This is a genomic window from Flavobacterium sp. GW821-FHT11G01, from assembly GCF_058808175.1.
Genome location: NZ_JBXARK010000002.1, coordinates 346,029 through 461,371 on the forward strand (window position 1 = coordinate 346,029; position 115,343 = coordinate 461,371).

Consider the following 115,343-nt stretch of genomic DNA (forward strand, 5'->3'; position numbering starts at 1 on the left):
CGACAGGGTATCGTCTCTTTCGTTTTCTCCTAAATTGTCCCTTATGGTTTCCTGGACAGCACCAAATTTATTTGTCGAAGAAGTGATAATAAAATTGCCATTTAGTAATGCTCCTGCAACGGTATTTCTTGTAATGTCGATGCTTAAATTAAGTTTTTTTAGATAGGTTAAAAAACCTTTCCATTTTATGATGGCATATGCAAAACAAATAGGGTAGATACCTAAAGAACAAATCAATGCAAATAAAAAGAGGGTCCATTCGGTATAATGTTTTTTCGAAATCAATAGGGTTGGAAGTAATAAAGCAGCTAATGGGATCATTGTCAATATTGTAATTAAAAGCCACAGCAAAGCCGAAGCTGTAAAAATAAATTTCACAATTTTCATTTATAGTTTTTAAGTTTAAGTGATTTTAGGTAAAGAAATCTTTTGGGGTAATTAAACCCCAAAAGATGACCAAATAGTTATTTAATTTTTTATGGTTGTGGATCGTGTGGATCTTCTGGTTTATTGTTATGAGCAACAATTCCGGAAATAATATAATTATCTACATTTTCAACATCTAGTATCGCTACTTCCAAAGGTTCTTCTTTAAATAGAATCGATTCAATAGCCTTTGTTTTTCCTGTTTTGTCAATTAATAACATGCTTGGTAAAACATTTTTCACACATAGCCATTGTACGTTTTCGCCATCTTCAGTAACCAATAGTGGATGTTGTCCGGTAACTTTGATCGTTGTGTCGGCCGTTTTAATTTCGTAGTAATTTGGCTGGACACTTGTGATTTTGTTTACAACAGTTACGTCAGTTTTAATAGCTTCATCTAATTTTCCATTCCATAAGAAATAATCTCCAGCTGATTCATCAATTTCATTAGGGAAAGAAAAGCCTTGGAGTTTATCTCCCACTACAATATTCTTCAATTTTTTTGATTGTCCTGATGCCATTGTTACCAAAGATTCTACATCGAAACATGATCCGCCTCCGCCTTCTGATTCTATAATTGCACTCGCTTCATTGCTATAAATAGAGTATTTATCCTTAGCATCTTTAGCTTTTACTGCAAAATAATAAAGTGTATTAGTAGTACCGGTGACAGTGCATGAAAATACATTAGGGGCAGTGTTAAGTAATAATGAATAACTTCCACCAAATGTTTTTCTGTACACATAGTAACCGACAACGCCTACATCATCTGTTGAACCCGACCATTCTATCGTTATCTGATTTGGTCCGATTGGGTAAGCGGTTACGTTTCCTGGTGCAGTTGGCGCCATTGAATCCGTTATTAGTGTTGTTACATCGACTACATTACTCTGCCCTGATAAGTTTACTGCTGCATCTTGTGCTTTCACATAGAAATTATAAGGTGTATTAGGAGATAATCCAGTAACAGTATAAGAGAGAACGTTACCCGTTACAATTGGCGAAATACCGTTTCCATATATAATATAATTTGTAACACCATATTCATCATTTGATGCTGCCCAACTTAAAGTAACACTTGTATCACGAATATTTGAAACTTGTAAATTTGTTGGGTTTGTTGGTGCGGTAACATCTTTGGGACGTCCTGTATATTCGATGAATTGAACTACTCTGTAAGGATTTAGTATTAAAAAAGATTTTCCTCCTCCTGCACTTTCGGTATTTCCATCTTGAAAATTTCCCGCAGCTTCACCACCAGAACCATCATTAGAACCACTTTGTACATATGCTCTAAATCCGTGTGTATGTGATGGAATTTCACTAATATCTAATTTTTTGCCTACTCGTCCTGAACTATATCCTAATGTATCAAAAGGAAATACTGCAGAGCCAAAGTTATCTCTATAATAACTGATGCCATTACCTCCGTCTCCGTCTAGTTCATCACCTCTTTCTTCAGGAGTTGGATTATAAAGTCCGACTGGCATTTTTCCTCTTAAAGGCACATATTCTTCCCAGCCTTCAGGAAATGGAGCTGGTTTTCCCCAGATAGCAACCATTCCAAGAGGTACAGCTGTTGCAGGTTTTTCTTCTAAATCAGTAATTCGCTTAAGTAATGATTTGAGTAGGTTGTTGCTTTTACTAACTTGATTTACATTGTCTATCATTAATAAAGAATTGTCAGAACTCTTAGCAACTGTAAAATCTTCTAAACTCGTATTTACATTCTTTAAGTATATTTTTCCTCCAATATTTGTATTTTCCCAATCTGGACCTTCATTTAGGGTAAGATTTGTTGTCGACGAAGTGCTGTTATCAACTAAAGCTCTTCCCAGATAATCATTTCCATGCAATTTTCCTCTTCCGTCACTATGACCTAATTTAAAATCTCGGGCTCTTACATTTGCTTCTAAAGTTTGGTTTGTGTCTAATTTTGATAATTGATGCGTTCCCAAATCTAAATCTCCCTGCATCGCTTTTGAGCCGTTAAGCGGAAGATAAGATTGGTTAATTAGATTGATGTCTGCTTCAATTACATTGATGTTTGTTTCAATTGCATTAATATTTCCTTCAATAACGTTAATATTAGCTTCAATTGCATTAATATTAGATTGAATTGTTTGCAGAATTGTATCGATTGTTTTGATATCTGTAACAACCTCAAGATCATTTACATTATAATAACGAACTGTTTGCACGTCACCATTTTCAGAAACAACAACAGTATCAGGATATTTTGCAGGGCTGTATTCTGCCTCATAATCATAATAAGCAGTTTCAGATGCTCCGGTTCCGTAGATTAAATTTTTATCTGTTCTGGTGGTTTTTAGATAATTGGTTTGAGATCCGCTATTAATTGGATATAAAATTCCAACTTGATTTTCTGGGTTTACCGGATCTTCCTGACGAATAACTGCCCAGCCTCTTTGCCCGTTTTTTGCATGAGCCAGAATGTAATCGGTATCGGTATCGATGCTTAAATGCCTTTTTAAAGCTTCATATAATTCAGACCTGTAGGCTGTTTGAAGTCTTTCTAAAGTTTCTTGCTCAAGAGGAAATCCTCCTGCATGATTAAAATTTACTTGTTTCATTTTTATTGATTTAAATGTCTGTTGTTTTTGATACTTATTTTTCTAAAATTTCTGGTGAATAAGAATAGCTTTCATAACTTTTACCAGCTAGTTTATAGAAGTTAAGGAGGTTGTGGAATTCAACGTTCGCTACTCTTATTGCCGCTGTTTTTGATTCGATTCCATCTTTATTTGGCTGGATCGTTATAGTTCCGTTTGTTATTAAATTTTCAGGTATAAATACTCTAAAATTAGCATAGGCCAGGCTAGTGTAATCTTTCCGATGTGCCAGATAAACAGGCTTATTATCTTTGTTTTTATATTCTTCATTCTTAAATATCTTCAACAATGGAATCATTAATGTTCCGTCCGGTTCGTAATATTCTTTATGGAGATATACATACTGCAAAGTAGGTTTGACCGATTCGTCGATATAAATTAACTCGTCTGATCGTTTTTGCTCCGTACTTGCATTAGGATTGTAATTTTTGGTTGGATTAAAGGTTTCGTTCAATACTTTTTCCAGATAAATTACCTGGCCAGTATGTTGCATTTTATAAAGCGTTTCTTCATAAATAGAACGAATAGGGGCGAGTAAAACATTAAGCCATTGCGCATGTGTTTTTTTTCTAAGAATAGGAGGAATGAGCCATAATAATAGCTTTTCCCATTTTAAAATTGTGTATTTATTCATTGTTTAAGTATTAGACTATTGTTTATCTCGGTAAAATGTGTACGGAATGTAGTTTACTTCAACCTCAAGAGTATCCAAATCAAAATAACCTGCTTTTGGAATGAAATATTCTATTTTGGTCACATCGGTTGGTGAAGTATTTGGCTCGTCATTTGGATTTGTTGCGACTGCAGTTTGAACCTTTGTTAAAATCGGAATTTTAACTCCTTGTGCTTTCTGAATGGCATCAACTAAATATGTTTTGACAAAAGCACCATTAAATTCGATATTTTTTAAATGATCTTTAAGAGCATCAATTACTGGATAAACCTGATTATTTGAGATTAATGAACCATTTAACGGATCTAATTCGTAATTGTCCATTGGAACTATAACATCCTGATCTGAGTTGCTGTTTGAAATTTTTGTTTGATAGTATTCAATGTCTTTTGGATTGATATAAATACTCAAAGGATCGATATAAACATTCAGACTAAGTTTCAGAATATCTCCCTGATCAGAGCTTATATAGACCTGATTTCCTGCATCTTTAATTTTGGCGATATACTCCTTAAAAGCATAAAGCTCATTTGGTACATCAATTCTCGAAATTTTATCCTCTTTTACTGTGGCAACTTTGATAAAAACAACTCCAACTTTATTATGGAAATAGTCAGAAAAAATTTCTTCAATTTTTGCGCCTGGTTTGAGAATTGTTTCTAAATCAATTTCGCTTACAGCACAATGTTTTATTATTTTAGATTCTTCAATTTCTGATTCTGTAAGACCTGTCGTGTCAAATTGATACGAACCATCTTGCCAGATTAGTGACATTCCGTTACTCGAGTCTGGCTCTAATGTAACACCGTAATGAAAATTTAAAGCCTGATCTCTATACCAGTTTAAAGTGTGAGGTCTTGAAACCAGGGCTTTTTTTTCTACTATTTTTTCGTGTACCCAAATTGCGGTAGCCACAATGTTGATCCAAAGCCTCCAAATACTTGTCTTTGAGGAGCTTGTTAAGCCGTTTAGAGAAGGCTGTTTTCCCTTCTCAATCAGAATTTCATTCTGTATTTCAGCAATTGTACGTGCCATATTTTATTTTTTAGATATAGTTTAGCCTGTAAGACATGTGTAATGTGCTTATAGATAATTGTTTATGTTTTTTGTGAATACTACGGAGATGTAGTTTTCTTTTAGAGATTTCTAAAAGTTGAGATTATTTTTTTGGTAATTGATTAGTAAATGATAAAGTCATCTTCAATAATCATATAATCAATTCCGGAAAAGTTATCCAGTAAAAATTCTTCCTCTTCAGTAAGTGAAGTTGCGGGTTTTAGATTTCTGGAATTGTAATATTCTACAATATCCTTTTTAAAGGCTTCTCTGCCTATTTTTAAATCTTCATAAACAGAAATGTTTTCTGTAATGTTAAATTGATCATTGTCTTCCAAAAGGTCGAACACTTTTTCTATACTTCCGTATTCTTGCAAGGAAATGTCGAAAATGTTTTGATTTTCATGTGGTTTAATAGTTCCCATCGATTTTAATGTTTTGTAGATCGTTAACATCTAATGTTTTCACATAAAAGTTGTCATACGATAATTGTTTGTCTATTTCGTTTTCTAGTCTTAGCCTGGAGGTTGCGTCCGGGCTGTTAATGTATTTTTTAATTCCTACTCCAAGAATAGGAAACTCTTTGTAGCTTCCTTTTTGGCTTAATAAAAGATGTTCAATGTTTTGCTGATCGGCATCTTTAATGGCGAAATCACCCTTTAAATCACCTTCGAAATCACCTTGTATTATTAACAAATCTTCTTCTATGATAAAGTCTTTCATCTGTGCTTTTTGTTGTTTTATGGGTTAATATCTTCTTTTGAATCTGCGCGCCATATCCAAAGAATGATGTTTTATTTGATACTGTAAAAATAAGCTATGCTTTCTCCTTAACCAAGATTTTAAGGGGTAGTAATCAGTAGTTTCAGTAAGTTTGATTTGGGTTTAATTTACTGATAATCAGTGTTTTTTTATTGATTTTGGTTGTTTGAAATAGGAATTTTAAATAATCGGAATAACCAGCTCGATAATAACCCTGAAAATTGTTTTTACAATGTTATTTTTAAGTGTATTCAATCTAATTTTTGATATTCCTGTAGTTTGTAATGCTTGTAAAGCGACCAAATCAAGCTGACTTTTTAAGAGCCATTCTAATTCTTCTTCAGTTAAGGCAGAAGTAGAGAAGAGCACAATCCAACGTTCTAATTTTTCCCTGGATGTTTCTAAAAATGCATTTAGGTCTTTTTCTAATTCAGGTTTGATGTCTTTATAACTGTTGGTTATAATAGTTTTTAATCTGCTTTTTAATTCTTTTAATACTATATCGTTGTCCATAGTTTTATTTGTTACCGTTGATTAAATCTAAAAGTGCATCTTTTGATTCTTTGTCTTTCATACTTTCATATTGAATAAGTAAATCCAAAGCATCCATAACCTGTTTTTTGGATTCGGCTACAAAAACCGGAGATAAAGTTCCTTTCGTTTCCCAACGTTTAAAAAATCCTGACAATAAGTTTTTTTCTTTATCGGTTAGAATTTTCCACATCGCAAAAGTGATTTCGTTATTGGGCTTGTTTTTTTCATATTCGACCAATTTTTCAATATTAAGCAACAGAGATTCAGCCTCTTTTTTATTAGAAGCATAAGGCGTTACTGCTTTATCCATCAATTTGGCCGTTTCTATTTTTAATTCTGTTGTTTTTTGATAAGAATATTGATCAAACAAAGCTGTTCTGGTCGAAGTACAAGAGACAACTGCAAAAGAAATCGCAATTAAAAAGGGCGTAAGTTTTAATTTGAACTGTTTCATTTGTTTATTTATATAAGATTACATAATTTTTTTTGTCACGTTTTAACTTACTTAGTACTTTCCAGTCACTATATCCTTTTTTATCAAAATGTGGAAGGTCTTTAAAGGTTTTCCAGTCTCCGCCCCAGTTCCAGTTGTATTTGGCGAAAACTTTGACACATTCCTGCCAATCAGAAATTTGATCGTTATCCCAATCTTTTGCAGTATCCCAGGAAGCTGTTTTACCGTCTACAATTAGACAAATGTCTACAGCAAAACCGTAATTGTGAATGGATTGACCGCCTTTAGCATTTGTTACTTTTTTTCCGGGTTTGGTTCGGCCAAAAGCATAAAGATCTTCTTGTTCCTGAAAAGATCGAAGTCCTTGTGTAATGCGAACTTTCGCCCTTCCGTTTAAAGCGAGATCGCATTCTTCAATAATTTTGGCAACTTCTTCCCTGACCGAAGGATGAAGCAAATCAATGTGTTTTTTTGTTGTTTGATCCATATTTATATTTATTAATGATTTCAATTTTGAGAATAAAAAGCCTTTCCCGATTGTTAGGAAACAATCACGGTTTTAATTTATCGGTAAGATTATTTGTATTTTGAAATTTATTTAAGGATAAAATAATTGCTTAAATAAATGCTGAAATTTTCCTTTTTTAGGACGACAATTTGATGGTATAAGTGCTTTTAATTACAGTGTAAAAATACGCAGAAATAGCGTGTTTGTAAAATGATATGCCTTTGTAAATCAGTAGTTTCAGTAGGATGTTTTGTACTTTTTGCTGTTTTAATTTGTAGTTTGGGATTAGGGAAAATTATAAAAAAATACCCGTTTTTCTAAAGTTGAAAAACGGGCGTTCTATGTGTAAATTTTAAATAAACTTTTTATTCTTTATCAGCTCTTGGAAAATCATTAATATCTAAACCATCCATAGTGCTTTTGCCATTGATGATAATTTCACGACCACCATAATAATTTAAAAAACCTAAATCATTTGGTTCACCATAATCAGATTCAACCTCATAAAATGGTGTAATTTCCATTCCTACGATATTATTGTCTTCAAAAAAATGTTTAGATTTTTCAGAGATAAGAAAAGAAGGAGCCATATACACCCAATCTAATTCTAAGGTGAAATATTGTGATTGAAATCTTGAAAATAGTTCTTTTTCTCGTAAGTTAAATAATTCGTCGCTATCTTTTATTTCTCCTGTTTTAAAAAAAGTAAGCTCTTCAGTCTCTACATTCAATCCGTAAACATTTGATTTGTTAAAATCAACATATGGAATCATGAAAATATCTATTTGTAATATATAATAAGGTAAATCTTTTCCGGTATCAATATTTAATGTAATTGGATAGAATCTGTGTTTAGGTAAGTTTAATTTTTCTAGTAGTTCCTTTAATTTAGGAGATATTGTGTAAAAGCGCAAGGTTCTTGCCTGATTTGGTTTAAGAATTAGTGGGCCGTTATAAAAATCAATGGCTTCGTATAAAAAATCAGCAGTCATTTTTTTTTCATAAACATCTCTTTCTAATCGAAAGTGTAGTTTATTTATTGTAGCAGTAAAATCTTCATTGTCATTATAGTTATCTCCAGAAAAAGGCAAATTATCTGATGGATCAACAGATTGAGTTCTATACATATATGGATTAACCGGAGTGTCTAGTTTATATAAGTTCATTTTTTATAATTTTAAATGATTAATTTTTTTACTTTCTTCAATAACTTCAGTTATAATTTTTTCACGTGTTTTGCTTATATGATTTGATAATTTTTTATCAAATAAATTTTGATCGAAAAGGCCATATTCATCTAAACTTTCATCCTTGATGGCTAGTATCCTTTTTTTACTCAAATTATTGTATTTTTTATGACTGCTATGTCCACCCAATTCAGGAAAATCTGCGTCTAATTTATGTACAGGAATACCATTGTCGAGTCCATTAAAATCAAAATTTTCTTTGTTTCGGGAAACGAAGTTACGCAATTCTAGCATATCATCATCGAGCAATAAATCTTTTGGGATTATATGATGAGCTTCAAACTTTAAGGGAACCAATTTGCCATTGTGTTTCATAAAATAATTATTTTTAAAGAGATTTTCAAAATGCTCGTCTGATAAATTGGCTACATCTATTTTTATTCCTTTAGCATCCCGTAAATCTATTTTTAAAAAACGTTCCTTATAGGTCTGAATTACTTTTTTATTGAGTGCTTTTTGTAAAACTCCTTTATTCTTTATGACTCTGCCGCTAATGTTGTTATTTGCTAAATATTCCTGCACTACGTTTTGTGAAACCTCATCTCCTTTGTTTAAAAGTTTGGTTAGTTTTTCTCGTGCGGTGTTGTTGTCGACTTTAGCAATTCCTTCTTCTAATTTTTTTACAGTTTTAGATTTAAATTTTCGCTTTACAGAATCTGTTTTTTCTCCATCTTTTTTTTCTTTACTTGAAAAATTACTATCTACTGTTTTAGTGGGACTAGCTGTAAGTGTAATAGCATATATATTACCTCCCTTATGTGTGCTATCCCATTTAGGTTTTAATTTAGGATACAGTTTACCGGATAGCTTTAAGAAAGTCATTAATTGACTAATACTGTCTCCTCTTGCATCCATAATCTCTGCAGTGGTTCTAGCTTGAATCAGCAAAGCCGATCGCATCCAGTTTTTGCTATCATCCAGATCATGTATATAATCTCCTTTTTCAAAAAGTTTTTTTGGTAGTTTGGCTAGTAACTTCTCTTTTATTTCATGAGTAAATTTTTCTATTTTCATTAAAATTTTACCCAATTTCCCCAGTTTTGAGGCCAATTTTGCAAATGCTTCACCACCACCTGTAAATATTCCTACTATAACTTCCAGTAAAATTGTTCCCAGCAAAAGCCCTATTACTCTGCCTTTTTCATAAGAAGATGAAGAAAACCAATTGTCTATTACTTTTTTTACACTATCTCCTATACTGCCTAGAAATGAGTATAAAATATTCTTTAGCTCTGACCAACTTGAATTAGCTAATTTGATTATGGCTTGATACATTTCTTTCAATTTGTCAAGAAATTTGCCTGATAATAAATCTCTAATCGTATCTATTATACTTTCAATATATTCTATAATTCCTATCAAAGTATCATATATACCTCTTAGAATGCCTTCTATCACTCCTACAATTAATCCACCAACTCCAGCTAATATTTCAGCAATAACATCACCGGCTTTTATAGCGGTATTCATAAATTCGGAACGAGAACTTAAATTGCCTATTTGACGTTGTAATTGTATATATTGTTCGTTGGGAATACGTACAATATGATTGCTGGATAATTGCAATTGGCTGTAAGTTAGTCTCGCTTTATGAAAGTCAGGATCATGAGCCGCTTTAATTGCTAATTCAAACGATTTACCTGTTTTAAGAGTTTCTTCCTTCAAAACAATACCGTGATTGTGATTGCTTTTGGTATTAATTAAATAGAAAGCTTCTGCCAAAGTTCTTCGGTCATTTCCCGTTTCGACCTTATAATTTTTATAAAAAACATTGGCGATATTAGTTTCAAAATTATAATTTGGTTTTACATATAGAAAAGTACGAGTGTATTTGTCTAAATAATTGTTATGCGGAATTAAAATAATGTTATGTGTTTCAATATAACCGTACTTATGATCAGCAGTTTTGATTTTATACCATCCTTTGTTAGTCAAATCCTCATGCATTACTACGACTTCACTTACTACTTTGTAAACTTTTCCAAAAATGCCTTTTTTGCTTAAGTATGATGTATCATTTGGAAAAGGTGTTGCATGCAAGCGAATACCATTTTCGGCTATTACAAATCCTCTTTTGTTAATTTGTTTTACAACTGTTTTAGGCTGTATTATTTTTTTGAAAGAAGTTTTTTGATTTGTTCTGGTATTGATGCCTTTTTGATTTTTTCTTACTATTTCTTCTGAAATCGGTTTTTGCTCGTTTGTACTGTCATATCCTAAAGCAATGAATTTCTCCATTTCTCCAATATTTTTATCATCTTCAATCTGCTGACGCCAAATGCTAAGCATAGTTTGCCTAAACCGGGCCATTTCAGAAGCACTGGTATCTTTTAGTTCTATATCATGGTTTTTAATAATCATTAGGATAGTGTTTTAAGGAGAACAGAAAAAGGTATTTGTGCTTTTACAATACCTCTACTTTAACTGGTTTAGGTTGAATGTGATCTGAGAATGCTGTGGTAATATTGAGACGCAAATCGTCTTCTTGTTCTATTTTGCCATCGCCGCCCAAATAACAATTTTTGAATAATACTTCAAGAGCCTTGAATTCATCCATTTTGGAAGCCTGTAATACTGCAGAACGAATACTGATATCCGGTTTTTTGAAATAAGCAAACAGGGTAGTTTCATCATCATCTGCAATGGTGAGTTTAACTACTTTTTTATGTTTGTATTTCCATTGGTTTAATTGTGCTTGTGTAATGTTTCCGTCAAGAACATCGGCAGTTTTTGAGATTGATTTTTCCATTTTAAACGCTGTTATTTGTTTTTATGATTGGGTAATTGATGTCTGATTTAGTGGTGTCTCTTTGTGAATTGAAATAGAATGGGAATGCATAATGAGAGACACAAGTATAAATGTCATTTCGGTTATAGTAACTGATTGACGTTTTTCTATTGTTTATAGAAATTGGATTGTTTAGGTAAGCGGATTTTTTAAAAAAGAAGAGGCTGCCTGAGTTATTTTTTTGAAGTTAATAAGCTCAAAGCAGCCTCTTGAAGTAATTCCCAGTTTAAAACGGACTAATAAAGAGCGTGTAGAATAGATTGCATGCAAAAATCATGTTTCGTTGAACTCCTTTTTTGCGTAACGCATTTGATATTGGTTTTCTCTTTTTAGTCGGTTTTAAAGACAGGGAAGGGGGGAATTATGGTTTTAGAAATATATCCGAAGGATTAGTTCCACTCAACGTGAGAACAGATCAAGTCAAAAGAAACTGCGATTTTAGTATCTCCCTGGCTAATTCCTCTGCTGTTTGAGTTGAACTCACAGTTTCTTACCGTGTGTGTAATTACTTCGTTGCTATCGTCTAAATAACTAACAATGATGCTAAACGGATTAATATCCTGTAATCTTTGTCCTTTTGGTAAAGCAGCTAAAATAGCTTCTACTTCATAGTTGTATAAAGTAATTGAAGCTTTTGCTTCGTATTTTCCTCTACCTCTGTGTACTGGCATGTCTCCGGCACCGTAATGGTTTTCTTTAGATACTGAGTCGCTATAGTTTACAGCCGTAATACCTGTAACGATGTTACCTGCAATACTTACTTCAATTGATGACCAGCTGTGTTGTTGTCCGTTAATTAATGGTAATTTATTCATATGTAGCTTTATTTGTTTTTTAATAATCCCGATAACGCTCAAGGGCTATAACCTTTATTCGTTTTGTGTTTAAAACAATTGAATTGAGGCGATATCATTTGTGAATTTTTATTGTTTTGTGAATTATAAATTATGCTTTGTCAATTCCGAAAGGATTTTTGAATCCTAAATCGACTTTAATTTTACGAGCAGTTCCAATTGGTGTAATTTCAGCTTTCACTTTTAATTCTGAAGTTGCCAAAATGTTTTGTTTTGGATCTACGTAAACATCGAAATCAGATACTTCCTGATTGGCTACCATTGCTTCTAAAGCACTTCTGCATAAACCTTCAAAACTTTTTGAAACAGATTGTGGTAATTTACCATCAATATCAACTAAAACCGGAGAAGCTAATTTTGGCAATAAAGCAGTACGCAATAAACGAGTTGCTTTGTTAATAGTACGGTTGTTTTCAACATATGCAAAATCAGATGTTCCTGTAGTACAAGTAGAGCTGTCGTTAAAATAAACGCCTGGTAAACCAGTGTGTGTTCTTGCAAAAATGTATCTTTTTTCGTTTAGGTCGCTTAATGTTCCAAGAGTTTTAAATTCTTCTCCGCCTACAAAACCTGCTTTTGCAAAACCTTCGCCAGTCAAATTGAATTTTTCGATCCAGGCAATATTTTCAGATACTTTTGCTTTTGAAATTGCGCCTAATGCTAATCCAACTGCTGCAGTGTTTGGATATTGAACAGCTTTTTCTACATCCATAGCGACAACTACTGATACGTTTTCTGCATTTAATCCGGCTAAAGAAGTAGCATCTTCAACATTAAAGCCTTTTCCTTCCAGAATAACTTCAAAAGGCATATAATCTGTATAAGCAAGAGCAGCTTGTGTTTGTGCTACTGCTACTGCCGCTTTTGTTTGTACAAATGTTGTTGCCCCGGAATAGATAATCGCCATTTGACGAATGTTTCCATTTGCTTTTTCCTGCATATCCATTGCTTTAGCTGCAACACCTTCATAAGAAGTAGCTGTTGTTCCCATGATGTACAGGTCGCCAGAAGGATTCATTCTGAAGAATTGCTGAATTTGGTAATAAGCTGATTGTCCCTCTACATCATAATCTGCTGTAATACCTAAAGCTTCTGCATCTTCTAATGAAGCTAAACGTTCTACTTTTTCTAAATCAAATTCTTGGGTTGATTCACCATCAAAAAGTAAACCTGAAACCATGTCCTGCTCTGGATTTCTTCTTCCTAATCCGCCAGATAGTTTGTTAATCACTACATCGTTTAATGTACTCATAATATAAAATGTTTAATTGTTTAAAAATTTGTTTTTGTTTTTTTGCTTAAAAAAGGGCAAAAGAAGGCCTGTAACAAGTTGTTAAGATTGTTATTTTTAGTGATTTATTATTTAAAATGGTATTCGTAATCGGGAATCCAAAAAAGTAGAATTTCTATTTTGGATGAGTTGTAAAAACTGATTTTTTAAAATTGGATTTTCCTCCTGGCCAAGAGATAAATTTGCTTTTGATATCGAGTACAAATTTAAGATTCAAGGTTGCTTTTTCCAATTTTTTTGATTGTCAAAACCAGTAGTTTCAGTCTTTTAAGCCCTGGCTTCTGTAGCGAGACCTTCATTTATAATAGTGTAAATAGTACGCTCTGTTAGGAACAAAGTATCTGAAAGTTCAGATACTACAACTTTCATTTGCTTAGCTTGATTTCTATTTAGATAATTAATAACGTAATCTCTTCTTTTGTCTAATAGTGTTCTGCTTCTTCTCATTTGTGGTATTTATAGTAGGGGTTAATTTAATTTGTTTTTGGTTTTTTAATAGTTTTAATATTGTGTCATTTAAATTACAGGTGATGGCAGTTTAAATGAAACTGTTATTATTAAGTAGTCAGATCTATATCTCCTTCAATTTGATTTGGGTTTATTCCGATGATTCCCGAAGTTAAATCGTATCCAAGCTCTTCCAGATCTTCATTACTTAGTCCGTTGTTAAAAAGAATATATTTCTTCTTTAAAATATTTTCAATTAATGTCGTTTTATAAGTGATCTCCCAGATGAAATAATCGTTTTTATTCCAATAAGTGTCCTCATTAGTGCATTGTTTTTCTCTTACTTTAAAAGTAGAATGGGTATCTATTAGAGCGTTACTATTGTTGTTCGATAATACAGCTTTGTCAATACGTTGCGCAATTTCAAAAGCATTTGCATAACTTGTTGAAGAAATTGTATCAACAGGTAATACGATATACAGGCAAAACGAAACATCGGCCTTATAATTTTTTTCTGAGGATGTCTCCCAGTTTATATTGTCATATTTAAACATTACTATTGGAGTTTCAATAGAAGTTTTAAAAACAGTATCACTATAAAGTTGAACTGTTGGCGCATTAGAAGTGAATTCTGTTTCGATGGCGCTTTTTTTCTCGGTATAAAAATCTTTTAGAATCATATGATGGGTTATTTTTTTACAAATATACAACATATGTTTTAATATATACAACATATTACACTTAAATTTGCAATAGTTTCAGTAATATGATTTATTTATTTTGATGTTATTCAAACAATTCGATAAGAAAGAAATTACAAAAATGCTGTAAATCAGTTGTTTTTTGAAAATAATTACGGAAAGACGTAATTATTTAGTATATTTATTTAATTTTGCAACATATAGTGGAATATTTTACGTTATATAACATATTACATAAAAAAAATAAACGCAATTACAACATGGAGATACATACTAAGATAAAACGTATTATAGATGAGATGAAGTTGAATAATAACTCATTTGCGAAATTAATAGGAGTAACCAGTACCACAATAGACAGTATTACTATTGGAAGATTACAAGCTGACGGAGATAGAAAAAGAACTAAACCTGGTTTTGATTTATTGCAAAGTATAATTACACATTGTAATGTAAATCCCGACTATTTTTTTGGAGACAGCGACGAAATTTTTACCAATAAAACAAATGCTGAAGTTGGTCTGAATCTGCCAAAGATTATCACGGTAAATGAAGATGGTGAAGAAAATATTAATTTTGTTGGAGTAAAAGCCCGAGCAGGTTACTTAGACGGTTATGCAGATCCGGAATATATGGAAACGCTTCCTTCTTTCAGTATGCCAATGTTAAAAAACGGAACGTACAGATGTTTTGAAATAAAAGGAAACTCTATGTCAACGACGATACATGACGGCGATTATCTTTTTGGAAAATATGTCGACAATTTTGATGATATTCTCGATGGTAGAATTTATGTTATCATCAGTAAAAATGATGGAGTAGTAGTAAAAAGGGTTTTGAACCGAATTAGAGAAAGCGGAAAACTAATTCTTAAATCAGACAACAGAGACGGAAATTACCCTATGTATTCTATTTATGCAGAGGATATTCTGGAGGTTTGGTACGCGAGTATGTATGCATCGAAACAAATGCCGGATCCCATCAATATTTATGAAAAATTACATGCCCTTGAAAGTAAATTCTTTGAAATGGAAGAGACTTTAAAGAAAAAAATGAATTAAGATTTATAAAAAGACAAGACTTCGATATTAATAAGATTGGAGTTTTTCAAATAAAAAAATCCCTCTTATTATAAAAGTAAGAGGGATTTTAAATTTAGTTTGAGTTTGTTAGGAGATTCCTCCGGTTCCAGTTCCGGTTTGTGCTGATGCAGAACCCGTTGTGGTTACTGTCGTAGTTACAAGGCCTGATTTGACAAATGTGTCAATAGCTTTTGCCAGGTCTTTTGCTGTTTGTTCTCTTGCATTTTTTGTTTGAGTTGCATTGTCAGTGCTGCTATTTGTTTCGACTTTTATTTTTGAACTATCGTCTAATACTTTCAAGATTGCTGCTTCTAATGCTGCTATTTGTAATCCCATTTTTAAGTTTTTAGTAAGTTATTTAAATTAGATTTTATTGTAAGTAGCGCTCCCACATTAGGACTAACTCCTTGTACAACAACAATTTTAGAGACTTCAGTTATGAAACTTTCTAATTCAGTTAGTAAATTTTTTTCGCCGGCATTAATTTTAAATTTATTATCCATTTCAAAAGTTAGTCCTCCTTTTTTGAATGAAGTTTTAGCATCTGAAATTATAGCTTCAAAACCATCTGTGATAGTTACTTTTGCTTCTTTATCTTTTAAGGTAAAAATAGTATTCCCTTCATTAATACTGATTTTTTGTTCATTGATGTTAAAACTGTTTTTAGAAATTTCTTTACCATTTTCATCATAAAAAGAGGTACTAATGTTTGGATCTGATGAATTTCCATTGAACTCTAATTGAGCAATGTTTTTATATTCAGGTGATGAGGTTGATGATGAATTAGTATCTTTTTTTTCTTTGAATAAAACTTGAAATTTATCTACATCAGTATCGATTTCCAGGTAATGATTTTGATCATTTTTGAAGCGGATAAAAGAACGTTCGATTTCTGAAAACTGCGAAATAAATGCTCTTGTTTCGACTCCGTCTATGATGGAGGCCAAAACCCAACTGTCTTTTTTAGGAATCGAAATAATTCCTTGCTCCAAATCCAGAATCGAGGCTTTCAATCTGACATTCTTAATAATCGCACCATCAGCCCGCATGACATTTACGGTATAAGCATCTTCCGGATTATGAAGTGATATTGCCTCTGTATTTATTTCGATAACTTTTGCCGCAAAAGTTTCAATAATTTGATTTCTACTGGCGACATCTTTTATTAAATCTGTTATATTTCCCATTTTTCTGTTTTTAGATTGCTTCTACTCTTCGTCCGATATAAATCCTTTGTCTGTAGCCGTTTTCGCCAAAACTTCGCTCAACTTTTTCCACCTGAAAAGTTCCGTTTTTTTCTTTATCCTTGGCATTTTCAAGAATTACCTGATCTGTAGGCCGAACAAATGGCTCGCCAAAAGTGAGAAATGAACCCTCAAATCCACTTGGTTTAGATTCCATTGCCCTTAAAGCTGCATATTGATATAATTCTGAAGATACTTGTGTCGTTTGTTTCTTGAAAGCTGCAGGATCTCTAGGTAATTCATCAGTATCATTATGCAATACATGGGTTTTCGTTAATTGTCCATTCGGATCACCTAACTCAACATAAATTGGAGTATTTGAATTCTTAAAATATTTTTCTACCCTGGTACGTGTATTTTTTGTCGATTCATTAACCACGATTAATTTATCTTCTATAATATTATAACGAAATCTGAAACGTACTTTTCCTGTAAAACGATCAGAAATTGATTGAGTAGCTTTGTTTAATTGAGAACTTAAAAGGCTAAGTCCCTGATTAATTAATTTTTTAACAAGTGCTCCTGCTAACGGACTTTTAATGAAATTTCGGTCTATAAAACCAGCTAATTCACTGGTAGTATGTTGTTGCGGATTATTTGTAATAGTTAGAACAGGACCTGTTTCTTCAGTTTTAAAATAAGTATAGATTCCTTTGTCTTTTAGCATCTCAAAAACTTGTGACAAACTTTGATTTCTGCTAATTATTACATTTCCCAGATTTTCATCAAGAGCATTTATTTTAAAAGGCAATTTCAACTCTTTGCTTCTTTTTTCAAAAAAAGTTTTAGGATTAAAATTTTCAATATTTGTGGTTGGGTTTGTTGCGACAATATTCAGAGAATCATTTGCATTTTGAACATCAGCATCTTTTACAGCCTTTACTTTTTTAAAGGCATACATCGCATCTTCGCAAGTTATAGTTGCTGTTATATCTGATTGAACTCCTGTTATATAGCCTCTAAAAGCAGGTTTATAATCGCCATCATATCCTAAGAATATTTCGATATAATCTTCAAGTTTAAAAAAATCATGAATTGTTTTTTCGTCACCACTTGCGTTTGTAAATAAGTTTTGGTCGAATCCTTTGGTATCCGTATATACTTTTTTGGGCATTACAATCGTGGCCGTATCCGTCAGGGATTTGTACGAACTATTTATGTCTACGTTTTTGACATAAGTAAATTCATAAAACTTAGGAGTGGGGATAAGTCTTACCGTTTCGTAAACTCTAATTTTAGCATTTAGTTTAAGCATTGTCTCTAATTATTAGTTCAACAGTTTCGTCAGATGTGGCACTGGCCGTAAATTTTTGAATATTTTTTGTTCCGGAAATAGAAGGAATCGAGTAAGAATCGATAACAAGTTCATAAATACCAAATCGATTCAAAATGGCATGTGTTACTCTTAGAGAATAAGGAGCATTTAAGAATTGTTTCAATAAAAAAAGCTTTTCTTTTGGATATTCATCTCCAGTTTCATTAGCAATTAAGCCTTCAATGGAAATACTAAAATCACCATTTGTAATGTGTTCTTTGATTGTCGAGTCTCGTCCTTCGATTCCTTCTTTTTTTATAATTTTTGAGCGATTTAGATTGACTGTAACAGCATCTATTCGTAAACTTGGCAGATTAAGATCACTTTTTACGAGCGGTTCAAAAACTAAAGGAGCGAAAACTCTCAGGTTAAATTCGCCTCCGGTTTTATCGATAATAAAATCTTTTGATTCTGATTCGTTATAATTAATACCACTATATTCGGTGTCTTTGGTATCTAAAATTTCGTTTACATTAAAATTGAATTTCATAATGATTTATATTTTTATTTTTAATTTGAAAATGTTTGTGCAAAGGCCGCCATAAGTGTATTTTCCATTCTTTTCTCATTGTGTTTTTGTAACCAGAGCGCTTCTTCAAGTAATTTATAAAACTCATCCATTGATAATTGATAAGGATCCACCTGAAAAGCATGTCTGATAAGCGCTGCCGATTTTTTGAATTCATCTTTTTGCGGAGTTGCATCAATGGTGAATTCACTGTCTTTTTTGATCAGGGCCACAATAGAATTTCCTGCAGAAAGCATAAATTCGTCATCGTAATTTTCCTGATCAAGCACACATTCCTTAAATAAAAACAAGATCGCTTCATGCGCATTGTCTTTATATAGATTTTGATAGTTTAAGAATGTAGTAAAGGATGGCTTTTTACAATAAGTAGTTGTTACCTGATCAGCTGAGGTCAGTTTTAATACCGTACCGTATTTTTCTTTTAGTTTTTGGAATGTTATTTCGTCTGGCATTTTTATGGTTTTAGGGATTTTATATTTTTTTATGAAGAAGAATTAAGTTGAATGATTTTCGAATATTAAATACCGCTGTCTCTGCTTTCTTTTTTAATGACTTCCGCAAGGTTCTCACTTTTTTCAGATACACTTAAAGGAGTGATAGTAAAGCTTTCGATAAAAATGCTTCCTTCTGATGCCTGCATTAAAGGATTTTTGAAATTACTCATGTCTGGTATTTTAGGCGTTTCTCCTAAATCTTTTGGTGTATAATCCATGATTAGTTTATTGTTTTAATTGTTAATATGATTATTTGAGTGATTGGTATAGTTGAGGTGTCTACTTTCTAAAATAGGTAGAAAATAGAAGCTGTTTTTGTGCCTCTCAGGCAAACTAATAGTTGAAATTAGAGTATGTAAAAATAGGGCAGAAGAGTGGGAAAAACGAAAAATTTGAGCTTCGTTTTCAGTAGTTTCAGTAGAAAATTGTTGTTTTTAAGGTGTTGGTTTTTAGTGTATTGTGTATTTTTTGTGACGATTTATTAGCGCTATTAATAATAAGAGAATTTGTAAGAATAAAAAGCCGCCATTATAAGATTTTTTTAGTCTTTTAATGGTGGCTTTGTATACTAAATCGCACCCAAAGACAAATTTAGAATTTGTTCTATTTTTGATATTAAGAGCTCTTTATATCGAGTTAAAATGTAATCATTAAAACTCCAGTTGATGTTCTATATAAATGATTATTTGGTAGCTCAATTTTAGCTGAAGTATTATTTTCAAATACTGGAACATTCTCAATTATTTTATTATTCCTAATCCATTTTTGCGAAATTTCTTCATCTACCTGAATCACTGTTCCTATCTCAGTTGTAGTAAGTAATTTGTTATATGGTTTTTCATATTTTTGGAGATAGGTATCTACAGCTATCCAGATAGTATCCTTTGTACTAACCAATTGAGTTAATATATTGCCAGATGCACTAATTAAATTTGTATAAGTATTAGTAGCTACATTCGCTTTTCTGAACATATTTCCTGCAAATGAATAAATGTTTCCATTAGAGTAGGTAGGGGGTATGTTATAACTTGTATTTAGAGCTTCTACAGTGGCAGTTCCTGCAGGATCTATTTTACAAGCCGTTAATCCAAAAGTACTTACGTAACGTACATAAGAATCAAGAGGTCCCTGATACACATTACCTGCAGTTGTTCCTATCCTTCCTGATACTCCAGACATTGTTGTTTTATATATAGGATTACTTCCATACTGAGTTGTGTAAATGTTGTCTGAAGAATCTATTGATAAGTAAGGTTTATATGAAGTACCTAAAGCTTTTATTGTAGTTTTAACTCCTGCAGGAGTAACTTTGTAAAGTGTTGCCGATGGTTGAGGAGAAGGATTAGCGAGCAAAACTAAATTACCTAAAGAATCAAATACAATGTTTTTGCAATTCGGAATTCCGGTAGCCAGAGTAGTTACACTACCACTAAGGGTAATTTTAGACACGGAACCATCTCCGGAATTAGCTGTATATAAAATATCATTAGATATAACCATTATCGATGGAGTTGCACCTGCAGTAGCCAATAAAGAAGAGTCGCCTTTATAGTTTATTTTATATATATCATTCCCAATTAGCGCATAAATATTTCCTTTAGAATCTTCAATAAGATTTTTAATAGTTCCTAAATTCCACTCAGCAGTTTTACTGTATAAGTTGTTTGATGAATTTTTAAGTGAATTCAAATTTAGACTACTGTTAACTTGTAATGGTGTATCCAGAGTCAATCTATCAGATTTATAGAAATCATCCATGACAATTTCTCCGGTATTTGTAGTTCTATTACCCCTGTTTTGTCTCTCAAGTATACTAATAGTTCCTGAGCCATAAAGTATATTAAACACTCCCTTTGGATTTAATGAAAAGACTCCTCCAGCTGCAGAAAAATTAAATATTACACTAGTGATACTTGAGGTTAAATCAAATTTACTTAAATCAGTACCATTGAATCGCGTAAAGTATAAGCTACCTTCAAATAGTTCTACCGAATTCATATCTTCCCCATTTCCGGCAATTGTACCTATTTGCGTTACCTGACCAGTATTTGATATTTTCCTAACAGCATAATCTGTATTATTTTGACTACTTGGATATATTTGGTTGATTATGTAAATTATTTCTTTATCAAGGAAAAAGTAAGGTAATCCATAAGATACATTTGAACCAAAAGCTGTATATAGAATTGTACCGTCAGGACTTATCTTGTAAAAAGAGGCATCACTATATCCAACATCGGTATATAAATTATCTGCGCTGTCAAATAAGAAATTGTTATTCATATATCGATTAAAAGCTTTTGGGAATGTAAAAAACAAACTGGCTTCTAATGACGTGTTAAGTTTGTATATCGAACTTCCAAAAGTTTGGCTTAAATATATATTATTAGCAGAATCTATTCCTAGCTTAGTAACCTGAGGAAGAATTGTTTTGTCGTATGCAGGAGCTGTTAATACTCCGCTAGCATCGATTTTATATAGATTAAAATCTAATGCTGTAAAGTAAATATTTCCTAAACTATCTGCACACCAGGTATTAATATAAGATTGAGCGGGAAAACCTATAATGGTCATTGTTTTATCAGGTGTAATCTTAACAATTTGCATAGTTGTATTATCTTGAAAATAAGCATTTCCTTTTTTATCAATGCCACATTTAGCACTAAGGGAAGTAAAGTATTTACTTAGATTTATCCTGGTTTCTACAAACTTATCAGAAGAGACCATGTTGGAGAATCTAAGCCCTGATTTTCCTGATGCTCCCTGAATTACTAATTCGTTGTTATTTGATATAGCATTACTATTAATAACGTTATTTTCGGCAGGATTAAATTTAGGTAAATAATTTGCAGTACCACTAATTGAGTTTCCTGTTGATATAGCTATATTCCCACTTGAATCAGGCGAGACCCCATTAACTGATAACGGTAAATATCGATTTGTATTTATATTTGGAAAAGTTAATTTAGAAGAAGAACCTCTATTAAATACAATTCCATCATACTCTAATCCAGTATAATGATTAGTTGATCCATCTATTAAACTATATCTAGTTGGAGATGTTTCAGTGCTTTTCGCTAAACCTCCATCAACTACTATAAGTTTATTAGTATCTGCAGAACCTGTTAAAGACAAAGTTTTCCCGTACGCATAATTCCCATTTTCAAGTACACTGTCTATATTTTGACTTGGGGAGGATGCAGGAATATCGTCTAAAGTAGCTATCTCATTTCCATTGTATTCAGCATAACCGTTTAAAGATATATTTCCTCCTGATCCCTCAATTGTAACACCTCCGGCTCCGCCATTTATAAGAACCTTTCTGCCTTCCCCCTTAATATTGAATGATTCATTTAACTCATCTGTAACTATAGTACCATTACCCATTGTACTAATTGAAAGTCCTTGTCCAGTTAAATTTAATCTCGCATCAGTGTATACTGATAAACCAGTCGATCTCGGGTCAGTTCCGTTTGGTACTAGGTAGATTATACTTGATGAACCTGACGCATCGTGTGTAGAATTGAGTAAAATGTTTTGATTATGAACTATTCCTTCTGATCCATTATCTAAAGTCTGTTGTAAATCCTGATTACCACCTTCAAACTCGCTTCTAGGAACAAACTTCACTTCATTATCCGAACCATAAACCAAAACATTGTCGGTTGATTCTCCTTCGTGTACAGTATTTAGCTGTAAAGGTTTGTTAATTTGATAGGTACCTTCCGATGATTGTGCTTGGTTAGGTTGTATTTCTATATTTTCTTTCATCTGTTTATTTTTTAAATTAAATTATAAATGGTTCTTGTGAAGTTATTTGGTGGAGACTTTCTTATGTCTGCAAAAGCTAAATTTGTGTTGATGCATTTATCAAATAAAACATTCAGGATTATCAGATACTTATGTTCTCTGACAATCTTGAATGTTTTTGTTTAAAAGAATAGGAAAGTCTCATGAATTTTTACAACTATCTCCGTTCTTGATTTGACTAGAATATGATTTTTAGTTTGCCACACCAGTTTTATTGCCATCTTTACCGGCAATTAAACCCAAAGCAATACAAACACTTGTAATTTGCCCGCCAACTTCGGCTGTGATATATCCTAAAGCAACACAAACAGCAACACTTCCAACAATAATTCCCGCCACTGTGGTTTTCCAATTTTTGATTATATTTTTCATTTTTATAAGTTTAATGTTCTAATTTGGATTTATTATTTTAGACTATAAATTCTTTCGAATCGCTCAAACCACCAATAGTATCTCTTAATTTAAGAATACTGCCTGGCGTTAATTCAAGCCATGAAATCCATAATTCCGGGTAGGAGCCAGTAGACCATGCGCTTGAAAATTCAAACTCTCCTGGTCTTTTATACATAAGTACAATACCATTATAGGCGCCGCAACTATAAGATCTTTGCAGTACTTCCTCATTAAGCTGAATAGTAAGTACGTGGTTATTAACAAATGATATAATTTTCCCTACTAAATTGTTTGATTCAGTAAAACTGCTCATCAAACTAGTATCTCCACCGTAATATGTTGCCTGACCAAGGAAATTACCTTCACAATATCCTGTTACGCTATCACCAATTTCTAATTCATTAGCTGTATTTGGACTAACTTTAAAAACGATAAATTGTCCGGATGGAATAATTTTATCTCCAGTTAATAATTGATCAATTCCTTCAATATCTTCTACTGGTACTTTTTCGCATTTATGCCTGAAAGAATCCCAAGTGTCTGAAAATTGAGATTGTGTGGGTTTTAAACCTGTTTTAAACCAGCTTTTTATGGTGCTTAATTTTTTTATTGCCATTTTTTTGTTTTTTAATTATGTAACTACTTTTTAATAAACTCGATCTTTTTTGGTGTCATCTCTATAATGAATATGTTTTTTTTTTCATAGAGCAGGGCTAAATTTCCTGGCAGGAATATCTTCTTTAAATGCTTGATTTAGAAAAAAATGAAAATTACTCTTGTCTGGTATTTTCGGCATTTTGCTGATGCCAATTGATAATACATAATCCATAATGGTTATTGTTTTTTAAGTGATTAATAAATAGATATTGAGATTGTTTTTTGGAAAATAGGAGGAGAGAATTCGCAAATTATTATTGCAACAAAACAATACCTCTATTTGATATTTGAGGGTGTAAAAGTAAGACTGAAGAATGGAAAATGAGCATAAAAAAGACTAGTGTTTTCAGTAGTTTCAGCAGAAAGGAAACTTACTGAAACTACTGAATACAAGTGGTTTAAAATTTCAAAATCACAAGTATCGATGTTACTTTTACATCCAGAAAAAATAGCCTAGCGATGAGTAAAAATGCAATTCACAATTTCAATCTTTCAATAAAAAATAGTGCTGATATAAAAAGCTCAGAACACTTAACAGAAGCTATCCTAAAAGAGTTAGCCAAAGTTTCAAAAGAAATAAGTCAGCAAAAAGATATAGCACAAGTATGGCAGGAGCAAAAATCTTTAAATACTACTGCTATTGTAAACAATTCTAGTACCTCAATCGGAGAAGGCGCTACTAATACCACTGCTAATGCAACGGTAAGCAATACTTCTTCGGTTTCTGAGGGAACAATAGCAAACCTCACTGTCTCAACTGGAGCAGGCACTAACGGCGCACCAGGGTTGTTTGGTACTACTTCTTCAGTTTCTGAGACAAGAACATCAACTTCGAGTGCTTCAATCGGAGAAGGCGTTGCTGATACCACTGAAAGAACAACAATTAGTTCTTCTACATCAGCCAACACTACTTCTCCGATATCGGGAGCAGAAAACGATGCTTCAAACTTAAATAGCGACATAACGGAGACTTATGCAAGTGTAGCAGCACAACAAACCTTAATAGTTCCTCAAATGCTTCAGGCTGGAATTGATCAACCAAGTATTGAAATTATTAAAGAAGAAATTAAAAAGAAATTAGATCAGGCTATCTTCACAAATGATACCGTTGGAAGAGATTATTGGACTAAAATTTTTGAATCTTTTAATAAAAATGCTTCTGCAAAAGATTTTGATGGTAAACCAGAACATACGCTGTTTACAGAAATGTATACTGCATTAAAACAAGCAAATCAGGTTGTAACGACTCAGAATTTTAATTGGGATTTGGTTCGCAGAAAAATGATCGAGTCAATTGATAATAATATACTTAAAGGAAAAATTTCTAAAGAAAGTAAAAGTCGTTGGGAAATAATCAAAAAACAATTAAAGGACGATTCAATCAATGTGGCTAATCTTTTTGAGAAATATAACGAACTGTTTTTATTACTAAAACAAGTTGAAGGATTAGACTCGTTACCAAATACCATTACAATAACTACCAAAACCAAAATATATCCTAACCTAAGTGCAGATAACTTATATGCAAATATTGGGAAAGAGGCTGTTTATGTTTTCTTAAAAGAAATAAATAACAAGGAGATTCCGGGAAGTGCTGTAAATAAAGGAGCTGTTAAAATTAAAAATACTGATGCAACTAAATTTATCACAGGCGAAAGCTTGCAATTTATTCTTGATGAGACTCTTATAAAAGAGCGTAAAGAGTATAAAAGAGAAAACATCAATTGGATTATTTACAATAGTAAAAAGAAGAATGATAAAGGAATTGTTTTTATAAATGAAGGAACTTCGTTTAATTATAATTTTGATACACCAGGAAAATATAAAGTCGAAGCTTACGGTAGAAATCCGGGATCAAATAGTAATAATAAGGGAAATGTAAAATTAGCGGCTTTTGTAGAAGTAGAAATAATCGCTCAGGAAATTACAATCGTACCTCCGACAACTGTTAAAACCAATTTCATAAGACCTTCAGTTGAAGAACAGTTATTTAAAGTAGTATTAAAAAATCCTGAAGTAAAAACATTAAATCCGTTAAAGCTTTATTATCAGATCGCTTATACAAACGCAGATAAGGTAACCACAATTTCGGACGAACAAGAATTGGATTCAACAGGTATTGTTAAGCTTGCTATGCCAAATTTAGGAGAATACAGTATTAAAGTTGTTAGTAAAGATCAATATACTCTGAATCAAAAATACAGTATTAAGACAATCAAAAACTTTATTAATAGCATAGAGATAACAGAGAACAAGGCCGAAAAGGATATTTATTTATGGAGTAAAACAAATCAAAATGCCATATTTAAAGCTCAAAACTTTATGATTGAGCCAGCTACACCACAGGAAAAACAAAATGTGAAATGGCTGGTTTATGATAAAAATGGTAAAATATACGTACCAGATCGTTTGCCATTGCAATTAGAAAATAATGATGCAGGAAAGCAATATCTGATTAAAGGAGAATCTTTTACCTTTTCAATTCCTAAAAAAGAAGGTGAATTTACAATTGAAGCATATAGTAATGTTAAAGAAGGATTTAAATCACAATCAAGTAAAAAAATATTTGTAAAACACCCACAAGTAACCGAAGCTTATTGGACTTATAATGACGGCAACAAAAAGAAAACATCTGGTTTTGCCGGAGAGATCAATCATATCAAAGCAAGTATTCCGGGATATGTCAATCAAGCGGTAAGAATTAAATTCTTCTTAAATGAGAGTAAAGTTGTCAATTATCACAACGACACCAAAACCAATGCTAATGGTGAAATAGATAAAATCTTAAAATTTGATGCCAATTTGCAGAAACAGTTTGGAATTAAAAATGGAAAAACTGCCAAAATAAGATTTGAACTGGAAGGAATACAAAACGGAAACGAACCCTATTTATTTAAGGTAAACGCCAATGCTTATAAAGAGACTGTATTAAATGTTACGACGAGTGCAAAAATAACCGATGCTTATTTTATATATGAAGGCAATCGTGTAAATCCTTTTACTCAGGTGCCTTATGGAGCAAAAGTAACTGGAATAGTTAAAACCTTTAATATGGTTGGTAAAGAAGTAAAATTGAAAATTTACAAAGATGTTCATCATGCCAAACACAGTGCTAAAGCTATTGTAGACACTGAAGGAGTTGCGACTATTAATTTTACTTTGGATAAAAAATGGAAGGAAATATCCCCATTATTAGGATTGACAGATGTGTTTTTTATTGGAATTGAAGGTGTTGAGTCTAAAATCTCTTTGAAAAATGGGCTGAATGCTGTTTTAGGGAATAATGTTAATCCAAGTAAAAAGAATATAGAAAAATTTGATGAAAATAATCCGCAATTAATTTGGGGAGCTAAAGTGAGTAAAGAGTTTAGAGTAAGAGTGGTTCAAATATGTAAAAATATAGAAAAACAAAAAGAGACTCCATTCTCTCCAAATGTGTTAATGAACATTATGGCGTTTGAAACAATCAATTCTTTTTCTCCAACAGCAGGTACTTTTAAAGATGACCCAGATGATAATAGAAAAGGCGGATACGTTGGATTAATTCAATTTGGCAAGGATGCCTCTGACCACTTAAAAGTAAAGCGATCAGAATTACTAAATATGAGTGCATTAAAACAACTTGATTATGTTGAAAAATGGTTTTTATTAAAAACTAAAGATCAATTAAAGACCGCGACAGATATTTATTTATCAGTGAATTATCCGACGGCGTCAGGAAAAGGACATATAGATAGTGAAGTTGTTTATGGTGATCCAAAAGCAGCTTATCGAGCTAATAAACCTTTTTTAAGAGAAGCTGATGAAATTGATAAAAACGGTAAAAAAGTAGGTAAAAAAGATGGGAAAACTTATGTGTGGGAAGTCAGAGAGGCATTAGAAGAAACTAAAAAAGAAGGAGAATACGCGAGGAATATCTGGAGGAATCCACTTGATAGAATGGAGTTAAGAGGATGGTATAGTACTTGGAGAATTGATGCTAGTAAATACGGAATTATTCCATCAAGAAATGCAGGATTCCATGATGGATTGGATCTATATGCTCCAATTGGAACCGATGTACATGCTTGTGTGGATGGAATTAGAGTAAATGTTGGACCAAATCCATCAACTACTTATGGAAATACGATTACATTAAAAGGATACTATAATGGAAAGTTATATTATTTCTTTTATGCCCATTTGAGTAAAATTTCTTTGAAAATAGGAGAAAAAGTAAAAGCAGGTAAAGTTATCGGGTTGACAGGGAATACAGGAGATGGCGCAAGTAAGTTATTGCCTAAACAACATCATTTGCATTTTGAAGTAAGAACATCTTCTGCACCTAAACATGCAAGTACAAGTCCAGTAGAAGCAATAAGTGAATTGAAAAATAATATTAATATGAATCCTAGCCCAGAAAGTCAGATATAAAGATAAAAAAAACTTTTTTTTAATTATTTTAGCAAAAAATATATTTATGAGAATTCTTATACTAATTTTTACATTCGCTTTAGTTTCATGTAATCAAAAACAAGAGTCATTAAATAATGATTCAGGTAATAACAAGCCTTTAAAGGAAGAAGATATTCATTCTGAAAAGAAAAATAAAGGGAAAATTTTCGTATTGAATCAGGTTTATGATGAGGATGATTACGATTTTACCAATTTACTAATTAATTATGGTGTAGGTAAATTTATCATTGATAGCGATTTTAATGAATTTATAATAGATTCAACTTTAGATAGTGAAATAAAATATCAAACATTAAAAGATTATGCATTAGATCAATACAATGATGACACTAGTATTATTAGAATATCTAATTATGTTTTCTCACTTCAAAAAAATAAAGGTATTTTATATATTGGACTTTTCAGAAGACAGGAAAAGAACAATTGGAAATGTATAGATATAAAAGGTCTTGAAAAATATTCTGATACAGGAGAATATAATTATATTTTAGGAAATAATAAAGTATTCAGTTATAGTTGCGAAACGCGTAATGGACATTCTTGTTATGCTATAGTAATTGATAAAGTAAATTCAAAAGGCAAATATGATAAAATTTTAAAAGCTATAAAATTCGATTTAGTCAATAAAAAAATTATAGAAATCGATTTAAAAAAAGAGAAAGTGGAATGTTTTCCTGAACTTGGAGATGAATAAAATATAAAAAGCATAAAAAAATCCTGTAAACGTTGTTTACAGGATTTTTTTGTGGAGTTGAGGGGAGTACAATTGAACAGTTAATTCCCATATTAATGTTTATAGACAGACTCGGTAAAACGCTTTGAAACCCTTTGTTTTAAGAGATTTTCCGATTTTACTTATTTTTTTCTAAATAATAATATTCTTTTCTCTTGAATATATTCTTTAAAATTAATGTTTTCAATTATAAAAAAAGTTGTAAAAAAATGACGCAAGGTGTTCGATAGTTGAACACCTATTTTTTAGGAATAATTGGTATTATAGTTTGCAGGATAAACAATAGAAAGGCAAGATCTTCTAATAAATTAAAAGACAGCCCTGCGAGATTCATTTTTAATTTTGTTTTTTTGTTGTTGTTGACCACAACTATAACTGATTGCTTTTTTACTTTATGTAAGTCACTAATTGCTTTCTTACTAAGTCAACAGGATAATTTTGACGAATTCAACAGCAGATATTAGCCAGAAGCCTATTTACAATAACTGTGTGTTCTAAATAAGTTACGCTTAATTTCTTACTTTTAGAAACTAAATTTAAAAAGTTGCAGATGAGGAGCATTTCAAACTTTCAATTTTTTCCTATAATAAATGACAGGATATTCGAAGAATTTGTTTGTGATATATTTAATAATGTGGATAAGACAAATTCTTACGAATTATATGGACGTAAGGGACAAAAGCAACATGGGATTGATATTTATTCCTTTGAAAAAGAGACAGTAATCCAATGCAAACACAAATTGATTACAAGACTTGATCAAAAAATAAGGGAGGAACTTTTATCTGATTTTAGTAATGAATTGGAGCGCTTTAAGGTTTTTAATGAATCGATGGGAGGGCATTTTAAAAAATTTATAATTGCATCAACTTACAAAAATGATGCTCAACTCACAACGGAATGTATGAAGCTGTCGATCCAACAAAATATTTCTTTAGAGTATTGGAGTTGGGAAAGATTAACCAAGTATATTCAAGGTGATATTTTTGATAAATATTATGATTTTTTCAGAAATTCAATTGAGGTATATTATCGAAATACTACATCATCAAATCCATTTATTCCCATTGCTAAAGAACAGCCCTTTGTAAAGCAGGTTTATGATTTTTTATCAATAAGATTCAAGGATATTAATATTCTGCATTCAAGGATGTTTTTAAATGAAAATGTTTTTGAACGTAAATTAAATGACTATTCCCGCCGAAGTGTTTTTAGTTACAAGAGTTACAATGAAGATTTCTACAGACTTTTTGCCGATCTTGAATTTGTAAATAGTACACTGGTTGATACTTTTTCTGAAGACAGATCACTATTCCATATGATGGATTTTATTACCAGAATCCTGAGTGAAAATGGCATTAGAACTATTAGAGGAAACAAATATGGGCAGGTAAAGGAGATAATTAATATAGTAAAGAAGCAGGATGATTATTTCGATCATTTTGAAAAATTCAAGTTTATTGATGCTTTCAGAGCACTGCCCTTGGATTGGGAAGGCTGCTCACTTAATGAAATGTTGAGACAGGGATATTTCTATTATAAAATCGGCGATCTGCTCACAGCTAAAAACGTATTTAAAAGCGCGTCTCTTAAGGCTCATGTTGAGGATCGTAAAATCTCTTATCTTATAGCCCAGCATAACTTACTGCATTTAGGAACATTTATTGAATGGGGATATTATAAGCTTTCCGGCAAAGCTGAAATAATCAAAGAACTGAAAAGTATTTCTCTTGATGATATTGAAGTAGATGCGACAGATCTTAAAATAAAGGAGACTATTGTACGAAGCTCATTTTTCACCTCGGCAAAAGAAAGCATTCAGTCATATACCGATAAAGTAGACGAGTTTTATTATGGATATCTTAGAGGTGTTAGGAGTTCCGTCAATTTCGAGGATGAACTAGATTATGAATATTCCATACTGCACGGTTTTATTTCTAAAAACTTCATCGTTTATGATGACTATTCAGATTATAAGCAGATAATAAATAATTTATTTAAAAGTGTAGTGGCTTCTTATTCGATTAGAAACGGATGTAATAAAATTGAAAGTTTAAACGATTTCTATCTGTATCATTTTGTAGAATATGGCGATAAGAAAGAATTTGAAAAGTATTTAAAACGATACAACTTGTACGAAATTGAATATGAGAAATATGAGAATCAAGATTACCAATTTCTCAAACTATTTTCAAATTTCGCGGAAAACTCAACAGATGAGTTCAGCGTCATACTAGAAGGAATCGAGGAATATTTTGCTTCTAATTTTAAAGAGAGGTATAATAAAATTTTTAGAAATTTTGTTTTTTTTGCCGGTATATTAAAATTAGAAACTGCCGATGTGTCAATTGTAATTGAAAATATATTTAAGGTACTGGATAATAAAACTTTAATGGAGCGATTTAATTCCTCGAGTATATATGATTTTTTTATACGGAAGAATACTCATATCAGCAACAGTGAGCTTTTGCGATTTGTTTTTTATACTGTGGAGAATGAAGGGTTTTACGATTCAAATAAACTGATTGCTTTGTTCGATGAACTACATTACAATAAAATTGGCTTATCCTTAACTGATGCAGAGTTTAAATCTCTAGTGAATTATCTGGATCCGGAGAAGTATCATAATTCTAACGGATATCACTTGATTATCACTTTTTATGCATTGCTGGCTCCTGTACACAAAGAAGATTTGAGAGATCTTCTGATTGAAAAATTAGATAAAAATTTCGATTCTGAATTGTGTTCTATGATGTTAGTTTATGAGTTAATCGACTGTGATTACAAGGACTATTTTAATTCTTTAGTTAGTTCTGCTGATATTAATAAAGAAATACTGAACCATGAAGGATTTGGGGCCGATAAAGATACTGATGGAAAAAGATATTCTGTGCTGGATGGTATATTTAACGTTATTTTTAAATATGATCTGACTCTTTCTGACCAGCGCTTTGTCAAATTTGCCGGCATATCGAATTATTATGACTGGTTGCTAGATATTAACTCGTTCGACTATAAAAAATTTAATCCTTATTGGATTGACGGATATGGTTCGATGTACTATTACAAGCATATGAAAAAGCATCAGCAGGTACTAAAACGGGAGGTTCAGAAGCATATTGTTAAAGACCACGATGAGAGACTAAAAAGGATATTTTATAACATCTTTTGTCATGAAGAGCTGTGATAAATATTTATAAATGTCGAATTATTCCAATTAATATGGATCTTTTACTTTTTATTGTAGAGCATTGTAATTTACTCACATGAGTATGAGTATTATTGCTGTTATAATTTTGTTTCCGATGTGCTGATATTATAGATCAAAATTAAATTGGTTCTACTTTTTTAGCTTTATTAATTGATTCATCCTCCAAATTAAAAATATGATAGAAAGCTTAATAGCAGCAGATACATATCCCAATTTATCATAATGCTCCGGTAGATATGATTTCATATCCTGATGCACTTTAAAACCTGCAAAAAAACAGCCGCAATTCCGCTTGAAATTTGTTGTTTTTTGGAAGTAAATACAGCAGGAAACATAAAGTCCGTTTATTGTAAGGTGCGAATTTTCAAGTAAAAAGGATTTGTCATTAAGCATTGCTAATAATGGTTTTTATGTTACAAAAAAGAAGAAGATTTTTACTAATTTTCCTGAATGTTAATTTGGAAAATTGTATTTTCAACTTTTATTTATGCAAACTTGCTAAGTGTACATATAAGATTATAAGCTTAAAGAGAGAAGCTTACTTTAGTTGTATAAATAGTATTGATCTTAATGAGTTAATATATTGTAACTTTAACTATAGGTTTTTATGGATGAAATAAATGATTTAGAAGATGTTTTGCTTTTATTTAAGCAGGCGGCGGAAGAGGCAAGGAAAGACCCGGAAAGATACACCGCTTGGCTAAGGGATGAAATTGAAACTGCAATTGTTTTGATAAACAAATTAGATAAAAAATACATCCTTGGGGCTTTGGGAGCAAGATTAATTAAAGCTTCTCCAAATCTGCACAATCAATTTATAGCAGTGTACAATGGACCTGATAAAGAAGATATAGCAGATGAGAAAATGCTGGAGGATGAACATGCAGAGGTTCTACTGGAGTATCTTATGAGTATATGCTTATCTGGTGCAAATATCAATTCGGGAATAATTCCAACTCAAAAACAAATCAATGAGATCTATGAACAACTAATTAAGTTAAAACAAAATTTTAATTTTTTGGAAGTTTCTAAAAACATCCCTGTTGATGGAAATGGAAGTGATGAATGGATCAGAAACAGTGTTGTTCAGGATACAATGAACATGCGTGGAAATGGTTATCATCAGCATATAATGGAAGTTTACCAAGAACTTTTTGCGCCTCAGGATGATTTTTTAGAACAATTTTATGGTTTTAATTCCAATGATATTTTACATACTATAATAAAACTGGATGATCTTGTCTTATCAAAAGTTGGAACACTGTTTGGATCGATGAAAAGCCATGACAGGTTTTTGAGATGGAGTGATCAAAAAGGAGGTGAGCAGGGAATTATGGAGCTTATAATGGAAAAAAGAAAAAGTCCATTTGAAATATTTGCAGATGAGTATCCTGATGTGACCCCAGTTAAAGGAGGAATGGGGTTAGTACATTATCCTCTGGAACATATTGAAGGTTATGCAAAAATATTCTGGGTAATTCCGGAGAATGAAAAAGAAGGCAAAATTTTTAATGAATTATCATGTTCTTACGGAAGTAATGCAAGTTTTTTGCTTCCGCCTCAATACAAGGGCTTTATAATGAATGATACAATTATCAAAAATAAACCTTTGATTAAAGAAAATGATAAGTTTTACCACTTTTCAATTCAGTTGGCATTTAGAAATATTTTTAGAATTACGGAAAATTTAATTAAAAATGCCAGTGAAGTATACTACGAAAATAACTATAAAGGAAATTCCAGCTATCATTCGAGGGATAATTATTTAGAAAGAAAAACAAAGTTATTGTTTGAAAGGATGCTTCCTAGTACTATTTTTTACAGTTCATTGGAGTATGAAGTGTTAGAAAATGGGGTGACTAAAAAGACGGAATTGGATTTGATAGGTATTTCAGAGCACGCAATTTATATAATTGAAGTTAAGGCTGGAGAACTCAACGATAAACATAAAAGAGGAGCCTTGAAAGGATTAAAGGGCAGGATAGAAGACACAATTGACTATGGATCTTATCAATGTAACCGTGCTAAGAAATATATCCTGGAAAAGGAAAAAGTTTCATTTGAATATATTGAGGATGGATCCAGGAAGGTTCTTGAAATAGAAAATGCTGCACAAAAGGAAATTTTTAAGATAACTGTTACTTTAGAGCATTTTGCGGCAGTGTCAATTAATTTAAGGTATCTAATTGAAGCAGGAATATTGAACGAAGATTACAAATGGTCCTGGATAGTCTCTTTATACGACCTGATGATTTTTTCCGAACTGATTGAGAATGAAAATGATTTTAATGACTATTTGAGGAACAGATTAAAGATTTACGAAATGAAAAATGTTGAGTTCATGGACGAGATTGACATACTAGGGTACTATCTGGATGGAAATTTTCCAATTCAAGAAACAGAAGAGAGGCATGTAATTTATTCCACATTTTCTCAGGAAATTGATTCGTATTATATTAAAACGGGGGTTGGGATGCCTGATATTCCCAAACCGAGGAAGAAGTAATTGATAAAGCAGGAATATTTTTATATTTGTAAAGGTTCAAATTTAAATATACGCTTTTAATGTTAATGAGTCTTTTAGTAATGACTTTCTTTTTCTGGTAAATCAAACAATAAAGCGGAAGACGGGTTTTAGTTTGTTATTTGAACAGCTGATTCCTATCTTAATGTTTATAAATAGGCTTGTGAAAAAGACCGAAAATACTAGTGTTTAGAGTGTTTTTACGAAGTTTTTTAATTAAATAAAAATCATTAATCTTTAACTTTTTTTGTTGTTTTTCCTAAAAGTGATTCTTTTTTTATCTGCAAATAATTAAAAAAAAGATAGCTAAGTGTTCGACAGTTGAACACGTTAAAATACCTTTGTTTAATCCATTTCGTTGATTGAAATCAGTGACGCGTAGTTTTGTAATTATTTGTATATTAGCGTATTAACTTTGTGATCACTTAGCTAATATAAAAATGAAAGATAATAAAGTAACCATTGGTATTTTGATTGTCGTTGTTGTCGCCATCATCGCTTTTGTAATCATTAAGATTTTTCCAGATCCCAATGAAACTGAGACAGAGACAGTTTATTGCGGTGCCAATAATTCCATGCCAACCAAAGTATTCAAAAATCCCACCAAAGCATTTCCTGCATTTGCTCAAAGTTTCAATAACAAAATTGATCTCGTAACTGAAATAATGGATAGTCTTTCAACTAAACCCAAAGCAACATTATCGATACAATTGAACAATCAAATAGTAGAATTGCGAGAAAAGTTAAATCAGGAAAATATCAGAATGGAAACAATAATGAAAAGCAATTTCTTGGCTTTTAATGCTAATCCTTGTGATGTAGAAATCCGAAAGAAATATTATGACCTGTTAAATGTAATTGCAGAAAAAAATAGCGACCTGGAGAATTTAAAAGCTCAACTAACCGTTGCAGTATCCAAAGGCGGAACAAAAGACCCCGAATTCAAAATTGTTGCAGACACAAGCAAGATTCAATCTTCTATCTCAAAATTTACCGAGAACTATAATTTTAAATAATAATAAACATGAAAGCAAATAAATTCAGGTGTTTTGTTTTGCTTTCACTATCAATGATTGTAAATAGCTGTCATGATTCTGGTACTTTGATAAAGCCACCCCAAAAGACAAATTACCCATGCGCTGACAATTGTGTGTATTATAGGGTTGAAAATCTGTACCCTTTGAAACAGCCTACGCAAAACTCGTGTTGGGCAACTGTTTTAACAATGCTTTTATCGTGGAAAGAAAACAAGAAATTGGAAATAGAAGACGTAATGGGTCGATACGGGGCAAAGTACACAAATCTTTACGATAAATCTGATGAGATTGGAATAGGCGTCGATGATGAAATGGCATTGTATAAACAAGCAGGCCTGACTATCATGCAACAATTGAATCCATCGATCGAGGGCTGGGAAAGTTATTTAAAAGAATATGGCCCCCTTTCAGTAACGCTCGATGCAAATCCGCCATTTGGTGGCACAGTCCATGCAGTATTAATTACAGGTATATTCGGAACAGTTGATGGAAAGCATACGGATATCTCCTATATCGATCCTTTAGATGGTAATGAACACATCATGAAATTCATGGATTTTCTAAAAATGTATGAAGCCAAGTACAGTGTAGACTGGCAGATCCAAATAGTGGGAAATAATGTTATAAAATGATTTTAATAACTTTTTAATTCAGTTTACAGTTTTAATTTTCTTTAACCTTCAATAATATAGTGCGATGTGCAGTAAGGGTTACACGCTCGCTAAAACTGTTGCGATATCCTGTCCAACCTTCTCTATTAAATCTACGAGGTAATTCAAATCGCTCATACCATTCAGGATTTTCATTTATAACAGCGTTGATTTCCTTTAAGAATCCTTTCTCGTAATGATCCATAATTTTATCGGTTTGGTTATCGAGTTCACTAACCTTGGGAATATAGTTCACGACAAAAGCTGCAGTGTTGTCCTGTTCTTGTAGCTGCTCCAGCATTTCTTTATCGAAAAAGTCCAAAACAAACTCATAATCATCTATGAAAAAAACTTTGTGTATCATAATAGCTATTTATACAAATATAGACCATTTCTTTAAATACTTTTATTTTCTTTTTAATGCAATTATAAACCTATGGTTTAGTAATAGTAGATGAAGCCTCGATTATTGCAGTGTCGTTTTGATTTTTAATTATTACTGCATCAAGCAAATCAAAATGATAAAAAAACTTACAAATTATCTTTATATAAACCTCATATTAAAAACTCTTTTCCCTAATATTGTCCTTTAGAAATAACTACTAATTTATAAATAGGTTGAAGAAAATTTTATCAGATATTATTAAAAATTTTGCAAAATTGGGAATAAATTTGAATGGGTCTACCAGAAAGGCAGAAGTCACAAAGATATTGGATAGTTTAAATAATCACTTTGCTGAAGGTCATGAAATAACTAAAGAAGATCGAAGCCTTGAATCACTATACAGTATGCTTATTCATAAATCATCCTGTTATAAAGAGAGTATCAATCAAATCCAGAAAATGTATTCAAGTAGAAGAGAAAAATTTTATATTGATCACAATAAATTTGATCTAGTAGCCATTTCAATAGCAGTGAAAGGGAAAAAGTTTGGATGTTTTGGGACATCACACAATTATTTGAAAAATGATAAGTTTGAAAAAAAATTAAAAGCCCGATTAACATCAGTACTTGGTGAAATTGGTAAACCTTCATTCAAAACCAACTCGAAAAATATTATTGGAAAATGTGCTGAGGTTAAGGCGGCAAATAATGTTCTTAAACTGGAAAAAAAACTGGAAATTGAAAATTTATTATTTACAAATGCAATACGGCCCAGAACTTTAGAAGTGAGAAGTAGATGTATTAATTGTGTAGAAGTATTTGGCAATGAAAAATAAAATAAATAACTCAGCGGATTTCGATTTAGATCTTTTTTTCTTATATAAAAATATTGTTTGCCATTTTGCAACCGCTGGACTTCAGATTAAGGATGGAATTTTTTTCGATGGTTCTCATAATGACTTTAGATATAGTATTAAAAACTATGATTACCTAAAACCTTTTGACTTTGTAATTAATCCCTCTTTAGATGAAATTATTGCATCAAAGTATGACGCTAATAAGGATTTTGACAGGCAAAATTATGAAGAGGATTTTAAAAATTATGCTAAAATGGGGTTGTTTTCATTTGATCGTACAAATATAAATTCGCAGTATGATACACAATTTCATCTTGTGGCTTATCCAATTTTAAATGAAAGTTACAGAATGTTTTTACATGATATGACAGGAATATTTTTTGATGGGAATATAGATGAATTAAATGTTAACGTAAATGGACTGGTAAAAAGAGTTCTAAATAAATCTGTTGATTTTCCTTTTTAACAGGTAATTTAAAACAGCTTAAAAATTGCAATCACAAACTATGGAAAAAAAATTCGTGTTCCCAAATGCAGGTATTCATATTGTTTCCTGGAAGATCGGTGAAGCTGATTACTTCTTAGAAGAACTCAAAGAAACGCATCCATTGGATCCTAAATTCAATTACATTTTTAGTGCCTATGTTTCCGCTTTAAGGAGCATAACTTTTACATTACAATTTGTGATGACAAAATATCCCAATTTTGATGATTGGTACAAAATAAGGCAGGAAAAATTACGTAGTAGTAAGTTAGCAAAAGCTTTTGTTGAATTTAGAAACCATGCACAAAAAACAGGCATAATTCCAATTGCTCCTGAAAATAGTATTTATGAAGGAATATTTTATGATTCAACACAATTTTATGTTCCGACTAATAGTCAAATCAAGGAGGTTCCAAGTGGAAACGTAGTAGAACTTTCTGAAAAATGTTTAGTGGAAGTGCTTACTGTTGTTGCGGAATGTTATAAAGATTTTGATATCTACATAGATCCAAGAGTTTTATTTACTGAACGAGGAATTGACAGCTTGAACTGGACAGTTGAAGATGTTGAAGAATACGTTGGTTTTCTCAGAGGATATACAAATGCTGACTTTAATGACGATGAATTATCGAATCGACAAATTAGGCTGAATTTACTTCGGAACCATGGAGGAGATGAAACCCTTCAGGAGTTTTTAGATAAATATTTAACAGAATAATGCAATGACTTTCCCCAACAGCGTATTGCGAAAATTGTAAAACTTTCGTTGTATTCACGTTTACAATTCGCAATAAATTTTATCTTTAGAAGTAAATAACTGGTTACGGACTTTCGCAATACTGCAAGGTTACGAAACGTCATGTGATATTAAAAAAAACGACACCTTGCAAAACATTATCGAGATTATAGAATATGAAAATGAAAGTCACAGAGTTGACTTTAAAATGATTGAGTATAGTTTAGGAAGAGATCCTAAGAAGAATGAAATACTTAAAGACATTTCTGCTTTTGCTAATCACTTATCTGATAGTGAAAAATTCATAATAATTGGCATCAAAGAATTGGAGGATAAAACAAAAGAAATTATTGGGATAGATAATCCAACTGATGAAGCAAAATATCGTCAATTTATTAATGACAACATTGAGCCACCAGTGAATTTTGAATATCAACATTTTATTTATAACGAGAAAACAATATGCTTCTTTAGACTTTTTGAAAACAACAATCGCCCCTATCTCTTTAAGAAGGATACTAAAAATCCAATTGACGGAAAAACATTATTCAAATATGGTGATGGGTTTATAAGAGTTGGAACATCAACAAAAAAAATTGGAAGAAAAGAATTAGATGACATAACTGAAAATAAAAACAAGCATTTAAATCGACAGGCAGATATTGATATTGTACCAGTTGTTGGACAATATCGGGAATGGGGCGTGAAATATCTTGATTTAAATATTTCAAACAGATCAAATAAATCGATCGATATTGATGTCGAAATAATTATTAAAAAATCTCCTGCTTATGAAATTTTATTAGAAGAAGATTTTTTACGTGAAATTGAAAAAAATAAATATAATGCAAAGAAAGCAAGTTTTTTTGCACCTATAGTAACTCCAATTAATCCAGTTTTAAGTAATATTCATATTGATGCGAAAGAGAATAACAATGAATTTATAGTTGCGAGAAATCCTTTGAAACATAAATTTGCTGTAACATTAGCTCAAAATTCAGTCGACAATGATATATTTCTCAAGTCTATTATGATATTGGAAGATAAATCAAATGTGATTGATGCAACTGTAGTAATAAGAAGCGATGATTTTACAGAAGGAGCAATAACAAAAAACATAAAATTTACAACGTAAAAAAACGCTTAACATCTATACTGCAACAACGCAATTGGATAGCCCTAAAATGGCACTAAAATAATTTTATACCTGACTTTGGTGCTATAATTTAGTTTGTTTGGGATTGTATTATTGTTTTAGATGGTAATGGTATAATTTTGTCCAAACCAGATTCCACTAATAATTCTTCCATCATAATTTGATATATATCAAGTCCTTCTTTCTCACATACATCAAAGCATTCATGTATTAATTCATTTCTCAACTCTGCATCTTCTTTGCTATAATAAAGGGTGTTGTCAGCAACGTTTACATAATCATTAAAATCATCATCAGGATGAAAACTTAAACCTACTGCTGTCAATTGTTTTGCAAATTGCTTAACCTGTTCTACTGTTAAAATTTCGGTTATCATTATAGCTGTTTTTAGGATTAAGATTCAATTAATAGATAAGCAAAATCTTGATCTGCTTTTACTGTAATACAAATGTAACTATTTTAGGATACATTTTTTTATAACAATCTAGTTCACGGTTTTCAATTTACATTAAAGCTGTGGTGTGACAAATCCTAATTTTTTCAGTATTTTTAGTCCATTGGTTAAATAATTTTTTATCCAATTTTTACGTGAATTCGCAATGATATCATTGTAATTCTCTCCATTGCTGAGCCTGTTTTGCAGTTCAAAAGTGTAAAGTATGTTGTAAGCAAAATTGAATTTAATATTGTATAACTGAAAAAATGAAATGTACATTTCAGAAAATAATGATTTTACTTAAGAAGCCTGCAAAACCAAGCTCTCGCATGTTGTTTTCAGCATTGGCCTTTAAAAATGAAATGTGCATTTTACAAAAATAACAGATAGCAATTCCCTGTTATACACTCTCTAGAGTGATTTTTTAATCAAATCATCATCAATGGGTTGCCTTATGGGGCGCTTCATGCATTGCCTCAAAAAAATAACAAGAAATTAATATTCAGGAAATTACGAAAAATCAAAATGTACATTTCATTTTATATTTGTGTACATTTCAATTTTTGGCTCATATACTGATTTTTAGTTGATTAAATATGTTTTTGTTGTTTATGGCGTTTTACTTAATAGTGCAAATGATTTATTGTAATCAATCATTTAATGTGTTTAAAAATGTTCAATAGCAAATGAAATAAAAATATTAGTTATATGAAGTCAGCCTATTTATACGTTCGTGTAAGTACGGACGAACAAAAAAGAAAAGGTTACTCCCTGCCGGAACAGGAGGATAGATTATTGAAGTATTGTAAATATTACGATATCGAAATCAGAGGAATTTATCGTGAAGATTACTCTGCAAAGAATTTCAATAGACCAGAATGGAACCGATTATTTTCAGAGATTAAAAAGAAGTCTTCAGGAGAAGATAAAAATATTCTATTTATCAAATGGGATAGATTCAGTCGTAATATTGAATACGCTTACGAAATGATTGGGAAGCTTCGGAAATATAAAACGACAGCAAAAGCTATTGACCAGCCAATTGATTTCTCTGTGCCGGAAAGCACAGTTATGCTGGCTGTATATTTAGCTGTCCCGGAAGCAGAAAATGCAAGGAGAGCGCAAAATACTTCGAACGGTATTCGTCGAGCAAAGCTGATGGGGAGATATCCTAGCAAGGCGCCTTTAGGATTTATCAATTTGACATCATTGGACGGGAAAAAAGGAATCGCTCCTAAGGAGCCTGAAGCCGAAATTATAAAATGGATTTTTTATCAGGTTGCGAAAAATGATCATAAAATATCTGAAATCATGAAAATAGCTAAAGATAAAGGATTGTTATGTTCTAGATCACACTTTTTCAGGATTTTGCATAATTCAGTTTATTGTGGGCTTATACCAGTCAAACTTGACTCTGGTGAAGAGCAGTTAGTGAAAGGTCTACACGAACCATTGATATTTGAGTTTTTGTTTAATCAGGTTCAGTCTGTTATTAATACCAAAAGAAAAACTACAGCTAAAAAATATGATTTACAATCAATGTTTTTTCTTGGAGGGGTTTTAATCTGTCCTGTTTGTGATCGAAAACTTCTGGGAAGTTTTTCAACAGGGAGATTAAAAAAATATCCATACTATCATTGTCGCAATCGCTGTAGAACAAGGATAAATGCAATTTTTCTTAATGATTGCTATCAAAAGAAGCTTCAACAGTTAATGCTCTCAAATAATACGATTGAATTATTTAAAAATATTTTGGAAGACCAGAATATAAAGACACAGAAAGCAAGTTATTTATATGCGAAGAAAGTATTAGAGAGAAAAATAAATGACGAGGGTTTAACACTTTCTCAGGGCAGAAAATTATTTATTGCCGGAATATTAAAACTTGATGATTACAATGAATTAAAAAAAGAGAATCAATTCAACACCAAAAATCTTAAAAAGGAAGTACGTGATATTTTAATTAAATTAAAAGCTATTGATAAAAAAAGTCAAATAGAAGAGAAAGCTTTAGTTGAAATCTTTCAAAGATTTTCTGAATTTGAGGTCCCAGATAAAAGACATCTTGTAAATCTTATTCCACCTAACAATGTTGATTATAAAACTGGAGATCTATCTTTAGATTTGAATCAAGCATTTTTAAAAATACTATCAAAAAAAGATAACCGAAAAACTGAAAAAAGATGAACTTTATTGAGAAGAATGTTTCAGTAGAAAAAGCAATTGCCATTCTTTCTAAGAGCGGCATTCAGATAAACGAAGATGAAGCCAAAATTATATTGGAATTGTTATATTTAGTATCAAAAAATTACGATAAACCCAGAGAGAAGAAAATGCTATATCCTTAACGGGACTTCGAATCATTATTCAGTCCGGATTATCTCACTAATAGAACTGCTTTGAGACCGTTTATCTTAAACAGACTTAGGAGTCCTTGTGAAAAAATCGAACCTAAAATATGTGGCTATAAAGCTAGATAAATGAGGACTTATGGCTATAAAAAAGGAGACAACTATTAACTAGCTGTCTCCTTAAGTGGAGTCGCCGGGAATCGAACCCGGGTCCAAACAAGCAACTAAAGAGCTTTCTACACGTTTATTTCCTGATTGGATTTTCGATGTTAAGCTAGGTCAGGAACAACCACTCAACACTTATCTTCTTAATTTCGATCTCCACCCGAAGCTCATGGAAATCTAGGTTTATTTTTACGGTTCCCCTAAACTGACCGCCACAAACCAAGGCTTTCAAGGAGAATCCAGCTTCCCTATCTTATAGGGACGTGGCTAATCTTACTATAATTCGGATTATGCAGCTAAAGCGTAGTTATTTTCGCCGTGTAAAATTGTAAGATCTTATATTTACGAGCAAGGTCTCAATGCTCGACGTGCTTACTTTCCAATTCGACTTGCTGTCAAAACCAGTCGACCCCAAAAATGAGTTTGCAAATTTATACTATTTGCGGTTAGATAAATAATAAATTTTACTTAAAAATGATATTATTCTTCATCCTTGAAATTAAAAGGATAATCTCCAAAAATTGGTGCCAGTTTACGAACTGCATAAGTGTTTCTGGTCATTTTATTGGATAAGGCAAGAATGGTAACATTTTCTTTCTGTAAGGTAATATAAGATGAGGTATTACCGTGCCACCAGCCGTTATGAAAATAGAAATTTTGTCCGGTTTCCCAATTGATCATTCGAATCCCCAAGCCATAATTTTTTGTTCCTTTTCTTTCATTGCTGTAACCTGTAAAAACTTCTTTTAACAAAGCAGGTTTCAAAAAGTCAGGTGAATTTCTTGCTCTGTCAAATTTTAAAAGATCGCGTACAGTTGAAAAGACATTTTTATCTCCGTAAACATTATCCAGATAATCAAAACCAATTTCTGCGCCATTGCCCTTGTATGAAGGAACAATCTTTTTTCTGTCTTTGTCATCGTCAAAAACATAAGTGTGAGTCATTCCTAAAGGTTTAAAAATGATTTCAGACATGGCTTCCTTATAAGTCAGACCGGTAACTTTTTCAATAATAAGCGCCAGCATTGCGTAATTGGTATTGCAATAACCAAAGCGAGTTCCCGTTTTTGATTCCAATCCAATATCTTTTGTTGCCAGGATATTTAAAATATCTTTATTGGTAAGCTGATTATGTCTATCCCAAACCGATTTGTCATGGTCTGTAAAATAGGCGTAATTGCGCATACCACTGCGATGACTTAAGAGCATTCGAATTGTACAGTCTTGGTATGGAAATGTTTTTAACAGTGTATTTACTTTTTGATCTAAATCAATTTTTCCTGCATTGACCAGTTTTAAAACCGCCGTAGCAGTTAAAACCTTGCTGACAGAAGCAATTTGTACAGGTGTGTCTGCAGTTATTTTTGTGTCTTGGTTTTTATTGGCGTATCCATTATATCTTTCAAAAATAATCTGACCATTTCTGGCAACAAGAAAACTTCCGTTCATGCTGTTGTTTGGCCAATTTTTAGTGTAAAAATGATTTATTCTCCCTTTTACTGAATTTACATAAGCCTGTGAAAGTCTTTTTTCAGGACCTAACGGCTTCATCTTTGGCATTGTATCTTCAACTGTTGAGGTAGTATCAACACTTGTTTTTTTATCTTTTCCGCATGAGCTTAAAACTAAGATTAGAAAAAGTATTTGTGGTATATTTGTTTTTTTTAGGAGACTCATTTTCATCGTTCTTTAAAAACAAATATATAGAATTCAATATTTATGTTTTTGGTTTTTGATTCTTTAAGAAAACTAACGTTAACATTTTTTTAACTTCTTTTTTTGTTAGTCGATTGTGCATCAGCTATTAGCGTTATAAAAATGTTTGAAATGAGAAAATAACAACAAAATTTTAACTAATTTTGTTATATTTGGAACAAATTGAATTAAAAAAGTTATATTAATACTTATCTTAATCTCGTATAAATGAAATTTGGAATTATAAAAGAAAGAAAATCCCCACCAGACAGACGTGTAGTATTTTCACCAAGTGAATTGGCTAAATTAAAACAACTTTATCATGAAGCTACCGTTGAAGTTGAAAGTTCTGATATCCGAATTTTTACAGATGTACAATATAAAAGCATGGGCATAACCGTTACTGAAGATGTTTCGGATTGCGATGTTTTATTCGGTGTAAAAGAAGTTCCTGTTGAAAATTTGATTCCAAATAAGGCTTATTTCTTTTTTTCGCATACTATAAAAAAGCAACCTTATAATAGAAAGTTACTAAAGGCAATTTTAGAGAAAAATATCGATTTATACGATCATGAAACTATAGTTGATGCTGAAAATCGTCGTTTGATTGGTTTCGGAAAATATGCCGGAATGGTTGGTGTTTACAACGGAATTCGTGCTTTTGGAATAAAATTTGAATTGTTTAAATTACCAAAAACAGAAACGCTGGCAGGAAAAGAAGCATTAATTACGCACTTAAAGCGTATTACTTTACCACCTTTAAAATTTGTTGTTACAGGAACCGGAAAAGTAGGAAGTGGAGTTAAAGAAATTTTAGATGCTATTAAAGTAAAAGAAGTTACAGTTGATAATTATTTGACTAAAAACTATACACAGTCTGTTTACGTACAGTTGGATGTTTTAGAATATAATAAACGAATTGACGGACAGGTTTTAGATTTCAATGATTTCACCACACATCCTGAAGCATATATTTCTGATTTCGAAAAATTCACCAAGGTTTCTGATATTTATTATGCGGGTCATTTTTATGACAATGCAGCGCCAATGATTTTGACACAAGAAATGCTAAATGCAAGTGATTGCAAATTAAGGGTTGTTGCCGATATTTCATGTGATGTTAATGGTCCGATTGCCTGTACTTTACGCTCTTCTACAATTGAAGAACCTATTTACGGCTATTTTCCATTAGAAAATAAAGAAGTTGATGTTTTTCACCCCGCAGCAATTGTAGTAATGGCAGTTGATAATTTGCCTTGCGAAATTCCAAAAGACGCAAGCGAAGGTTTTGGAGAGCAATTTATGGAACACGTAATTCCAGCATTTTTTAATGGAGATAAAGACGGAATCCTGCAAAGAGCCAAAATTACTGAGAAAGGAAAATTAACTCCAAGGTTTGAGTATTTGCAAGATTATGTTAATAATGGTGAATTGTAAATTTTGAATTGTGAATGATCCATAATTCAGATAAAACTAATATGTTGTCAGACTGAGCAAAGGCGAAGTTTTGACAATATGTATAAAGGACTTTGACTTCATTCAGTTGATAAAAACATTAAAAGCCTGAAATATCAATTTCAGGCTTTTTAATTTATAATTCACAATTTACAATTCACCATTAGTTTAAACCATTTCTTCCGGTTTAACCCAGGCATCAAAATCTTCTGGAGTTACGTAACCCAAACGAACAGCTTCATCTTTAAGAGTTGTTCCATTTTTGTGTGCTGTTTGTGCAATTTCAGCGGCTTTATAATATCCAATTTTAGTATTTAAAGCAGTTACCAACATTAAAGAGTTGTCTACCAGTTCTTTGATGCGTTTGTAATTGGGCTCGATTCCCTGAGCGCAATGTTCGTCGAATGAAACGCAGGCATCACCCAACAATCTTGCTGATTGAAGGAAATTTGCAGCCATAACCGGTTTAAAAACATTTAATTCATAGTGTCCCTGCATTCCGCCAATTGCAATCGCCATGTCGTTTCCGATAACTTGAGCGCAAACCATTGTTAAAGCTTCGCATTGAGTTGGATTTACTTTTCCCGGCATGATAGAAGATCCTGGTTCATTTTCAGGAATATGAATTTCACCAATTCCAGATCGTGGTCCAGATGCCAACATTCTCACGTCATTTGCGATTTTATTTAAAGAAACAGCCAATTGTTTTAGTGCACCATGAGTTTCTACAATAGCATCGTGTGCAGCCAGAGCTTCAAATTTATTTTCTGCTGTAATAAATGGATGATTGGTAAATTCTGCAATATATTCGGCTACTTTTTTGTCATAACCTTTGGGTGTATTAAGTCCGGTTCCGACAGCGGTTCCGCCCAAAGCGATTTCTGATAAATGCGCTAACGTATTTTTAAGTGCTTTTAAGCCAAAAGATAATTGAGCAGCATAACCTGAAATTTCTTGCCCTAATGTTAAAGGTGTAGCATCCATAAGATGTGTACGGCCAATTTTTACCACATTCTTAAACTCGGCTGCTTTTGCAACCAGAGTAGCGTGCAATTTTTCGACTCCCGGAATCGTAGTTTCCACAACAACTTTATATGCAGCAATATGCATTGCTGTCGGAAAAGTATCATTTGAGGATTGTGATTTATTGACATCGTCATTGGCTTTGATAAACGGTTCGCCTTCGCCAATGTTAAATCCCTTTAAGACTTGCGCCCGATTAGCAATAACTTCATTTACGTTCATATTACTTTGTGTTCCTGAACCTGTTTGCCAAATTACTAAAGGAAACTGGTCGTCTAATTTTCCGGCAAGTATTTCGTCACAGACGGCTGCAATGGCATCGCGTTTTTCGATTGTTAAGACCCCTAAATTGCAATTGGCATAAGCAGCTGCTTTTTTAAGATAAGCAAAACCTTCAATGATTTCAGGTGGCATTGAAGCTGATGGCCCAATTTTGAAATTGTTACGGGAACGTTCTGTTTGTGCGCCCCAATATTTATCAGCAGGGACTTGTACTTCGCCCATGGTGTCTTTTTCTATTCTGTATTTCATTATATATGTATGTTTGTTGTTTTGTGTGATTGAAACGTATTAACTAAAAATGAAAGGTCTTTTGAAAAAGAGTCCCTAGCCCTGATGGGAGGGAAAATCCTTTTGTGCCGGGGTTCGGCATAAAAGATTTGGAAGGACAGCAGGAAATAGCTCCTGAAAAGACTCATCTTATTCAATTTGAGATTGTTCAATAATAATCTTGCTTTCCATGTCAAAAAAACCTTATTTAAAATGAGTTTAAATATACGGATAATTGTGTTTTTATAAAAATTGATTTGGATTTTATTGCTAAGGAAAAATATAAAACTTACATTTGTCCTTACATTCAAAAATTCCGGAAAACATGTTTGAATTTTCACAGTACTTAGGCTTTTTACTTTTCTTGACCATACTAACTATAGGGTTTTGGTTGATGTTTTTCTTAGTTGGTTTCGTATCTTATTGGGTTACGGGAGCAAGCTGGGAAATGTTCAAAGAGAAAAGAGCAAAAAAGAGACAAGAAGAACAATCAATTTAATTTTAAATTGACTTCATAAAGAAAGGACCCGTTTATACGAGTCCTTTTTTTTTATGGAAAAAAATAAAAATCCCAATAAAAAAATCCAAATTCCAATCAGTAATTTGATTCATTGGAATTTGGAATTTAATAATTGAAATTTAACTTATATTATCCCGGATAATCTCCACCGCCGCCATCGTCATTTCTAGGCTGTGCATTTTTATCTCTTTCACTTTTAGGTTTGTTGAAACGATATGTAAACGATAAATTGAATTGACGTTTACGGAATTGCATTTCACCATAAGAGGTTTGGCTCTCAAGTGTTGTATCATTTTGAAGGTATGTATACGATCTCATGATTCTTGAATTGAAAATATCGCTGATATTGAAAGCAATCGTTCCTTTGTCTTTCATTACATCTTTGCTTAAAGCGGTATTCATAGCAAATTGACCTAAGTTTTTACCTTGTGCGGTTTTTTGCTCTCCATTATAAGTACCGTTTAATTGCCAGTCTATTTTGTAAGGTAACGTTATTTTTGAGCTAATTCTGGCAAACCAAGTGTTGGCCTGGTTATCAAGATTTTGAACAACGTCGTTTCCATTTGTATCTGTATAAGTGTTTGAACCGGTAGTTTTTACATTATAAAGATTGAAATTACTATTTAATCTCCACCATTTGTATGGGTTATAATTGAATGTAAATTCAAAACCAAACTTTTGTTCTTTTCCTAAGTTAATCGGTCTGCTTAAAATAACCGGAATTCCGTTTACTTCTTCACCATTTGGAGTTCTGACAAAACTGAAGACATCTTTTGTATCTTCAAAATAAGCTGAGGTAGTAAAAGTTACTTTGTCCCAACGTTTGATATATCCAACGTCATATTTGTCAGTTAATGAAGGATCTAAATCAGGATTCCCCTGAAAAATATTTACATTACTTGAATAGTTTACCGCCGGATTCATGAAGCGCCCTCTTGGTCTGGTTAGACGTTTACTGTAACTAGCCGTAAAGTTGCTTTGATCTGAGATTTCATAACTGATAAAAGCACTTGGAAACAAGTTGTTGTATTTTTTAGTATTGAAATCGTTAGTGTCTAACAAGTTAACTTGAATATTAGTGTCTTCCCAACGAAGTCCAAATAAATAAGAAAACTTATTTACTTTAAATCCGTATGAAGTATAAAGTGCATTGATGTTTTCTTTGTACTCTAAAGTGTTTGATAAGTTTGAAATTGGATCATCATTCCCATCCTTAACAAAATATTCATTGTTTAGGTCGCCAAAACTTCCTTTATATCCTGCTTCAAATTGACTTCCTTTTCCTAATGGCAAAACATAATCAGCTTGTACCTGAATTTGTTTCTGAACCTGATCGTTCAAGGTAGTGTTGAAATTTGGCGATGCCGTAATGTAACTATTACTATCGTCTGTATTTCTTGAAATCGATAAATCGGCTGTAAGTTTGTGTCCTTTATCGTTGAAATTTTTAATTAAATTAGAAGTATATTCTACATTTTCGCTTCCGGTATCACCATTATTTAAACGGAATGAAGATCCTGTAAAGGCGTGAGCTGCATCATAATTATTATAATTAATTAAGTCTGTTGTGCTACCTGAATTTTTTTGATAATTGATGGCATTTGTCCAAAAAGTATTTGGCGCCACTGTCCATTCTATACCAGCTCTTCCATTAAATCCATCATTTGTTCTTTTTGTATCACGATCTTCATCTAAAAAACCTTTTGGAGTTCCATCAGCATTAAAATAAGATGTATTGGTTTCACCGCCACCTTCATTGGTTCTGTAGTTGTAACCTGCTGTGGTAAAGTAGTTTAGCTTTTCTGTTTTATAATTCAGATTGGCACTTAATCCATAAGTTTCCGGAAGTCCGGTCGAAGCTATAAAAGTTCCGTTTAAACCTTGATTTTTACCTTTTTTAAGAATAATATTAATCAAACCAGAACCCCCTTCAGCATCATAACGCGCTGATGGGTTGGTAATAACTTCAACCTTGTCAATTGCATCTGCCGGAAGCTGACGTAAAGCTTCAGCAACATTGATCGCATTTGATGGTCTTCCATCAATTAAAATTCGGATATTATCACTTCCTCTTAAGCTTACATTTCCTTCAGTATCAACAGAAACTGATGGTACATTGTCTAAAACATCACTTACAGTTCCGCCTTTTACCATCATATCCTGACCAACATTGTATACTTTTTTGTCCAGTTTTATTTCAACTGTAGATTTTTCGGCACGAACAACAACTTCATTCAATTGTGCTGCATCTTCTGATAAATTTACAACTCCTAAATTGGTGTCGCCTGAAATGCTTTTTCCTTTAATTTCAGTCGCTTTAAACGAAATAAATTCAACTTTTATGTCGTATGTTCCAGGAGCAACAGCCACTTCAAATTCACCTTTTGGATTGGTGATTCCGCCTGCAATAACTTTGGTATCATTTGGAGCCATGATCGAAATAGTAGCATATTCAAGAGGTTGTTTACTAACTTTTTCGAATACTTTTCCGGTAACTTTTACCTTGTTTTTACCTGTGGGTGGTTGCTGTGCGTAGTTGTAAAAACTTGTAAAGAAAAGAACAAGCAATACAGCAAATTTGATTTTTTTCATTGTTATTTTTGGTTTCATTTATTCTTAGACGGCAAAAGTAGCTTTTGGTTTAAAGAATAAAATCACAAAAAAATGTTAATTCGATACTTTATACTCAGTCTAAGAAGGAAGCTAAAAGATCGATATCCCTTCCAATAATGGCTTTTCCATCTTTTATTACAATCGGGCGTTCAATCAAAATTGGGTTCTCAGTCATTGCCTGAATTATTTCATCGTTGGTCATTGTTCTTCCTTTGTAATTTTCAATCCAGATTTTTTCTTTAGTTCGGACTAATTGAATCGGTTCAAGATCTAATTTTCCCAGTAAAACTTTTAAATCATCAAATGTTGGAGTTTCTGTTAAATAAGGAATAATTTCATATTCCTGATTGGCCTGATCCATAAAAGCAAGGCAAGTTCTTGATTTTCCGCAACGTGGATTATGATAAATTTGTATCATTTTGTTATATATTAAAATGTTGTAAGATAGTTAATGCAAAAATGGGTATTTTTGCGACACCAAAAATAAGATTTACTTATTAAATCGAATTCTCATTTTTAAACTTTTAAGTTATGTTTCTAGAACAAGGAATTAAACCACAAAATAAATTTTGGTTATATCTTATCGGGTCAGTCTTAATTATTATTGCATCGTTCATTGGACAAATTCCTTTTTCTATAGCTGTTTTGTATTCTAGTTTTAAAAACAAAAAAGCCTTTCCTACGGATAATGCAGCAGTTATGAAAATTTTTGATCCAAATCTTACTTTGTTTCTGGTCATGATTTCTTTTGCTTTTGCTTTTGTTGGCGTTTATTTTGTTGTAAAATATCTTCATAAACAAACACTTTTATCGGTCACAACATCGAGAAAAAAAGTTGATTGGAACCGTATTTTATTTTCATTTGCATTATGGTCATTTTTTTCAGCATTAAGTTTTTGGGCCGTTTATTCGAGGTCGCCTGAAAATTTTGTGTGGAATTTCAAATTAATTCCTTTTTTGGTTTTATTACTTGTAGGGGCTATATTGATCCCAATACAAACCAGTACTGAAGAATATGTTTTTAGAGGATATTTAATGCAGGGATTTGCTAATCTGGCTCAAAATAAGTGGTTTCCGCTTTTGATGACTTCTCTAATTTTTGGATCGATGCATGTTTTTAATCCCGAGGTAGCAAAGATGGGGTATATCGTTATGGTTTATTATATCGGTACAGGATTGTTTTTAGGTGTCATTACGCTAATGGATGAAGGAATGGAACTGGCATTAGGATTTCATGCTGCAAATAACTTGGTTGGTGCGATATTAGTTACCTCAGATTGGACCGTTTTTCAGACGTATTCTATTTTTAAAGATATGTCAGAGCCTTCTGCCGGACTGGATGTTATCCTGCCTATTTTCGTAGTTTACCCAATTTTGCTTTTTATTTTTACTAAAAAGTACAATTGGAGTAATTGGAAAGAAAGATTAACAGGGAAAATTACTACCTTAGAGTCATCAAACTAAAAATTTATGTTGGAATTAACACACAAAAATGTTCACAACCATTTTAGGATAAATGGATATCATTTAAATGCAACTGATTTGTGCCGGGTGGCTTATGATTATATAAAAGAAGGAGATGCTAATGAACAGGCGATAGGCGAATTTTTGTTGGATTGGTTCGATAATAAAGAATATATCGAAATGAGAACTTCAGGAACAACAGGACTTCCTAAAGTTGTGAAATTAGAGAAACAAGCCATGATTCAGTCGGCATTAGCTACTGGAGATTTTTTTGAGCTGGAACCTCGCGATAAAGCTTTACTTTGTTTACCTGTAAAATTTATAGCGGGCAAAATGATGTTGGTTCGAAGTTTAATTTTGGGACTCGATATAGATGTTGTAACGCCAAGCACAGAGCCACTAGCACTTAATGAAACGAAATATGATTTTGTTGCAATGGTGCCTTTGCAGGTTCAGAATTCGATTGAAGCTCTGGGGAATGTGAAAAAGTTAATCATTGGAGGAGCAAAAATGGATTCCACGCTCGAAGCCAGACTTTTGCCTCTGAAAACGGAGATTTACGAAACTTATGGTATGACCGAAACCATTACTCATATTGCGGCAAAAAAATTAGGAGAAAGTGTTTTTACTGTTTTGCCAAATGTAAAAATTGCTCAGGATGATCGCGGTTGTCTGGTTATTACAGTTCCTGCGATTTCTGATGAACCCATTGTTACAAACGACTTAGTTGAAGTGATAAGAGAAAATCAATTTATTTTTTTAGGAAGAATTGATAATGTTATTAATAGTGGAGGAGTAAAGCTGATTCCCGAGCAGATAGAAGCAAAACTGATTGAAAAAATAGACTCCAGATTTTTTGTAACAGGATTACCTGATCCTGTTTTAGGAGAAAAATTGATTTTGGTTATTGAAGGCGAAAAACAAAATTTTGCTTCTGATTTTTTTGATGTTTTAGATAAGTTCGAAAAACCGAAAGAAATAGTTTTTGTTCCAAAATTCAAGGAAAACGAAAACGGAAAGTTATTAAGAAAACCAAGCTTACAATCTTAAAAAGATAATTTATAAAATAAAAAATCCCAAATTCCAGATATAAATTGGAATTTGGGATTTTTTTATTTTGAATTTTAAATTTAAGCTTTGCGTTCTAACAACGCCATATAAAATCCATCAAAACCAGATTCTGAAGCTAAAATTTTACGGTCTTTTATGAATGTAAATTGTTTTCCGATTTCAGTTTTTAAGAATTTTTCTACTTGTTCCTGATTTTCTGATGGTAATACAGAACAAGTTGCGTAAACTAATTTTCCGCCCGGTTTTACAATTTTAGAATAACTTTCTAAAACTTCACTCTGAACTTTACGAATATTATCAATAAACTCAGGTTGTAATTTCCATTTAGCATCAGGATTTCTTTTTAAAACTCCTAAACCGCTACATGGTGCATCGATTAAAACACGGTCTGCTTTTTCATGTAATTTTTTGATCACTTTTGTAGTGTCAATTATACGATATTCAATATTAAAAGCGCCATTTCTTTTGGCTCTTAATTTCAGTTGTTTCAATTTGCTTTCGTACAAATCCATTGCAATCAATTGTCCTTTATTTTCCATTAAAGAAGCAATATGCAATGTTTTTCCTCCTGCTCCTGCACAAGTATCAACTACACGCATTCCTGGTTTTACATCAAGAAAACCAGCAACCAATTGTGAGTTTGCATCCTGAACTTCAAAAAGTCCTTGTTTAAAAGCATCTGTTAAAAATACGTTTGCTCTTTCTTTCAAAACTAAAGCTTCGGGTTGATCTTTTAAATATTCTGTTTCAATATTTAAATCCATCAGGGTGTTTCTTAAGCTTTCTTTAGTTCCTTTAAGAGTATTAGTTCTTAAAATAACTTTTGCAGGCTGATTTTGAGCAGTAATTTCTTTAGACCAAACTGCTTCGCCTAATTCTTTTACGCCTAATTCATCCATCCAGTCCGGAATAGATTCTTTTAATGCTCTAACCTTTGAAAGTTCGTCAAAACGACCTTTTATTTTTCTTTCCGGAGTTCCTTCCAATTGTCTCCAATCCGGAATTGGATATCCTCTTAAAACTGCCCAAACAGCAAACATTCTCCATAAATTGTCTCTGTCAAAAGGTTCTTTAACTTCGGCAATTTCAGCGTATAATCTTTTCCAACGAACAATTTCGTATATCGTTTCAGCAACAAACTTCCTGTCAGAACTTCCCCAACGTTTGTCTTTTTTTAAGGCTCTTGCTACCACTTTGTCTGCATATTCTCCTTCATTGAAGATTGCATTTAAAGAATCGATGGTAGTATAAACTAAATTTCTGTGTAATCTCATTTTAATTATTTGAGTTGCAAAGGTACTATTAATTGATTGAAAGTTAAATTTTTAATTTTGATTGTTGTTTTTCAACTTTCAGTAAAAGAAAAAAAACACTCTGATAAAGTTTAAAAGAGTGTTTTTCTAAATTATTTTCTAAATGATTTATTTTATAATTCGGGTCAATCCGATATTTTCCGGAGCATGAAGCACCATTGGAAATTTCTCGATTTTCACGGAACTACTATCTAAACCAAAGGCTCTTTCTTCAGATAAACTCAGTTTTTTAATAAAGAAATAAGAGTTCATGATAATGTTTTCGTGCCATCTTAAATCATTGTCATTTGATAAAAACTTCTCAGACAATACAAATTTGAAGTCACCAATAATATTGTTTTTATTTAATGATTCGTAACGGCTGGTAATATCAACTTCTCCACGTTTTACCATGTCACGAATTACTTCTCTAAACATCAGATTGATTTTGGTAGGCTCTCTAAATCCTAAATTAAAATCAATTCTGTAAATATCGTCTTTTGCAATTTCCGTAACTTTATATTGTGTTTTATACGGTTCCGTAAGAATGTTTACGTGTACAAACCAATAAATATCAGCTCTTTTTGGACGTTTTTGCAAAATAGAATAAATTACTTTTTCCTCCAATTCATCAACACGATTTGCATTGGTCATATATACTAAATGCGTTGCGTATTTTGGAATTGAAAGATCTTCGCTCAACTCCATCAAGACTTTCTTATAATCATCAATCTTGATAATTTTAGTGTAGCTTTTATTAATTTTCTTAGCCAAATACCAAATCGTCATGATCGAAATAAGCATAATGGCAATGATTAAAGTTACATAACCACCTTCAGCAAATTTGGTAATATTAGCAAAAAGGAAACTGAATTCAATTAATAAATAAATCGTGATCAGCGGAACCATAAAGTATAGTTTCACACGTTTCATGATTAAGTAATAGTTCAATAATATGGTTGTCATGATCATGCATAAAATAATGGCAAGACCATAAGCATGCTCCATATTTCCTGATTTTTGAAAGTGCAATACGATGCCCACACAACCAAAGAATAACAACCAGTTAATTGATGGAATATACAATTGTCCTTTTACTTCAGTAGGATATTTAATTTTTACTTTAGGCCAGAAATTCAAACGCATCGCCTCATTTATCAAAGTAAATGAACCACTAATAAGAGCCTGAGAAGCAATTACAGCCGCTAAGGTTGCTACTACAATTCCGAATGGCAGAAACCAATGTGGCATGATTAAATAAAATGGATTTCCGTTTTCTCCACCTAATTGTTGTAACGTACTTCCTTCGTGGTGAATTAAATAAGCAGCCTGACCAAAATAGTTTAATACTAAAGTTGTTTTTACAAAGATCCAGCTAATTCTAATATTTTTTCTTCCACAGTGGCCCATGTCTGAATAAAGTGCTTCTGCTCCGGTAGTACATAAGAATACAAAACCTAAAACGAAGAAACCATCAGGATGTATAGATAATAAATGGTAAGCATAATAAGGATTAATAGCCTTTATAACCTCTGGATGATTCAATACCTGAATTGCGCCTAATGTTCCTAACATCGCAAACCAGATTAGCATCATTGGAGCGAAAAACTTTCCAACCAGCTTGGTTCCAAATTGTTGAATGGTAAATAATATAAATAGAATTCCGATAACAATATAAACTATTGTTTCCGTTTCCATAGTAGGATAAAATGCCCTGATTCCTTCTACTGCAGAGGAAATAGAAATAGGCGGAGTGATAATTCCGTCAGCAAGTAGGGCACTACCTCCAATGATGGCGGGCACAATGAGCCATTGAATTTTGGTTTTTTTGACTAAGGCATACAATGCAAAAATACCACCTTCACCATGATTGTCAGCACTTAGTGTAATAAGAACATATTTTATAGTAGTTTGTAAAGTCAGTGTCCAGAAGACACACGAAATTCCACCTAAAACAATATCCGCATTAATTGCATATTCACCAAGTATGGCTTTCATTACATATAATGGAGAAGTACCAATATCTCCATAAATAATTCCTAATGTGATCAATAAACCCCCAATAGACAACTTACTGTGTAAGTTTTTATGCGCTGCGCTCATGTATATTTTTATAAAAGACGGTTGCAAATTTACTGTTTTAAAATAAATTAGCGTCAATTAATAGTAAAAATAAAAAAAAGCACAATTAAACAATTGTGCTTTTTAGTTTTTATTAGAATCTCTGTTTCAAATTATATTCTTCTGCCACCGCCTCTTGAACCTCCTGAGTTGCTCTCTCTTTGAGATTGACCTCCTCTTGATTCCTGACTAACTCTAGGTGCTTCAGATCTTTGAGCGTTTTGAGTAGCTTGTGGTCTTGCAGTATTTGCTCTGTTTTCAGAATAACTTCTAGGAGCTTCTGCTCTTGGAGATGAAGCTGCTCTGTTTGTGTTCATTCTGTTTTCAGAATTTCCTCTTGAGTTATTCATATTATAATCAGAGCTTCTTGGAGCTTCTGCTTGTGGAACCGAAGCTGTTCTGTTTGTATTCATTCTGTTTTCAGAATTTCCTCTTGAATTGTTGTTCTCAGAATAATCACGTCTTGGCTCTGGTCTTTGCGTATTTTCAACTCTTGAAGGTGTACTTACTCTGTTCTGATTATCTCTGTTTGATGAAACAGGATTTGAGTTATAATTTCTATCAGAGCTTGTTCTGTTCTGAGCGTAGTCTCTGTTAGTGTTTCTGGTATTGTTCCCAGAAACTCTATCCGTGTTGGATTTGTTGCTGTTGTAAACATTCGAATTTCTGTTTGTTTCTCTGCTTGCAACACGTCTTTGATCTAATTCATATCTATTGTTGACATTTGAATGTCTTTGCGCAAAACTGTTGTTTGGACGCATTTTTTCATAACCGTAAGAACGTCTTGATTCGTATAAAACAGGAGCTCTGTAGCTTCTTCTGGTATTTACATAATTGTAACGATTGTTTACATTAATACATACATTGATGTTATTTCTGTATCTGTAAATTGGATAAGGTCTCCAGGCATTGTAATAGGTTGGATAGTAGCCCCACGTCCATGTAGAAATATACGGTCTGTAGTTTGTTATCCAAAATGAAGTGTAAATTACCGGAGCAACACTGTAAACAGGTTCGTAAATATAATTGGCTCCATATAAATAACTATTACCAACTACCTGAACATTTACCTGGTTGTAATTATCTCTTTCGACATCGATTGTAGCAATATCCTGATACACATCACGATCCAAAACTGCCTGAATAATTACTACGTGAGTTCTGGCTTCTACAGATTCGATTACACGAAGATAATCAACCTGATCATCACCGTTTAAATCAAGATTTGATATTTGATATTTAGGATCATTTAAACGTCTTTCGAAATCCTGAAGATTAGCTGATTCTCCAAAAATGGATGCAACAGCTCTTAAATCTAAATTATCGCTAATATCTGAATTTTTCGCATATACAGTGGTTTGGCTTTGTGCAGAACAAGAGCTAAGACCTATTGCTAGTAACACTAAAAAAAGTACTTTGGCTTTCATGGTAAATCATATTAAGATTAATATTCTGAGATATCCAATTACTGTGCCAGAAAAATGAACAAAAGCTATTTTATATGTTATAAATAATTGTATTTTAGCATCGAATAAATCTTGACCTATATGAAAAAAGTATTATTGTTTTGTTGCGCTTTTATTTTATTTATGTCCTTTAAAACATTGAGTGATAGTGATAAAAGGATAGTTTATGGTGGTTTCACGTCAATGCAAATTGACACATTATTTCAGGATAAAATTAGTATTAGGGCCATAGTTATTGATAAAAATAAGGTATGGTATGGAGGAGATAATTCTCGATTTGGGTATTATGATTTAGATAAAAAAGAAAAATTTGAGGAACACATATATCGTGATACCTTAAAATTAGAATTCAGAAGCATTGCTCAAACTTCAAAAGATATCTTCTTGCTGAGTGTAGGAAATCCTGCATTACTTTATTCTGTTTCTAAAAAAGATAACAAAATGAAATTGGTCTATAAAGAGGTTAATCCAAAAGTGTTTTACGATAGCATGCAATTCTGGAATGATAAAGAAGGAATCGCTATTGGAGATCCAACTGAAGATACTTTTTCAGTTATCGTTACACGTGATGGAGGAGAAACCTGGACAAAATTATTATCAGATAAATTACCGACAAATTCCCAAGGTGAAGCTGCTTTTGCGGCCAGTAATACAAATATTGTAATAAATGGAGATGAAACCTGGTTAGTTTCAGGAGGAAAAAAAGCCCGTGTTTTTTATTCTCCGGATAAAGCAAAAACCTGGAAAGTAGTTGAAACTCCTATTGTTCAGGGAAAACCAATGGCGGGTATTTTTACAGCCGATTTCTACGATTCTAAACATGGATTTATTGCAGGTGGTGATTATGAGCTTCCAAACAAAAAATCAGGAAATAAAGCGTTTACTACAGATGGAGGAAAAAGTTGGTTATTAATCGGTCAGGATATGGGATTTGGATATGCATCATGTGTACAGTATGTTCCTGGCGGAAATGGTAAAGAAATTATTTGCGTAGGTTCTGAAGGGATACAATACTCTCAAAATGGAGGTGAAAACTGGACACAGTTATCTACTGATACAAAATTTTTCACCATTCGTTTTATCAACAGAAATACTGCAATTGCTGCAGGTCATAATAAAGTTGTCAGACTTCGTTTTAAATAGGATAAATTAAAAATGACATAAAATAATAAGCCCCCTAAATAATAAAGTAAGTATTATTATATAGGGGGCTTATCGCTGTTGTTTCTTTATTTGCCTGCTTTTTCTTTATATTGTTTTAGCAATTTTCGATTAAAATCATCTTCAGATTTTTTAAGCTTTAATATCTTTTTATGTGAAAGTATCTTCTTAAGATTTGATATATATTTTTCTCGTAAAAGATAAAGTTCCTTATCTGTGCTTTCTATTTGACATAAAAGGGTAGCTGCTTCTTTTTCAGACATTGAATTGATCTTGTCATCATCCAGCTTATTCATATAAGTCTTCATTTTATCATGACGTAACTCATATTGTTTGTCATCAAAAGCATTATAAATAGGCCAGAATTTCTCTGCTTCTGTTGAGGTAAGCTCAAGTTCTGTAGTCAAAAAAGATACCTTGTAGGCTTTGATTTTTTCACGCTTTTCATCTACTTTTTTATCATTTTGGGCATAAAATGAAAAAGTGATTAAGAACATAAAGAACGGTAGTATGTTTTTGAATTTCATCTTTTTAAATTTTTATTTATTCTGAAATTAAATTTTCAATATTAGGGTTTGAAGACAAAATATCTTCTAGTGTTTCCTGCTCAAGAGCAACACTTTTACCAAGTTTGTCAATATCTTTAGTATCAAGTTCTTTTGCTAAATCATATTGATTCAAATTGGACTGATATGATAAATAACTTTCTAAAGTAGCTTCATCCAGTTCTTTTGATGTTGCATTGTAATTGTTTACCACAGGAATCATCAGAGCTATTACAATTGCAGCAGCAGCCACCAGCGAAAGTACTTTTTTGCGTTTGTAAAGAGGAATTACTTTTACTTCTTTTTCGTTTATTTGCTGTAAAACTTTTGCCGATAAATCATCAAAATAATGATCCGGAGTTTTAAATCCAGTTTTTATTTTCGGTTCGTTTTCTAATTTAAATGCTTTCATAATGTCTATAAGATAGGTTTAGTTACAAAAGGTTTAATTTGACGTAACATATAATTCAATTTTTTTGACTGCGTGATGATAAGAAGCTTTCAGTGCCCCGACTGAGGTTCCTAAAATTTCTGCAATTTCTTCATATTTTAATTCTTCAAAATATTTCATTTTAAAGACTAATTGTTGTTTTTCTGGTAATGTGACAATCGCTTTTTGGAGTTTAATCTGAATTTCATCTCCATCAAAATAAACATCAGCTTTTAAATTGTCTATGGTTTTGTTTTGCAATGCTTCAGATGTTATTCCGTTTAGCTTTGCTTTTTGGTTCAGGAATGTTAACGCTTCATTAGTAGCAATACGATACATCCATGAAAAGAGTTTACTTTCCCCTTTAAAGCTTTTTAGATATTGAAAAACTTTTACAAAAGTATTCTGCAAAACATCGTCGGTATCGTCATGATTCAAAACAATGTTTCGAATATGATTGTATAAAGGTTTTTGATAATCAGACAAGAGTTTTTGAAACGCTATATTTTGCGTTTTAGGATCTAATAATTGTGCTATAAATTCCTTCTCGTTTGTCAAGCTTTAACCTTTATCTTGTTACCACATATAAAGTTAGGAATTTTAACCTTATATTCATTAGAATGAATTTTTAGCAAAAGGTTTAATCCTTTTTTGTTTTTAGAATTCTGAATCTTCTTCTTCAGTTGTTTTTGGAGCAGCTGGAGCAGGAGTTGCAGGTTTTGCAGTTTGAGTTTCTGACTGAGGTTCATATAAAGGAACTTTTACAACCGGAACTACTTTAGGTTTTGTTGGAAAATAAATTTCTGTCATTAGCTTAGATGGACTTTTTGTGTCCAGTTTGCTAATGGTTAATATTTCAAGATGAGACCAGCTTAAATCAGGAGTAATTTTTTCGTTGTTAATATAAGCTGTTGTTTTGGCAATAGCTTCATTTGTGTGCGTGTAATCTCCTTTTAGAGTTGTTTTTACAGCTTCAAAACCATTAAGTTTTCCTGCTGTAATATCACTTCCTGCGCTTGTTGAAATTTCTTTGTTTATAGGTAAACAGATTGAAATTTTAGCCAATCCGCTAGCGGTATCATAAGTATGGTAAATGATAAATGGTTTTCCATTAGTCGATAAAGCATTAGCTTCACTGAATTGAATTAGTTTCGGAATTACAATTCGGGCATTTTTATTTACTTTCTGAATTTCGCTGGTAAAAGTTTGTTTAATATAAGGTGTCTCAATTTTCTTAACAACTCCGTTTACTTTTATGGCGTAAGTTTTGGTTTCGTAATCCAGATTTTTATCAATATTGGCAAGGCTTTTTTCAGAAATTGTTCCAATGATATTATCTGAACCTCCATTTAAAGCAGTATAAATTTTAAATAAAAAACTCATAGTTCCTTTAGCTTTCCAGGTTACTTTGGTTTTACCGGCCAGAGTATCTTTAAATGTCCAGTTGACATCAGCTTCAGTACCGTCAAAATTCATTTTTTGCTGAATGTTTTCTCCTTCTTTTGTTTTTAGCGTTATGGCTTTACCTTTTCCATCAACACCTTCCCAATAATAAGAAGCACCATTGCCTGCTGTTTTATTTGGATAAGTCATCCTCATTGTAGGATCTTCTACTGACCATGATTCAAAATCTTCGTAATTTCTAAAATCGTTTACGTAGTTATAAACAGTCGCTCGCGGAGAGTTGATGACTTTGCTTCTTTCTACAGAAAAAATCCCTTTTTGTGTGGCAACAAAAACGGTTAGGGCAACTAAGCTTAATAACGATAAAAGAAATAAATATTTTAAAATCTTCATTGGTGGTAGGTTGTTTGGTGTCGTAAAGTTATAAATTTTATTACTAGTCGCACTATGGCAGAAAAAAAATAAAAGTATACTTTTTAAATTGTCCCTTTCAAGCTAAAATTAACTTTAGACAGAACGATTGTCATGAAGGTTAATTGTAAAACTTCCGCATTTATTTTATAATTTTAAATATAGAAATAAATTATGGAAATTACCTTTTAAAAAAGAATTTGATAACAAATAATATCGCAATAAAAAGTAAAAATACGATTAAGACTTTGTAATTTCCTTTGTAAAAAATCTTGTGTAATGCAAGATCTTTTCGATAAGCAAATATCATAACGATTACAAAGGCGATAAAAAAACAGACTGCGAATATTAATTGTCCCTGACTAAACATAGTTGAAATTATTTTTGACAAATTTAGAGAATTGTATATGAATAGTTGCTAATTTGGCTTTTCATTTCATTAAAAAACTAATTTATCTAATTATGAAAAAACAAATAGACGCAGTTAAGGAATTTCACACTGCTTTTAAAATAGGACATAGCGAAACACCAATTGCCGATGTGGGCGAAACTAAAAAGTACCTTCGCTATAATTTGATGAAAGAAGAAAATGAAGAGTATTTGGATGCCGTACAGAATAATGATTTGGTTGAAATTGCAGATGCTCTTGGCGATATGATGTATATTTTATGCGGAACTATTATTGAGCATGGTCTGCAGGATAAAATTGAAGCCGTTTTTGATGAAATTCAACGAAGTAATATGAGTAAATTAGGTGAAGATGGACAGCCTATTTACCGTGAAGACGGAAAAGTTATGAAAGGTCCTAATTACTTTAAGCCAAATTTTTCGAAGTTATTAGAGTAGTATTCGTTTTAAAATTTCAACACATAGAAACATAGCTTTTTGAATCTTAAAAAAGGCGTTCACTCACATTAATTCACATAGCTATGTGTGAGAAACTAGTTTCTTTGTGTTTTCTTTTAAATAAAATCTATGTTTTATGTATAAAAAAAACAAACCCGACAACGTAATGCTGTCGGGTTTGTTTTTATCAATAGTTCTTTGGATTATTGAACCTTAACTGTCCATCCATAAGTATCTTCAGAAAGTTTATTTTGAAGACTTGTTAATTTTTCTTTTAAGAATGAAGCGTATGAATTCTCAACAGGTGTCATTTCGTAATATTCACCTTTATAAGAGAAACCTTTAATTACACTAATAACAGCAGCAGTTCCAGCTCCAAAAATCTCTTTTAAAGATCCGTTTTTAGCTGCTTCAACTAGTTCCGAAACAATAACAGGACGAACTTCTACATTAAGACCTTCTTTTTCTGCCATTGTAATTAAACTTTTTCTGGTAATACCGTCTAAAATTCTTTCACTTGTTGGAGCAGTTAATAATGTATCGTTAATTCTAAAGAATACGTTCATTGTTCCTGCTTCTTCCAATTTAGTATGCGTTGCATCATCTGTCCAGATTACTTGTTGGAAACCATCTTTGTTGGCCAAATTTGTTGGGTAAAACTGTGCAGCATAGTTTCCGGCAGCTTTTGCAGCACCAATTCCACCATTTGCAGCTCTACTATAATGTTCTGCGATAATTACTTTTACCTCGCCACCATAATATGATTTTGCAGGAGAAAGTAAAATCATGAATTTATATTCGTCAGAGGGATTTGCAATAACACCAGGGCCTGTAGCAATCATAAAAGGACGGATGTACATACTTGCTCCGTTTCCTCTTTGAATCCATTCCTGGTCTACTTTTAATAATTCATTCAAACCATCCATAAAAACAGCTTCAGGAACTTCTGGCATTGCCATACGTACAGCAGAATTGTTGAAACGTTTGTAGTTTTCATCAGGTCTAAACAACCAAACATCATTATTTTCATCTTTATAAGCTTTCATTCCTTCAAAAATAGCTTGTCCATAATGAAAGACTTTTGAAGAAGGATCCATTAAAATAGGAGCATAAGGCTTAATGACAGGAGTTTGCCATTCCCCATTTTTAAAATCACATTCGAATAAATGGTCTGTAAAAACAGCACCAAAGCTTAAGTTTTCAAAGTCTACTGCGCTTATTTTTGACGACGTAGCTTTTCTGATTTCAATTTTGCTTGTTTGAGTTGTACTCATAATAATATATGTTTTATGTAATTTTCATCTCAACAGAAAGACTTCTAAAGTGATGATTTGGTGTAAAATAGATTTTATTGAATGCAAAATTAAGTAAAAATATATAATTTACTTGCTAAAACCGTATTAATTACGGCCTTTAACTGAGATTTATTTATCTTATAATAAACCTAAAAAAATCACTGACTTTTATAAAGAATTTATGAAAAAAGAATCGATTTTTAAGGCTTTACGCATTTGTTTTGACTAAATTTGACTAACAAAATGCACTGAAAAAGAAGACAATTGCATTGATAATATCGAAAAACGTGGAAAGAGAAATAATTAAAACGCTAGATGGTTCAACAACAATTCATTTGAAGGAATGGGATGAATGTTACCATTCTAAACATGGTGCAATTCAGGAAGCAAAACACGTATTTATAAAAAACGGATTTTCTTTATTTGAAAATAAACCTATAAGTATTCTTGAAATTGGTTTTGGAACTGGTTTAAATGCTTTTATTACTTTTTTAGAAGCACATCAAAAACAACAAAAGATCGATTATGTTGGAGTAGAAGCGTACCCGGTTGATGCAAAAGAAGTATTAGCAATGAATTATGTTGCTGAACTTGAAGCATTGGAATTTGAGAACATTTTTCAGAAAATGCATAAATGCGAATGGAATAAGAAAGACGAAATTAGCGATCTCTTTTCGTTAACCAAAAGGAAACAATTTTTTGATGAAATAAACGATTTTGAAATTTTTGATTTGATTTACTTTGATGCCTTCGGATATAGAGTGCAGCCGGAGCTTTGGAGTACTGAAATCTTTCAGAAAATGTACAATAGTTTAAAACCAAATGGAGTTTTAGTAACATATGCCGCCCGCGGAGTTGTTAAAAGAAGCATGATTGAAGTTGGTTTTACAGTCGAAAAATTGGCAGGTCCTCCGGGAAAACGTGAGATGTTTCGAGCCTTTAAAAAGGCTTAGATGAGTTATTTATAATGGTTCTATATTGATTTATCCGTAGTAAGAAAACGGTTTCGTTGCCAAAGTTTTTTAAAAAAATAGTTAAAATAAAGCTTTGTATAGGTAATTTGTTTAAATTTGCTGCGAGTTTAGAAATATAGATAACCCCCAAAATCTTATTTTATTATGTCAAAAATGATGTTTGATTACACGAAATCAATACTTGAGAGAGTAAGTTTCGATCCGATACTTTTCTGCAAAGAAGTAGAAAAAGCTATCAAAACCCTGTTACCGTACGAAATGGAACAATTGAAAGAATGGTTATTAAATTTCATTATTGAAAAACCAGAATTAAAACAAAGTTTACTACTAATTAAAGTATAAAAAAAGGAGCCAATTTGGCTCCTTTTTTATTGTTATTTCTTTTGTAGCGGACTAATGATTTGAACATTCTGAAAAACTATTGCTCCTTTTACAACTCCGGCAATGGTTGATCGAAGCGCGTCAATGATTTGCATTTTTAATTCGCTCTTTGGGTAAATTAAACTTACCTCACGAGCAGGTTTTGGTTCCTTAAAATTACGAAGTTTCAGTTTATCGGAATCCTTTAAATCCATTGTGTGCAAGTACGGTAGTAACGTTGTACCCAAGCCTTCGTCGGCCAATTTTATCAGCGTTTCAAAACTTCCGCTTTGAATCTGAAAATTATTTTGCTCGACATCAGTTCCATTTTTGCACAAATTCAAAATACCGTCTCTAAAACAATGCCCATCTTGCAAGAGCAAAATTTCATTGATATTTAAATCGGCTACTTCAATTTCTTCTTTCTGAAAATTAACATGATGTTCCGGTATATAAGCTACAAAAGGCTCGAAATACAAAACGATTTCTTTTATCTTTTCATCTTCAAGTGGAGTAGCAGCAATTGCAGCATCCAAATGGCCATTTTTAAGTTTTATGATAATTTCATCGGTATTCAGCTCTTCTATTAAGAGTTTTACTTTTGGATATTTTTTAATGAAATTGTTCAGGAACATTGGTAAAAGGGTTGGCATAATCGTCGGTATAATTCCCAAACGAAATTCTCCTCCAATAAAACCTTTTTGTTGTTCGACAATATCTTTGATTCTATCTGCTTCGTTTACGATGTTTTTAGCCTGATTTACGATTTTCTGACCAATGTCTGTAAGCTGAATAGGTTTTTTGCTTCTGTCGAAAATTAAAATATTGAGTTCTTCTTCAATTTTCTGAATCTGCATGCTTAAAGTGGGTTGCGTCACAAAACATTTTTCGGCAGCGAGTGTGAAATTTTTATGTTCGGCAACAGCTAACACATATTGTAATTGAGTTATAGTCATTTTGATAGTATTTTGTGATGCAAAAATAAGAAAATATAATTTTTTTTTATAACTTTTTTTAAGAAGTTCCCTTAAATTTGTAGTAACTTACTGTAAAATAATACAACATGAAAACGAATATTTTAGGATTACCTGTAAAAGAGTCAGAATTATTAGTAAAAGAATTAAATGTCTTATTGTCTAATTTTCAGGTTTACTACCAAAATCTAAGAGGGATACATTGGAATATTAGAGGGAAACGTTTCTTTGATCTTCATGTAAAATTTGAAGAATTATACACAGATTCTCAATTAAAAATTGATATGATAGCCGAGAGAGTTTTGACAATTGGAGGAACTCCTTTACATACTTTTGAAGATTATATTAAAAATAACAAATTGACAATTGGAAAAAACATTTCAAATGATGAAAAAGCAGTTCAATTGATCGTGCATTCTTTATCTGATTTACTTAAAATTGAAAGAGAAATCTTAAATCAGTCAGCTGAAATCAACGATGAAGGAACCAATTCTATAATGAGTGACTTCATCGCAGAGCAGGAAAAAACAATTTGGATGATGAATGCATGGCTTGAAGAAGAGTTGTAATTCATTGTTTCTAAATAGATTAAAAAGCAGTATTGTCCCTATGGAACGTGCTGCTTTTTTTATGAATGTTAAATTTCTATAAAATTTTTTGCTTCAGGCTTTGATTTTATTTCTTTAACACTATTTTTGCGACAATGAAATTAGTCGCTCGCATATTATTATTCATATTTATTGCTTTTTTAGCAACGCCAACTATTGTGACGTTGATGAAGAAAAGTAATGATACGTCTATGTTCTTCAGTTTTTCTGAAGAGGAGCATTCACATAAAGAACTAAAGGCAGCCGTTTATCCGGCAATACTTGAACATGAAGTTATAATGCCTGTTTATATTGAAAAAAAGACTATCATATCTGAAAATATTGTAAAACTAGACAATATTTCTCCGAGCATATTTGCTCCACCTCCCAACTTGGTATAATACTTCCGATTATTTTAAACTAACTGTATTTATAGTAAATGCAGTAGATCTTTAATGTATCAATTTTTAGTATTGTATTATGTCAAAAAAAATTAATCTTTTTGCCAACCTTAAATCTGATTTTGCTTCAGGTTTAGTGGTTTTTTTGGTGGCTCTTCCATTGTGTTTAGGTATTGCAATGGCTTCTGGGGCACCATTATTTTCTGGAATTATCGCAGGTGTTATTGGTGGTATTGTGGTAGGATTTTTAAGCCAGTCACATATTAGTGTATCTGGTCCGGCAGCTGGTTTAACAGCTATTGTTTTAACCGCTATCACTGATTTTGGTGCCTTCGATGTGTTTTTAATGTCTGTTTTTATTGCTGGATTAATTCAATTAGCATTAGGATTTTTAAAGGCCGGAAGTATTTCAAATTATTTTCCAACCAATGTAATCGAAGGAATGCTGGCGGGTATCGGGATTATTATCATCCTGAAACAATTACCACACGCTTTTGGTTATGATGCTGATTTTGAAGGTGATCAGGCTTTTATTCAGAATGATGGAAGCAATTCATTCTCCTTTTTATTCGATGTAATTAATCACATTCAATTAGGAGCTGTAGTTATTTCGTTAGTTTCACTTGTAATATTAATTGCCTGGGATAAGGTTCCTTTTTTGAAGAAATTAAAATTAGTTCCAGGAGCACTGATCGCCGTTGTTGCTGGTGTGGTTTTAAATGAAGTTTTTACTTCAACAGGAAGTTCATTGGCAATTGCAAAAGATCATTTGGTTTCTTTGCCAGTTCCAAAATCTTTTGACGAATTTAAATCAATTCTTATTACACCAAATTTTGCTGCAGTAACAAATCCACAGGTTTGGGTAGTTGGGGTTACAATTGCTATTGTGGCATCTATTGAAACTTTATTGTGTATTGAAGCTGCTGACCGAATGGATGTTCAAAAACGCTACACCAATACAAATATTGAGTTAAAAGCTCAGGGAATTGGTAATATCATTAGTTCACTTTTAGGAGGTTTACCAATGACATCTGTTGTGGTTAGATCATCTGCAAATAATAACGCAGGGGCAAAATCTAAGATGTCTACCATTATTCATGGTGTACTTTTATTGGTCAGTGTTTTGAGTATTCCGGCATTGTTGAATAAAATTCCGTTGGCTACTTTGGCTACTGTTTTGATATTAGTTGGATACAAATTAGCTAAACCGGCCACTTTCTTCCATTTTTGGGAAAAAGGAAAATACCAATTCGTGCCTTTTATTGCAACTCTAGTATTTGTTGTAGCAACAGATTTATTGAAAGGTGTTGCATTAGGAATTATCATCAGTATTATTTTTGTATTGAGAGGAAACCTGAAAAGAGCTTACAGCTTTAAAAAAGAAGAATACGAAGATGGAGATGTTATTCATATCGACTTAGCTCAGGAAGTTTCTTTCTTAAACAAAGCGGCTATCAAGTTGACATTGAATGAAATTCCTGAAAATTCAAAAGTGATTATCAACGCACACGATACGGAGTATATTGCACACGATGTTTTGGATTTAATTCGTGAGTTTAAAGAAACGCGTGCTATTGATGAAAATATCAAAGTAAAATTGAAAGGCTTTAAGAAAGCATACCAGTTAGAAAATACTCCGGACAAAGACAATCACGTTACGATCGAACATTATTATGATGTTGCGAAGAGAGCATTGGTTAAAAAGGAAACGTTAAAATAGAAATTTAAAACAAATTAAATAAATTAAGGGATTTCTAAACTGTGAGAATTATCAAAAATTAAATAACTTTACAGTTAGGTTACTTTGATATGTTTAAAACATGTAGAAATTCCATTTAAAATAAAAAAGAATGAGAAAGTTTTATGAGCAGTTATTGGAAAACAATAAAGAGTGGGTTGAAAAATCATTAGCATTAGACCCAAATTATTTCGCAGATTTGGCAAAAGGACAAACACCACCATTATTATGGATTGGATGTTCTGACAGCCGTGTTCCTGCAAATGAAATTATTGGAGCTAAACCAGGTGAAGTTTTTGTGCACCGTAATATTGCCAATATGGTCGTTCACTCAGACATGAATATGTTAAGTGTATTAGATTATGCAGTAAATGTTCTAAAAGTAAAACATGTTATTGTTTGCGGACATTATGGTTGTGGTGGTGTAAAAGCCGCAATGGGAAATATGTCTGTTGGAATCATCGACAACTGGATTCGCCATATTAAAGATGAATACCGTTTACATGACAAATACTTAAATTCAATTGAAGATGAAACAGAACGTTTTAATGCTTTTGTTGAAATCAATGCTAAAGAACAAGTTTATAACTTAGCAAAAACTTCGATTGTACAAGGAGCATGGAAAAATGGTCAGGATTTAATGCTTCACGGATGGGTTTATGGTTTGAATTCAGGTTTTGTAACCGATTTGAATGTAAACATTGCTTCGAATGATGAATTAGATGAGGTTTATCAATTGAGTAATCTATAAGAAGATAAATTATAAAAACAAAAAATCGCCTCAAAAGGGCGATTTTTTTTATTCGTTTTCGTCTAGATTTTCGTTGAAAGCTGATGGTAACATAGTTGGAATAAACTTTATTAATATCGGCAATAATAAACTTCCTCCGGGGAGTAAAAATATGGTAAGCGACGGAATCGTTTTACAAATATCCAAAAGCTGTTTTTTTACTTTTTTCTTTTCCTTAGCATCTAAATCTCTGGTCGTAGAATAGGCCAGCAGTACCATTAATTCTTTACTCTGAACTATTTCCTTAACTAATCTGTTTTTGTTTCTAATAATCAATTTTACGACGGTGTGTGTCATTTGATCATAAAAATGCTTTACAGGATTTGAATAGTTGAAATATGGAATTTTCTTTTTATGTGTCGTGATAAACAAATTGGTTGTATCAATACTATGCGTTACAAAATCATCAGAAACCCTCATCATTGATCCTAAAGAATATAAAAAGTAAGCCTCTTCATTCTCAACCACACCATCACTCCATAAAGCCATTCCGGCCATATCGATGAGGTAATAATGCTCTAGTTTATTAGTGAAATATTCTAATTGTAAAGTTTCTAAAGTATCAACAGTAACTTTTGAAAATTTTGAATAGCGTATCGAAGCTTCAAAAAGCTTAATTAATAAATCATCATGTTGCGATTTTATTGTTTTGGTTTTTAAAGCCAAACCAACAATTCCGAGAACAGTTTCTTCAATTCGTTTTAAATATTTTTCCGGTATTGAACCGTGTTCTAAATATTGTCTAAAAGCTAATACATCAATAAACAATAAAGCATTGGTTACGAGATGCGAAAAGTTTTTGCTAATAATACTGTCATTAGTCTGTACTCTCTGATCGATTATATTTTCTAATTCAAGCGAAGGTGTATCTTTTGGAAGCAAAATTTTAAGTAAACTAAACCCTTCCGGATTCATTTCTTTGTAAAATTTTAAAACTTCTCTAGTGAAATTATTGGGTTCAGAATTTCTTTTTTCCAGACAAAAAACACCATACAAGGTATTTAATAAGGCAATTTTAGAAATCTCAGTTTTAAACCAACCTTTTATCGGAATGGGAATTTGAGAATCAATTGAAATGATATGTCCATAAACAAATCCAGTTGCTCTGACTTTATCATAGAACGATTCATTAGTTTCAAAAGGTATAGCTTCTGAAAACTTTTGTTCGCTAAAAAACTTATCTATCCAACCTGGTGCCGATGGGTTAATCATTAACTTTTGTTTGAGGCTACAAAGCTATATTTTTTTCTTGTTTTAAAATTACTTTAAAAAGAAATAACCACTAGATTTTGTGAAAAAATAGTGGTTATTGTGTTTTTATTTGATGATCCCTGCGCAGGCAACCCTGCCACCAGCATTTCCGGTTGGTTGTGTCGTGAAATCATCTGTTCCCTGATGTACGATCAAACCTTTCCCTAAAACATCTTTGGTTGCATCACCACAACCTACACACCATTCGTCAGTTGTTAATGTAATGGTTCCGTTACCTTTTGCATCGGCAGTAAAGTTTCCAATATCACCTTTGTGGTATTCGCCAACTCCCCATTTTCCGTGTTTTTTAAAGGTAGGATTCCAGTGTCCGCCTGCAGAACTTCCGTCGGCAGCAGTACAATCTGATTTTTCATGAATGTGAATTGCGTGAACTCCTGGCTGTAATCCGGCAACTTTTGCAACAAAAGTTACTTTTCCGTTTTTCTCTGTAAAAGTGGCTGTTCCGCTTACGGTACTATTGCTTTTTGGCTCTAAATTTACAGTTAAAGTTTTGGCATCATTCGATTTTGTATTCGTCTTACAGCCAATAATTAAGGCAGTAATTATGGCGAAAGAAACAATTATTTTTTTCATATGTGAGGCTTTTAAATTAAAGATTAAGTAAATTTAACATAAAAAATACGATATAACTTTACGTCTTAAGTTAAAAAAATCTAAAACTATTAGCTGTATTTTAATAATAGTTTGAGGATGAAGACAAAAATATTGCTTAAATTCGTATAGACTTTTAACGAAAATTTTCCCAAGTTCGATTTTCTAATTCATTAATATTTAATCCTTAACGTTATGATGAAGAATATTTTTATCCTTATTTTTTTAACTACTATACTAATTTCGTGTAAATGCAAAAAAGTAGATTCGGTTTCTAAACTAGAAGGAAATTGGGAGTTAAATTATATTTCAGGTCCAAGAATAGCTTTTGATGGTTTATATCCGAATAAAAAACCAACATTAAATTTTGACGTGAAGGAAAACCATATTTCCGGAAACAGTAGTTGTAATTCTTTTAACGGCAAGCTGATTCTTGATGGAAACAAAATTGATTTCACCCAACCTATGGCAATGACAAAAATGATGTGTCTGGATGGGCAAGGAGAACAGGTATTTATGAGCACTTTGCAAAAAATAACTTCCTATGATGTAACGGGTGATGGCAAGACATTAAATCTTATTTCTGGTGATATTGCGATGATGCGATTTACCAAAAAATAGATTTATACTTTATTTATACTCTATTAAATATTTATTTTATGAAAAGTAAATTATCGATTTTATTAGTGTTACTGGGTTTTTTAAGTTTTCCGGTTTTGGCCCAGGAAAAAACAAAGAAAGAATTAAAAGCAGATAGAGAATTACAAAAACAAAAAGAAATTGAAGCATTAATTGATTCTAAAAATTTTGTTTTTGAAGCACAGAAAGCTACGCCACAAGGAGGCAGAATGCTGAATTTAGATTATAATACCTATTTTTTGAAATTTAATGCAGAGAAGACAACTTGCGATTTGCCTTTCTTTGGCCGCGCTTTTAATGTAGCGTATGGAGGTGATGGAGGAATAAAATTCGAAGGAATTCCCGAAGATGTAAAGATCGAAAAAAAGAAAAAATCGTATAATGTCAAAGCAACTGTAAAAGGTAAAGATGATGTTTATACGCTTTATTTTAATGTTTTTTATGATGGAGGAGCAACACTTTCTATCAGTAGTAATAACAGAGCATCGATTTCATATGATGGAGAAATTGAAGCTCCAAAAACGGATGAAAATAAAAAATAAGAAGAGTGTTTTATTTTTAATATTATATCTGAATTCTTCCATTTATGCCAAAAAAAACTTTCTTCGTTCAGATTAAGAAATATCATTTTGTGATGTTATTTTCCATGGGAATATCTTCCGCTTTTAGTCAGGATCTGGAACCCAGGGTTTATGCCAATGTTCCAACAAAACTTAATGTTGTAGCAGCGGGTTATGTTTTTATGAACGGTAATGTGCTGACAGATCCATCATTGCCAATTAAAGATTTTACACTTCAAAGTCATAATATGGCTTTAAATTACATTAGGACATTTGCATTATCAAATAAACTTACCCGTATTCAGGTTGCTTTGCCGTTTACTTTTATGGATGGATCTGCTGTTATCAGCGATCAGCTGATTACGGGTTCGAGAACTGGTTTTGCTGACATGAAAGTACGTTTTGGAATTAATTTATTGGGTTCTCCTGCACTTGATAAATCTGAATTTAGAAAATTTGAGCAGAAAACTATTTTGGGAGTTAGTTTGGTTACTTCGATACCAACAGGAAGGTATTATGAAGATAAGCAAGTTAATATTGGTACTAATCGCTGGGCTTTTAAACCCGAAATTGGTGTATCTAAGCGTTTTACTCATGTCTATGCCGAAGCTTATGGGGGTATCTGGTTTTACACCGATAATAATGATTATTTAGGAAAAAAATTAGAACAAAAACCTACCTATAGCCTTCAGGCTCATGCGAGCTATTATTTTAAAAATCAAATGTGGGTAGGTTTTAATACAACTTGGTTTTTTGGCGGAAAAACTATAACTGACGGTGTATCAGATAATAGTCAAATTGATAATTGGCGCGTAGGAGCGACGTTTTCTACTCCAATTGCAAAAGGACAATCATTAAGGTTTCAGTATCATATTGGGGCTTACACTAATAACGGCTTAAATTATTACGCTTTATCTGCGGTTTATCAATATTCGTTTTTTTAGGGTAAACGGTGTGTAATGTGTTTGAAATCAGTGAATTTAGAATGCGTAATTAAATAGAAACAATTTTAAAATCTAAAACTATGAAAAAATTAAGTGTTATTCTTGTTATGGCAATTGCGTCGTTTTCATCGTATGCTCAATCTTCATTTAAAGAAGATGTAGATTTAGTTCAAAGTATTTATGGGAAGTCTAAAAGCGATCTTGTAAAACAATATATGAATTTGTCTGATGCACAATCTGCTGCTTTTACAAAAGTCTACGAAAATTATGAAACGGAGCGTAAAGCATTAGGACAAACAAAATTTAAACTTATTGAAGATTATGCTGCAAACTATGCAACATTAACAGATGAAAAAGCAGATGAATTGGCAAAAGGAACTTTAAAAAATAATCAGGATTATGAGAAGTTATATTCTAAAACTTATGGTCAGGCTAAAAAAGCAATAGGAGCAATAAATGCTGCAAAATTTATTCAGTTAGAGGTTTATTTACAGACGGTAATTCGTAACGAAATTCAGGAGTCTATACCTTTTATTGGAGAATTGGATAAAACAAAAGTTCAAAAAATGTAATTTCTGATTATTACTATAAAAAAGACGGCAGTTATAAATCTATAACTGCCGTCTTTTATTTTTAAAGAATACTTATTTTGAGGTTTTAACTTCATAAATAGCATTTACCATTCCGTTACGAGTCGCATCTAAAGGTAATTCCCAAAACATAATTCCACCCAATTTTTTAGATTTTACATATTCTGTTTTAGCTTTTATAGAAACTAAGTCATCTCCCGTTGCAAATGTTTTTTCTTTTTCATTGTACCAATAAGGCGCTTTGGCTTTATCATCCCAAAAATATTTCCAGCCATTTGCTTCTGTATAGAATGATCCAAAATCTTTAAAAGAAACACCCTGAATATGTTCACCCGCCTGATATAAACCATTGTTGATGTTTTCTACATTTTTCCATGTTCTGGTATAAAAAGCACCACCAATAATTAATTTTTCAGCAGGAACTCCCTGATTTAGTAAATAAGTAACCGCTCTGTCTGTCGATTCTTCATTTGGCTTTGTGCTGTATAATGGAGTATGATGTCCGGTAACTTTAGAATATCCGTTAACTAAATCATAACTCATGATGTTAATGCGATTTACAAGTGGCGATACCGTTTTCCAATCAATAGATTCATCTAAGTATTTTTGAAAACCACCAGCAGCAAAACTCAATTCATATTTTTTTCCTAAAGTCGAACGTAAAATTTTGATTAATTCTGTAAAATTTGGTTTGTCAGCAGCTTGATATAAATGTCCCGGAAGCCCTTCAATTGCAGGATATTCCCAATCTAAATCTAATCCATCAACTTTAAAATAGTTACTCACTTCTTTTACTGACTTTGCAAAAGTTAATCTTCCTTCAGGAGTTGAAAATGCTGCAGAACAAGGTTCACAACCACCCCAGCCACCAAGAGACAGGACAATTTTAAGTTGTGGATTTTTAGCTTTTAAAGAAACCAAATGTTTAATAGTGATAGAATCTTTAGGAGAGTCAACACTTAGTTTACCGTTTTTTAAATGGCAAAAACTAAAGATAATTTGATCCAGTTTGTTAACTTCATATTCGTTAATCAATTTGTCATCGCCCGTGTAGTAAGCGATGATGTCCATTTTTTTGTTTTTTTGTGCAAAAATATTTGTAGTACAAAAGCACAGTAACAAGAAAGCAATTAGATTAATTTGTTTCATTATTTTATGTTTTTTTGAGTTTTTTGAATGTTAAATATAATGCAATACATTTAATATTTAACTATGTTGTCTGCATCACAAAGTTAATTTTAACGAAAATTTGCAAATTGTTGCAAAAATATTGCGGCTTAAACATAATTTTCAGAGATTATTTAATCCTGTAATTTGTGGTAAAAACTACTTATATACACTGTGATTAGACGCACTGCAATGCGCCTCTACATTAAATGAACTTACATCACTTATATGATGAAAAAACAAAAAAATAAACCCGCACAGTTTCGGACTTGTGCGGGTTTAAACAAATTAAAAGCTAAAAACTATTTTTGTATTAGAAGCAGTATTCGTTTTCTGCAACTAACTTAGAAGTAATCGTTTCTCTTAATGCCACAACATTTGGATTGTTTGTGTATTTTGTAAAACGTTTTAATCCCATTAACATCATACGTTGTTCGTCACCTTCAGCAAAAGAAATAATTCCTTCTTTTCCTCTAGAGTTAACAATATCTACAGCTTTGTATAAGTATAATTTTGCCATTGCAATTTGCTCTTGTACTTTAGCTTCACCCTGAGTTTTAGCTAATTTTTCAGTTCTAAGAATAGTACTTTCAGCCATGTAGATTTCGATTAAAATATCAGAAGCAGCCATTAATAACTGTTGGTGAGAATCTAAATCCGGACCGTATTTTTGAACAGCGCTACCAGCAACCATTAAGAATACTTTTTTCAGGTTTGCGATAATTCCTTTTTCTTCAGCAAATAATTCAGAGAAATCAGGAGTATCAAAAGATGGAATTCCCATTAATTCTTCCTGAACTTTCATTGCAGGTCCTAATAAATCAACGTGGCCTTTCATTGCTTTTTTGATCAACATACCGACAGAAAGCATTCTGTTGATTTCGTTAGTTCCTTCATAAATTCTAGCGATACGAGCATCTCTCCAGGCACTTTCCATTGGAGTATCTTCAGAGAATCCCATTCCACCAAAAATCTGAATTCCTTCATCAGCACAAGATTGTACGTCTTCAGAAACGGCTACTTTCAAGATCGAACATTCGATAGCATATTCTTCAACACCTTTCAATTCAGCTTCCTGATGAGAAGTTCCTTCTGCTTCACGAGCAGCAATTCTGTCTTCGATATCTTTTGCAGCTCTGTAAGAAGCACTTTCTCCAGCGTATGCATTAGTTGCCATTTCAGCTAATTTAGAACGGATCGCTCCAAAAGATGAAATTGCAGTGTTAAACTGAATTCTTTCGTTAGCATATTTTACTGCATTTGAAGTAACTCTACGTTGAGCATCTAAACAAGCAGCAGCCAATTTAATACGACCAACATTCAAAGCATTCATTGCAATTTTGAAACCGTTTCCTCTTTCAGACAACATGTTTTCAACAGGAACTTTAGTATCGTTGAAGAAAACCTGACGAGTAGAAGAAGCACGAATTCCTAATTTGTGCTCTTCTTCATTCATAGAAATTCCGTTTGACGGATCGTTTTCTACGATGAAACCTGTAATGTTTTTATCATCTCCAATACGAGCAAAAACGATGAAAACCGAGCAGAAACCTGCATTCGAAATCCACATTTTTTGACCTGTAATTAAATAATGAGTTCCGTCTTCAGATAAAACTGCTTTAGTTTTTCCTGAGTTAGCATCAGATCCTGCACCTGGTTCAGTTAGACAGTAAGCTCCAAACCATTCTCCGGTAGCCAATTTCGGAACGTATTTTTTCTTTTGTTCTTCAGTACCATAAAGAGTAATTGGCATAGTTCCAATTCCTGTGTGAGCACCAAAAGCAGTTGAGAAAGATCCTGTAGCACCAGAAATGTAATCGCAAACTAACATTGTAGATACGAATCCCATTCCTAATCCACCGTATTCTTCAGGAACTGCAACTCCAAGAAGTCCTAGTTCACCAGCTTTACGCATAGATGATTCTGTGTAAGCGTAATCTTTTTTCTCAAAACGATCTTTATGCGCCCATAATTCTTTGTCAACGAACTCTTTTACGGAGTCACGCATCATTAACTGCTCTTCAGAGAAATCTTCTGGTGTAAAGATATCTTCGCACTTTGTTTCTTTAACTAAAAACTGACCACCACGAGTCACGTTTTTTTCGATTGTATCTGCCATTGCTTTTGTTTTTTGTATATTTTTTATTTTATAACCTTGTATAATTTAGTCTTTCCGGCTTTTTTGTCATTCCGAGGAACGAGGAATCTCCACAAGTAACTCGACAACGATTGGCAAACTATGCGGATAATCGTCGCGGAGATTCCTCGTTCCTCGGAATGACAAACGAGATGGTTACTTTGTCGATTCTCGAGTGTGATTTCTCCTTCGTCGAAATGACAAATAGGAGAGAATACTTTCTTATAATACCTCGTAAATTCCAGCGCTTCCTTGTCCAGTTCCCACACACATCGAAACGATTCCGTATTTGTTACCTCTGCGTTTCATTTCATCAAATAACTGAACAGAAAGTTTAGCTCCTGTACATCCCAGAGGGTGACCCAAAGCGATTGCTCCACCGTTTACGTTTACAATTTCCGGGTTAATGTTTAACTCGCGAGTTACTGCTAAAGCTTGTGACGCAAAAGCCTCGTTTAATTCAATTAACTCGATATCGTTTAATGTTAATCCCGCTTGTTTTAAAGCTTTCGGAATTGCTTTTACAGGCCCAATACCCATAATTCTTGGCTCAACGCCAGATGAAGCAAAATTTACTAATCTGGCAATTGGCTCAAGGTTTAATTCTTTAACCATGTCCTCACTCATGATTAAAACAAAAGCAGCACCATCACTCATTTGTGATGAATTACCTGCTGTTACGCTTCCGTCGGCAGCAAAAACGGGTCTCAATCCAGCCAAAGCGGCAACTGATGTTCCGGCTCTTGGACCTTCGTCTTGTTTTACAACGTATGATTTAGTTTCTTTTTTTCCATTTTCATTGATGAAAGTCTGTTCAACAGTAATCGGAACGATTTGTTTGTCAAATTTTCCTTCAGCCTGAGCTTTCAAGGCTTTCATATGAGAGTTGTAAGCAAACTCATCCTGATCTTCTCTTGAGATTTTATATTGATTAGCCACCGCCTCAGCAGTTAAACCCATTCCCCAATAGTAATCTTCGTGACCTGCAGCAGCAACTTTATAATCCGGAGTTGGTTTGTAACCTCCCATCGGAATAAAACTCATACTCTCTGCACCACCAGCGATAATACAATCTGCCATTCCTGATTGGATTTTAGCAGTCGCCATTCCGATAGTTTCTAATCCAGATGCGCAATAACGGTTAACTGTTACACCAGGAACATCTTCAACTTTTAATCCCATTAAAGAGATCAAACGTCCAACGTTTAAACCTTGTTCCGCTTCCGGCATGGCATTTCCTACCATAACGTCGTCGATACGTTTTTTGTCAAAATCAGGCAGTTCATCCATCATAAACTGAATAGTTTCTGCTGCTAATTCATCAGGTCTTTTAAATCTAAAAACACCTTTTGGAGCTTTTCCAACTGCTGTTCTATATGCTTTTACTATATATGCTGTTTTCATGTTTTTTCTTGTTTAGATGAAAGAAGAAAGAGTCAAGAGAAAAGACTTTTCTTGCTTCTTGTTTCTTGTCTCTAGTTTCTTAATGGTTTTCCTTTAGTTAACATATATTGAATTCTCTCCAAAGTCTTACGCTCTGTACAAAGAGATAAGAAAGCTTCACGTTCGATATCTAATAAGTATTGTTCAGATACTAAAGTTGCTTCAGATAAATCACCACCAGCCATTACGTAAGCCAGTTTGTTAGCAATTTTCTTGTCGTGCTCAGAAATGTATTTTCCAGCTTCCATTTGATCTGTTCCAACTAAGAACATACCTAAAGCTTGTTTTCCTAATACCTTAACATCAGTTCTTCTGATTGGCTGCGTATAACCAGCTTCAGCCATTAACAAAGCATGTTTTTTAGCTTCAGCAATCTGACGATCTTTGTTTACTACGATAACATCTTTTCCATGTTGAAGAAGTCCAGTGTCAAAAGCTTCATAGCCAGAAGTCGAAACTTTAGCCATAGCGATTGTCAAGAAATACTCTTGAAGAACGTTTAATTCCACATCGTTTTTACGGAATAAATCTGAAGCTCTTAAAGCCATTTCTTTAGATCCACCACCACCAGGAAGTACACCAACACCAAATTCAACTAATCCCATATAAGTTTCTGCAGCAGCAACCACTTTATCAGCGTGTAAGCTCATTTCGCATCCACCACCAAAAGTCATTCCGTGAGGCGCCACTACCACTGGAATTGAAGAATAACGAACGCGCATCATCGTGTCCTGGAACAATTTGATTGCCATGTTCAATTCGTCGTATTCCTGCTCAACTGCCATCATGAAAATCATTCCGATATTAGCACCAACAGAGAAATTCGCTGCCTGATTACCAATAACTAAACCTTGGTATTCTTTTTCAGATAAGTCGATTGCTTTATTGATAGCCTGAAGTACATCGCCACCAATTGTATTCATTTTAGATTGGAATTCTAAGTTCAGGATTCCGTCTCCTAAATCCTGAATAATTGCACCACTATTACTCCAAACTTTTTTGCTTTCGCGGATGTTGTTTAGGATAATGAATGAATCTTGTCCAGGAACTTTTACTTGTGATTTTGTCGGAATGTTGTAGAAATAAGTTGCTCCTTCTTTAACAGAGTAGAAACTTTCGCTTCCAGAAGCTAACATTTCAGTAACCCATGCAGCTGGCTCTAAACCTTCAGCTTTCATGATTTCGATTCCGTTGGCAACACCAATTGCATCCCAAATTTCGAATGGACCATTTTCCCATCCAAAACCAGCTTTCATGGCATCGTCAATTTTGTATAATTCGTCTGAGATTTCAGGAATTCTGTTTGACACATAAGCAAACATTCCGGCGAAACTCTTACGATAGAATTCTCCCGCTTTGTCTTTTCCTTTTACTAAAACTTTAAAACGATTGATTGGTTTATCAATAGTTTTTGTTAGTTCAAGTGTTGCAAAATTTGCTTTTTTCGCAGCGCGGTATTCTAATGTATCTAAGTCTAAAGACAGAATATCTTTATCTACTTTTTTATAAAAACCTTGTCCGGTTTTGCTTCCAAACCATTTATTTTCCATCATTTTATTGACGAAATCAGGAAGTTTGAACAATTCGTGTTGTTCGTCGTTCGGACAGTTTTCATAAATACCGTTGGCAACGTGTACCAAAGTATCTAAACCAACAACGTCAACTGTACGGAAAGTAGCCGATTTTGGACGACCAATTACTGGACCAGTCAATTTATCAACTTCTTCAATCGTTAATCCCATTTCTTTTACCAAGTGGAATAAACTTTGGATTCCGTAAATACCAATTCTGTTTCCAATAAACGCCGGAGTATCTTTAGCAACAACCGAAGTTTTTCCTAAGAATTTAGAACCGTATTCGTTTAAGAAATCCAAAACTTCAGTTGAGGTTTTTGGACCAGGAATAATTTCAAATAATTTTAAGTAACGCGCAGGGTTAAAAAAGTGAGTTCCGCAGAAGTGTTGTTGAAAATCTTCGCTTCTTCCTTCGCTCATAAAATGAATTGGAATACCAGAAGTATTTGATGTAACCAAAGTTCCCGGAGTACGGAATTTCTCGATTTGTTCAAAAACCAGTTTCTTGATATCCAAACGCTCTACAACAACCTCAATAATCCAGTCAACATTAGCAATTTTTGCCATGTCATCAGTTGTATTTCCAGTTGTAATTCTGTTAGCAAATTTTTGACTGTAAATAGGAGACGGTTTCGATTTTAATGAATTCGCCAGGTGCTCGTTTACCACACGGTTGCGAACAACTTTACTTTCAAGCGTTAATCCTTTTTTAGCTTCAGCTTCTGTCAACTCGCGCGGAACGATGTCAAGCAGTAAAACTTCAACACCAATGTTGGCAAAATGACAAGCTATTCCTGAACCCATAATTCCGGATCCAATTACAGCAACTTTTTTAATTGTGCGTTTCATAATTTGTTACTATTTGTTTTTTGTTTTGAATTGAAATAAGCCGTCTCCATTTTCGAATCTGCTTATTCCTTTTCTTTGTTTTCTGTTTGGGTAAATATGTTTTTGTCCTGAATCAATTCGTTGATGATTTCAGAAACTTCGATAAAATGTTTCAGCTTTTCGTCTGAAACATGTTTTCTAACCGTTTCATTAAATTTCAGAACTGTATTTTTAGATAAATCTCTTTTTTCTTTTCCAAATTCGGTCAGGTAGATTAAAACACCACGGCCGTCAGATGGATTTTTTTTGCGAACAATCAAACCTTTGTCTTCCATTGATTTTAATGTTCTGGTAAGGCTTGTGGCTTCCATTCCCATTCTTGGTCCTAAGGCAGTCGAAGGCGTTCCTTCTTCTTTGTCGATACTCAAAAGTGCAAATCCCGTCGCCATTGTGGCATCATACTTTGCAGCTTCTTCGTTATACATTCTTGAAACAGCTTGCCATGTCGCTCTCAAAATATAATCTATTGTTTTGTCTTTCATAGGTAACTATATCGATTTCAAATATAATCAAAAAATACTATGCATGCATATTATTTTAAGATAAATTTTTGGTTAATAAATTTTTTGTTCTGGTTTTCAGTGTTTTATGGTTATTTTTAATTTGAAATATACTATTCTTTTTTTAGATTTTAACAAATTTATTGCGGTAAAAATTGTTTTATGACTTTAAAACAAGGTTAAATTCCATATAATGTAAAAATTCATGTTTATAATGCAGTATTATTATCCAATTCGTATTTAGAAAGTGCCTTTTGCAGTATTTTTTGCATTCGGTTTCGAAGGTTTTCTGGACGAAGAATTTCAATTCCGTCGCCAAAACCCAATAAAATGCGTTCCATTTCATAATTAGGAGAAATAAACAAATGCACAATGATACTTCCGTCTTCATTTTCCTTAATCAATCGTTGTGACGCGTGTAGCGGTTTTGTCAAAACATAAGGCGCATTTACAGCATCAATCCAAAGTTCGATTCTTCTGGTTTGAGAACCGGTATTTACCGTCACGCCAATTACATTCTTATAGAATAAATCGGCATCAAAATCTTCCTCTATATAAGGTAGGTTAAAATCGTAGTCAATTGCCAGAATTCTGTCCAAAGCCAAGTTGGTAATCGGTTGTGAAGCTTTCTTTTTTCCGACCAAAAACCAACGGTTATTAAATTCCTTCAATATAAAAGGATGAAAATTGAATTTGTTTTCTTCTATCGATTTAAAAGATTTGTACGTAATGACAAGCGTAACTTTCTTAATAATCGCCTGATAAATCTCGTCCAAAAAATGCAGCCCTTTCAGATTCTCATTTTTATCCAGATAAATAACCGGTTTCGTATGCGATTTCTCCGCATATATTTTATCTTCCAAACGCTGTAAAATATCCGAAACATCGCTAAACAAAGAGAAATCTTTAAACTGTTTCAACATCGAAACCGTTTCGGTTAAAACATTCATATCCGTTTCCGTCAGTGGAATATCGGTTATCGAAAATTCGTCCTCTTCATATTTATAATACTTTTTATCGTAAACGACAATTGGCGCATTATAACCTAATTTTTCACTTCGCATCAGCTGAATATCCATCTGAATAGTTCGTTTGCTGATCGGGTTTTGCCGACCTTCATATTCAAACAAAGCTTCAGAACAACATTCAATCAAGTCTTCCAATGTCCATTGCCGGTATTTATTCTGCAGACATTTGTCAATTGTTTTGTAACGTATTAAGGCGTTTTTGTTTTGTGACATACTGTATGTGTTTTTGCTCGCAAAGTCGCGAAGTCGCAAAGTTTTTTTTTAAGCCACAGATTATAAGGATTAAAAAGATTTTTACTCATTTTTGTCATCCTGAGGAACGAAGGATCACACAAGAAACTCTACAAAGATTGGAAATTCTCTTTGAGGAATATTGGATGTGATCCTTCGTTCCTCAGGATGACAAACAGTGCGTTTAATTAATACTTAAATAAAAACTTTGCGACTTCGCGACTTTGCGAGATTATTTTTTGCTTTCTAAAATGCCTATCTCCTTTTCAATATTAACTCGTGCCTTCTCTTCATACAATTTCCTGAATTCATCCGTTTGAAAAATAAATTCATTTTCCAGAAAATGTTTCAAAGCTTTTGCGCGTCCAGGCTTATAAAGAAAATCAGGATAAATGCGATATTCTTTTCTAATTTGTTCAAAGTAGGTTTTATAATCATCCCAATCTCTGGCGAGAATTTTAAGGTCGAAATCAATTAGCCAGTTAATATCTTCGACTTTATTATGCTGATGCTGTTGCGTCGCACAAATCGCATCAAAAACCAATTCCGAATTCAAAGCGATTTCTTTCGGAAGAATCTTGATTGCATATTCGGCACTTTTTAATTCGTTGTCTTTTTTACTGCTTACATAAATGTAGTCATGATAAAAAATCGAATACAAAACTTCATTCGGAAATTGAAGCTGATCAAAATACGTTTCATAACAGACAATCATATCTTGTATATGTGTCAGATTATGATAATGTCTTGATTTTTTGGAATAAGCCTTTTCTAAATCAAGCCAGTTTTGCTGAATCTCATTTTCTCCGAAACCAATTTTCAGGAGCAATTCGGTATATTTATCTTTAAGATTCATGTCGTTTTTTCTCAAAAATAACGATTCTTTTTTACTGCGCAAAATAATTGCGTAGTAAAGTAAAACCTTTGTGCTATCAAAAAAACGGAACTATGAAAAGTGAAAATTCGAAAAATAAAGCAAGATTAAAAAATAGAATTATAAAAGACGAACCAACATATTGCGAGCAAAATCCAGATTTACCAAAAGCAATCATCTGCGATCTCGACGGAACATTAGCCTTAATGAACGGCCGAAATCCTTTTGATGCCAGCAAATGCGATAATGATCTGTTACATCATCCAGTCGCCAATCTTTTAAAGAATTACAAAACCTTAGGATATAAAATACTACTGGTTTCCGGAAGAGAGAATATTTATAAAGAACCCACATTGCGTTTCCTCGAAAAACATGAAATTGTATTCGATGAATTGTTAATGCGAAAAGCCAAAGACTACCGAAAAGATTCGATCATAAAAACTGAAATCTATAATGATTTTATAAAAGGAAAATACTTTATAGAATTTGTTTTAGATGATAGAAATCAGGTAGTTGATACCTGGAGAAGAGATTTAAAATTGCCTTGTTTTCAGGTTTATTATGGGGATTTTTAATTTTGAGGTTCAAAGGGGCAGAGGTGCAGAGGGACAGAGGTTTTTCCTCATTTTATGTCATTTCGACGAAGGAGAAATCACACTAGAAACTCCGCAATCAAAATCACCAATCTTTGTCGAGTTACGAGTGTGATTTCTCCTCCGTCGAAATGACAAACACCGCTTAAAAAACTTTGTGCCTTAGTGCCTTCGTGGCATTAAAATACTTTAATTTGCCGAAAAAAAACTTAATGAAATTTATACAGCAGAGAACCATAATTTTAAAGTCACTTATTGCAGCATTGGCCATATTAATAATTAAAAATTTTGTCTTCAAAAACCTTTCTTTTTACGGACAGGATTTTCACGATTTGATCGAGCTGTCTGATATCACGATTATTTTTACCGGAGCCTTTTTTGTATTCGGATTATTATTGGCCGCCACGATGACCGATTTTAAAGAAAGTGAAAAAATCCCAGGCGAAGTTGCTTCGAATCTCGAAGCGATCAAAGATTGGATTTATCTGGCTTTCAAGGCGCCAAGAACAGGAACTTCTGATTTGTGCAAGGAAGAATTGAATAGCACTTTTTTACGCGAGCAAATGATCACAGTTACCGATGGTATTATTGCATGGATTTATTCCAGCGGAAAAGATTCTACCGTTATCTTTCCCTTAATTCGTAAATCAAATGAGATTGCGTATTATTTTGCAGAAAGAGGTGTCGATAAAGAAGCCATAAAAGGCATACAGGAAAATACGAATGCCATGCGAAAACAGCTTACCCGTGCCTATTCGATTTCGAGAAACAACTTCATCAAACCGGCTTATACCTTGCTGCAAAGTATTTTGTTTATCGTGATGTCGCTTTTACTGATAACCAAATTCAAAAGCCCTTCAGCCGATTATTTGGTAACTTCTGCCATTACGTTTTTGTTTTGCTATTTGTATTTATTAATTAGCGGTTTAGACGATCCTTTTGATATTCTCAACGGAGATACTAATGTCGATTTGAAACCTATTGATCGTTTTAAGCAACGATTGTGTTCGGATTTTTTGGTTTGAAAACAGGACTGCTTTTGATCGATTAATAGTAAGAAACTAGGTCTATGACAGACTTTATTTATAGCCTTTAAAATCAGGTATTTTTACTGGGTTTAAAGGCTTTTTGTTTATTAATATTTGAAAACAATCATGAAACGGAAATACTACAGAATAAAGATTATGATTTCAATTTTATATACAAACGCAAATCTAATTATTATAACATTTTAAAAAAAAACAGATATTATTGAATTAATTGTTTAGTAATATAACAGTTTATTGATATGAAATTAAAAAAGCTTGAATTACTATGTTTTTCAGTTTTATTATTTAGTTTTTGAAGGATTGTAAAGTATAATGATTTATTCATTAGTTATTTCATTATTTGATTGTATTTTGCTGTTAAAGCTAAAAATTCTGGCTCATTTTTAAACTTATGTTTGATATCAGGATAAAGAGAATTAACATTTCCGCCATCTTGAAGACAGTTTTCTAAAAGTTTATAGAAATTTATGTTATCACCCATAGTACCATATATTGTTGCTTTTGTACCAATAAAGTTATATTGTTTTTTTAACTCTTCAGCTTTTTTAATGTATTCAAATGCTTTATCAAAATTTCCTATCAAGCGGTAGTAATTACTATAAGAATTGTAAATTTCTCCTTTGTCTTTAGCTAAAGACTCAGCATGTTGAATATCTAGTAACGCTTCATCACATTTTAATAAAGCTAGATAATTCGAAGCTCTATGAAGGAAAAACTCATCTGATTTTTTATCAAGTTTAATAGCGAGATTTACATCATCGATTGATTTTGTGTATTCTTCTTCATCATGATGGGACAGAGACCTATTATAATAATAGGTATCTACTTTGGAATTTAAATTTATTGCCTCTGTAAAATCTGTAATTGCGTTTTTAGTATAACCTAATTTTTCGTTAGATATTCCTCTATAATTATAGTATAAATCCGCCTTACTGTCAATTGCAAGCAATTGATTTGCCATATCTAAACAAATACTGTATTCTTTTTTTTCATTATAATATAAAACAAAAAGCTTTGATAAATTGCTTTCATTGTTGGGGTCCTTATCCTTTATTTTAATTCTTAAAGAAAACTCATTGTCTTTTTCTTTATTATTATGAAAACAATTCGCAAGATTTAATAAATTTGCTAAATCATTTTCATCTAATTTTAAGGCTTCTTTATAGTTAATTATAGCTTGTGACCATGTTTTTTCTTGCATAAAGTGTGATCCTAAAGCAGAATATTTTTGTTTTTGATTTAATAGATAATCTTTTAAAGGTGTTTCTGTTAATTTAAGCTGTGACTTAAGTTTCTCTTCATGCTTATATTTCGGAAAATATTTGTAGAAACTAATTATTTCTTGAACATATATTGAATAAGGATAGAAGAATGAATTATAATTTAATATTTGATTGAAGTTATTTAAAGATTTTTTGTTTCCTTCGTTATCACTGTCATCTTTTTCGTCTTGGCTACTACATATTAGATATTTTACCTGATCTGGTATAGGTGCTTGATTTAAAAATGTAATAAACTCTTCAATATCATCTCCTTCATATGTTTCATATACTAAGTCAAAAGCTGGGTTTTCTTCTTGATGATATGGAAAAAAATAATTAAATGGACTATCATTAAAATAAGGATTATCAAATAGTTCCTCGTTAACCATAGAAATATTATTTAATCCAATGTTAAAAACTTTTATTATTGTAGAACAAGCTTCTTGTATTCTTAAATTTTGATTTAAGGATTTAATTTTGGTTTTAGTGGAATTAAGTCTGAGCCATTTATTTCCTAAATGATTTAATATAATAAATAATGAAGTGATTGCTTTTTGCCATACTTTTTCTTCGTTATCATTAATAAAATCTATAAGTATAGTTATTTTTTGTTCATCAGCTTTGTTAAAGTGGATTAAGCTACAACAGATTGCGCTGACAATAACACTTCTATCATGCCACTTATATTTATCAACATTATTTCTTATGTATTGGATTTGTTCTAAAGTGTGACTATTTAATATTTGAGAAGAATAAATAGTTTCAAATAATATTTGTAAATCGCTATCTCTGAATGGTTTGTCGACTTCTTGGAGATAATCTATTTTTCCAAATAATAATTTATCTAGTTTATTTCTTAAATCTTTAAGTTCTTTTATAATTTCTTTATTACTTGGATCATTTAGTAAATCATTTGTTTTCTTAGCAATAAGTTCAACAATATTATTTATATCATCCGTTGTTAATTCTTTTTCTTCGATTTCTCCTTCAACAATTGTTAACACTTTAGTCTGTTCTATTTCGGATTTTATTTTTTTTAATTCTAAGAGATATTCATGTAGGCTTTCATTCCAATCATTAATTTTTATTGAGGTAATGTCATATTCTATAAAATCTTCATTTTTAGTTGTAAAAACAAAATGTTCATTAACTGTATATCCTTTATAAATCTTCTTTATTTTCGTAAATAAGTCATTTACAAAAGGATCAGATAGACTAAACCCTATAAAAAGCAAAGTTTTATCTTTAAAATAGGTAGTTAGTGCATCATTGTTATAATTGTCATTATTATAAATATCTTGATAATCACTTTCAAAAAGAATTATATTATTTGGATTCTCATAATCTCCATGAATTTTATATAAAAATTGAGCATCTTTGGATTGGCTATTTAAAACTTGAAAGGCATTACTATTATCAAAAATTTTTGGAGATATTAACGCATCTTTATATTTCTCTAATGTACTATCGTAATTTGTTGTAACTAATTTTTGGGATATTTTCCACAATAAATTATGAACTAAAGATTCAGTAGGAAGTTTTTCACTGATAGCTTCAATTATGGTATTAATTAATTCTTTAGATTTTATTTTATAAGTTGAGCCGTGTTCTACATCATTTTCTATTTTATTTAGTGCATCAAATAACGATTTACCACTTTGAACTCCGGTTAATATATTTTTAAAATTTATTGCAGACGTTTCACCATACTTACTATTCAAATTTTTAAGTATATCTTCAATTAATTTTTGCCAAGAAGGAAAACCTAATGGCATTGAACAACCAGCACCGACAAATATGACTAAGTTGTCTTTTTTAATCGCATCTTCTAGTTTTGGTGGAATGGTTAAAATTTTGGTCATATTTTTATAGTAAAATTCAAAAATACATTTTTACATTTAATTTGCAGTTTATTTTTGTTAAATTAAAGAGAGTAATTTTTCGTATTTATAGTTCAGTCGAAAAACCATACCAAACCTTAGTATTACTTGAAAAATCAGTCGAAGGAAAAGTAATTCAATCTTTAATAAGACCAGCTCTGTGAAGTCTCCCTACTTATTAATTGCCATTTCAATAAAACCCAAAAAGATGTAAATCACTTTGCGCATTTTCTATATAATTAATTTTAGAATATTACTTCCCTTTCAACAATTTCTCTAAATATTCGACCTGTTCTTTCTCATCCAAAACAAAATATTTATAAAAATTAACAATTTTCAAGAAGATTAAAAGTATAAACAGCATTAATTAAAATCACGAACCAATCACATTCTCAACAGGCTTCAATCCACCAAAATCCCCAACCGTCCTCTTTACAAACTTCAAATAAATAAAATACTCCACAAAAGGAATAATCAGAAACAAAAGAAAAAAAAGCAATTCGTGTTTCAGGATTTCATTAAAGATAAGATCAAGTCCGGCTTGTAATTTTCGCCCCATTTCAGATTGTATGGAGCGTTCAATTCGTTGAGGTTCTATTTGATCTAGTTTTTGTAAAAGCGCTTTGAATTTAGCGTAATCAATATCTTTTACGTTTTTCATGTCGGCTTTGTCGTCAACAACTTTCATGAAGCCGTAAACGCAGGCGCTGTAAACTTCCGATTCGTATTTTTGAAGCAAATACGAAGTTGACGAATTCTTAAAGTTATCTACGGATTGTAAACCGCTGTTGTTTTGTTTGATATAAAGCGCCAAAGCTTGTGTCAAAGATTTACTGACATCTTCTGAAGAATTAGAAAGCAGCTGAAGCGAATGCAGAAAATCTTTTTTCTCCTTTTCAGATGAAAAAGTTGTTCCTATTGTTTTTGAATAAATGTTGGCGGTTATGTTTTTGTTTTCTGATTTCAAAACAGATTTTCCTCCATATAAGAGGCCAATCATAGCAAAGAAATAAAGGAAAACAATCATAAAATACGGAATCCAGAGTTTGGCAATCCAATTGTAATATTTTCGGTCACGACTGAAAATATTTTTTCGGTATAAAAAGACATTGAAAATGATTCCTAAAATAAGGCCCAGAATAATAAATAAAATCGTCCAGAATATAAACCAACCAATATTGGGTAAAATAAATTGTTTCGAAAATTCCCAAACTTCAGACCAAACAATACTGTCGATATATTCTTTCATAGTTTCATTTAAGTGAGATAAAAATAATCAAAACTTTCATTTAAACTAAAATATAGAGTAGAAATGAATAGGTTTTATTTGTTGTAATTTTAACAATAATAGGAAGAAAAGTTATATTAAATGAAAATATATTTTATATTTGTACTATAATAAAAACGAAAAATACAGATGATACTTTCAGCAATCCTAAAATTTGACTATTCAGCCGGAAATTCTCCAGTTGAAATGGCAGAATGCTATTTGTATTTGTATGAAATTGAAATATAGATTTGAAATTTACATTCAACATAAAATATAAAAGCATCCTGATTTCGGGATGCTTTTTTTGCTTTAACACAATTCCCAGTTCCGAAGTTTCAGAATCAGGATTGGGTAAGAAAACAGAAAATGAAAGAAAAATCAGCTTTAACTAAAAACGATTAAAAAAAATAATTAACCAAATGTTACATGATTAAACTTAAAAGCAAAATATAGTCTTGAAAAGTAATCTGATTGAAAGATAGTCACTTGACCAAAACAGCCATCTGCACCAGTATGCGGACAGGAATTTCTTTGTTTTAATTTTCGATATAACTAATTGATAGTCAGAAAAATAATCTTAAAAAGTATTTGGATAATTGATTTTTTCGACTTTATATTTGCCAAAGAAATGTCAACATAGAATTTCAAACAACAGTAATGATTTCAAAATATAATACAACATATAAAATGGATTTTAATACTAACATATATAACGGAAAAACTTTAGACGCCAGTTCGCGTCTGGAATGGACTATCATGTCGGTGCATCACTATAGGCATAGGATAATTTATATTATCGTATTTGTTATGAAGCACCTTTTATCGGGTGCTTTTTTTATGCCCTTGCGTTTTGCCACGAAGGCACAAAGGCACAAAGAGAATAAACTTAGAGCCTTAGTGCCTTAGTGGCAAAAAAAAAATAATAATAAATAAAAAAATATACAATGAGTACAATATTAAAAAAATACAAAAAAGCGATTAAAATTCAATACGAGATCGAAAAAAAAGGGAAATACTTTGATTATTTGCAAAGTCCTTCTCGTGCAAAGCTTCGTGATTTGTGCTGGCTTATTTTCGAAAATAACGCAACTCAGGATGACCTGAATGTTTTTAAAAATTTATTTTCTTTAGATTTTGATCATACCAAAAAGAATAAGTTTAAAGAACAAAAAGATAAGTTCAGACCTATTGAAACTTTCTTTAAAGGCGAAACAGATCCGGCAAATATTGATGCAATTAATATGGCAGCAATTATGGTCGATTTTCAACCTCGTCCTTTTAAAAAGTTTTATGAAGCATGTAAAAATGAAGAGACAAAACAGATTGAAAATACCGATAAAGCTACCGCAGTTATGGAAAGCGGGAAAGAAGTCATAAACATTTTCAAATGGCGGAAACGTTATAAAACAATCGAAAGAAATCTTCGTCAGTTAATCGCTCTTTTTTAGAAAGAGAATTAGAAATATTAAAATATTAAAAAAGTAAAAAAATGAAAATTACAGATAAAATTATTATTATCGATTTAGAAGCCACATGTTGGCAAAGTGCTGTGCCTCAGGGTCAGGAAAATGAAATTATTGAAATTGGATTGGCAGTTTTGGATTCGGAAACGGGTGCAATAACACAAAATCAGGGTATTTTGATCCAACCGCAACGCTCCAGTGTGAGTCCGTTTTGTACAGAACTGACGACGATTACCCAGGATTTACTGGATAAAAACGGAGTGCGTTTTGAAGAAGCAATTGAGAAATTAGTTGACGAATACAATCCTGATTTATATACCTGGGCAAGTTACGGTCAGTACGATCTTAATATGCTTAAAAAGCAATGTAAATCATTCGGAATTCCCTATCCAATGGCCAACGAACATATTAATGTAAAAGTTTGGTTTGGAGAAAAATTCGGTCTGCAAAAACCAACCGGAATGAACGGAGCTTTGCATTTACTGGATATTCCGCTGGAAGGAACACATCACCGTGGAATTGATGATGCAAAGAATATTGCCAAAATTTTAACTTGGTGTTTGCGCAATTAAAAAAGGCTGTCCTTGGGAGACAGCCTTTTCATTGGTTAATTATTTTGGAATTTTAATCGTGACCATAGATTTTAGCGTAAAGATCTTTGTAAATTTCTTTGATGATCTTACGTTTTAACTTCAGCGTAGGAGTAAGTTGTCCGCCGTCGATTGACCAAACATCCGGAGTCAACTCAAAACGTTTGATTTTTTCCCAGTTTCCAAATTTCTCATTAATTGTTTCAACTTCTTCGTCGATACGCTTAATTACTTCCGGATTTGCACTTATTTCAGCATTTGTACTTCCTAAAGTTATTTTATGAAGCTTTGCCCATTCTTTTACAAATTCAAAGTTAGGCTGAATAAAAGCAGCCGGCATTTTTTCACCATCTCCAATAACCATAATCTGCTCGATAAAACGAGATTGTTTCATGGCATTTTCAATTAGCTGAGGTGCAATATATTTTCCACCAGAAGTCTTGAACATTTCTTTTTTACGATCTGTAATTTTCAGGAAACCTTCGCTGTCAATTTCACCAATATCTCCCGTGTGGAAATAACCGTCTTGCAATGCTTCTGCTGTTTTTTCAGGATCTTTAAAATAACCTAACATTACGTTTGGTCCTTTGCAAAGAATTTCTCCGTCTGCAGCGATTTTAACTTCTACATTACGAATTACTTTTCCAACAGTTCCAATCTTGAAACCTTTGTTTCTTTGATCGTTTACGGCAATTACCGGAGATGTTTCAGATAAACCGTAACCTTCCATAACCGGAATTTCTGCAGCAGCAAAAACTCTTGTTAAACGGGGTTGTAAAGCAGCACTTCCTGAAACCATTAAATCTAAATTTCCTCCCAAACCTTCTTTCCACTTGCTGAAAATCAATTTGCGGGCAATTTTTAATTGAAATTCATACCAGAAACCATTGGCTCCGTATGGTTCGTATTTTAAACCTAAATCAATAGCCCAGAAAAACAGTTTTTTCTTGATGCCTGTTAATTCAGTTCCTTTAGCATAAATTTTATCGTAAACTTTTTCTAAAAGTCTTGGTACAGCCGTAATTACAGTCGGACGAACTTCTTTTAAGTTATCACTGATTTTATCAATTGATTCTCCAAAATAAACCGAAACACCATAATATTGATAGATGTACAAAATCATTCTTTCAAAAATATGGCAAATAGGCAAGAAGCTCAAAGCCGTACTTTTTCCCGGATCAAACGGAATTCTTGGTGCACTGTCTAAAACATTAGAAACAATGTTTTTGTGCGAAAGCATAACACCTTTTGGTCTTCCTGTTGTTCCGGAAGTATAAATAATAGTGGCTAAATCGTCAGTTTGAATACTGTCTTTTCTGGCTTCAACTTCATTTTGATTGCTTTGGTCTTCACCAAGCGCCAATAAATCGCTCCAGTGTTTACAACCTGGAATTTCATTAAAAGAATACACTTCTTTTAAAGTCGGAACATTGGCTTGTATTAATCGTACTTTTTGAAGTACTTCATCATCAGATACAAAACAGTAAATACTGCCACTGTGATTTAATATATATTCGTAATCTTCTTCAGAAATGGTTGGGTAAATAGGTACGTTCTGAGCACCAGTCTGCAGAATACCAATATCCATAACATTCCATTCGGTACGGTTATTTGAGGTGATTAAAGCGATTTTATCATCTTTCTGAACGCCCATGCGCAATAATGCTCTCGAAACAGCATTGGCTTTTGCAATATATTCTTCGCTAGATGTTTTTTCCCAGACCCCGTCTTTTTTTGTTGCCAAAGCAACAGGAAGGTTATAAGTTTCTTGTTGATAATAGGGAAAATCAAAAAGGCGTGTGATTGAAACCATGTTTAATATGTTGAATTTTATCGCAAATTAAATAAAAAATAGGTATAATTTTTAATTTTATGAAATTTTATGGGAAAATTTATAGGGACTCTTGAAAATCAACGAAAACGTTTTCTTTTTTGTAGTAAATTTTCCAAAAAACTAAATATTATTTAATTTGAGTTCTGATTTTTTTCAGATTATTGCACATTATAATCCACATATTCTTTTACTCTTTCTCCCATCAAATACATTTTTTTCTTGGCAAAATGAATCGAAAATTGTGAGTTAATCCATTCGTTGCTATCGTTTGGTCTGTACCAGAAAGTGTAAGAGGCGCTATTGAAACCTTCTCTGAAAATAGGAGTTCCTTCTTCGGTACATTCAATTCCCCAATTCATCTTTTGTTTGTTTAAATCTTCAGACTGAATCACTCCGGTTCCGTCCGGATTTAATACAGTGCTTGGTTCTTTTTGCCCCGTTGGTATGTAAATACCGGGAACAGGATAACCAATAGTAGTTGTGATATAACGATCGCGACCATTATGGGTAATTTTATTGACCTCGACTTGTGAATAAGTGTTTACGGAAATTAAAAATAAGCTAAATAAAAGTAGTTTTATAAATTTCATTCTATGCAGGTTTAATTGTTTTTGGAGTTTTAAAAAAATTCAGTGGCATGAACTTTTTAGCGAATATAGTTCAAATTTTCATAGAAAAAATGAATCCCAATTACAAGAATGAACTTTTTTTTAATTTTTATTTTTCACGAAATTTATTCCGTAGAAAACTGATTTTCCAGCAATTTTTCTTTAAAATCAGACTTAAAAGTATAAGCAAATGTAACCATCAAAGCACGGGTATCTGATTTATTAGTTCTGTTATTGCTAAACAATGCTGTATTGTTTTTGTAACCACTTTCGAGCGTGTTAAACATATCAGTAACGACTAATCCTAAACGCGCATTTCCTTTCCCCAATTTCTGTTGAAAACCCATATCAACATTATAAATCGGAATTCTTTTTCCTTGCGGAGTGGCCAAAGCCGAATTATAATTCCCGATAATCTGAAGCTTTCCACCTTTCCACGGAACAAAATTATTGATGATTTTTCCGTACCAGCTAAAAGCATTACTTACTATATCTTCACCAAGATTGGATGCATCTATGTTTTGTTGAAAAGCCGTTACGCTAATATTCGCATCATAGAAACCAATGGGTTTTAAACTGAAAATCGTTTCTAATCCGTAAGTAATTGTACTTCCAATATTTTTTGGCATTAATAAAACAACACCATTATCCTGAAGTTCTGCGTATTGTCTAATGGTATTATTTGCGTTTCTATAAAAAGCATTTGTCGAAAATGAATAGTTGTTCCAGTCTTTGTTGTAGCTCATTTCTGCAATATGAATAATTTCCGGTTTTAGATACGGATTTCCACTATGCGGATTCAGTGCATCGGTAATATCCATAAATGGATTCAGTTCATCTAAATCAGGACGATTAATACGTTTGCTGTAACCAATTTTTACAAATTCATCGGTTTGTAAATTCAATTGCAAAGAAGCAGACGGGAAAAGTTTAAAATAGTCATTGCTAAAACGATCACTATTATTTTGTGTTGCTCCAGTATTAGAAACATTTTCTGCACGCAGACCCAAATTGTATTTCCATTTTGGATTTTCAGCAGTTCCCGAAAATGAATTCAACAAACCGTAAAAAGCATTTATTTGCTCGTTATAATCAAAAGTATTGCTGGCAATCGGATTGATTACATATTCGCCGTCAATCCTATCGGCACTTTCAAATTCCGAATTAAAAAAGCGGAAAGTTCCTTTATAACCCGTTTCTAACATTGTTTTTGCTGAAATAGGTAAAGCATAATTTACAATGGCATTGGAGATATTTTCATGCTCATAATTATGGGTTCTTTGTAAAGAAACATCGCCAATTTGTTGATTGTATTCGTCGTAATTATAAGTGTCGATATCAGTATTTTCTCTGTGTTTGTTGAAAGAAGAAGTAATACTGGCGTTTAAACTTTTTCGGTCGTTAGAAAATTTTCGATCATAATTGAAAGCCAATTCGGCTACTTTTGAACGTTCTAATTCTAAAGAATGCCTTTTATTATTAGAGAAAAACTGATTGCTACTGGTATTTACCTGAGTGTACAAAGTTTCATCATTATCCTGACTTTCTATGTTTCCAAGCGCTTCGAATGAAAAAGTGTTTTTTTCGTTTGGAGAAAAATCAATATTGAGTTTTAAATTCTGTAAACCTTCCGTTCGTTCATCGTTTCTGTTTTGATGGATGAAATGTTCGTCATCAATCAAATAATTCGTTCTGTCGGCTTTTATTTTTTTGGTTCTTCCTGCAAAACGATTATCATATCCCAAGCCAAAATTCCATTTTTCTGTTTTCTGATTTAAAAGAACTGAACTGTTCATTCTTCCTTTGGCACCAAAACCGCCTCCCAAAACAACAGCGCCATTTAGTCCACTCTGATTATTTTTCTTCAATTTAATATTGATAATTCCGCTTTCTGCATTAGCGTCGTATTTCGCCGTTGGATTACTAATAATTTCAATGCTTTCAATACTGCTCGCGGCAATCTGATCCATATTGGTAATCGCCGAATTTTTACCATTTATCAAAATCATAGGCGATTTTCCTCTTAAGGTTATTCCGCCTTCTGCATCGACGGCAACAGTCGGAATACTTTTAAGCATATCTGTAGCAGTTCCGCCAGATTGCGAAATGTTCGAAACGGCATTGAATATAAAACCTTCGTCAGTTTTCTGAATTTGTTTTTTTTGAGATTTGACCACAATGTCATTCAATAAATTAGCATCATTTTCTAAAACAACAGTTCCAATAGAAACAGGAGCATCCGCAATTTTTATTTTTTGAATTCTGGTTTTGAAACCAATTAATTTGAATTGTAATACATAATCACCTGAAATTACATTTTCTAAATCGAAATTTCCTGCAACATCTGTTACGGCATAACTGGCCACTTTTGTTGAGTCACTGGTATTTTTTAAAATGACATCTACAAATTCTACAGGAAGTTTTCCGTCAGAAACACTTCCTTTTATTGTGGCAATTTTTTGACCAAAAGAAAATTGACTAATACTAAATAATAGTGTAAACAGTGATAGTTGTTGTATCCATTTTTTCATGAGACAAAGATATTTATCCGTGTAAATAGAGACCTGAAAACGACCTTAAGATATCATTAAATTAGTCTTAGATAACATTAAAGGTTCTTTAAAGAAAATTAATCTTAAGAAAAAAAAGGTGTTTTTCCCCTTAGAAAAACAGGAAAAACCATTATTGATTTGATTTATGGGGAAACTACTTTTACGCTATTAAAATGCGAAAGCCGAAAAGCAGACGAGTAGGCATAATTAAAATCTTATAAATATGGAAACAGCTTTGTATTTAGCAATGGGTTGGTGCGGAACCAAGTACCCAGGCTGGTGGAGACGTTTTTGGAAAAATCCGCCTCCGCCTCCGGATCCGGAGCCTTGGTGGACGATTGCAATTATTGGTATAGGCGTGGTAGCGGGACTTGCGGGAGGAACATTATTTAGTAATGCGATACTTGATAATCAATTTTTCTCAGGTCAGGGTGCAGTTGCTTCAGGATTGTTTGCTTTTGGCGCTTCTAATGTTGTTACTGGCGTTGCCTCTGCTCTTAGAAATTAAAAAAAATGCCTCAGCTAATAGGGATAGCGCTGAGGCATTTTTTTAGGAAACTAAATTTAATTCTTTTAATCATATTTTTTAGCCACAAATTTGGTTTACCTGTTCGTTATCATATGGTCAGCAATTAATACGAATTAATTGGGGAAATTCGCTTAATTGCTTTGTCCGTTCGGGTCGTGGCAAAAAAAAGCGCTCGATAAATTCGAGCGCTTTTAATTATTTTCAACTATATTTTAGTTTTTCTCAATCCATTTTCTGGCATTGATAAAAGCTTCGTGCCAAGGTGTAAACTCGTCATTTCTGTCTTTTGGATAATGTGCCCAGTTCCATTGGAAAGTAGATCGCTCAATATGAGGCATTGTAACTAAATGTCTTCCTGTTTTGTCACACATCATGGCTACATCGTAGTGAGAACCATTTGGATTTGCAGGATATCCTTCGTAAGCATATTTCGAAACAATGTTGTAGTTTTCTTCACCCATTGGTAAATTAAATTTCCCTTCTCCGTGAGAAACCCAAACTCCTAAAGTTGTTCCTGCCAACGTCGATAACATAACCGAATTGTTTTCCTGAACTTTTACAGAAGTAAAAATACTTTCGTGTTTGTTACTATCGTTATGAAGCATTTTTCCGTGAACTTCATGCTCTGGATTAATAACTTCCAATTCCATAAATAATTGACAACCGTTACAGATTCCAACAGATAAAGTGTCTTCTCTTTTAAAGAAATTATCCAATGCTGTTTTTGCTTTTTCGTTGTATAAGAAAGCGCCGGCCCAACCTTTAGCAGAACCTAAAACATCTGAATTAGAGAATCCTCCAACAGCACCAATGAACTGAATATCTTCTAAAGTTTCACGACCCGAAATTAAGTCCGTCATGTGAACGTCTTTTACATCAAAACCTGCCAAATACATTGCATTAGCCATTTCACGCTCAGAATTACTTCCTTTTTCACGAATAATAGCCGCTTTTGGTCTTGGTTTTGAAGCATCAATTACAGGCGCTTTACCAGTAAAGTGAGATGGGAAAGTATAATTTAAAGCCTGATTTTTGTAGTTTTCAAAACGTGCTTTAGCCGTTCCGTTTTTAGATTGTTTTTGGTCTAATAAATAAGAAGTTTCAAACCACACGTCTCTGTAAGCTTTTATGTCTAAAGTCCAAAGTCCAAGGTCTAAAGTCTCAGTAGTTGTCGCTTTTCCTAATTTGAAGAATTCGATATTATTAGCATTCAATTTCGCTTCAACAGCCGAATCCGATTTTGCCTGGAAAACGATTCCGATGTTTTCAGCGAAAAGGATTTTCAATAAGTCTTTTTCCGCGAAAGCGCTGAAATCAATTTTAGCTCCCAAATTTACATCTGCAAAACACAATTCTAATAAAGTAGTAATTAAACCACCGCTTCCAATATCGTGACCTGCTAAAATCTGGCTTTCGCCGATTAACTCCTGAATCGTATTAAATGCATTTTTGAAGAAAGAAGCGTCTTTAATAGTAGACGTTTCGTTTCCGATTGTATTTCTGATTTGTGCAAAAGAAGAACCTCCTAATTTGAAATCATCCTGAGACAAATTAATATAATAAATAGAATCTCCGTTTTTCTGTAAAACAGGTTCCACTACTTTTCTAATATCAGTACAGTTTCCTCCAGCCGAAATAATAACCGTTCCCGGTGCAATTACTTCGTCGTTTGGATATTTTTGTTTCATCGAAAGTGAATCTTTTCCTGTCGGAATATTGATTCCCAATTCAATTGCAAATTCTGAACAACCTTCAACAGCAGCATACAAACGAGCGTCTTCACCTTCGTTTTTACAAGCCCACATCCAGTTTGCAGATAATGAAATTCCTTTTAAACCGTCTTTAATTGGTGCCCAGACAATGTTTGATAACGATTCTGCAATAGCATTTCTGCTTCCCGCAACCGGATCAATCAAAGCCGCAATAGGAGCGTGGCCAATAGAAGTTGCGATTCCTTCTTTTCCTAAATAATCCAGAGCCATAACTCCAACATTATTCAAAGGCAATTGCAAAGGTCCTGCACATTGTTGTTTCGCTACTTTTCCACCAACACAACGGTCCACTTTATTAGTCAACCAGTCTTTTGAGGCAACAGCTTCTAAACGTAAAACGTCTTTTAAATAACTTTCAAAATCATTTGCCGAATAAGAAGCAGCAGCATATTTTCTATCGATAGTTTTATCTGTCATAACCGTTTTTGGAGAACTTCCGAAGAAATCTTCCAATGCATAATCCATCGGTTTTGAACCATTTGATTTTGATTCGAAAGTAAAACGGTGATCTCCCGTTACATCTCCAACCTGATACATTGGCGAACGCTCTCTGTCAGCAATTCTTTGTAAAGTATCAATATCTTTTTGACCAATAACCAATCCCATTCTTTCCTGAGATTCGTTACCAATAATTTCTTTTGCAGAAAGAGTAGGATCTCCAACCGGTAATTTATCCAAATCGATTAAACCTCCAGTTTCTTCCACCAATTCCGAAAGACAGTTTAAGTGCCCTCCAGCTCCGTGATCGTGAATAGAAACAATTGGATTATGATCGCTTTCTACCAAACCACGAATGGCATTGGCAGCACGTTTTTGCATTTCAGGATTTGAACGTTGGATTGCATTTAATTCAATTCCTGAACCGAAAGCTCCTGTATCTGCAGAGGAAACCGCAGCACCACCCATTCCGATTCTATAATTTTCTCCACCTAAGATTACGATTTTATCGCCTTCTTGTGGTTTCTTTTTGATTGCCTGATCTAATTTTCCGTAACCAATTCCACCCGCCTGCATGATTACTTTATCGTAACCAATTTTGCGGTCGTTTTCTGAATGTTCGAAAGTTAAAACTGAACCCGTAATTAACGGCTGTCCAAATTTATTTCCGAAATCAGAAGCTCCGTTTGATGCTTTGATTAAAATATCCATTGGTGTTTGGTACAACCATTTTCTTTCTTCAACAGCATTTTCCCATTTTCTGTCATCGTTCAAACGAGAATATGAAGTCATGTAAACCGCTGTTCCAGCCAATGGCAAAGAACCCTGACCTCCGGCTAAACGGTCACGAATTTCTCCTCCAGAACCTGTTGCAGCTCCGTTGAAAGGCTCAACTGTTGTTGGGAAATTGTGAGTTTCTGCTTTTAAAGATAAAACCGAATCAAATTCTTTTATCTCGTAATAATCTGGTTTGTCAGCTGTTTTTGGTGCGAACTGCTGCACTTTTGGTCCTTTTACAAAAGCAACGTTGTCTTTGTAAGCAGACACTATATCGTTAGGATTTTCCTGTGATGTTTTTTTGATTAATTTAAAAAGAGAAGTTTCTTTTTCTTCGCCGTCAATAACAAAAGTTCCATTGAAAATTTTGTGACGACAGTGTTCTGAATTCGCTTGTGAGAAAGCAAAAATTTCAGAGTCCGTTAGTTTTCTACCTAATTTTACAGCAAGATTATCTAAATAATCTACTTCTTCCTGGCTTAAAGCCAAACCTTCAACTTTATTGTATGTTGCAATATCATCGATTTCCAGAATTGGTTCCGGTTGTACGTTGATAGTGAAAATTTCCTGGTCTAATTGAGTAAATTTTTGAAAAAGCATTGGATCAAAATCAGTGAAATCAGCCGTTGCAGGATGAAATTCTTCAATTCTGATGATGCCCGGAATACCCATGTTTTGAGTGATTTCTACAGCATTTGTACTCCAAGGTGTGATCATAGTGGCGCGGGGACCAACAAAAAAATCCGTCAAGGCGGATTTTTCGATCTTATTAGAGTTGGCAAAAAGCCAGTTTAATTTTGAAATGTCTTGAGCCGAAATTTCGTTTTGCGTTTGTACCGCGAAAACAGTTTTGCTTTGGTTTTCAAAGAAATGGATCATTGTGATGTGTAGTTTGTTGTATTGAAGATGCAAATTTAGTGTAAATAAATAGTAAGCGCAAATTTGAAAACAAACTCTTTTAATGTTTTTTTGCCGCCAAGACACAAAGGCACAAAGTTTTTTTGTTTCACGCAGATTTTGCAGATTTATGCAGATTTGAATTGATTATAATTTTATTTTAAATCTGAGTAAAATTATTCAGTTTGTTTTTTTTTAAATCTCGCAAAGACGCAGTCCGAGGCTTCGGGCGCAAAGTTTAATATTTGGTAAATAGCGTCCAGCTTTAGCTGGATGAAAAAATAAATCAAAGAAAAAGGCTTTAGCCAAACTATACCGGTTTGACTAAAGCCTTTTATAATTCTATAACTAAACCTCCAGCTAAAGCTGAAAGCAATTCAAAAAACTTCAATTTCTTATATCACTTATATGGTGAACCTTTATTTAATTACTATGTTTTTAATAGTTGTTTTTGAATCTTTTGTGATTTTTACCAGATAAATTCCTTTAGCAAGGTGACTTACTGAAATTGCAGGATCTATGATATTCTCTTTTTCGAAGACTTTTTGTCCGGCAAAGGAGATAATTTCAATAGAGTAAGGTTGGTCTAAAGTAGAAAAAACAACATAGAAATTTCCGTCAGAAGGATTTGGATAAAGTATGATTTCATCTGAATCCAGAACAGTAATTTCTTCTTCATCAGGTTGTACCATTTTACTTGCCAGATTATTACAAGTATCTGTCGTATAAGAATCCCATTGCGAACTTAAATTAAATGTTGTTGACGGAGAAGTTACGGTCGATTTTCTTCTTAAAGTAACATCAATAGCAAAATTGGCTGTTCCGCCGGAAAATGTTCCAATAATATCAATCAAAACACCATTTTTAAATAAACCTACGGCATCATTTCCGTTGAAAGTCAATTCGGTTGCTGTTGTCGAAATGTTGGCTGCGCTTGTAGAAAAACAAGTTGAAGAAATAGAACTGTTTACAACTACAAATTTACTTCCGGTAGTTAATGTACCACTCAAAGCTAAACCTGTACTCCATGAACCCGCACCATTTGTTTCTTTTTTAATGGTATAAGCAGATAAACTAACGGAACTTCCGGTATTATTGGCGATTTCCAGTGCTTTATTATTTCCGGAACCTTCAATATATTCAGAGAAAAGCAAATCGGTTGCTGTTCCCGTTCCGCTGCTGTTTGTTGTTACGGCAATTGTGTTGCTAGATGCAGAAGTATTTCCGGCAGCATCTTTTGCTTTAACATAAATCGAATAACTTGTTGAAGCCGTTAAACCTGTTATTGTTGCTGTTACTCCTGAAACGGTTGTTTTTAAAACGCTGTTTGCATAAACATCATAACCTGTAACAGCTGTATTATCTGTAGAAGCTGTCCAGGAAAGCGTAATCGAAGTCGAAGTTTTTGAAGTTGAAGCCAAACTCGTTGGAGTAGTTGGCGCCTGAGTATCTCCGGAAGGAGTACCTCCCCAAATTTGATTTACATATTCCGGATGATCGATGTATGGATTTCTGTTATTTTGACGTGCATAAATCGCGTTGTTTCTGGCGATTTCACGTGCACTTACAGGATCTTGTGCATTCCATGCCAGCAAAACATTTAAGAAAGCGGTTGTAAAAACTTTATTGCTTGAACCATCAAACATCGCATATGAATATCCGGCAACGGTATTTTCATAACGCGTTGCAAAGTAAAAATACATTCTCGCAATGTCACCTTTAAAAGCATTAATAGGTTCAAAAACAGTTCCTGAATATCCTGACACAGAACTTGAACCCAATTTTCCTCCATTTTGAGAAGTATAAGTTGCTGAACTTACAGTTCCATGTGGATAATTAGAACGCATTCCGTTTACTTTTCCATCTGTTGGTGTAATAAAATGAGCATCGGCAACCATTGGAGATTGTTCATTAAAAACAGATTGCGGAATAATGTGTTCTCTATTGTAACAATCGCCTTCAACAGAATAATTTCCGCATCGTTGCGTAGTTCCTGTGCTGTAATTGTAAGGATCTGTTCCGGAAGGATTTTCAGAATACATGTCCAAAACCGTTCCGTCATTCTCATAAAAATTATCAACATCAGAAGTTTGATACGTCGTGTACAAGCCAGCATATCCGTTATCAGTATGGCCTTTTATAATATTGTACAATTGGGTTTTTAAAGTATAACCTGTTCCGGTTGCAGTGTTGTAATAACCACTCGGAATTTGAGCAAAACTTGCCGTAATAAAGAGTAATAATAAAAAAGAGTAGAGTTTTTTCATAAAAAGTAGTTTAAATTTGGTTTGGTAACAAATTGATTTTAAATATCTTAATTTGTTAATTGTATCAAATTTACTACTTTTAAGAATACACGGAGTTAAGAAATGTTTATTTTTAGATATATTTTCTTACGGGTAAGTTTGCTGCCACAAAGTCGCAAAGACACGAAGTTTTTTATAGCCACAGATTAGAAGATTAAAGTGATTATAAAAAAATCTGTCTAATTCTTCCTAAATCTGTGAAAATCTGCGTGAAACAAAAAAACTTCGTGTCTTTGTGCCTTCGTGGCAATTTTTTTTATTTAGGAAAAACAGCACTTTGATAAGCACCCAAATCTGGAGGAGAAGTTCTGGTTGCTCCAGTAATATCCAATGGAATTATATACGCCTGATTTCCTTTCGCGAAAGCGGCAGAACTATTATCAATGTTGAATTTATTTTGAGAAACATTTAAAAATTTCGGATTTTCATTTAGAATAATCTGATTATAATGAACAGCGTCTGTTTTAAATTGATAATCGGGGTTTGTGGTTGAACTATTGAATTTCAACAAACAATTATTCAATTGATAAACAAACGCAGCATTGGCATTTTTATTTAAATTGAATTCATTTGTATTAGAACCATAAATAATACAATTATTAAAAGTGGCCTGGGTCAAGGGATTAGTTTCCGGAGTTGCTCCAGCCAAAGTATTGCTGATGTTTACTGCGAAATGTGTACTGTTTTGCCAGTTGTTGTTAAAAGTGCAATGTGCGAAACTATATTTTCCACCATAAACACAAGACAAACTTGCTAATCCAGCATAATTGATTACAATATTTTCCCCTGTGATTTTAGCATTTTGTGCCAATATTCCATATTCAACACAATTGTAAATCTGTGTATTTTTAATGGAAACGGTCGTGGCATCCTGATTTTTGAAGGATAAACCAACTATAGCATTTTTAAGTGTTAAATGGTTTATAGAATGATTTGTACTGCCTTCAGCCAGCATAACCGAATTCCATTGTCCCGGAATGGCATCGTAAAGCGATTCTAATCGATCTCCTTCAAAAATAACTTCATTTTCCAGTTTTTCAGTTGTCGATGTAGTTCCGTTTATTTTTAATGAAGCTTTTTTATCTACAAATAGTCCCGAGTTTGCATGGAAATACACACGTGATCCGGCATCAAAAGTGACTGTTTTGTTTTCAGGAACTCCCGCATAACCGTAAATTACATAAGGTTTTTGTTTGGTAAAAATCAATTCATTTCCGTTGACAGCATCATTTTCATCCAAATAAAATCCATCAACCTCTTTGCCGTCAATTTTAATTTTTTCTTTAGAACCATCTGCGTTTTGCTTCGGATATAAAAAAACAGCATCCTGAATTAACGTTACCAAAGCCACTTGTTGAAGGTTTTCTCCACTATCAAATTGGATTTCATCAGTATAAAGAAAATCAGTTGGATTGGCGTCTGTAATATCTGCGGTCGTTTCTACAAAAATGTATAAACTGTCTTTGGCTAAAAGCGTAACATTATTAAAAATTTTTCCGTTGTTGCCAGTCATTCCGTCAACCGTCATTCGGTATTTAGAATTCAGTCCTTTTTTGAGTTGAATAATCGGAATCAAAATATCGTTTTTACTTTTATTATAGACTTTAAGCTGATAAGTGCTCGAGCCAATATTCTTAAAAACGGTATCCAGATAAACGGTATCTTTTGAAAACTTTAAATCTCCTGTACTGGCAACGGTATCAAAGTCAGTTCTGCAAGAACTAAAAGCCAGAATTAGGCCGAGAATGAAGAGTGCAAAATAGTTACGCATTTAAATTCTTTTTTTGTAAAAATAGCAAAAAAGGGTCAGGTTCATAAATGATTTTTAATATTAGAATTGGATTTTCTAATTTGTATCTTATCTTTTCTTTAATTTTACGATTTTAAAGCCCATTTTAATGAATTACACAAAAGAGCAAATATTAGAGCGTTGCAATCAGTTTTCTAAAAACACTTTGATGGAGACGCTAAAAATTGAATATATCGATGCGGGCGAAGACTTTTTAACTGCAAAAATGCCAGTAAATCCAAGTGTTCATCAACCAATGGGATTGTTACATGGAGGAGCTTCAGTGGCCTTGGCTGAAAGTGTAGGAAGTGCCGCTTCATTCTTTTTTATCGACACAAAAGAACAGGAAGTACGCGGAATCGAAATTTCAGCAAATCACTTAAAAAGTATTCGTGAAGGCTGGGTTTTTGGAACGGCGCGTATCATTCATAAAGGAAGAAGTATTCATCTTTGGGAAATTAAAATTACTGATGAAGCCGGAAACTTGATTTCGCTTTGCAAACTAACTAATATGGTTTTAGATAAAAAGAAAGATTAAAACATATGAATGACTTTTTCTCCACTATAAGAAAACATCAAGAGCAGAAATTGCCTTTTGTAATTTATTCTAAACCCAATTCATCAAGTATTTATGCGCTTTTGCAGCAAAATGATACTTTGTACACTGTTTCAGATTACAGTGAAAAAGGTTTTGTTTTTGCTTCTTTTGATGAAAAACAGCTGTTTATAATTCCGGAAGAAGAATCAAGAATTATTAGTGCCGAACAGACATTTGTTGGTTTTAGTTTCAACGAAATTGATGATTTAGCTGTTGATCCGGAAGCTAAAAGTCAATATGAGGATTTGGTTTCAAAAGGAATAGAAGCCATTGAAAACGACGAGTTCAAAAAAGTAGTTTTATCCCGAAGCGAAAAAGTTGATTTGACAGATTTCGATTTTGTTATCACTTTTAAGCGTTTGATTCATCTTTATCCGTCGACTTTTTCATACTGTTTCTTTCATCCGGAAATTGGACTTTGGATGGGAGCCACACCAGAACAATTGCTGAAAGCAAATGGAAATGTTTTTGAAACAACAGCTTTGGCAGGAACGCAGAAAGCAACTTTAGAAACAGAGATTTCCTGGCAACAAAAAGAAAAAGACGAACAGCAATACGTAACCGATTTTATTGTAAAAAGATTGCGTGAAGTAGCTTCTTCAGTTGTGGTTACAGAACCTTACAGCATAAAGGCAGGATCAATCTGGCATATTAAAACAGATATTTCGGGAATTTTAAATGATAATTCAACTTTGGAAGAAGTAATTGATACACTGCATCCAACGCCAGCTGTTTGCGGGTTGCCTAAGAAAAAAGCAAAAGCATTCATAATTGAAAATGAAAATTACGATAGAACTTTTTATACTGGATATTTAGGCGAATTGAACAGTAGTTTTGCACGTAATGCCAATAGCTCTGATTTATTTGTAAATTTACGTAGCATGCAAATCAAGGACAACAAAGCGATTTTGTATATGGGATGTGGTATTACAAAAGAAAGTATCCCGGAAAAAGAATGGGAGGAAAGTGTCAATAAATCGATGACCATGAAAAGAGTTTTGAATATTAAAAAAAATAATAATTGTTAAAAAGTTTCAGGTTTTAAGTTGTTGGAACGTAAAACCTGAAACCTGAAACTTTAAACCTGAAACAAAAAAAATGAAATTAGATATACTAGCCTTTGGTGCACATCCTGATGATGTAGAATTAGGTTGTGCGGGGACTATTTTAAAAGAAGTATCACTTGGAAAAAAAGTGGGAATCGTAGATTTAACGAGAGGAGAATTAGGTACACGCGGAACAGCAAAAACCAGAGATGAAGAAGCGAAAGCTGCTGCAAAAATATTAGGCGTTTTGGTTCGTGAAAATTTAGGTTTACGAGACGGTTTTTTTGTAAACGATGAAAAGCATCAGTTAGAAGTTATTAAAATGATCCGAAAATACAAACCTGAAATTGTATTGTGTAATGCAATTGATGATCGACATATTGACCACGGAAAAGGAAGCAAATTAGTTTCTGATGCTTGTTTTCTATCTGGATTGATGAAAATTGAAACTGTTGTTGATGGTGAAAAACAAGAAGCCTGGAGACCAAAAGTGGTTTATCATTATATTCAGTGGAAAAACATCGAACCAGATTTTGTTGTAGATATTACAGGCTTTGAGAATAAAAAAGTAGAAGCGATTGCGGCTTATAAAACACAATTTTATGATCCTAATTCAAAAGAACCTGCAACGCCAATTACAAGTAAAAACTTTTTCGAAAGCTTAAATTATCGTGCAAAGGACTTAGGAAGACTGGTTGGGAAAGATTTTGCTGAAGGTTTTACTGTTGAAAGATGTTTGGCTGTCAATAGCTTAGAAGATTTGATTTAAAAAGTTTAATATTTTTTCAATTTTTTATTTGCGGAAGTAAACATTAGTTGTATATTTGCAACCGCTAAGCAAAATGGTGGTTGTAGCTCAGCTGGTTAGAGTAGCGGTTTGTGGTGCCGCGGGTCGCCGGTTCGAACCCGGTCAGCCACCCAGAAATTTAAAGCCTTGAAGAAATTCAAGGCTTTTTTTGTGCGAATAATTTTGGCGGTTTTTGTCATCCTGAGGAACGAAGGATCACACAAGGAGCTCCGGTACAGTAAATCCTCCAATCTTTGTCGATCTCTAGTGTGATCCTTCGTTCCTCAGGATGACAAACAAAAAAAGCACAACTTAAACGTTGTGCTTTGGTTGGTTATTATATTTGGTTTGTGAATTATCGTATTTCTTCAAATGTAGTTCCTTGTTTAATATCGCCGGTTCTGAAGCCTTTTTTAAACCAGTACATTCTTTGTTCTGATGTTCCGTGCGTAAACGAATCCGGAACCACCTGTCCGCTCATTTTACTTTGAATGGCATCATCTCCAACTGCATTGGCAGCACTTAAAGCTTCGTCAATATCATCGGTATCTAAATTTTTCTGATTATAATGCGTCCATACTCCTGCATAAAAGTCGGCTTGCAATTCAAGTGCAACAGAAAGTTTGTTTGCTTCAGCTTCACTTTGTCCTTCCTGAGCCTGATGCATTTTTTCGGACGTTCCAAGTAAAGTCTGAACGTGATGACCAATTTCATGCGCTATAACGTACGCAATGGCAAAGTCACCACCCTTGGCTCCAAATTTAGTTTTTAGCTCTTCAAAGAAGCCTAAATCCATATATACCTTTTGATCGCCCGGACAATAAAATGGCCCTGATGTAGATGATGCACTACCGCAATTAGTTTGTACAGAGCCTCTAAAAAGTACCAATTTCGGATTTTTATAGGTCATTCCGTGTTCTTCAAATATTTTGCTCCAAATATCTTCATTGTCCGCAAGGATTACGCGCACAAAGTTTCCCATTTCTTCATCTTCCTTACTCAACGGGGCTGCAGCTTCAGTCTGCTGACCACCCTGCATTTGTTCTAATGCTGATCCTACAGTTTGACCGGTTTCACCACCAAAAACATTTAATAACAAGATAATTATACCTATGACTCCGCCTCCAAGAGCTACTTTTCCTCCAGAAACACCTCTTCGGTCTTCAACATTATCACTTTGTCTTCTGCCTAACCATTTCATATCTTTCTATTTAAGCTTTTTAAGTTTTCTTTCATACGAATTTATGTATTTTTTAGGAATTACACGTTAACTGAAACAATTTAGTTTTATATTATTTCAACCATTTTCGTATGGCTTCTTCGACAGTGCCTCTTATAATAGGTTTTGAGATATAATCATTCATTCCGGCTGACAAACATTTATTTCTCTCTTCTTTTTCTGCTCCGGCGGTAACAGCAATTATGGGTATACGCTGACCTATTTCAGTAATTCTGATCGCCTTTGTAGCTTCATAACCATTCATAATTGGCATCTGAATATCCATAAAGACAAGATCCGGATTGATGTTTTCAATTTGTTTAACGGCTTCGTATCCGTTTTCGCATTCGAAAATAATAGCATTCAGGTTTAGATTCTTGACAATCGTTTTTAAAAGCAACATGTTTACTTTGTTATCTTCTACAATCAAAATACTCACCTTTTTTCGATTAGAGCTATAACTTAAAGTATATTCAGGACTAGTATGGTTTGAAATTTCCTTGAATTTTTCATTAATACTTTTGTGACTGGTTTTTAAATTCAGATCGAAATAAAAATTACTGCCTTCGTTTATTTTACTCTTAAGTTGTAAACGACTTTCCATTAAAGCTAATAATTGATTTGAAATCGTCAATCCTAAACCTGTTCCTCCAAATTTTCTTGTAGTTGAACTGTCTTCCTGAGAGAAGGCTTTGAATATTTTTTTCTGATTTTTTTCTAATATTCCAATTCCCGTGTCAGTTACAGAAAAACGAATGATATAGTTATCATCTGATTTTTTATCCAGAACAGTCACATTTAGTTTGATTGATCCTTCATTTGTAAACTTGATGGCATTAGATAAAAGGTTGATCAAAATTTGTTTCAAGCGAACAATATCAGTCCAGATATATTTTGGTATAGAGGGATCTAAATTTAATTCAAGTTCGAGATTTTTTTGATTGGATTCGTAAATAATCAAATCAAATATTTGCCCCAGTATTTTCTCAACATCATATAAATCAATAAAAAGCTCTAGTTTTCCTGCTTCAATTTTAGAAAAATCAAGAATATCATTTATAATTTCCAGTAAGGAATGCGCCGATTGATTAATGGTGGTCATGTACTTTTCCTGAATTTCTTCAAGATTGGTCTTCATCAATAAATGTGTAAATCCTATTATTCCATTTAAAGGTGTTCTGATTTCGTGTGACATATTGGCCAAGAAATCAGATTTAGATTTATTGGCTGCTTCTGCCAGTTCTTTTGCTTTTATGGCATCTTCGCTTTCTTTAATTTTAGCAATATTTCTGTTTCGGTCTAAAGCCGAAGAAATGTTATTGGCCAGTGTCTGAAAAATATAAATTTCGTCATCTGTCCATTTTCTTTCTCTGGTACAATCATCAAATCCGATAAAACCGGAAAAAACATTGTTGGTAAACAGCGGTAAAATTAATATTGATTTGATTTTATTGTTAACCAGTAGTTTCTTGAAAAAGGTATCTTCCAGATCACGGGTTCGCATATTTAAAACTTTTCTACTTTGAGAATGAGATACAATTTCCTTTAAATCATCTTCAGTAAAAACTTGTAATTCAGTTATCTGATGTTCAATCCCTTCTCGCGACCACTTGTATTGCTGACTGATAGTGTTGGTTTCAAGATCTTTTTCATAATAAAAAATATGATCGACCTTTGAGGCTTTTCCAATAATATCATAAGTTTCCTGAAACATTTTTTGCAGACTTTTGCTCAATAAAAACTTTTCTGTACAAAGTGCTAATGCAGAAAGCAGTTCACTTTTGTGTTCCAGTTTTTTCTCTGCTTTAAGTCGCATTTGAGAAGAAATAGCCAGCGAAATTACATCAGAAATTGTTCTCGCATAGTTGATGTCTTCATTGTCCCAGTCTCTTTTTTCGCCGGTACTTTCAAAACAAACAACACCTGCCAATTGTCCATTTGAAAAAATGGGAACATCAAGCATCGATTTTATTTTATTTTTTCTAAAATAAATTTCCTGAAATTCAGATGTCTCTAATTTGTCAAAAACATCAGGAGCATTAATTATGGCTTTGTTTTTTAAAGTTTCAAAATAAATAGGATACGATTCTTTATCCAGGATATTTTTATCATTTAGATCCTGGTCATCACTGCTGAATAAATTTTTACAAATGATTACGTCTCCTGTAAATTTCCAGAAGCTTACTCTGTTTGCCTTCGATATTGTTGCCGCTTCTTTTATAATAGAATCAATTACAGTTTGCAAATTATGATATTCACGAAAATCTGTTGTCGATAATTTTTTAGTAGAATTATTATAACCTTCAATTTTTTCTAAACGTCGCTTTTTCTCATTTTCGATATTTTTCATCTCTGTAATATCTCTGGCAATACCAGCAAAACCTATTATTTCTCCTAAATCATTTTTACGTACGATTACTTTTTGTGAGATCCATATTTCGCTTCCGTCCTTTTTTATAATCGGAATTTCAATTGTGGGATAACTGTTTCCGTTTTTCTCCAGGTTTTCGTAAAAATCGACTGCATTTCTGATATAATCCTCATGAATAAAATTGGAATAATGCTGCAAAATCACTTCATTTTCAGCATATCCTAAAATCGAAAATCCGAATTCATTTATAAATGTAAAATACCCATCGGCACTAATTTCAAAAATAATATCGGTCGCAGTTTGAATAAGGTTTTTATATTGATCCTGAACAATAATTTGCTCTGTTACATCCTGACCAATACTGATAATTAAATCCTGGGAGAATTTTTTATCCTTCCATTGAATGTACTTAAATTCACCATTTTTGTTTTTTAATTTTCTAATGTATAATTTATTGTCAATGTAGTTTTTCTGATAATTTTCTCTGTTGAATTCCTGATCTTCGGTAAGTCTCCAGAACTCCATTCCTTTAACGTCTTCCGGTTGATAACCTAAAATCGAAGTGATGGTTTCACTACAAAAAAGTAATTCTCCATTTTCATTTGTAGCAATTGTCAGGGAATTTCCTTTATGGACAATTTCGTTGGTAAACCTAAAAGTGTCACGATTATTTAATAAAACAGCATATTTTACCTGATTAATAACGAAAATAAGAATACTAAAATTGATTAGTAAAACAGATGATTTAATTGGAATTAAATTAAAAACAACAGTTATAGTAAGAAAGATAAAGGTGAGTGCAACAAATGCCCAATATATTTTTATTGGTTTTAAAATGCTGTACGAAAAGAAAAAGGAAATCAAAAAAGTAATAATTGGTACAACATCATTTGGAAGATAAATGATATTACGTACAACATAACTTATATAGATGAAAAACGAAAAAATGAAAATTTCCTGAATTTTATCGCGTAATACTTTTATTTTACCTGTAAGAAAGTAAATAATGAGTGCGAAAACACCAATGCAGACATTGATTGCTAAAAGACTTTTTGGTCTGATTCTAAATATTTCATTGATGATTTCGATTAGAATAACCGCAATTCCAAAAAATAAAATATATAGCTGATATTCATTTCTAGCGGTGTCAGTTTCTCTCTTTTTTTCAATGAAACTACCAATTTTGGCTTTAATTCTAAAAAACTGATAAACCAGAATGCTTAAGAAACCAAAGAGGGATAAACCTAAAACAATAAGTTTTGGATTATTGTAGAAAATAATTTCGGGACCAAAGACATACCAATTTGTAATAACTGCTTTCAGGGTACTACCAAAATGGGTAATTCCTGAAAGCAGTGAATTATAAAAACTATAGTTTACTACCATAGTATTTGGGTATGTTTGGTTTAGTAAATAGCGTTTTTGAATTTTCTAAACAGAGTAGGTTAGGCTCTTTGATTTATTTAGAATCTTCGTTTTATTCTAAATCTGATTGACCAATTGCGTCAATTGGATCTTCTTCTTCCATATTAAAAATTCCATAATAAGTGGCGTAGGTCATTGATGTATTAAAAGCAATTGTGAACAGGATTGGTACACAACAGGCAAATACACCTACTATTGCCCCTAAAATGCCGACAATAAATAAAGCAAAAATTATTAAAGGGTTTTTGCTTACAACGATTATACTTGATTTAATAGCATCTAAAGCTTTTAGATTTCCGAAAACAATTAACGGAACAGCTAAATAAGTGAAAAAGTTGATAAATATTGAAATGGCGCCTCCTAAAAGTGCTACTCCGGCATTTTCAAGCGCATTTGAAATGGCAGTTCCTACAACTGAGATAATGAATGTAGCTGTAAAGATCTGACCAAAATAAGTCCCTTTGTAATAAGTAAAAATGGTAGAAACATTAAATTCTTCATCTTTGTCAGCACAATCTGCCATTTTAAGAAATCCTGCTCCAAATGGCGCCAGAATACCGCTTAATAAAGAAATACCAATTGTAGAAATTAATAATTCTACATAAGATAATTTTTGATTTTCAAAATTTTCAAAAAATTCTTTACTCATGCTTTCAATACCAAAATAAGCAACAAGTACACTGAAAAATGCGAATAAAAAGATGACTGAAGTTACTAAAATTATAAGTCCGGCATAAAGTGCTATTTTTTTATAATTTTCGAAAGCATGGTTAAAGACAGTTGAAAAATCTAAGGAATAGCCATGATTTTTAATGTCTTCGATTTGATCAAGTGTAGATTTCATTTTGATTGTAGAATTGTTTTTATACTTTTTACGTTTTGGTTAAATACTGAAACGTAAATATAATATTTTTAATCAATTACATATGATAATCTACAAAATATACACAAGTACATTTTTGTTTGGTTACATCCAGTCTAATAAGCGTTTTATAGAAGCCAGTTTATCTTTATAAGGAGCATATCGCATGGGAAGATCTAACCAGTTTCCTTTTTTGACAATGGCTTTATGATGAGAAAAAATATCAAAACTTAATTTACCGTGATAAGCACCAATTCCGCTATGACCAACACCTCCAAAAGGCAATCTTTTGTTTGAAAAATGAACAACTGTATCGTTAATACAACCGCCTCCAAACGAATAATTTTCTATAAGTTTTTTGGCGAAAGAATGATTTTCACTGAAAATATAAAAGGCGAGCGGCTTTTCATATTTGCTTATAACGTTGTGAATTTCAGCTTCGGTTTCATAAGTAAGAATAGGTAAAATTGGACCAAAAATTTCTTCTTTCATTACGGGACTATCTAGAGCCGGCTCTTCTATTAATGTTGGTGAAATAAATAATTTGTTAGCATCGGTTTCTCCTCCAAAAATTACTTTTTCACGTTCGATCATACTGTCTAATCGAAGAAAGTTTTTAGTGTTGATGATACGCGCAAAATCTGGAGATTTGTCCATTTTTTTGCCATAAGCTTTTATAATTTCGTCAATTAAAAAAGTAATAAAATTGACTTTCATGTTTTTCT

Annotated in this window: 98 protein-coding genes, 1 tRNA gene and 1 other RNA gene (2 of these 100 cut by a window edge); 37 read left to right on the forward strand and 63 right to left on the reverse strand. The window is 32.6% G+C overall.

Going from position 1 to position 115,343, the window contains the following annotated elements:
* The 16 genes from AC1RRN_RS05305 to AC1RRN_RS05380 all read right to left on the reverse strand — a co-directional run.
* Nucleotides 1-387 carry the 5' portion of a hypothetical protein gene (locus AC1RRN_RS05305; protein ID WP_492966306.1) on the reverse strand. 78 nt of this gene lie to the left of the window's left edge, so 387 of the gene's 465 nt are visible here — the first part of the coding sequence; the start codon lies at nucleotides 385-387; its stop codon lies off the left edge, out of view.
* 89 nt (nucleotides 388-476) lie between these two features.
* Nucleotides 477-3,020 (reverse strand): fibronectin type III domain-containing protein, encoded by a 2,544-nt coding sequence (locus AC1RRN_RS05310; RefSeq protein WP_492966307.1) that lies wholly within the window; start codon nucleotides 3,018-3,020, stop codon nucleotides 477-479.
* Between the two features lie 34 nt (nucleotides 3,021-3,054).
* Nucleotides 3,055-3,693, reverse strand: coding sequence for a hypothetical protein (locus AC1RRN_RS05315; protein ID WP_492966308.1), 639 nt, complete (start codon nucleotides 3,691-3,693; stop codon nucleotides 3,055-3,057).
* Between the two features lie 15 nt (nucleotides 3,694-3,708).
* Nucleotides 3,709-4,767: a hypothetical protein gene (locus tag AC1RRN_RS05320; protein ID WP_492966309.1), complete on the reverse strand. Its 1,059-nt coding sequence runs from the start codon at nucleotides 4,765-4,767 to the stop codon at nucleotides 3,709-3,711.
* A 143-nt stretch (nucleotides 4,768-4,910) separates the two neighbouring features.
* Nucleotides 4,911-5,213 (reverse strand): hypothetical protein, encoded by a 303-nt coding sequence (locus AC1RRN_RS05325; protein WP_492966310.1) that lies wholly within the window; start codon nucleotides 5,211-5,213, stop codon nucleotides 4,911-4,913.
* Nucleotides 5,200-5,511, reverse strand: a complete 312-nt coding sequence (locus AC1RRN_RS05330; RefSeq protein WP_492966311.1) for a hypothetical protein — start codon at nucleotides 5,509-5,511, stop codon at nucleotides 5,200-5,202. Before AC1RRN_RS05330 ends, AC1RRN_RS05325 begins: the two co-directional genes overlap by 14 nt.
* Nucleotides 5,512-5,730: 219 nt before the next feature.
* Nucleotides 5,731-6,063, reverse strand: a complete 333-nt coding sequence (locus AC1RRN_RS05335) for a hypothetical protein (RefSeq protein WP_492966312.1) — start codon at nucleotides 6,061-6,063, stop codon at nucleotides 5,731-5,733.
* 4 nt (nucleotides 6,064-6,067) lie between these two features.
* Complete coding sequence (locus AC1RRN_RS05340) at nucleotides 6,068-6,538, reverse strand: hypothetical protein (RefSeq protein ID WP_492966313.1); 471 nt, start codon at nucleotides 6,536-6,538, stop codon at nucleotides 6,068-6,070.
* Nucleotides 6,539-6,542: 4 nt separating this feature from the next.
* Nucleotides 6,543-7,025, reverse strand: coding sequence for a M15 family metallopeptidase (locus tag AC1RRN_RS05345; protein WP_492966314.1), 483 nt, complete (start codon nucleotides 7,023-7,025; stop codon nucleotides 6,543-6,545).
* Between the two features lie 386 nt (nucleotides 7,026-7,411).
* Nucleotides 7,412-8,212, reverse strand: coding sequence for a hypothetical protein (locus AC1RRN_RS05350; RefSeq protein WP_492966315.1), 801 nt, complete (start codon nucleotides 8,210-8,212; stop codon nucleotides 7,412-7,414).
* A gap of 3 nt (nucleotides 8,213-8,215) precedes the next feature.
* The gene (locus AC1RRN_RS05355; RefSeq protein ID WP_492966316.1) at nucleotides 8,216-10,654 is read right to left on the reverse strand and encodes an AHH domain-containing protein; all 2,439 of its coding nucleotides are present in this window, start codon (nucleotides 10,652-10,654) and stop codon (nucleotides 8,216-8,218) included.
* 43 nt (nucleotides 10,655-10,697) lie between these two features.
* Nucleotides 10,698-11,042: a hypothetical protein gene (locus tag AC1RRN_RS05360; RefSeq protein WP_492966317.1), complete on the reverse strand. Its 345-nt coding sequence runs from the start codon at nucleotides 11,040-11,042 to the stop codon at nucleotides 10,698-10,700.
* Nucleotides 11,043-11,470: 428 nt separating this feature from the next.
* The gene (locus tag AC1RRN_RS05365) at nucleotides 11,471-11,896 is read right to left on the reverse strand and encodes a hypothetical protein (RefSeq protein ID WP_035684757.1); all 426 of its coding nucleotides are present in this window, start codon (nucleotides 11,894-11,896) and stop codon (nucleotides 11,471-11,473) included.
* A gap of 130 nt (nucleotides 11,897-12,026) precedes the next feature.
* On the reverse strand, nucleotides 12,027-13,187 hold the full coding sequence (locus AC1RRN_RS05370) for a DUF2586 domain-containing protein (RefSeq protein ID WP_492966318.1): 1,161 nt from the start codon (nucleotides 13,185-13,187) through the stop codon (nucleotides 12,027-12,029).
* Between the two features lie 306 nt (nucleotides 13,188-13,493).
* Nucleotides 13,494-13,673, reverse strand: a complete 180-nt coding sequence (locus AC1RRN_RS05375) for a hypothetical protein (protein WP_134151036.1) — start codon at nucleotides 13,671-13,673, stop codon at nucleotides 13,494-13,496.
* 110 nt (nucleotides 13,674-13,783) lie between these two features.
* Nucleotides 13,784-14,353 carry a hypothetical protein gene (locus AC1RRN_RS05380; RefSeq protein WP_492966319.1) on the reverse strand — a complete coding sequence of 190 codons (570 nt, stop codon included), beginning with the start codon at nucleotides 14,351-14,353 and terminating at the stop codon, nucleotides 13,784-13,786.
* Between the two features lie 281 nt (nucleotides 14,354-14,634).
* Between AC1RRN_RS05380 and AC1RRN_RS05385 the strand changes: the two genes are divergently transcribed.
* Nucleotides 14,635-15,435 (forward strand): XRE family transcriptional regulator, encoded by an 801-nt coding sequence (locus AC1RRN_RS05385; RefSeq protein ID WP_492966320.1) that lies wholly within the window; start codon nucleotides 14,635-14,637, stop codon nucleotides 15,433-15,435.
* Nucleotides 15,436-15,543: 108 nt separating this feature from the next.
* Here AC1RRN_RS05385 and AC1RRN_RS05390 read toward each other — a convergent pair whose 3' ends face one another.
* The 9 genes from AC1RRN_RS05390 to AC1RRN_RS05430 all read right to left on the reverse strand — a co-directional run bounded on the left by AC1RRN_RS05390 (nucleotide 15,544) and on the right by AC1RRN_RS05430 (nucleotide 23,857).
* Nucleotides 15,544-15,792 (reverse strand): hypothetical protein, encoded by a 249-nt coding sequence (locus AC1RRN_RS05390; protein WP_492966321.1) that lies wholly within the window; start codon nucleotides 15,790-15,792, stop codon nucleotides 15,544-15,546.
* A 2-nt stretch (nucleotides 15,793-15,794) separates the two neighbouring features.
* Nucleotides 15,795-16,643: a hypothetical protein gene (locus AC1RRN_RS05395; protein ID WP_492966322.1), complete on the reverse strand. Its 849-nt coding sequence runs from the start codon at nucleotides 16,641-16,643 to the stop codon at nucleotides 15,795-15,797.
* A 10-nt stretch (nucleotides 16,644-16,653) separates the two neighbouring features.
* Nucleotides 16,654-17,955, reverse strand: coding sequence for a hypothetical protein (locus AC1RRN_RS05400; RefSeq protein WP_492966323.1), 1,302 nt, complete (start codon nucleotides 17,953-17,955; stop codon nucleotides 16,654-16,656).
* Complete coding sequence (locus AC1RRN_RS05405; RefSeq protein ID WP_492966324.1) at nucleotides 17,948-18,505, reverse strand: DUF6046 domain-containing protein; 558 nt, start codon at nucleotides 18,503-18,505, stop codon at nucleotides 17,948-17,950. Before AC1RRN_RS05405 ends, AC1RRN_RS05400 begins: the two co-directional genes overlap by 8 nt.
* Before the next feature lie 20 nt (nucleotides 18,506-18,525).
* Nucleotides 18,526-18,996, reverse strand: coding sequence for a hypothetical protein (locus tag AC1RRN_RS05410; RefSeq protein ID WP_492966325.1), 471 nt, complete (start codon nucleotides 18,994-18,996; stop codon nucleotides 18,526-18,528).
* Between the two features lie 65 nt (nucleotides 18,997-19,061).
* Entirely contained in the window at nucleotides 19,062-19,256 is a 195-nt protein-coding gene (locus AC1RRN_RS05415) for a hypothetical protein (protein WP_492966326.1), read from the reverse strand.
* Nucleotides 19,257-19,674: 418 nt separating this feature from the next.
* Complete coding sequence (locus tag AC1RRN_RS05420; protein ID WP_492966327.1) at nucleotides 19,675-22,809, reverse strand: hypothetical protein; 3,135 nt, start codon at nucleotides 22,807-22,809, stop codon at nucleotides 19,675-19,677.
* A 231-nt stretch (nucleotides 22,810-23,040) separates the two neighbouring features.
* Nucleotides 23,041-23,220, reverse strand: a complete 180-nt coding sequence (locus AC1RRN_RS05425) for a hypothetical protein (protein ID WP_492966328.1) — start codon at nucleotides 23,218-23,220, stop codon at nucleotides 23,041-23,043.
* A gap of 37 nt (nucleotides 23,221-23,257) precedes the next feature.
* Nucleotides 23,258-23,857, reverse strand: coding sequence for a hypothetical protein (locus tag AC1RRN_RS05430; RefSeq protein WP_492966329.1), 600 nt, complete (start codon nucleotides 23,855-23,857; stop codon nucleotides 23,258-23,260).
* A 500-nt stretch (nucleotides 23,858-24,357) separates the two neighbouring features.
* Between AC1RRN_RS05430 and AC1RRN_RS05435 the strand changes: the two genes are divergently transcribed.
* From AC1RRN_RS05435 to AC1RRN_RS05460, 6 genes are all read left to right on the forward strand, one after another.
* The gene (locus AC1RRN_RS05435) at nucleotides 24,358-28,311 is read left to right on the forward strand and encodes a M23 family metallopeptidase (RefSeq protein ID WP_492966330.1); all 3,954 of its coding nucleotides are present in this window, start codon (nucleotides 24,358-24,360) and stop codon (nucleotides 28,309-28,311) included.
* 46 nt (nucleotides 28,312-28,357) lie between these two features.
* Nucleotides 28,358-29,047, forward strand: a complete 690-nt coding sequence (locus tag AC1RRN_RS05440; protein ID WP_492966331.1) for a hypothetical protein — start codon at nucleotides 28,358-28,360, stop codon at nucleotides 29,045-29,047.
* Nucleotides 29,048-29,636: 589 nt separating this feature from the next.
* On the forward strand, nucleotides 29,637-32,273 hold the full coding sequence (locus tag AC1RRN_RS05445; protein ID WP_492966332.1) for a hypothetical protein: 2,637 nt from the start codon (nucleotides 29,637-29,639) through the stop codon (nucleotides 32,271-32,273).
* A 631-nt stretch (nucleotides 32,274-32,904) separates the two neighbouring features.
* The gene (locus AC1RRN_RS05450; protein WP_492966333.1) at nucleotides 32,905-34,803 is read left to right on the forward strand and encodes a hypothetical protein; all 1,899 of its coding nucleotides are present in this window, start codon (nucleotides 32,905-32,907) and stop codon (nucleotides 34,801-34,803) included.
* A 458-nt stretch (nucleotides 34,804-35,261) separates the two neighbouring features.
* Nucleotides 35,262-35,837, forward strand: coding sequence for a hypothetical protein (locus AC1RRN_RS05455; protein ID WP_492966334.1), 576 nt, complete (start codon nucleotides 35,262-35,264; stop codon nucleotides 35,835-35,837).
* 8 nt (nucleotides 35,838-35,845) lie between these two features.
* On the forward strand, nucleotides 35,846-36,490 hold the full coding sequence (locus AC1RRN_RS05460) for a papain-like cysteine protease family protein (protein WP_492966335.1): 645 nt from the start codon (nucleotides 35,846-35,848) through the stop codon (nucleotides 36,488-36,490).
* A 31-nt stretch (nucleotides 36,491-36,521) separates the two neighbouring features.
* On the opposite strand, the gene AC1RRN_RS05465 is transcribed toward AC1RRN_RS05460, so the two are convergent.
* A complete protein-coding gene (locus AC1RRN_RS05465) occupies nucleotides 36,522-36,872 on the reverse strand; it encodes a hypothetical protein (protein WP_492966336.1) in 351 nt (116 codons plus the stop codon).
* A gap of 254 nt (nucleotides 36,873-37,126) precedes the next feature.
* On the opposite strand from AC1RRN_RS05465, the gene AC1RRN_RS05470 reads away from it, so the two are divergent.
* The 4 genes from AC1RRN_RS05470 to AC1RRN_RS05485 all read left to right on the forward strand — a co-directional run bounded on the left by AC1RRN_RS05470 (nucleotide 37,127) and on the right by AC1RRN_RS05485 (nucleotide 40,105).
* The gene (locus tag AC1RRN_RS05470) at nucleotides 37,127-37,729 is read left to right on the forward strand and encodes a hypothetical protein (RefSeq protein WP_492966337.1); all 603 of its coding nucleotides are present in this window, start codon (nucleotides 37,127-37,129) and stop codon (nucleotides 37,727-37,729) included.
* On the forward strand, nucleotides 37,719-38,216 hold the full coding sequence (locus AC1RRN_RS05475) for a hypothetical protein (RefSeq protein WP_492966338.1): 498 nt from the start codon (nucleotides 37,719-37,721) through the stop codon (nucleotides 38,214-38,216). The genes AC1RRN_RS05470 and AC1RRN_RS05475 overlap by 11 nt, the downstream gene beginning before the upstream one ends.
* Before the next feature lie 25 nt (nucleotides 38,217-38,241).
* Nucleotides 38,242-38,952: a hypothetical protein gene (locus tag AC1RRN_RS05480; protein ID WP_492966339.1), complete on the forward strand. Its 711-nt coding sequence runs from the start codon at nucleotides 38,242-38,244 to the stop codon at nucleotides 38,950-38,952.
* Nucleotides 38,953-39,118: 166 nt separating this feature from the next.
* Complete coding sequence (locus AC1RRN_RS05485) at nucleotides 39,119-40,105, forward strand: AlbA family DNA-binding domain-containing protein (protein WP_492966340.1); 987 nt, start codon at nucleotides 39,119-39,121, stop codon at nucleotides 40,103-40,105.
* Between the two features lie 91 nt (nucleotides 40,106-40,196).
* Here the strand turns inward: AC1RRN_RS05485 and AC1RRN_RS05490 are convergent, their stop codons facing one another.
* The gene (locus AC1RRN_RS05490) at nucleotides 40,197-40,502 is read right to left on the reverse strand and encodes a hypothetical protein (RefSeq protein WP_492966341.1); all 306 of its coding nucleotides are present in this window, start codon (nucleotides 40,500-40,502) and stop codon (nucleotides 40,197-40,199) included.
* 768 nt (nucleotides 40,503-41,270) lie between these two features.
* Between AC1RRN_RS05490 and AC1RRN_RS05495 the strand changes: the two genes are divergently transcribed.
* Together AC1RRN_RS05495 and AC1RRN_RS05500 are read left to right on the forward strand one after the other, a co-directional pair.
* A complete protein-coding gene (locus tag AC1RRN_RS05495; RefSeq protein WP_492966342.1) occupies nucleotides 41,271-42,749 on the forward strand; it encodes a recombinase family protein in 1,479 nt (492 codons plus the stop codon).
* A complete protein-coding gene (locus tag AC1RRN_RS05500) occupies nucleotides 42,746-42,910 on the forward strand; it encodes a PTS sugar transporter subunit IIBC (protein ID WP_285225772.1) in 165 nt (54 codons plus the stop codon). Before AC1RRN_RS05495 ends, AC1RRN_RS05500 begins: the two co-directional genes overlap by 4 nt.
* 185 nt (nucleotides 42,911-43,095) lie before the next feature.
* Here the strand turns inward: AC1RRN_RS05500 and ssrA are convergent.
* Nucleotides 43,096-43,491: a transfer-messenger RNA gene (ssrA, locus tag AC1RRN_RS05505) on the reverse strand.
* A gap of 67 nt (nucleotides 43,492-43,558) precedes the next feature.
* Nucleotides 43,559-44,761, reverse strand: coding sequence for a serine hydrolase domain-containing protein (locus AC1RRN_RS05510; RefSeq protein ID WP_492966343.1), 1,203 nt, complete (start codon nucleotides 44,759-44,761; stop codon nucleotides 43,559-43,561).
* A gap of 240 nt (nucleotides 44,762-45,001) precedes the next feature.
* Here AC1RRN_RS05510 and AC1RRN_RS05515 point away from each other — a divergent pair, with 240 nt between their 5' ends.
* Nucleotides 45,002-46,210 (forward strand): NAD(P)-dependent oxidoreductase, encoded by a 1,209-nt coding sequence (locus tag AC1RRN_RS05515; protein ID WP_492966344.1) that lies wholly within the window; start codon nucleotides 45,002-45,004, stop codon nucleotides 46,208-46,210.
* A gap of 186 nt (nucleotides 46,211-46,396) precedes the next feature.
* On the opposite strand, the gene fumC is transcribed toward AC1RRN_RS05515, so the two are convergent.
* The 3 genes from fumC to AC1RRN_RS05530 form a co-directional block, all read right to left on the reverse strand.
* On the reverse strand, nucleotides 46,397-47,782 hold the full coding sequence (gene fumC, locus AC1RRN_RS05520; protein ID WP_492966345.1) for a class II fumarate hydratase: 1,386 nt from the start codon (nucleotides 47,780-47,782) through the stop codon (nucleotides 46,397-46,399).
* A gap of 667 nt (nucleotides 47,783-48,449) precedes the next feature.
* Nucleotides 48,450-50,912: a TonB-dependent receptor gene (locus tag AC1RRN_RS05525; protein WP_492966346.1), complete on the reverse strand. Its 2,463-nt coding sequence runs from the start codon at nucleotides 50,910-50,912 to the stop codon at nucleotides 48,450-48,452.
* 94 nt (nucleotides 50,913-51,006) lie between these two features.
* The gene (locus tag AC1RRN_RS05530; RefSeq protein ID WP_492966347.1) at nucleotides 51,007-51,351 is read right to left on the reverse strand and encodes an arsenate reductase family protein; all 345 of its coding nucleotides are present in this window, start codon (nucleotides 51,349-51,351) and stop codon (nucleotides 51,007-51,009) included.
* A 113-nt stretch (nucleotides 51,352-51,464) separates the two neighbouring features.
* Here AC1RRN_RS05530 and AC1RRN_RS05535 point away from each other — a divergent pair, with 113 nt between their 5' ends.
* Together AC1RRN_RS05535 and AC1RRN_RS05540 are read left to right on the forward strand one after the other, a co-directional pair.
* On the forward strand, nucleotides 51,465-52,397 hold the full coding sequence (locus AC1RRN_RS05535; protein WP_492966348.1) for a CPBP family intramembrane glutamic endopeptidase: 933 nt from the start codon (nucleotides 51,465-51,467) through the stop codon (nucleotides 52,395-52,397).
* Nucleotides 52,398-52,403: 6 nt separating this feature from the next.
* Complete coding sequence (locus AC1RRN_RS05540) at nucleotides 52,404-53,447, forward strand: AMP-binding protein (protein ID WP_492966349.1); 1,044 nt, start codon at nucleotides 52,404-52,406, stop codon at nucleotides 53,445-53,447.
* 80 nt (nucleotides 53,448-53,527) lie between these two features.
* Here the strand turns inward: AC1RRN_RS05540 and AC1RRN_RS05545 are convergent, their stop codons facing one another.
* The 3 genes from AC1RRN_RS05545 to AC1RRN_RS05555 all read right to left on the reverse strand — a co-directional run bounded on the left by AC1RRN_RS05545 (nucleotide 53,528) and on the right by AC1RRN_RS05555 (nucleotide 58,308).
* Nucleotides 53,528-54,742, reverse strand: coding sequence for an RsmB/NOP family class I SAM-dependent RNA methyltransferase (locus AC1RRN_RS05545; RefSeq protein WP_492966350.1), 1,215 nt, complete (start codon nucleotides 54,740-54,742; stop codon nucleotides 53,528-53,530).
* A gap of 147 nt (nucleotides 54,743-54,889) precedes the next feature.
* Nucleotides 54,890-56,863, reverse strand: coding sequence for a KUP/HAK/KT family potassium transporter (locus AC1RRN_RS05550; RefSeq protein ID WP_492966351.1), 1,974 nt, complete (start codon nucleotides 56,861-56,863; stop codon nucleotides 54,890-54,892).
* A 131-nt stretch (nucleotides 56,864-56,994) separates the two neighbouring features.
* Nucleotides 56,995-58,308, reverse strand: coding sequence for a hypothetical protein (locus AC1RRN_RS05555; RefSeq protein WP_492966352.1), 1,314 nt, complete (start codon nucleotides 58,306-58,308; stop codon nucleotides 56,995-56,997).
* A 120-nt stretch (nucleotides 58,309-58,428) separates the two neighbouring features.
* On the opposite strand from AC1RRN_RS05555, the gene AC1RRN_RS05560 reads away from it, so the two are divergent.
* On the forward strand, nucleotides 58,429-59,490 hold the full coding sequence (locus AC1RRN_RS05560; RefSeq protein WP_492966353.1) for a WD40/YVTN/BNR-like repeat-containing protein: 1,062 nt from the start codon (nucleotides 58,429-58,431) through the stop codon (nucleotides 59,488-59,490).
* Nucleotides 59,491-59,576: 86 nt separating this feature from the next.
* On the opposite strand, the gene AC1RRN_RS05565 is transcribed toward AC1RRN_RS05560, so the two are convergent.
* The 5 genes from AC1RRN_RS05565 to AC1RRN_RS05585 all read right to left on the reverse strand — a co-directional run bounded on the left by AC1RRN_RS05565 (nucleotide 59,577) and on the right by AC1RRN_RS05585 (nucleotide 62,668).
* Nucleotides 59,577-60,035: a sensor of ECF-type sigma factor gene (locus tag AC1RRN_RS05565; protein ID WP_492966354.1), complete on the reverse strand. Its 459-nt coding sequence runs from the start codon at nucleotides 60,033-60,035 to the stop codon at nucleotides 59,577-59,579.
* Nucleotides 60,036-60,051: 16 nt separating this feature from the next.
* The gene (locus AC1RRN_RS05570) at nucleotides 60,052-60,465 is read right to left on the reverse strand and encodes a hypothetical protein (RefSeq protein ID WP_492966355.1); all 414 of its coding nucleotides are present in this window, start codon (nucleotides 60,463-60,465) and stop codon (nucleotides 60,052-60,054) included.
* Between the two features lie 33 nt (nucleotides 60,466-60,498).
* Nucleotides 60,499-61,041 carry an RNA polymerase sigma factor gene (locus AC1RRN_RS05575; protein WP_492966356.1) on the reverse strand — a complete coding sequence of 181 codons (543 nt, stop codon included), beginning with the start codon at nucleotides 61,039-61,041 and terminating at the stop codon, nucleotides 60,499-60,501.
* A gap of 99 nt (nucleotides 61,042-61,140) precedes the next feature.
* Entirely contained in the window at nucleotides 61,141-62,280 is a 1,140-nt protein-coding gene (locus AC1RRN_RS05580) for an SRPBCC family protein (RefSeq protein WP_492966357.1), read from the reverse strand.
* 199 nt (nucleotides 62,281-62,479) lie between these two features.
* The gene (locus AC1RRN_RS05585) at nucleotides 62,480-62,668 is read right to left on the reverse strand and encodes a hypothetical protein (protein WP_072972699.1); all 189 of its coding nucleotides are present in this window, start codon (nucleotides 62,666-62,668) and stop codon (nucleotides 62,480-62,482) included.
* A 92-nt stretch (nucleotides 62,669-62,760) separates the two neighbouring features.
* On the opposite strand from AC1RRN_RS05585, the gene AC1RRN_RS05590 reads away from it, so the two are divergent.
* Nucleotides 62,761-63,144, forward strand: coding sequence for a pyrophosphohydrolase domain-containing protein (locus AC1RRN_RS05590; protein ID WP_492966358.1), 384 nt, complete (start codon nucleotides 62,761-62,763; stop codon nucleotides 63,142-63,144).
* 203 nt (nucleotides 63,145-63,347) lie between these two features.
* Here AC1RRN_RS05590 and AC1RRN_RS05595 read toward each other — a convergent pair whose 3' ends face one another.
* Nucleotides 63,348-64,418: a branched-chain amino acid aminotransferase gene (locus tag AC1RRN_RS05595; protein WP_492966359.1), complete on the reverse strand. Its 1,071-nt coding sequence runs from the start codon at nucleotides 64,416-64,418 to the stop codon at nucleotides 63,348-63,350.
* Between the two features lie 308 nt (nucleotides 64,419-64,726).
* On the opposite strand from AC1RRN_RS05595, the gene mnmC2 reads away from it, so the two are divergent.
* Nucleotides 64,727-65,392 carry a tRNA (5-methylaminomethyl-2-thiouridine)(34)-methyltransferase MnmC2 gene (gene mnmC2, locus AC1RRN_RS05600; protein ID WP_492966360.1) on the forward strand — a complete coding sequence of 222 codons (666 nt, stop codon included), beginning with the start codon at nucleotides 64,727-64,729 and terminating at the stop codon, nucleotides 65,390-65,392.
* Nucleotides 65,393-65,557: 165 nt separating this feature from the next.
* Entirely contained in the window at nucleotides 65,558-65,755 is a 198-nt protein-coding gene (locus AC1RRN_RS05605; protein ID WP_026984669.1) for a hypothetical protein, read from the forward strand.
* 32 nt (nucleotides 65,756-65,787) lie between these two features.
* Here the strand turns inward: AC1RRN_RS05605 and AC1RRN_RS05610 are convergent, their stop codons facing one another.
* Complete coding sequence (locus AC1RRN_RS05610; RefSeq protein WP_492966361.1) at nucleotides 65,788-66,729, reverse strand: LysR substrate-binding domain-containing protein; 942 nt, start codon at nucleotides 66,727-66,729, stop codon at nucleotides 65,788-65,790.
* A gap of 107 nt (nucleotides 66,730-66,836) precedes the next feature.
* Between AC1RRN_RS05610 and AC1RRN_RS05615 the strand changes: the two genes are divergently transcribed.
* The 4 genes from AC1RRN_RS05615 (at nucleotide 66,837) to can (ending at nucleotide 70,224) form a co-directional block, all read left to right on the forward strand.
* Nucleotides 66,837-67,316 carry a Dps family protein gene (locus AC1RRN_RS05615; RefSeq protein ID WP_492966362.1) on the forward strand — a complete coding sequence of 160 codons (480 nt, stop codon included), beginning with the start codon at nucleotides 66,837-66,839 and terminating at the stop codon, nucleotides 67,314-67,316.
* Nucleotides 67,317-67,450: 134 nt separating this feature from the next.
* Entirely contained in the window at nucleotides 67,451-67,735 is a 285-nt protein-coding gene (locus AC1RRN_RS05620; RefSeq protein ID WP_492966363.1) for a hypothetical protein, read from the forward strand.
* 79 nt (nucleotides 67,736-67,814) lie between these two features.
* On the forward strand, nucleotides 67,815-69,455 hold the full coding sequence (locus tag AC1RRN_RS05625; RefSeq protein WP_492966364.1) for a SulP family inorganic anion transporter: 1,641 nt from the start codon (nucleotides 67,815-67,817) through the stop codon (nucleotides 69,453-69,455).
* Nucleotides 69,456-69,585: 130 nt separating this feature from the next.
* Entirely contained in the window at nucleotides 69,586-70,224 is a 639-nt protein-coding gene (can, locus tag AC1RRN_RS05630) for a carbonate dehydratase (protein ID WP_492966365.1), read from the forward strand.
* Between the two features lie 48 nt (nucleotides 70,225-70,272).
* Here the strand turns inward: can and AC1RRN_RS05635 are convergent, their stop codons facing one another.
* On the reverse strand, nucleotides 70,273-71,475 hold the full coding sequence (locus AC1RRN_RS05635; RefSeq protein WP_492966366.1) for an LETM1-related biofilm-associated protein: 1,203 nt from the start codon (nucleotides 71,473-71,475) through the stop codon (nucleotides 70,273-70,275).
* Nucleotides 71,476-71,580: 105 nt separating this feature from the next.
* Entirely contained in the window at nucleotides 71,581-72,108 is a 528-nt protein-coding gene (locus tag AC1RRN_RS05640; RefSeq protein ID WP_492966367.1) for a superoxide dismutase family protein, read from the reverse strand.
* A gap of 213 nt (nucleotides 72,109-72,321) precedes the next feature.
* On the opposite strand from AC1RRN_RS05640, the gene AC1RRN_RS05645 reads away from it, so the two are divergent.
* The 4 genes from AC1RRN_RS05645 (at nucleotide 72,322) to AC1RRN_RS05660 (ending at nucleotide 74,841) form a co-directional block, all read left to right on the forward strand.
* On the forward strand, nucleotides 72,322-72,747 hold the full coding sequence (locus AC1RRN_RS05645; protein WP_492966368.1) for an META domain-containing protein: 426 nt from the start codon (nucleotides 72,322-72,324) through the stop codon (nucleotides 72,745-72,747).
* A 38-nt stretch (nucleotides 72,748-72,785) separates the two neighbouring features.
* Nucleotides 72,786-73,307, forward strand: coding sequence for a DUF4251 domain-containing protein (locus tag AC1RRN_RS05650; protein WP_492966369.1), 522 nt, complete (start codon nucleotides 72,786-72,788; stop codon nucleotides 73,305-73,307).
* Nucleotides 73,308-73,351: 44 nt separating this feature from the next.
* Nucleotides 73,352-74,269 carry a transporter gene (locus tag AC1RRN_RS05655; RefSeq protein WP_492966370.1) on the forward strand — a complete coding sequence of 306 codons (918 nt, stop codon included), beginning with the start codon at nucleotides 73,352-73,354 and terminating at the stop codon, nucleotides 74,267-74,269.
* Between the two features lie 80 nt (nucleotides 74,270-74,349).
* Complete coding sequence (locus AC1RRN_RS05660) at nucleotides 74,350-74,841, forward strand: hypothetical protein (protein ID WP_492966371.1); 492 nt, start codon at nucleotides 74,350-74,352, stop codon at nucleotides 74,839-74,841.
* Nucleotides 74,842-74,913: 72 nt separating this feature from the next.
* Here the strand turns inward: AC1RRN_RS05660 and AC1RRN_RS05665 are convergent, their stop codons facing one another.
* The 7 genes from AC1RRN_RS05665 to AC1RRN_RS05695 all read right to left on the reverse strand — a co-directional run bounded on the left by AC1RRN_RS05665 (nucleotide 74,914) and on the right by AC1RRN_RS05695 (nucleotide 84,698).
* Nucleotides 74,914-75,930: a glycoside hydrolase family 18 protein gene (locus AC1RRN_RS05665; protein WP_492966372.1), complete on the reverse strand. Its 1,017-nt coding sequence runs from the start codon at nucleotides 75,928-75,930 to the stop codon at nucleotides 74,914-74,916.
* Between the two features lie 409 nt (nucleotides 75,931-76,339).
* The gene (locus AC1RRN_RS05670; protein ID WP_492966373.1) at nucleotides 76,340-78,145 is read right to left on the reverse strand and encodes an acyl-CoA dehydrogenase FadE; all 1,806 of its coding nucleotides are present in this window, start codon (nucleotides 78,143-78,145) and stop codon (nucleotides 76,340-76,342) included.
* Nucleotides 78,146-78,385: 240 nt separating this feature from the next.
* On the reverse strand, nucleotides 78,386-79,567 hold the full coding sequence (locus tag AC1RRN_RS05675) for a thiolase family protein (RefSeq protein WP_055096034.1): 1,182 nt from the start codon (nucleotides 79,565-79,567) through the stop codon (nucleotides 78,386-78,388).
* A 71-nt stretch (nucleotides 79,568-79,638) separates the two neighbouring features.
* On the reverse strand, nucleotides 79,639-82,029 hold the full coding sequence (locus AC1RRN_RS05680) for a 3-hydroxyacyl-CoA dehydrogenase/enoyl-CoA hydratase family protein (RefSeq protein WP_492966374.1): 2,391 nt from the start codon (nucleotides 82,027-82,029) through the stop codon (nucleotides 79,639-79,641).
* 62 nt (nucleotides 82,030-82,091) lie between these two features.
* Nucleotides 82,092-82,550, reverse strand: coding sequence for a MarR family winged helix-turn-helix transcriptional regulator (locus AC1RRN_RS05685; protein ID WP_056193743.1), 459 nt, complete (start codon nucleotides 82,548-82,550; stop codon nucleotides 82,092-82,094).
* A gap of 227 nt (nucleotides 82,551-82,777) precedes the next feature.
* Nucleotides 82,778-83,809, reverse strand: a complete 1,032-nt coding sequence (locus AC1RRN_RS05690) for a helix-turn-helix transcriptional regulator (RefSeq protein ID WP_492966375.1) — start codon at nucleotides 83,807-83,809, stop codon at nucleotides 82,778-82,780.
* Between the two features lie 250 nt (nucleotides 83,810-84,059).
* Complete coding sequence (locus AC1RRN_RS05695) at nucleotides 84,060-84,698, reverse strand: HD domain-containing protein (RefSeq protein WP_492966376.1); 639 nt, start codon at nucleotides 84,696-84,698, stop codon at nucleotides 84,060-84,062.
* A 77-nt stretch (nucleotides 84,699-84,775) separates the two neighbouring features.
* On the opposite strand from AC1RRN_RS05695, the gene AC1RRN_RS05700 reads away from it, so the two are divergent.
* Together AC1RRN_RS05700 and AC1RRN_RS05705 are read left to right on the forward strand one after the other, a co-directional pair.
* Nucleotides 84,776-85,276: a phosphatase domain-containing protein gene (locus AC1RRN_RS05700; protein WP_492966377.1), complete on the forward strand. Its 501-nt coding sequence runs from the start codon at nucleotides 84,776-84,778 to the stop codon at nucleotides 85,274-85,276.
* Between the two features lie 230 nt (nucleotides 85,277-85,506).
* Entirely contained in the window at nucleotides 85,507-86,319 is an 813-nt protein-coding gene (locus AC1RRN_RS05705; protein ID WP_492966378.1) for a hypothetical protein, read from the forward strand.
* A gap of 352 nt (nucleotides 86,320-86,671) precedes the next feature.
* On the opposite strand, the gene AC1RRN_RS05710 is transcribed toward AC1RRN_RS05705, so the two are convergent.
* Together AC1RRN_RS05710 and AC1RRN_RS05715 are read right to left on the reverse strand one after the other, a co-directional pair.
* Nucleotides 86,672-89,467 (reverse strand): SIR2 family protein, encoded by a 2,796-nt coding sequence (locus AC1RRN_RS05710; protein WP_492966379.1) that lies wholly within the window; start codon nucleotides 89,465-89,467, stop codon nucleotides 86,672-86,674.
* Between the two features lie 391 nt (nucleotides 89,468-89,858).
* Nucleotides 89,859-90,734, reverse strand: coding sequence for a hypothetical protein (locus AC1RRN_RS05715; protein ID WP_492966380.1), 876 nt, complete (start codon nucleotides 90,732-90,734; stop codon nucleotides 89,859-89,861).
* A 965-nt stretch (nucleotides 90,735-91,699) separates the two neighbouring features.
* Between AC1RRN_RS05715 and AC1RRN_RS05720 the strand changes: the two genes are divergently transcribed.
* Together AC1RRN_RS05720 and AC1RRN_RS05725 are read left to right on the forward strand one after the other, a co-directional pair.
* A complete protein-coding gene (locus AC1RRN_RS05720; RefSeq protein WP_492966381.1) occupies nucleotides 91,700-92,203 on the forward strand; it encodes a hypothetical protein in 504 nt (167 codons plus the stop codon).
* 41 nt (nucleotides 92,204-92,244) lie between these two features.
* Nucleotides 92,245-92,790: a 3'-5' exonuclease gene (locus AC1RRN_RS05725; RefSeq protein WP_492966382.1), complete on the forward strand. Its 546-nt coding sequence runs from the start codon at nucleotides 92,245-92,247 to the stop codon at nucleotides 92,788-92,790.
* Between the two features lie 52 nt (nucleotides 92,791-92,842).
* Here the strand turns inward: AC1RRN_RS05725 and AC1RRN_RS05730 are convergent, their stop codons facing one another.
* From AC1RRN_RS05730 to AC1RRN_RS05740, 3 genes are all read right to left on the reverse strand, one after another.
* Nucleotides 92,843-94,621, reverse strand: coding sequence for an AMP-dependent synthetase/ligase (locus tag AC1RRN_RS05730; RefSeq protein ID WP_492966383.1), 1,779 nt, complete (start codon nucleotides 94,619-94,621; stop codon nucleotides 92,843-92,845).
* Nucleotides 94,622-94,800: 179 nt separating this feature from the next.
* Nucleotides 94,801-95,232, reverse strand: a complete 432-nt coding sequence (locus AC1RRN_RS05735; RefSeq protein ID WP_492966384.1) for a hypothetical protein — start codon at nucleotides 95,230-95,232, stop codon at nucleotides 94,801-94,803.
* A 143-nt stretch (nucleotides 95,233-95,375) separates the two neighbouring features.
* Nucleotides 95,376-97,781 carry a TonB-dependent receptor domain-containing protein gene (locus AC1RRN_RS05740; RefSeq protein ID WP_492966385.1) on the reverse strand — a complete coding sequence of 802 codons (2,406 nt, stop codon included), beginning with the start codon at nucleotides 97,779-97,781 and terminating at the stop codon, nucleotides 95,376-95,378.
* A gap of 244 nt (nucleotides 97,782-98,025) precedes the next feature.
* Between AC1RRN_RS05740 and AC1RRN_RS05745 the strand changes: the two genes are divergently transcribed.
* Nucleotides 98,026-98,310: a hypothetical protein gene (locus AC1RRN_RS05745; RefSeq protein WP_492966386.1), complete on the forward strand. Its 285-nt coding sequence runs from the start codon at nucleotides 98,026-98,028 to the stop codon at nucleotides 98,308-98,310.
* Between the two features lie 233 nt (nucleotides 98,311-98,543).
* On the opposite strand, the gene purL is transcribed toward AC1RRN_RS05745, so the two are convergent.
* The 3 genes from purL to AC1RRN_RS05760 all read right to left on the reverse strand — a co-directional run bounded on the left by purL (nucleotide 98,544) and on the right by AC1RRN_RS05760 (nucleotide 106,292).
* Complete coding sequence (purL, locus tag AC1RRN_RS05750) at nucleotides 98,544-102,197, reverse strand: phosphoribosylformylglycinamidine synthase (RefSeq protein WP_492966387.1); 3,654 nt, start codon at nucleotides 102,195-102,197, stop codon at nucleotides 98,544-98,546.
* A gap of 437 nt (nucleotides 102,198-102,634) precedes the next feature.
* Nucleotides 102,635-104,482 carry an endonuclease gene (locus AC1RRN_RS05755; protein WP_492966388.1) on the reverse strand — a complete coding sequence of 616 codons (1,848 nt, stop codon included), beginning with the start codon at nucleotides 104,480-104,482 and terminating at the stop codon, nucleotides 102,635-102,637.
* Nucleotides 104,483-104,777: 295 nt separating this feature from the next.
* Entirely contained in the window at nucleotides 104,778-106,292 is a 1,515-nt protein-coding gene (locus AC1RRN_RS05760) for a hypothetical protein (RefSeq protein WP_492966389.1), read from the reverse strand.
* Nucleotides 106,293-106,419: 127 nt separating this feature from the next.
* On the opposite strand from AC1RRN_RS05760, the gene AC1RRN_RS05765 reads away from it, so the two are divergent.
* From AC1RRN_RS05765 to AC1RRN_RS05780, 4 genes are all read left to right on the forward strand, one after another.
* The gene (locus AC1RRN_RS05765; protein ID WP_492966390.1) at nucleotides 106,420-106,848 is read left to right on the forward strand and encodes a PaaI family thioesterase; all 429 of its coding nucleotides are present in this window, start codon (nucleotides 106,420-106,422) and stop codon (nucleotides 106,846-106,848) included.
* A 5-nt stretch (nucleotides 106,849-106,853) separates the two neighbouring features.
* The gene (locus AC1RRN_RS05770) at nucleotides 106,854-107,936 is read left to right on the forward strand and encodes a chorismate-binding protein (protein ID WP_492966391.1); all 1,083 of its coding nucleotides are present in this window, start codon (nucleotides 106,854-106,856) and stop codon (nucleotides 107,934-107,936) included.
* 70 nt (nucleotides 107,937-108,006) lie between these two features.
* A complete protein-coding gene (bshB1, locus tag AC1RRN_RS05775) occupies nucleotides 108,007-108,723 on the forward strand; it encodes a bacillithiol biosynthesis deacetylase BshB1 (RefSeq protein ID WP_492966392.1) in 717 nt (238 codons plus the stop codon).
* 76 nt (nucleotides 108,724-108,799) lie between these two features.
* Nucleotides 108,800-108,873, forward strand: a tRNA-His gene (locus tag AC1RRN_RS05780).
* A gap of 223 nt (nucleotides 108,874-109,096) precedes the next feature.
* On the opposite strand, the gene ypfJ is transcribed toward AC1RRN_RS05780, so the two are convergent.
* The 4 genes from ypfJ to AC1RRN_RS05800 all read right to left on the reverse strand — a co-directional run.
* Nucleotides 109,097-109,942, reverse strand: a complete 846-nt coding sequence (gene ypfJ / locus AC1RRN_RS05785) for a KPN_02809 family neutral zinc metallopeptidase (protein ID WP_492966393.1) — start codon at nucleotides 109,940-109,942, stop codon at nucleotides 109,097-109,099.
* A gap of 91 nt (nucleotides 109,943-110,033) precedes the next feature.
* Entirely contained in the window at nucleotides 110,034-113,717 is a 3,684-nt protein-coding gene (locus AC1RRN_RS05790) for a response regulator (protein ID WP_492966394.1), read from the reverse strand.
* 91 nt (nucleotides 113,718-113,808) lie between these two features.
* Nucleotides 113,809-114,600: a hypothetical protein gene (locus AC1RRN_RS05795; RefSeq protein WP_492966395.1), complete on the reverse strand. Its 792-nt coding sequence runs from the start codon at nucleotides 114,598-114,600 to the stop codon at nucleotides 113,809-113,811.
* Nucleotides 114,601-114,723: 123 nt separating this feature from the next.
* A protein-coding gene (locus tag AC1RRN_RS05800; RefSeq protein ID WP_492966396.1) for an aldehyde dehydrogenase crosses the window boundary here: on the reverse strand, nucleotides 114,724-115,343 show its end. The gene runs 709 nt beyond the window's last position; the window shows 620 of its 1,329 coding nt (coding positions 710-1,329); its start codon lies off the right edge, out of view; its stop codon occupies nucleotides 114,724-114,726.

Coding starts and splice junctions, on each gene's coding strand:
- AC1RRN_RS05515 (WP_492966344.1), top strand. CDS start 45,002: ATGAAATTTGGAATTATAAAAGAAAGAAAATCCCCACCAGACAGACGT.
- AC1RRN_RS05655 (WP_492966370.1), top strand. CDS start 73,352: ATGCCAAAAAAAACTTTCTTCGTTCAGATTAAGAAATATCATTTTGTG.
- AC1RRN_RS05730 (WP_492966383.1), bottom strand. CDS start 94,621: ATGGTTTCAATCACACGCCTTTTTGATTTTCCCTATTATCAACAAGAA.
- AC1RRN_RS05715 (WP_492966380.1), bottom strand. CDS start 90,734: ATGAAAGAATATATCGACAGTATTGTTTGGTCTGAAGTTTGGGAATTT.
- AC1RRN_RS05675 (WP_055096034.1), bottom strand. CDS start 79,567: ATGAAAACAGCATATATAGTAAAAGCATATAGAACAGCAGTTGGAAAA.
- AC1RRN_RS05570 (WP_492966355.1), bottom strand. CDS start 60,465: ATGAAAGCATTTAAATTAGAAAACGAACCGAAAATAAAAACTGGATTT.
- AC1RRN_RS05560 (WP_492966353.1), top strand. CDS start 58,429: ATGAAAAAAGTATTATTGTTTTGTTGCGCTTTTATTTTATTTATGTCC.
- AC1RRN_RS05760 (WP_492966389.1), bottom strand. CDS start 106,292: ATGCGTAACTATTTTGCACTCTTCATTCTCGGCCTAATTCTGGCTTTT.
- AC1RRN_RS05625 (WP_492966364.1), top strand. CDS start 67,815: ATGTCAAAAAAAATTAATCTTTTTGCCAACCTTAAATCTGATTTTGCT.
- AC1RRN_RS05765 (WP_492966390.1), top strand. CDS start 106,420: ATGAATTACACAAAAGAGCAAATATTAGAGCGTTGCAATCAGTTTTCT.
- AC1RRN_RS05610 (WP_492966361.1), bottom strand. CDS start 66,729: ATGACTATAACTCAATTACAATATGTGTTAGCTGTTGCCGAACATAAA.
- AC1RRN_RS05370 (WP_492966318.1), bottom strand. CDS start 13,187: ATGAGTACATTAAACGATGTAGTGATTAACAAACTATCTGGCGGATTA.
- AC1RRN_RS05310 (WP_492966307.1), bottom strand. CDS start 3,020: ATGAAACAAGTAAATTTTAATCATGCAGGAGGATTTCCTCTTGAGCAA.
- AC1RRN_RS05365 (WP_035684757.1), bottom strand. CDS start 11,896: ATGAATAAATTACCATTAATTAACGGACAACAACACAGCTGGTCATCA.
- AC1RRN_RS05430 (WP_492966329.1), bottom strand. CDS start 23,857: ATGGCAATAAAAAAATTAAGCACCATAAAAAGCTGGTTTAAAACAGGT.
- AC1RRN_RS05640 (WP_492966367.1), bottom strand. CDS start 72,108: ATGAAAAAAATAATTGTTTCTTTCGCCATAATTACTGCCTTAATTATT.
- AC1RRN_RS05405 (WP_492966324.1), bottom strand. CDS start 18,505: ATGAAATTCAATTTTAATGTAAACGAAATTTTAGATACCAAAGACACC.
- AC1RRN_RS05380 (WP_492966319.1), bottom strand. CDS start 14,353: ATGATTCTAAAAGATTTTTATACCGAGAAAAAAAGCGCCATCGAAACA.
- AC1RRN_RS05395 (WP_492966322.1), bottom strand. CDS start 16,643: ATGGGAAATATAACAGATTTAATAAAAGATGTCGCCAGTAGAAATCAA.
- AC1RRN_RS05315 (WP_492966308.1), bottom strand. CDS start 3,693: ATGAATAAATACACAATTTTAAAATGGGAAAAGCTATTATTATGGCTC.
- AC1RRN_RS05445 (WP_492966332.1), top strand. CDS start 29,637: ATGAGGAGCATTTCAAACTTTCAATTTTTTCCTATAATAAATGACAGG.
- AC1RRN_RS05770 (WP_492966391.1), top strand. CDS start 106,854: ATGAATGACTTTTTCTCCACTATAAGAAAACATCAAGAGCAGAAATTG.
- AC1RRN_RS05510 (WP_492966343.1), bottom strand. CDS start 44,761: ATGAAAATGAGTCTCCTAAAAAAAACAAATATACCACAAATACTTTTT.
- AC1RRN_RS05360 (WP_492966317.1), bottom strand. CDS start 11,042: ATGGAAAAATCAATCTCAAAAACTGCCGATGTTCTTGACGGAAACATT.
- bshB1 (WP_492966392.1), top strand. CDS start 108,007: ATGAAATTAGATATACTAGCCTTTGGTGCACATCCTGATGATGTAGAA.
- AC1RRN_RS05745 (WP_492966386.1), top strand. CDS start 98,026: ATGGAAACAGCTTTGTATTTAGCAATGGGTTGGTGCGGAACCAAGTAC.
- AC1RRN_RS05385 (WP_492966320.1), top strand. CDS start 14,635: ATGGAGATACATACTAAGATAAAACGTATTATAGATGAGATGAAGTTG.
- AC1RRN_RS05590 (WP_492966358.1), top strand. CDS start 62,761: ATGAAAAAACAAATAGACGCAGTTAAGGAATTTCACACTGCTTTTAAA.
- AC1RRN_RS05460 (WP_492966335.1), top strand. CDS start 35,846: ATGAAAGCAAATAAATTCAGGTGTTTTGTTTTGCTTTCACTATCAATG.
- AC1RRN_RS05425 (WP_492966328.1), bottom strand. CDS start 23,220: ATGAAAAATATAATCAAAAATTGGAAAACCACAGTGGCGGGAATTATT.
- AC1RRN_RS05680 (WP_492966374.1), bottom strand. CDS start 82,029: ATGAAACGCACAATTAAAAAAGTTGCTGTAATTGGATCCGGAATTATG.
- AC1RRN_RS05420 (WP_492966327.1), bottom strand. CDS start 22,809: ATGAAAGAAAATATAGAAATACAACCTAACCAAGCACAATCATCGGAA.
- fumC (WP_492966345.1), bottom strand. CDS start 47,782: ATGAAATACAGAATAGAAAAAGACACCATGGGCGAAGTACAAGTCCCT.
- AC1RRN_RS05665 (WP_492966372.1), bottom strand. CDS start 75,930: ATGGACATCATCGCTTACTACACGGGCGATGACAAATTGATTAACGAA.
- AC1RRN_RS05605 (WP_026984669.1), top strand. CDS start 65,558: ATGTCAAAAATGATGTTTGATTACACGAAATCAATACTTGAGAGAGTA.
- AC1RRN_RS05700 (WP_492966377.1), top strand. CDS start 84,776: ATGAAAAGTGAAAATTCGAAAAATAAAGCAAGATTAAAAAATAGAATT.
- AC1RRN_RS05345 (WP_492966314.1), bottom strand. CDS start 7,025: ATGGATCAAACAACAAAAAAACACATTGATTTGCTTCATCCTTCGGTC.
- AC1RRN_RS05660 (WP_492966371.1), top strand. CDS start 74,350: ATGAAAAAATTAAGTGTTATTCTTGTTATGGCAATTGCGTCGTTTTCA.
- AC1RRN_RS05725 (WP_492966382.1), top strand. CDS start 92,245: ATGAAAATTACAGATAAAATTATTATTATCGATTTAGAAGCCACATGT.
- AC1RRN_RS05615 (WP_492966362.1), top strand. CDS start 66,837: ATGAAAACGAATATTTTAGGATTACCTGTAAAAGAGTCAGAATTATTA.
- AC1RRN_RS05555 (WP_492966352.1), bottom strand. CDS start 58,308: ATGAAAGCCAAAGTACTTTTTTTAGTGTTACTAGCAATAGGTCTTAGC.
- AC1RRN_RS05340 (WP_492966313.1), bottom strand. CDS start 6,538: ATGAAACAGTTCAAATTAAAACTTACGCCCTTTTTAATTGCGATTTCT.
- AC1RRN_RS05755 (WP_492966388.1), bottom strand. CDS start 104,482: ATGAAAAAACTCTACTCTTTTTTATTATTACTCTTTATTACGGCAAGT.
- AC1RRN_RS05330 (WP_492966311.1), bottom strand. CDS start 5,511: ATGAAAGACTTTATCATAGAAGAAGATTTGTTAATAATACAAGGTGAT.
- AC1RRN_RS05415 (WP_492966326.1), bottom strand. CDS start 19,256: ATGGATTATACACCAAAAGATTTAGGAGAAACGCCTAAAATACCAGAC.
- AC1RRN_RS05545 (WP_492966350.1), bottom strand. CDS start 54,742: ATGAGATTACACAGAAATTTAGTTTATACTACCATCGATTCTTTAAAT.
- AC1RRN_RS05500 (WP_285225772.1), top strand. CDS start 42,746: ATGAACTTTATTGAGAAGAATGTTTCAGTAGAAAAAGCAATTGCCATT.
- AC1RRN_RS05690 (WP_492966375.1), bottom strand. CDS start 83,809: ATGTCACAAAACAAAAACGCCTTAATACGTTACAAAACAATTGACAAA.
- AC1RRN_RS05735 (WP_492966384.1), bottom strand. CDS start 95,232: ATGAAATTTATAAAACTACTTTTATTTAGCTTATTTTTAATTTCCGTA.
- AC1RRN_RS05550 (WP_492966351.1), bottom strand. CDS start 56,863: ATGAGCGCAGCGCATAAAAACTTACACAGTAAGTTGTCTATTGGGGGT.
- AC1RRN_RS05325 (WP_492966310.1), bottom strand. CDS start 5,213: ATGGGAACTATTAAACCACATGAAAATCAAAACATTTTCGACATTTCC.
- AC1RRN_RS05685 (WP_056193743.1), bottom strand. CDS start 82,550: ATGAAAGACAAAACAATAGATTATATTTTGAGAGCGACATGGCAAGCT.
- ypfJ (WP_492966393.1), bottom strand. CDS start 109,942: ATGAAATGGTTAGGCAGAAGACAAAGTGATAATGTTGAAGACCGAAGA.
- AC1RRN_RS05535 (WP_492966348.1), top strand. CDS start 51,465: ATGTTTCTAGAACAAGGAATTAAACCACAAAATAAATTTTGGTTATAT.
- AC1RRN_RS05565 (WP_492966354.1), bottom strand. CDS start 60,035: ATGAAATTCAAAAACATACTACCGTTCTTTATGTTCTTAATCACTTTT.
- AC1RRN_RS05465 (WP_492966336.1), bottom strand. CDS start 36,872: ATGATACACAAAGTTTTTTTCATAGATGATTATGAGTTTGTTTTGGAC.
- AC1RRN_RS05350 (WP_492966315.1), bottom strand. CDS start 8,212: ATGAACTTATATAAACTAGACACTCCGGTTAATCCATATATGTATAGA.
- AC1RRN_RS05720 (WP_492966381.1), top strand. CDS start 91,700: ATGAGTACAATATTAAAAAAATACAAAAAAGCGATTAAAATTCAATAC.
- AC1RRN_RS05490 (WP_492966341.1), bottom strand. CDS start 40,502: ATGATAACCGAAATTTTAACAGTAGAACAGGTTAAGCAATTTGCAAAA.
- AC1RRN_RS05650 (WP_492966369.1), top strand. CDS start 72,786: ATGAAAAGTAAATTATCGATTTTATTAGTGTTACTGGGTTTTTTAAGT.
- AC1RRN_RS05585 (WP_072972699.1), bottom strand. CDS start 62,668: ATGTTTAGTCAGGGACAATTAATATTCGCAGTCTGTTTTTTTATCGCC.
- AC1RRN_RS05710 (WP_492966379.1), bottom strand. CDS start 89,467: ATGACCAAAATTTTAACCATTCCACCAAAACTAGAAGATGCGATTAAA.
- AC1RRN_RS05335 (WP_492966312.1), bottom strand. CDS start 6,063: ATGGACAACGATATAGTATTAAAAGAATTAAAAAGCAGATTAAAAACT.
- AC1RRN_RS05450 (WP_492966333.1), top strand. CDS start 32,905: ATGGATGAAATAAATGATTTAGAAGATGTTTTGCTTTTATTTAAGCAG.
- AC1RRN_RS05595 (WP_492966359.1), bottom strand. CDS start 64,418: ATGAGTACAACTCAAACAAGCAAAATTGAAATCAGAAAAGCTACGTCG.
- purL (WP_492966387.1), bottom strand. CDS start 102,197: ATGATCCATTTCTTTGAAAACCAAAGCAAAACTGTTTTCGCGGTACAA.
- AC1RRN_RS05540 (WP_492966349.1), top strand. CDS start 52,404: ATGTTGGAATTAACACACAAAAATGTTCACAACCATTTTAGGATAAAT.
- AC1RRN_RS05645 (WP_492966368.1), top strand. CDS start 72,322: ATGATGAAGAATATTTTTATCCTTATTTTTTTAACTACTATACTAATT.
- AC1RRN_RS05705 (WP_492966378.1), top strand. CDS start 85,507: ATGAAATTTATACAGCAGAGAACCATAATTTTAAAGTCACTTATTGCA.
- AC1RRN_RS05375 (WP_134151036.1), bottom strand. CDS start 13,673: ATGAGAAGAAGCAGAACACTATTAGACAAAAGAAGAGATTACGTTATT.
- AC1RRN_RS05620 (WP_492966363.1), top strand. CDS start 67,451: ATGAAATTAGTCGCTCGCATATTATTATTCATATTTATTGCTTTTTTA.
- AC1RRN_RS05635 (WP_492966366.1), bottom strand. CDS start 71,475: ATGATTAACCCATCGGCACCAGGTTGGATAGATAAGTTTTTTAGCGAA.
- AC1RRN_RS05455 (WP_492966334.1), top strand. CDS start 35,262: ATGAAAGATAATAAAGTAACCATTGGTATTTTGATTGTCGTTGTTGTC.
- AC1RRN_RS05475 (WP_492966338.1), top strand. CDS start 37,719: ATGAAAAATAAAATAAATAACTCAGCGGATTTCGATTTAGATCTTTTT.
- AC1RRN_RS05355 (WP_492966316.1), bottom strand. CDS start 10,654: ATGATTATTAAAAACCATGATATAGAACTAAAAGATACCAGTGCTTCT.
- AC1RRN_RS05795 (WP_492966395.1), bottom strand. CDS start 114,600: ATGAAATCTACACTTGATCAAATCGAAGACATTAAAAATCATGGCTAT.
- AC1RRN_RS05495 (WP_492966342.1), top strand. CDS start 41,271: ATGAAGTCAGCCTATTTATACGTTCGTGTAAGTACGGACGAACAAAAA.
- AC1RRN_RS05410 (WP_492966325.1), bottom strand. CDS start 18,996: ATGCCAGACGAAATAACATTCCAAAAACTAAAAGAAAAATACGGTACG.
- AC1RRN_RS05435 (WP_492966330.1), top strand. CDS start 24,358: ATGAGTAAAAATGCAATTCACAATTTCAATCTTTCAATAAAAAATAGT.
- AC1RRN_RS05790 (WP_492966394.1), bottom strand. CDS start 113,717: ATGGTAGTAAACTATAGTTTTTATAATTCACTGCTTTCAGGAATTACC.
- AC1RRN_RS05390 (WP_492966321.1), bottom strand. CDS start 15,792: ATGGGATTACAAATAGCAGCATTAGAAGCAGCAATCTTGAAAGTATTA.
- can (WP_492966365.1), top strand. CDS start 69,586: ATGAGAAAGTTTTATGAGCAGTTATTGGAAAACAATAAAGAGTGGGTT.
- AC1RRN_RS05320 (WP_492966309.1), bottom strand. CDS start 4,767: ATGGCACGTACAATTGCTGAAATACAGAATGAAATTCTGATTGAGAAG.
- AC1RRN_RS05400 (WP_492966323.1), bottom strand. CDS start 17,955: ATGCTTAAACTAAATGCTAAAATTAGAGTTTACGAAACGGTAAGACTT.
- AC1RRN_RS05580 (WP_492966357.1), bottom strand. CDS start 62,280: ATGAAGATTTTAAAATATTTATTTCTTTTATCGTTATTAAGCTTAGTT.
- AC1RRN_RS05740 (WP_492966385.1), bottom strand. CDS start 97,781: ATGAAAAAATGGATACAACAACTATCACTGTTTACACTATTATTTAGT.
- AC1RRN_RS05525 (WP_492966346.1), bottom strand. CDS start 50,912: ATGAAAAAAATCAAATTTGCTGTATTGCTTGTTCTTTTCTTTACAAGT.
- AC1RRN_RS05530 (WP_492966347.1), bottom strand. CDS start 51,351: ATGATACAAATTTATCATAATCCACGTTGCGGAAAATCAAGAACTTGC.
- AC1RRN_RS05670 (WP_492966373.1), bottom strand. CDS start 78,145: ATGGCAGATACAATCGAAAAAAACGTGACTCGTGGTGGTCAGTTTTTA.
- AC1RRN_RS05440 (WP_492966331.1), top strand. CDS start 28,358: ATGAGAATTCTTATACTAATTTTTACATTCGCTTTAGTTTCATGTAAT.